The sequence below is a fragment of the Phormidesmis priestleyi ULC007 genome (assembly GCF_003003695.1).
Classification (GTDB): Bacteria; Cyanobacteriota; Cyanobacteriia; order Leptolyngbyales; family Leptolyngbyaceae; genus Phormidesmis_A; species Phormidesmis_A priestleyi_A.
On the sequence record NZ_PVWG01000010.1, the window covers coordinates 1 to 114,425 of the forward strand.

Here is a 114,425-nt window from a genome sequence, read left to right on the forward strand (position 1 = left end):
AACGAAGGCATCCGCGCTTGGATGGCTTCTCAAGACCAGCCTCACGAAAAATTTGTATTCCCTGAAGAGGTTCTGCCTCGCGGTAACGCTCTCTAAGATTCAGATTGCACATTTTCCATCGCTCCCACTATCAAGGTGGGAGCTTTTTTGTGAGATTGCAACACGCTCGAAAAAGTCTGTGTTATCTTGATTAAAGCAGTGAAAATTATCTGCTTTTAACGCTGTAAACCTTTGATAATAAAGCCGTTTAGGCAATAGGAGGTGATGCCCATGCAAGATAGTAGTATACGCCTGGGTCGTCAGATTGTGTTGAACTGGCTGCGCGCCGGGGCTGTTCTCTAGAGTTAGATCTTCCGCACAGGTAGAGATGGCTCATCCATAACGGCTGACTAGCTTGGAGTCCCTTCCGGCAGTCTAGTTTCAATCTGAAGATCCGCTACACCGCTCCTGCCCCTTAGAGTTTTGGTTTTACCAAGATTCTTTTGGCAGGAGCGGATAGTTTTTTAAAGGGACGATCTTGGCAGCCGTGAGTCTAGGCAAAGCTCAGTTTATGTTTCTTGAAGCTTCCGTGAATCAGTAGTTTCATAGAAGCATGTATTCCTTTCGGTAGAGGCGATCGAAGGTCAACCTTTAGAGAATGCTAGGGGCAGACTGCAAAAGAAAGCGTTTTGCGATCGATGTTTGATCAAAATACTGAGTACTCTCTCGACAAACATCTGCTATTATTTTCAAAGTCGCTTTCTAATTGTAATTTGGCGTAATTCAACTGCTTAGGTGATAGCCTCATGTGGGTTTTGTGATTTTGCAGCAGTTTACAAATCTGGATTGGACAGGTAGAAGGCTCAAACAGTCGCTCTATAAACAGGTGTGAGGAGAATATTCATGTTTAAATTTCTGTTGAATTCGTTAGTGGTCAGCCCGGCAGTTTTAGGGGCAGCTCTAGCGCTTTCTTCTGGGGCGATCGCCGCAGAAAAGTCAGTAGTCGTTTCGTCATCTCCGGTGACAACGATTGCAGCAAAAACTCAAGAAATTGAGGCGCTTGTCGCACCGTCTGTTGAAGTCAAAACTACTCAAGCTGCTGAAGTTGTCGCTCCTGAAGCAATTCAAGCTAAAGCGGTTTCTGAAACAACCGCAGAGCTAAAGCTTTCTAAAGTCGCTCCGATTCAAATTGCTCAGGTTTCTGCTCCAGAAGCGCAGCCTTCAGCACCGAGTTCTGATCTCAACTCGATCGACCAAATCAATCGTTACAGCCGTGAAGGAAAGTCTGGCGCATCGGTTGGACAGGTCACCTCTGTTTCTCAATTGTCTGACGTTCGACCAACTGACTGGGCATTTCAAGCATTGCAGTCTTTAGTCGAGCGCTACGGTTGCATTGTGGGCTATCCCGACAAGACCTTCCGAGGAAATCGCGCTCTCACCCGCTTTGAGTTTGCGGCTGGTTTGAATGCCTGTCTCGATCGGGTCAACGAGCTAATCGCGGCTGCTACGGCTGACTTGGTGAAGAAGGAAGACCTGGCAACCCTGCAAAGGCTTCAAGAAGAGTTTGCGGCTGAACTAGCAACCTTGCGTGGTCGGGTTGACGCTCTAGAAGCTCGGACTTCAACGCTTGAGAAGCAGCAATTTTCTACGACTACCAAACTGGCGGGCGAAGCTATTTTCGCAATCACCGATGAGTTTGGCGTTAGGAACAGCGGTGGCAACAACACGGTTTTTCAAGACAGAGTTCGTCTGGCTTTGAACACCAGCTTTACAGGTAGTGACCTGTTAGTTACTCGTCTTGCAGCAGGTAATGCAGGAACATTCAACCTACAGAATCCGAATCGGCTAGGGCTGGGGCAAGTAAGTGGGACGAATGCTGAAGGGCTTCAAACTTTCAACTTTGGCAACACGGGTGGTAACCAAATCTTTGCTGACTGGGTTGCCTACTTCTTCAACCTTGGCGAAAAGGTTAGAGTTTACGTCCCCGCTGTGGGAGGTCTTCACTATGACTATGCACCCACGGTCAGCCCTGCTCTGGACGCGTTTGATGGTGGCACAGGTCCTCTTTCGGTCTTTGCTCAACGGAACCCCATCTATTTGATTGGTGGTGGTGCTGGCGCGGGCATCAACTTTGAACTGACCCCAGCATTTACCATCAGCGCTGGCTATTTGGCGGATAATTCAAATGGTCGTGATGCCCTCGGTAATGCTGTTCCCTCGACGGTTGCTAGTGCAAACAACCCTTCTAATGGGAATGGTTTGTTCAACGGCAGTTACTCTGCACTAGCTCAGATCACCTTCAAGCCTAGTCAAGCCCTGAGCTTAGGTTTAACCTACGTCAACGCTTACAGACGATCAGCGATCTTTGACACAGGTAATGGTGGCACTGGCGGTTCTGGCACTTTGTTTGCTAACCAAGGAAGGAACGTACTTGGCGCAGTTACCCCGTCTGAGATCAACGCTTACGGTGCCGAGGTTGCTTTTAGACTTAGCCCTCAAATTGTGTTGAATGCCTTTGGCTCTTACATCAACGCTGATTTTGTGGGTGACAACGCTGGTTCTCGTACCATTTGGACTTATGGTGCGGGTGTTGCCTTCCCTGACTTTGGTAAGAAGGGTAATCTTTTGGGATTCATGGCAGGGGCAGAGCCTTACTTGGGGAACCCGACCGCGGTTCAAAGAGCGCAGGGCGTGAGCAACAGCATTCCTCTTCACATTGAAGGGTTCTATAAGTATCAACTGAATGACAACATCTCGATTACGCCTGGTGTGATTTGGGTGATTAATCCTGGTCAGAATGACAACAACGACGACGTTGTGATTGGCACGGTGAGAACAACCTTCACCTTCTAATCGCGAGTTCTTCTGAATAGATTTTAAAGAGCCCTGCGATCGCAGGGCTTTTTTATTGCAAATCAGCGATCGTTCTGGGAACAATGCCCTATCTAATTCTTCTAAACTCTTGATGCAAAGCAACCCTAGGAACCCTCCTGAAAACCTGCTTTGATTTGGTAAGCCTTTTAACCCTGTCGTTTGGCAGGGTTTTTGTTTAATTTGAGTTGATTATCTTGACATTGACAAACTTACTACCGTTTGACTAATTCTTTTAGCGTGTCTTCGATCGATCGTGGGTTCCATCCTAGTTCTCGTCTCGCTTTTGTGGCATCGACTCGGACACAGCGATCGTAAAGATAATGAACTCGTTCTCGGTCGATCGGAGGTTGCCACGAGAAGATACGACCGATTACATCCAAGATATTACCAACGACGCGAACCACTGGCTCAGGCGCATCAGCCGGGACAGAGATTCCCGTTTCCTGACTAAAAATCTCAAACATTTCACGAGTCGATAAATCTCCAGACGAGAGGATGTAGTATCCACCGAGTTGACCTCGATCGGCAGCGAGCATCATCGCTTCTGCTAAATCGTCCACATGAACAATTCCTGTGATTCTTTGTCCGCCTGCCCAAACTTTTAACCGTCCTTTGAGAAAGGTATTGAGGACGGGCATAAAGTGCGGATCGTCTACGCCAAAGATCCCAGAAGGCATCACACTTACAACTGGAAATCCTTTAGCGGAGGCTTGATCGACAAGTTGTTGAGCGTTATATTTTGTGCGATCGTAAGCAGAAGAAAAGTCTTTTTGAGTCCGCTCGAAGGTTTCGCCAATGACTTTTCCTCTCGTGTCGCCAAAAATACCGATCGTGCTGCAATACACCATTTTAGAAACGCCGATCGATTGGGCCACTTCTAAAACTGCACGAGTTCCTTCGACGTTGACTCGCTCCATCTCGATCGCGTTGACGAGTCCGAGTTCGACATAGGCTGCGGTGTGAAAAACGGTATCAACTCCTTGCATTGCTTGTGCGAGAGCGGCTCGATCGGTGATGTCACCATAGGCGAGATCGATCTGACAATCCGCTAATCGATCCAAGTTACTGGACTTTCGCACCAGACCCACCACGGAATCGCCTCGTTTTTGTAATGCTTTGACTAAGTGGGAACCAGTAAAGCCATTTGCCCCGGTGACGAGTACCTTCATAATTCACCTTCTAAACCAGCGTCTTTTCATACATTCGATAAGTTTTATAGACTTTGCCTCCAGAGGCTTCGATCAATTTACGTGAAGCAAAGTTATCTTCATAAACCCAAGACAATTCTGCTCTTTTATAGGGTTTGCCCTTTTGAATTCCTCCACTCATGCCCAAGTAAATTAGTGCCAGAGGAACCATTTTGCGGCGAAACTCTGGAAGCGAACAGATTGCAATCACCCGCCCTTGATCAATTTGACGACGATGCCAAAGAAACTTGAGAACTCCAAGCCAGTTAAGTTTACCGTTAACGTGCTTGAGTGGAATGTTGTAATCCGGCAAGCCCATCCAGAAGCCGATCATTTCACCGTTATATTCGGCGATCGGAAACACATCGGGATCGACTAGACTTTGCAGCGATTTCGCCTCTTCTAAAAACTCTTCTTGAGTGCGAGGGGTAGAACTCCAGTTGTCAGAAAAGGCTTTCGTAAATAAATTATAGAGACTGATCGCATCTTGCTCAAATCCTTCGCCTTTAGTTTGCAGGGGGCGAAAGTTAACCCCAGATTTACAGGCAATTTTGTAGCCCTTCTCAAATTCTGGAGAGAGCGGTTTATCGAGCGGAAAGTCATAAGCATAGGCATCTTTGGCTTTGTGCCAGCCGTCTTGCTCTAAAAACTTAGGATAGTACGAAGGATTGTAGGGCATCATCACCATTGGCGGTGAGTCAAAGCCGTCTACTAAAAACAGGCAATTATTGTGAGTTGAGAGATCGATCGGACCTCTGACTTCGGTCATTTCTTGCTCTCTTAACCATTGAGATGCTGCGTTTAAAAGAGCTTGAGCAACCTCAAAGTTTTCAATGCACTCAAAAAATCCAAAAATGCCAATCTTTTTGCCTTCGCGATCGACGAGACGATCGTTGACTGCTGCCACAATTCGACCGACGGGTTTTGCGTCTCGAATGGCAACAAACTGCTGAAGTCTGCCATATTGAAAAAAGGGATTGCTGGGATCGAACTTTTTAGCAATGTCACTGCGAAGCGGAGACACCCAGTTACGATCGTGGGCATACACCGTAGTCGGAACATCCAAAAACATCTTCTGTTCTGCTGAGTTTGTGACAGCAATCACCTGAAAGTTTAGGTGTCTTGGTTGAGAAGGAGTCGAGTTTGTGCCAATAGGAGAATTCATCATTAGATAGCCTCTTTTAGGCTGCCGCCAATCACTAATAACTGTTATGGAAAATATACCAGTTCCAACTCCAATAGTGGGTGCATAAAAAAGCGTGAATTCGATGAAGCTTTTCGCTGCGGTTGCAAATCCGGGCTGCCCCCTAAATCCCCCAAAATTGGGGGACTTTGAACCTAGATTCTGGGCTTGAAGTCCCCCAGAACTGGGGGATTTAGGGGGCTGAAGAACGCAGCGAAAGAACTCATCGAACTGACGTTAAAAAAGCGATCGTTCCCTAAAAAGAATGATCGCTCTCAACTCTTTAAAGTCACTAAAATCAGGCACTAATCGTGGGTTTATAAACCAAATCGCGCATCTTCACCATGCTTGTTACCAAGCGATCCATCTCTTCTTTGGTGTGCAGAGCGTTGACTGTGATGCGAATTCTCGGTTTAGCGATAAACCAAATTGGAGATACCCAAATTCCGCAATCCAGCAATTCTCTCGCATAGACTTTGGGGTTGAGTTCTGGAGGCAGCAAAACTGGCACGACATTTGTTTCTCCAAGCGCTGCAAAATCATGGGCCTCAAGACACGATCGTAAATATCGCGTGTTTTCTTGAAGAGCCTTGACTCGATCGGGTTCTTTGCTGACGATGCGGATGCTCTCCAGCGCGGCGGCTGTGGTAGGAGGCGGTAACGAAATTGTTCCGATCGAGGTCGGTGACACGTCTAATAATGGCTTGAGTTCGGGCACATGGGTGCTGATTGCTGCGCCTGCTGATGCCGCAAACTTAGAAAATGTTGTCATGATCAGAGGCGTAATTCCTCGATCGATCGCGTCTTGCGGCATGAGTCCAAAATGTTCATAAATGCCGCGACCTGTTGCCCCGATCGCGCCACTGGCGTGCGCCTCATCCATCACCAAAACTGAATCAGGATAGTTAGCAAGCACATCGATCATCTCCGGCAAGGGAGCGATGTCGCCATCCATTGAGAACACTGCATCAGAAATGACGAGGATACGATCGGTGGGTTGAGCATAGCGCTTCAGCTTTCGCGCCAAATCTTCAACGTCACAATGGCGATAGGCCCGCACCCGCACTCTAGGACTGTGCCCAAACATTTTGCCAGAGCGAGTTCCTGCATTTGCGACAGCGGTGACGATGCAGCCATGATTCAAAACATCCGTCAAAATCAGCGTCTCACGGTTATTTTGAAACCCCGAAATGGGAATCGCCAAATGGCAAAACGCATCCATCAACGCTTGCACCGCCATCCACGCATTGAGAAAAAGCTGAGTGTGAGGCAGGTGCTTGAACGCTGAAATCTCATTTTCTAGCTGACGATGCAAATCAATGCGACCACTGAGCACCGAGGTAGAACTGTTCGACGTTCCATATTGCCAGATGGCATCAACGGCAGCTTGCTTGACCGATTCTTCTTGGGTCAGCCCCAAAACATCGTTGGTGCAAAAGGTGAGAACGGTGCGTCGTCTCCCCGTTTCAGCCTCCTCGATCTCGACAAAATTTCCCTGGCGTTTGTGGCAAATGTACTCATCGGGATCTAAGCCGCTTTCGTACCAGCGCCGCACGTACTCCTTGACAACTTGCACAGTAAACTCCTCTCACCTTTTTTTAGACAGCGATTCTATAAAGCTGCGCCAAGCGCGTCGCAACTAATCCAACCCTATATCTGGCTTGCGAAGGACTCCGCTAACTCATCGATACGAAGCTGAAGTATAGGAACATGCGTCAATTAGTCAATTGTCTGAATCCAGCTTATCAGTAAGCACTCTAACTAAGTGAGTTCAAAGTCACTGATTGCAGAAAAAGACAGTCCGTGAGCCAGCACTCAGTGATGCACTACTCATAACGGACGGTCTTTTGGTCAATTTGGTTGCACGCTGGGATCAAATTTCTGCCACTGCCCGCTCGACTAAACGACGAGCCAGCGTTTGCGTTCCGGTGTGGGTGTAGTATTTGACGGCTACGTCGAGAAATGCGCCCACATAATCGAGTTTGTCAGCAGAAATATCGACATATTGTTTGACGTGGCTCAATAGACTTTCTTGAGTCAAGTTCCGAGAACTCACAAAATCGCCCATCCAGCCTTTGACCGAATCGAAACTTTGGGTGATAAAACCAAGCTGACCAGCAGGGTTGCCACCTGGAATCAAGCTGCTAACGCTCTTAAAGCTTGGGTTGTGTTGAAGCTCATCGGGGGTTGTCTGCTGAATCGTAGATAGCCCCATATTGATAAAGTCGGCCCCTAGCGGAATGATGCCATCAAAACAGACCAGTGCCGCCATCCGCATCAGAGATTCGCCGCTATAGTCGCCCAACGCACCCAAGAAGTCGCCGATGCTATCTCCCGGAATGCCGTTAATTTGGCAAAATGCGACCAGTTCGACTACGAGCTTGATGCACAGGTCGAGACTTTGCACTTTTTCAGGTTTGGGGGTGAGATTGCCCAAAAATCCTAAAAACGAAATGTCTTGACCAATTTTGTTTGCCATCGCGGCGGCACCTAAAGCGCCAGCAGCATTATCGACGGTTTGATAGAGCCACATTGCGCGCTGATAGCCTTGAGACTCATCGTTATAAAGATAGACGGCTCGCTCTCCGATCGCTTGAATCATTGCTTCATCGGTTTCGCCTGTGACTGCCTGAATCGTGTTGGTGAAGCCCGTCAAGTTTTGCCATTGCCCTGGAATCACAAAATCTAAGGCATTGAGCGCAGTCACCGTTGTGCCTCCGGTAGGAAGCGCATCGACGAGTTCAAAAATGGATTTGCTCATGAAAAATTCCTGATGAGTAATGTGGGTTCGTCTGTGACTATTGAAGTTTTTCTAGCCCTTTAAGATCAAATTTTTGCAGCCAAGCTTGGCGATCGGTCTTATCAAATAACGGATCGCGAGATTGGACTTTGACTTGATATTTGCCCACTAGTACAGCCGTTTGATTGCCGAGATTGGTGGCAGGATACCCCGCAATTTTTTCGGTTGCTGCGGCATATTTTTGGGCAGATCCGGGAATGCCCGTCGTGTCATTAATCGACAGCATCGCGACGTTTTTGCCATCTTTGTTGAGTTTCGCTTCAGCAAATCCTTTCTTTTCTTGGCTAAACGTGCGGGCATAGCCATTAGCAGCGCGCGGGAAAAATTTATTAAACTCGCTGCCTTGCGTCGCATCTTTGGCAACGGCGGTTACTCCTTTTTTGCTGCTGTCTTGCTGTGCCTGAGAAAATTGGGAGGGAGCTTTGGGCTGACAGCCTGTGAGCAGCAAAGCGACAGACAGCATTAAGGCAAAGATGCTTCCACGCCAGTTTGAAAACAACATAGGTTTGATTCTCATAAGGTGGATGAGAGAGAAAATCGGGGCATGGAATTTATTGCTTGATGAAGCTTTAGACCTATTCCCGATGACTACTTCTGTAATGTAATGCGATCGTGCATCAAGCGCATGATCGTAAAGACTACATTCTGCAACAATTAGAGGGAATCAGATTTTTTTAATGCTGTCATCAAGCCGATGCCTCTTGCGAAACCGATGATTCTAAGGGGTTTTCAAGTGGGTGCGGACGTGTAAACTGCTCATATTGCTGCACCATAAGGCGCTGTGCGGCGACGATCGCGGGGTTAACCTCTACATAGCGACGCTGAGGATTTTTCAAATAATTCTCCTGTTCGCTCTCGATCATTTCAATGTCTTGTCTCAGAAAGCGTAAAAACAGCAGATTAATAATCAGAAGCTGCAAGATCGGACGCAGAATAGTTAGCAACCACTGAGGCAATCCTAATTTGAGAAACAAGAGTGAGAAAGAGCGACTTTCTTGGGGCGCGATGGGCAACCGCATTAGATAGAGCGATGAAATGCCCGGAAGATGGTTGATGTAATGGGGATAGCGATAATCGACAGAGATAACTTTTGTAGTGACTCGATCGGCTGATTGACTTAGCCCTAATAGTTGGCTCACAATGCCTGTGTAGGAGAGTTGATATTCGGCGTTGACTGAGTTTTCGGTTTCTCGAAGCTTTAGCAGCACCGGATCAAACCAGCCTTGCAGGTTTTTGTGGAGATGACCGTGAAACACATCCATCGTGTTTTCATTGCAGATCGAGAAGTGCGCCTTAAAGGTTGCACCGACGGGGAGCAGTAGCCAGTTAGGGTCGTTATATTCTGGAATTTCGATCAAAGGTTGCGCTTCTGCCAACGTCTGATCGCCGGGAAAGACCCAAATCAAGCCGTACTTTTCTTGCACGGGAAAGCTTCGTATCTGCACACAAGGAAGCTTTTGATCGGGCGGAAAGTAGGGAATATTCAGACATTCACCCTGCCCGTTAAATTCCCAGCCGTGATAGGGGCACGAAATTGCATCTCCTTCGACCTTGCCTTTATCGAGCGAAACGCCTTTATGTGGGCAAACATTTTCGACGGCTTGGATTTGGTTTTGGCGATCGCGATAGAGGGCGATTGATTGCTGCCAGACCGTTGCAGTTAGAATTTTTGTGGGCTTGAGATCGGTTGCCCACGCGATCGCATACCAATAGTTGCCGTTGATGCCGACTTCTCGCACCTGACTGCGAGGGGTTTGACTTTTTAAGGTGGTCGCTAGTTCCACAAGCACACTCCTTTCCATGAGGTCATGAATATCATCACCAGGAATTTTCTATCCTGACATCTCTTCCTCGGCGATTCCGTTTATCTCAAGACAGTATTAAGACTTGCGTAGTTTGCAGGAATGAAACTTACAGTTCTTTTTGCTCTCGCAGATGGGCTAACTCTGCTCGAATCGCGGCAAGTTGGGCAGTCAGTTCTTGCAGTTCGAGCACCTCTGTTGAAGGCGGCACAACCGGAGTCGCGATCGTCGTTACGGTCGTCTCAGAAGCAGCCCGATCGCTTACATTGCGACGTTGATCAAGGAAGATCTCTACAAAACTGCGGGCTTCTTGCTCAGTGATTTCCCCTTTCTCAGCCCATTCTTGCGCCAACTGATCTAGCTCTAGCTTTAATTTTGATAGATTTTGCTCACGTCTTTGTGGGTCTTGCAACACTTCGATCAGCATTGCCGTTGCGCCGATCGTGACGTGGAATCCTTTCTGAAATAGCCGAAGGACGGTATCAGAGTTCATGGTTTAAAGAGATCAATAGAAGAGTGATTGCCTTGATTTTACTCCACGTTTCTCAGCTAACTTGCTCTAGATAATGACTGATATCGTCATTGACTCGGCTGAGTTCGGCTTCGGTGGTGATGCGAATGCGATCGTCTCTCAGGGTGATTAGCACTTTGGCGGCAAAGGGCGTTGCCCAAATGTTGGGATTGCAAAAGATTTCTAAAAAAACATCGCCTGTGTAGCGATATTCCACTGGCTTCTGAGGCGTAACTTTACCGCCAGGAATCGGTTTGTTGGCAGTGATTTTTAGCCGCTCCATTAGTTCTGCAAGGGTCACTTTCAATTCTTTAGCAGCCTCTGGGCTAAAGCTAAAAGAGATAGAACCTTCAATTAGATTAAGAGTCAGTTGAGAAGACATAGAACTTATTTGAACGGGGCTGATATCTCATCCTACCTGGAGAGTGGAGGCGGGAATTAGGAATTAGGCAGAAAAGTTAACTGACGATCGTGGATCTTCGTCGTGGTTCTTAAATTTCTAAATGACAAAAATCCACAAAAAGAATCTCTCAAATATGTCGCCAGAAAGTGAATGTTATCGGTTTATCTAAGCTGCTAGTTGAGAGTATCATCAACAGCTTAAGCGAGTTGTAGAAATCCCAAAGCTTTAACGTACAAGACTTTAGGGTATTTTCAATCTGCGAGATCTACACTGAATGACAGAGCAGCTCAATAGCAAGGTGGGTAGTTGTGATAGTAGATAATCGACCAACGGTTCGTAGAGTGTTAATCATTACCCTGTTGCTGAATCTGTTTGTTTTAGGACTCAAGGCGTTTGTCGGAGTGGCCACGGGTTCGCTGAGTCTATTAGCCGATGCCTTGCACAGTTTAACCGACAGTGCAAATAACATTTTGGGACTCATTGCCAGTCGGTTTTCGTCACCGATGCCCGATCGCGATCATCCTTACGGGCACCAAAAATTTGAAGCTGTGGGCGCTTTAGGAATCGCCGCATTTTTGGGAATCGCCTGTTTCGAGATTTTGCAAGGGGTGATCGAGCGATTGATGGGCACGGGTAAACCCATTCGCATCTCAGCCGGAGAGTTGTGGCTGCTGCTGCTTGTGTTGGGCGTTAATATCTTTGTCACCTATTACGAACGCCATGAAGGGCAGCGAGTGGGCAGTCCGATTTTGATTGCAGATGCCCAGCACACCATGAGCGATGTTTGGGTGACAATCAGCGTTCTCGCAGGTTTAATCAGCGTTTGGGCGTTTAACTGGCAGTGGATGGATGTGGCACTGTCTTTTCCGGTAGCGCTGCTAGTGTTTTCGAGTGGTTGGTCAGTGCTCAAGCAAAACCTGCCCTCGCTTGTCGATGAGATGGCGATCGCGCCAGAAGCGATTTATGAAGTCGCGATGCAGGTGCCCGGCGTGTTGAACTGTCACGATATTGCATCGCGGGGTGTGGTGGGTCGGCAGGCTTTTATCGAGATGCATTTGATTGTCGAAGCGCGTGATGTTTTGACTGCCCACGAGATCACTGAGGAAGTAGAAGCTCGATTAGCCGAGAAATATAGCCCTGTGAGAGTGATGATTCACGTAGAGCCACCCACTTATAAATCTGACCAGATTAGCTACGGTTCACAGGTAGAAAATTGAGTTTTCCACAAGTCGTCAGAGTTTTCCACAGAGTTTAGACCGTTTTCCACAAATAACCCTAGGGGCATGGCATGCCGTGCCCTCTCGCAACCGATCGAATGATCGCAATTATTTTTGAAATGGGTATGACAGAGCATTTGACCCCAAACATTCGTCCTCCATGTTTGCGATCAAATACTCATCGTTCAAGTTATTCCCATTCGATCGTGCCAGGTGGTTTGGATGTAATGTCATAAACGACACGATTGACCCCACGCACTTCATTGACGATGCGGTTAGAAATCGTTTCTAACAAATCATAGGGAACTCTTGCCCAATCAGCAGTCATGCCATCTTCACTGGCGACAAAGCGCAGCACGATCGGATAGGCATAAGTGCGTTGATCGCCCATTACCCCGACGCTGCGAATCGGCAACAACACCGCAAACGCTTGCCAAAGATCATGGTATAGTCCCGCTCGATTAATTTCTTGACGAACGATTAAGTCGGCATCGCGGAGAATGTTGAGCCGTTCGCTCGTGACTTCGCCCAAAATGCGGATCGCCAAACCCGGCCCTGGAAACGGTTGACGATTGACAATTTCTTCGGGGAGACCGATCGAGCGTCCCACTTTCCGCACTTCGTCTTTAAACAGTTTGCGGAGTGGCTCGACTAGTTTAAAGCGTAGATCTTTGGGCAACCCTCCCACGTTGTGGTGACTTTTGATTTTGACCGCGACTCGTTCACCCGTTTGGGGATCAACATTGGTGTCGGCAGACTCGATCACATCGGGATAGAGAGTCCCCTGGGCGAGATAGTCAAACGGGCCAAGCCGCTTCGATTCGGACTCAAACACGCTGATAAACTCGTGCCCAATCCGCTTGCGTTTCTCTTCGGGATCGGTGATGCCTTTGACTGAGTTGATAAAGCGATCGCGGGCGTTTACATATTCAACTGAGATATGAAACTGCTCGGCAAAGAGTTTCACTAACCGCTCTGGTTCGAGCTTTCGCATAAAACCCTGATCGATAAACATGCAGGTTAGCTGATCTCCGATCGCGCGATGCAGCAAAAACGCCAGCGTTGAGGAATCGACTCCACCTGACAACGCCAGCAAAACGCGCTTATCGCCGACCCTTGCCCGAATTTCTCGAATCGCTTCTTCGACAAATGCCGCCGTTGTCCAAGTGGGTTCGCAGTTGCAGATGTGATAGACAAAGTTGCGAATCAGCGCCTGTCCACCCTGTGAATGCACTACTTCGGGGTGAAACTGAACCCCGTAAAGTTTGCGATCGTGATCAGCGATCGCCGCACAGGGCGTATTTGCTGTATGTGCCAGTAGCTCAAAGCCAGGCGGGAGGTCAGTCACCGAATCACCGTGACTCATCCACATCGTGGTGTGGTCTTCGACATTGGTCAGCAGATCGGTGGGGTCGTCGATTTCTAAACTTGCTTTGCCATATTCGCCCCGATCGGACTTTTCGACCCCGCCGCCGAGTTGCTGCACCATCAACTGCATTCCATAGCAAACCCCCAAAACTGGGATGCCCAAATTCCAAATCTCAGGATCGCTATGAGGAGCGCCCTGATCATAGACAGAACTCGGCCCCCCGGAAAAAATGATGCCTTTGGGATTGAGTTGTTTAAGATGTTCAGCCGAGGTGCGATAGGAGAGCACCTCTGAATAAACTTGAGTTTCGCGGATGCGCCGGGCAATCAACTCAGAATATTGGGAGCCAAAGTCCAGAATCACAATCATCTGTCGATTGACCACATCCAAACCGGTGTCTGAGGTAGATGCAGAGGGCGATGTGAGAACAGCCTGTTCAGTCTGAGGAGTCACGGAGATAACCTGATGGAATCCTAAAAGTGGACAGATAAACGTCTGAAAAAAATAGTTTGCAAGGGAGTCAATAAATTTGGACTTTTGGGTATTCTGGCTATTTTAATCACATTAACAAACTTGACTCAAGTAATGCGATGACAATTTTGCTCTTTATAAATATTTGTGATACTCTGACAACCTTTATGGGCACTCATTCCATATCGACCAGAAATAAAGGCTCGTGGGCTGCAACAAATGCCCTGGCTATATTGTCAAAGGTAACTTATGGAAATTTCTGCTAACATCGACAGAATTTTGACCCTTCAGGGTGGCAGACCTCTTAGTGAGATGCCTCCCAAAACGGTAGTTTTGCAGCCTCGTGGAGCGCTGTTGGGCGAGGTTAAAACCGCTTTTGAGATCAGCTTAGAGCAAGCGATCGTCGAAGCTGAGGCAGTCATTGTTGATTTGCTGTGGGTCACCCGCATAGATGCTGAAGGAATTTCTGTCTTGCTGGCAGGCATGAAGCAAGCCCAAGCCATTGGCAAGTGCCTTTCTTTTTTGGCGATGGATGCGACGACTCGCACAGCTTTAGATGCAGTCTGGGCGCAGCAGCGAGAAACCGAAGCATCTCCACAAGCTGATTTATTTACGCCTAACTTTGAGCAGTTTCTAGACAACCACAAAAATACACAAGTTTCGCCTTGAGCGATCTATTTTTTGAGCGCTAACGTTAATCCATCGGCGATCGGCAGCAAACTCAAAATGATGCGATCGTCATTCGCTAGTTTCTGATTAAAGGCTCGAATCGTTTGGGTAATTTTGTCGTGATCGTTAGGATCAGCAACTCGCCCCAACCAGAGTACGTTGTCGATCGCGATCAATCCACCGGGACGAATCAGTTGAAAGGCACGATCGTAATAATTCTCATAGTTACCTTTGTCGGCATCAATAAACGCAAAATCAAAGGTTTCAGCTTGGGTTTCGAGAAGGTGATCTAACGTCTCTATTGCGGGCGCGATGTGCAAATCGATTTTGTCAGTCACGCCAGCCGCTTGCCAATAGCGACGAGCGATCGCGGTATAGTCTTCACTGATATCACAGGCGACCAGCTTGCCGTTTGGGGGCAGTGCTAACGCGATCGCGAGAGAACTGTATCCCGTAAACACGCCCACTTCAAGAGTTTTTTTGGCTCCCATTAGGCGAACGAGCAACCCCATAAACTGCCCTTGCTCAGGCGAAATTTGCATTCTGGCTTGAGGATGATTGGCAGTTTCTTGGCGCAGTGTGGCGAGAATCTCAGGTTCGTTTGGCGAGTTTGCCGCAATATAGCGGTAGAGGTCATCACTGACTCCAAAAGATTTTTTGTCCATCCTGTCTCCCTAAGTCGCTTTCAGGCTCATCCTATCCTGTTACTCTAAAAGTGGCGTTTGAGGAAAATAAAGTGCGGCGATCGATTCAAATCATTTTGGCTGTGATCTTAGTGAGTCTGATAACAGCCTGTAGCGCGAATAATCTGACTCCTAGCAATCAAATTGTGCGACGAGCGATCGCGCTGCAAGCCACTCAAACCCAGCAAGAACTCAGCCAGCAGTTGCGGCTAAAATCACCCGATCTGAAGGTCGATCGAGTCAAGGTTACGAGTCAAGAACCTCTGGCGATCCAAAATTTGTCGGCTTATCGAGTGCAGGGCAACTATGATTACACGCTCAAGCTTTCTCAGCGATCGGTGACTCAAAAAGACAATCCATTTGAGGTTTATTTGCAGCGGCAAAGTGAAGGAAAAACTTGGCGACTTGCCCAAAAACAGCGCGAGGAGAATGGCTCAAGTTGGGTGACGCAGTTAGTAGAGTAACGGAAATTTTGAGTGACGAGTTTTGAAACCTGGCTTCAAAACTCATCGCCTGTTTTTAGACTTTTGTGCGATCGGTCAAAATCTCATAGCCATCTTCAGTGACGAGAACGGTGTGTTCAAACTGGGCAGAGAGGGAGTTGTCTAAAGTGACTGCCGTCCAACGATCGGGAAGAATGCGCGTGTTTTTGGTGCCTACGTTGATGATCGGCTCGATCGCCAGTGTCATGCCAGCCCGAAGTTTAACGTTTGGCATAGCGTGGGTGCGAAAGTTGAAGACGGAAGGTTCTTCGTGTAGATTGCGACCGACCCCATGCCCTGTGAAGTCTTCTACGACTTTAAAGCCGTTTGTCTCAACATAATCTTGAATCGCTCCAGCAAGATCGAGCAAAAATGCTCCAGCGCGAACTTGCTCAATGCCCTTGTAAAGTGCCTGTTCTGCAACGTGAATCAGTTTAGCCGCGTCGGGTGTGACTTGACCGACGGCGATCGTAATACACGAATCGCCATGAAAGCCTTCAAAAAATGCGCCCGTATCAACTTTCAGCACATCGCCCGTCCTAATCACTTTTTTGCGGCTCGGAATCCCGTGAACAACTTCCTGATTGATGCTGGAGCAAATCGAGGCGGGAAAGCCGTGATAGCCCTTAAAGCTGGGTGTAGCTCCCATTTCTCGAATGCGTTTTTCAGCATGGGCATCGAGGTCAGCCGTCGTCATTCCTGGCTCGACCATTTCTGAGATTTCTTTGAGCACGATCGCTACAATTTTTGCCGCCTGCCTCATGATCTCGATTTCGCGCTGAGACTTAATTTCAATGCCTCGACGCTTTTTGGGAGAAGACTGGGGAAGCAGATTACTGAGAATATTCATAGAGATCGGCGGTAGTTCAGCAGTGGAGTTAGCGATCGCGCAACACACGCCCTCGCCATTTTCTAAGGTAGCTTAATTCTCGTACAAACGAGTCTTATCCAATTTGATTAACGCGATAGATCCGCATGGGAACACGGGTAGGGGCACGACATGTCGTGCCCTCTCGCGATCGATTTCTCAACGAGCCGTTGCAGGCCCCGCAGTCACGACCACCAGACGATCGGGGTGCAGTAAATCTTGAGTCGCCTCATTGACTTGAGCCTGAGTCACCGCGTCAATCTGTTTAGGAAACTGACGAATCTCGGCGGGATTTAACCCATAGACTTCGTTCATCAGAATGATCTCTGCCAGGTCATCGGGGTTTGCCAAATCAACCGGATAGCTGCTGGTCAGTGATCGCTGCGCCGTCAACACTTCATTGGTGCTTACGCCTTGGGTGCGAAATTGCTCCAATAGTTTGAGGGTGCTGGAGATCGCTTTAGGCGCATCTTCGGGGGCAGTTTGCATCGAGATCAAAAACGGCCCTTGATGAATGCCTGCCTGGAAGCCGCTGTAGATGCCGTAGGTGAGTCCTTGACGATCGCGGATCTCAGTTCCTAAACGACTCGATAGCGTATCACCGCCCAAAATCTGGTTCATCACCGTCGCGGGATAATAGCGGGGATCGGTGCGGTTAATCCCCGCGTAGCCAATGTAGGTAATCGATTGAGTTTTGCCGGGGATGCCATCATAGAGACGCACCACATTTGTAGGCGGCGACACGGGAGGAAACGTTAGAGCGGGTGCTTTTCCGGTTGCCTTCCAGGTGCCCAATTCTTTCTCTAATAGACTCTTCACCTGAGCCGGGTCAAAGTCACCAACTAGCGCCAACGTGGTTTTATCGGGGCGATAGTGGTTTTTGTAGAAGTTCAGTAAATCTTGCTGTTGAATGCCCTTTAAGCTGGCCTCAGTCGGGAAGTTATAAAAGGGGTGATTTGATGGATAGATCGCTTGCTGGAAGGTGCGTCTGCCTTTCGATGCGGGGTTATCTAACTGAACTTTGAGAGCGATCAGCGATCGTTGACGGCTCAGTTCTAACTCTTTATCAGGAAAGACCGCGTTTTGCATCACGTCTGCTACGGTTTGCACCAGCGTTGGCAGATTTTCGACGAGCGTGTTAGCTCTGATTGCTACGCCTTCCCGATTGGCATCAAATCCTAGATTAATGCCCCGATCGTCAAGTGTTGTCGCCAGGGTTAACGCATCTTTGGTTTTGGTGCCATTCATTAAGTTGTCAGCCGTCAGTTTAGCAAGCCCTGCTTTTTGACTCGTATCAAAGGCAGTCCCGGCATCTAAATGACCACTGAGCGAAACCGTCGGCGTGCTGGAATCGCGCAGCAGCAAAACTCGCAGCCCGTTTGAGAGAACGATTTTTTCGGGCAGTGCTTGAGCCGGGCGATCACTCTGCGTCACGGGCGGCAGATATTTTGCCACCTCAGCCGGATCGACGGGTGGGCCTAAATTAAATTGCTCTGCGGTTTGACCTGCATTCACCGATCCGCCCGCTTTGGCATCTAGCTGAGTCGGCTCAAAGAATCCCAATGTTTGCTGATTGGGATCAAAATAGGTTTTTGCGACTCGTTGAATATCTGCCGCAGTGACTTGCTCGATCGCTGCCAAATAGCGATCGGTAAACTGATAATCTCCAGCCGTGGTTTGATCGTCGCCAAGCTGCATTGCCTGACTGGTAACGTCACGGTTTCGCAGCAGCACTGAGGATTTGAGTTGAGTTTTTGCTCGCTTCAGTTCGTCAGCCGTCACAGGTTGGGTACGAAGATCGGCCAAACTCGTCTGGATGGTTTGGTTAATTTTTGACAATTCCTGACCGGGTGCAGCCGTTGCACTTAATCCATACCATCCGCCAGAAATCATGTTTGCCGGATAGCCGCTATAGTCGCTGGCTAAACCCGATTCGATCAGTGACTGATAGAGCCGAGAACTGCGCCCTTGAGTCAGCACTAAATCAAACAGATGCAGGGCTGGTACATCGGGATGCGTGACGTTAGGGAGCGGATAGACTGCTTGCAAGAGAGACGCGCTTCCGGGCTGTTTGAGTACGATCGCAGCCTTCGCCGGACTTCCCTTCATCACGAGAGGGGCAGGAGGTTGGGCTGAAGCTTTTGGTTTTTCAGATCTCGGAACTTTGCCAAACGATTCTTGAACGGCTTTCAACGCCGAATCGGTTTGAAAGTCTCCCACAATTACTACGGTCGCATTGTCAGGGCTGTAGTAATTGCGATAGTAATCGCGCACCTGCTCGACAGTAAACTTCTGGACATCGGCTTTGGTGCCACCTACGGGCAACCCATAAGGAGAATCGGGGAACGCCGCCTGCATCACCGCCCGATCGAGCCGATAACTCGGACTATTCTCATAGCCTTGCAGTTCTGAAATAACGACACGCTTTTCGCTCGTCAGTTGAGAGGCACCGATTACAGCACTCTGCATCCGATCGGCTTCGAGGGCGAGGAGCGATCGCAGTTTATCGCGTTCAACAGTACCAAAATAAGCGGTCTGATCGTAGCTCGTAAAGGCGTTAGATTGGCTGCCCAAAGCACTAAACAATCGACCAAATTGAATCGGACGATCGCTCGTGCCTTTAAACATCAAGTGTTCGAGTTGGTGAGCAATGCCGTTTACACCCGGTGCCTCGTCGCGTGACCCAATGCGATACCAGACTTGCACAGTGACCACAGGCGCAGTCGGCACTTCTTTGGTTAGCACCGTCAAACCATTCTCTAAAACGGTTTTTCTGACCTGTTGAGTCGTAGAGGCAGGAGCAGATGGCACGCTCTGCGTGAGAGTTGGTTTTTTAGAAGGCGCTTGTTCAGCACTGGCTGACGGCAAAAGCGCAATTTCTCCTGATAAGAGAATGGTTGCTAAACAGAGAGCAAACAAAAAACTAGGAAGGCGATATCGTCGCAGAAAAGATAAAAATGACATGCTCAAAACCCTATGAAGTCGATAGTCAGGTGAATGAAATGGACTATAGACATTTATTTCGATCGACACTGAGCAAATAAAGTTTCAGCATTTGTGCGAATAGGACGATCCCTAGTCTAGCTTTCTTCATTTTCAAGTTTCGGGTTCTCATCTGAAACCTGCTCAATGCGAGTGCAAAAGGGCACTGAGAGGCGCATCTTCAACATGGCAATAGGGGCGGCTATAGCAGAGAGGCGACTCAAGGGCGTGTTTAGCCAAAAGTTCGGGGTCGCTCAAAACGCGCTCAGTTTCGCCATCATAGACAATCTGACCTTGACTTAACACGATCGTGCGATCGCACAGTTCCAGCGCTAAATCTAAATCGTGAGTTGCAATTAACTGAGTCAACGGCAACGAATCTAATAATTCGATGAGCTGTCGGCGCGATCGCGGATCTAACTGCGCCGATGGCTCGTCCAACACCAACACTTGAGGCTGCATGGCGAGAACCCCCGCGATCGCAACTCGTTTCTTCTCTCCGCCTGATAACCCATTGGCGCTACGAGAAGTATACAAGCTTGGATCAAGCCCAACCGCTTGCAATGCATGAATGACGCGATGGTTGAGCGCTTCTCCTTTCACACCTTGATTGAGCGGGCCAAAGGTGACATCTTCCCAAACAGTTGGCATAAATAGCTGATCGTCTGGGTTTTGAAACACCAACCCTACAAAATTGCGGATTTGCTTGAGGTTTTGTGGCTCGATCGCTAACTCTCCAACCACGACTTCGCCCGTTTGCGGCGTTAATAACCCGTTGAAATGCAAGAGTAATGTAGATTTTCCTGAACCGTTGGCTCCGACTAATGCAACTCGCTCACTTGCTCGAATCGACAAGCTAATTTCTTTAAGGGCTTGTGTTCCGTCTGAGTAGACATAGCTGAGACTCTGAATAGAGATCGGATTGTGGTGCATCGATCAAAACGAATTAGGGAACGAGCCAATAAAATAATTAAAAAAGTAGGTAAATTGCTTGACCCGACAGCGCCAAAATTGCCGTTAGGGTAATGGCTACAATATCGCGTTGTTTTGTTTGAGGCACGTCTGCCATCGGGGGGAACCCTTCATAGCCTCGCGCCAGCATTGCTTGATGAACTCGCTCTCCTCGCTCATAGGTACGAATAAATAACGAACCAAACATATTACCAATCACCGTGCGCTGACGCTCTCCATTGCCTAACAAGTTGCGCGATCGCGCCGCTCGCTGCATCGAGTTAAACTCTTCAGCCAATACTGCAATGTAGCGATACATCGAAGCCAAAATTGCGACTAGCAGCGGCGGAACTCGCAGGGCAGCCAAGGCGTGAAGCAAGGCTGGCACAGAGGTTGTGAGAATTAAAACATTCATGACTAACAGCGAGAGCAATGCTTTGATTGACACGCTTCCTAAAATGGTTAGACCTTCAGTGGTGACTCTCAACCAACCCCACTGCCACAGCACCTGACCCCCATCGCGAAACAGCGTTCCGAGAATGACCACACCCATAAAGACAAACTCAACGGCAACTCGCTTTAACAACACCTGCAATGAGACGCGACTCGCAAGAATGATTGCAGTCACAGTCGTGCCATAAATCGCCCACGTCCACCAGCGCCCATTGGGAGTGAGCGCGATCGCAAACACAAACAGCACCGCGCATAAAACTCGCGTTTGAGGAATGAGATGATGCCAAATCGTTTCTCCCTGGCTGTCTATGTCTAATCGAAAGCCTCCAATATGTAACAGCATTCAGTGACCAAAAAATAGAACTCAGTGTAAACAAACAAAAGATTTGGTTAGCGATCGTCTCGAATCTGATCCTCTGGTCGAGAATTGCGGACAGCCAGCTTACCGACTCCCCAGGCTAAACCAAAAACTACCAGGGTTCCAACTAGCCCTGCGATCGGGGTTGCAATCTGTTCAGGAACGCCTCGCAGCGCATACTGATCAAACACCTGATAAAACGGCAGCTTGTGGGCGACGGGTTCTTCAACCGCTTTTTTATCAAAGCCATGGTCTTGTGAGGCTCGATCAAGTCCATCAGGACTTTGACTGGCAAAAGGAGACAGAAAAACGGCAATCAGGAGCGCAATTCCCAATCCAGAAATAACAAACGCGCGATTTCGTTGATTCATAATTTTGCAATCCTGATTAGCGAGGCGAGAGGGGACGAGACGCATTGATGGGTGCAGTGCGAGGTGCTTTATAAAGTAGGTCGGGTCGAGTTCGCCAGATATAGCTAACTGCAATCACGGTGATAATAGCTTCTCCGATGCCAATCATGACGTGCCAGAATACCATCGCAGATAGAGCAACCATGAGGGGCACTGTTCCTGAGATCGCTAATTGAAACGCGCAAACGATGGACGCAACTACTACACTTGTCCAGGCGGCGATCGCGGTTCCAACGATGATGCCTCGAAAGCTATCTCGACCCAAGGCGTAGCGAATGGTGCGATAGAGATAATAGCCGCCAAAGGTGCCAATCAGCCCCATGTTAACGATATTAGCTCCCAGCACGGTTAGCCCCCCATCCTGAAATAGGGTTGCCTGAACGATAAACACCACTGCCATCACCAGCGATCCTGCCCAAGGGCCGAGCAAGACTCCGGCGAAGGTTCCACCGAGTAAGTGCCCCGATGTCCCGCCTGGGATGGGGAAGTTAATCATCTGAGCGGCAAAAATAAACGCGGCACACACGCCCATCAAAGGCACCGTACGCTCTTGATATTCTTCTTGAACTCGATTGAGCGAAACTGCAATCAGTGCGATCGCCAGCACCCAGGTCAACAAAATCACCGGAAAACTCAAAAAGCCATCTGGAATGTGCATGGCTAACTGAGGCATCAGCCAGTGAAGCGGAAAAAACGACGAAATTGACAATAAAGCTGTATCCATTGGCCAGAAATATAAAGGGGGCTAGGCGGATTCCTAAAAACTCAGTAAACTTCCCTCCGCTAAAGAATTCAATCCCGTGGGGGGGGATGAAAGAATAAACTTAAGCAGGACTTAAGTATTGTTACAAAGTAAAAACAATCGATTTTGTAGGCGCGATCGTCTTGCTCTAAGATTCCTGCACAGATATGCAGTCCGTCAGTTACTATAATGTTTGGGCTAGACTCTAGACGAGAAGCGAAACCCTAAGCTACGATAAGCAATTGTGAGTTTTTTGAAGCCCTATGAAAGCGCAGGAACTGATCCGCTCGATTGAAGCGGAACAAATGAAATCAGACCTTCCCATTCTCCATGTGGGCGATACGGTTCGCGTGGGTGTCAAAATTAGAGAGGGCGACAAAGAGCGAACTCAGCCCTATGAAGGGGTGATCATCGCCAAAGGCAGCGCGGGAATTACTCAAAACATTACCGTCCGTCGGGTTTTTCAAAACGTAGGCGTAGAGCGTGTTTTTCTGATCCACTCTCCTCGCATTGAGAGCATTAAGGTGCTGCGTCGGGGTCGAGTTCGTCGGGCGAAACTTTACTACCTGCGCGATCGCGTCGGCAAGGCAACCCGTTTGAAGCAACGTTTCGATCGTCCGCTTTAAGAGATCAGCTTCTAGCGATTGGTCTTTCACAATCACTGATCGCTAAAAGCTAAACCGCCAATAGCTGCTAGACTGGATAAGTGGCAATCAGATCAGTTCGGCTTGTGCGCTCTTAGTTCAGTTGGTAGAACGCAGGTCTCCAAAACCTGATGTCGGGGGTTCAAGTCCTCCAGGGCGCGCTGGACTATTCTGGTTTAGTCCAAGTAAATTCATGGTTTCTTCCAGATTCAGATCATCAAACCTGTAGGGTTGTAAACCACTCATCCATTAACCTGACGGGAGCGCTTAGGAACTGTGGTAAAAAAAGACGAAGCAACCATTCCAGAGCAAAAAGCAAGTTTCAACCCCAGCACGTTTATTCAGGAAGCGCGAGAAGAACTGGACAAAGTGGTGTGGCCTAGCCGACAGCAACTCATTAGCGAGTCGATCGCGGTGATTTTGATGGTGACGCTCTCTGCAACCTTAATCTACCTGGTAGACCAACTCTTTCAATGGGCGCAGCTGAAGGTGTTTGGATGACTTTTACATCAGACGAGTCGAGAGACTTAAATCAGCCCTATAGTGCGACAGGCGAAAATCCAGAGGAAAACGTCCAGCTAGAAAAAGCTCGCTGGTACGCAGTGCAGGTTGCTTCTGGATGCGAGAAGCGCGTCAAAGCTAACTTGGAGCAGCGCATCCAAACCTTGGATGTCGCAAACAGAATTTTGGATGTTCAGATCCCTGAAACGCCTATCTTGAGACCTCAAAAAGACGGTAAGCCTAAGGAAGGCGCTGAAAAAGTTTTCCCTGGCTATGTCTTAGTGAGAATGTTGATGGATGACGACACGTGGCAGGTGATCAAAAACACGCCAAACGTGATCAACTTTGTGGGAGCAGAGCAGAAGCGCCGCTATGGTCGTGGGCGGGGTCACGTCAAACCAATGCCCTTGGGTCATTCAGAAGTTGAGCGCATCTTCAAACAGACCCAAGAGCAGGAGCCAGTCAGAAAGATTGACATGGCAGCAGGCGATAAGATCGTCGTGCTTTCAGGCCCGTTTAAGGACTTTGAAGGCGAAGTGATCGAGGTGAGCGGTGAGCGTAACAAACTCAAAGCTCTGCTTTCAATCTTCGGGCGGGACACCCCTGTAGAACTGGAAGTCAATCAAGTTCAGAAAGTTTAATTTGGATTCTCAAAGAGATCACGATCGATGGCAAAAAAAATCGCGGCGGTTATTAAGTTAGCCATTAATGCCGGAAAAGCAAATCCAGCACCTCCGATCGGCCCTGCTCTTGGTCAGCACGGGGTCAATATCATGATGTTCTGCAAGGAATATAACGCCAGAACTGCTGATCAGGCAGGCATGGTGGTTCCGGTAGAAATCTCAGTCTATGAAGACCGCAGTTTCACATTCATTCTCAAAACGCCTCCTGCGTCTAAGCTAATTGCAAAAGCTGCGGGAATTGAGACTGGCTCAGGTGAACCCAACCGTAAGAAAGTTGGGTCGATTACCCGCGCCCAGTTAGAAGACATTGCCAAGACCAAAATGCCTGATCTCAATGCCAATGATATTGAAGCAGCGATGAAAATCATCGAAGGCACTGCCAAAAATATGGGCGTTACGGTTAGCGCTTAAGACATCGACCACCCTTATCGGGGGAGAGGAAACTCCTCGTTAGCGACCCCAAAGAAGAGCCATGAAAAAAGTATCTCGAAGACTCAAAGAATTGCAGGCAAAGGTTGAAGAACGTGCTTATGAACCAGTAGAAGCGCTCAACCTTTTAAAGGAAACCGCGACAGCGAAGTTCGCAGAGTCGGCTGAGGCGCATGTGCGTCTAGGCATTGACCCAAAGTATGCCGACCAACAGTTGAGAACGACCGTATCGCTCCCCAAAGGGACGGGTCAGACGATTCGCGTTGCTGTGATCGCACGAGGTGAGAAGGTCAACGAAGCAACTGTTGCAGGCGCAGATATCGCCGGGTCTGAAGAACTGATTGACGAAATCCAAAAGGGAATGATGGATTTTGACCTGCTGATCGCGACTCCTGACATGATGCCCCAAGTGGCAAAGTTAGGTCGGGTCTTAGGCCCTCGTGGTCTGATGCCTTCTCCTAAAGGCGGCACCGTGACTTACGACTTGGGCCCGGCGATCGCTGAGTTTAAAGCTGGGAAACTAGAGTTTCGGGCAGATAAAACGGGCATCGTTCACGTCTTGTTTGGCAAATCTGCTTTCCCGGTTGACGATTTGTTAGAGAACCTGAAAGCGCTGCAAGAAACAATCGATCGCAACCGTCCGGCGGGCGCAAAAGGTCGTTATTGGCGGAGCGTTTATGTTTCTTCTACGATGGGGCCGTCGATCGAGGTTGACATTAATGCCCTACGTGACTTTAAATTAGGAGACGCTGCATAAGTCAGATCTTCAATTAGGAGAAAGGCGCAAGAAAAATTTGCTCAAACTGAATAACCAAGCCGGAGACAGCAGGTGCGTTAAGCATAAAATTCCTGCCGAGGTTTGTTTTCTAACATTCTAGATGCACAAGGTTTGCACTGGGATTAGAACACATTTCACCCCGGCATATCACAGTCGGGGTTTGTTTTTGGCTTGGCAGTGAGAGCGAATCTAGTGAGTGATTACAACCCAGCATAAGGAGGTGATTTCGAGTGGGTAGAACGCCAGAAAACAAAAGGCAAATCGTTGCTGAACTCAAGCAATCGCTGAGTGAATCTCAGTTGATGTTTATCGTTAACTACCGAGGCTTAAGCGTAGGCGAGATTGGCGATTTGCGAAATCGTCTTGGTTCTAAAGGCGGAAGCTGCAAGGTAACGAAAAACACGTTCATGGGCATCGCAGTCCAAGATGACGAACGTTGGCAAGCCGTGAGTGAAATTCTCAAGGGCGACTCTGCGTTTGTGATGGTCAAAGATGACCTGGGCGGCGCGATCAAGGCGTATCAAGAGTTCCAAAAAGCTAGCAAAAAAACCGAAATTCGCGGCGGCGTGATGGACGGTAAATTGCTGACTGAGGCAGACTTAAAAGCGATCGCAGATCTGCCTTCTAAAGAGCAGCTTCTGGCGCAAATTGCTGGCGCAATCAACGGCGTGGCAACCAAGCTGGCAGTGGGTATCAACGAAGTGCCCTCTGGTTTAGCACGCGCGATCAAGCAAATTTCCGAGAAGGAATCTGCTTAAAACAACGAATTTTGAGTTGCGAATTCTGCACCGAAAACTCGACTCAAAGTCCAAAGTTCAAAATCTAGAATCTTAGGAGTTAATCTAATGGCTGCTGTTGACGAAATTATTGACAAGTTAAAAGGCTTGACCTTGCTGGAAGCGGCTGATCTGGTCAAGCAAATCGAAGAAACATTTGGCGTGAGCGCTGCGGCTCCAGTCGGTGGCATGATGATGGCTCCGGGGCCTGCGGCCCCCGCTGAAGAAGTCGAAGAGCAGACCGAGTTTAGCGCTGTCTTAGACGATGTGCCTGCTGATAAGAAGATTGCGATTCTGAAGGTCGTTCGGACGATCACTGGGTTGGGTCTGAAGGAAGCGAAAGATCTCGTGGAAGCTGCACCGAAAGCGCTGAAAGAAGGCGTTGCCAAAGCTGAAGCTGAAGATATCAAGAAGCAAATCGAGGAAGTTGGCGGTAAGGTTTCGGTTAAATAATCGATTTTGCCTAAATAACTTTTCTGATGATGGGGGAGTCTCTTTGAGGCTCCTTTTTTTTGGGGCGATGATAAACTATTTCAAATCTAATAATCCTTCTTCTTTTAACTTTGGGTTAAAGCGAATTTCTTCTTGGATTCCTCGCGCTTTTAGCTGAGTTAAAATTTCTGCCTCAACTCGTCGTGCTACATTTTTAAGAATTTTGATTTGGGTGATCTCTTCGATCGTCGTCTTCGTGTAATTTGCCTCTTCTTCAGGAGTCATCATTCCTTTGACTTGAATGGGCTGATTCCATTTAGCTTCGTCGATGCCGTTGCCTGATGGAGTCGAGCCATTTTCAGCGATCCAAGCGTCACGAATGTTTTCGAGCAGAGTGCGACTGGGACGATCGACAGGACTAAACTTCACCCAATAACATCCTTCAGGTTGACGAACTAAATGTTGCTTTAAGCCTAAGAAAATATCGCGAGAAAATCCAACAAACTGTAGGATTTTACTTTGATCAAAAACGGCATATGCCCCAACTTTTCCGCGAAGTTCTTCGGGCAATTGACCGCGATCGTTGATATAGGAAATATAGTCTAGACTCGCGAGAGTTGGAATGTTAATTTGAGAAGTCATTTTAGAACTGTAAGAAAAGTTGGATAGATTTAACTGGCTTTCCTGTAGATTGCACACAACCGACTGGGTTTAAATACTTTTGCTTTAAACATAAAGTTTGGAGGCACATTGACGATCGCATAATCCGCAGAGTTGTGAAACTTCTCAAACTCGGCAGGCATCCCTTTGGGGGTCGCGGTTGTGTAAGGAACGGGCTGAAACAGCAGTTCTGTGAATTCAACTTGATCGCACTTCAGGGCTTGAGCAACCTGCTGTAAAAACGCCTCACTTTTCAGCAACTCAAACAACGCAGTTTTGACTTCTGGATCGAGAGAAAAACTGCTGTCAAAGTTCTCAATGATTTTAATTCCCATTTTTTTCACCGTTGTGAACCTCGATCGTATACCGACTAGGGATGTTTTTCGTAAGGTGATGGTTGAAGTCCCCATTTCCCCTAAAATCGGGAGATGAAAAGACAGCAGCCGTCCGTTAACATTCCCGCATCTGCCTGGAGCCGTTCGATCGGTCGGGGTTGGGAAAAGCCTTACACCGTCCGCTATGCCAGCAATTTAGATGATGGCCCCTGGCACGGGATGCCGCTGGGCGGATTTGGGGCAGGGTGCATTGGGCGATCGTCGCGAGGCGATTTCAATCTCTGGCACATTGACGGCGGTGAACACGTTTTTCAGACGATTCCGGGGTGTCAGTTTAGCGTGTTTGAGCAGCTTGGCACTCAAACTCAGGCTTATGCATTGAGCACCGAAGCCGCGAACGGCAGCTTAAGCACTTGGAATTGGTATCCTGCGAGTCAAGAAGGACAGTCAACCGGAACGTATTCGGCGCTCTACCCTCGGAGCTGGTTTGTCTACGAAAATGTTTTAAAAGCCAATCTGACCTGTGAACAGTTTTCGCCGATCGTTGCAGACAATTATCAAGAGACGAGCTACCCGATCGCTATCTTTGAATGGACGGCACACAATCCGACTGATCAGCCAATTACTCTGAGTGTGATGCTGACTTGGGAGAATATGACGGGCTGGTTTACGAATTCGCTCAAGTCGCCCAATGTGCAGATGCGAGATGACGGCAGCTCATTTTATGACTATCAGCCTCGGATGGGAGAAAGCACGGGAAACTTCAATACTCTAACAGGAGACGAACAGAGAATTGGCGTAGTCATGGGAAGTGATGCAGAAGAGCCTTTAGAAGGAGAGGGACAGTGGGCGATCGCGACCCTTCTCAACTCTTATCTCTGGGAAGTTTTTTATGACACTCGCTGGAATCCGAGCGGCGATGGATCTGAGGTGTGGCGGTCCTTCGCAAAAGATGGCTCACTCTGCGATCGCGACGATGAAACCCCCGCGAAAGCCGGAGAGCAGATCGGCAGTGCGATCGCCGTTCGATTCACCCTCAAACCTGGACAAACCCTCAAAATTCCTTTCATCCTCAGTTGGGATTTTCCGGTCACAGAGTTTGCAGCCGGAGTCAACTATTTTCGGCGCTACACCGACTTTTTTGGGCGCACCGGACGCAATGCCTGGACGATCGCTCGCACGGCTTTGAAACATTACCGAACTTGGCATGAAAAAATTCTGACTTGGCAGCAGCCGATCGTCGATCGTGATGATTTGCCTGACTGGTTCAAAATGGCGTTGTTTAACGAGCTTTATATTCTCACCGACGGCGGATCGCTTTGGAGTGCAGCCGATGAGCGCGATCCGGTGGGTCAGTTTGCGGTGCTAGAGTGTCTCGATTATCGCTGGTATGAAAGTCTAGACGTGCGGCTCTATGGTTCTTTTGGATTGTTAATGCTCTGGTCTAAGTTAGAGAAATCGGTAATTCGGGCGTTTGCGCGATCGATTCCGACGAGCGATGAGAGAACGCGGGTGATTGGCTATTACTACACGCTTAGCGCAGAGCGCAACTGCGAAGCAACCGGGGCAGAGAGTCAGATGGCGATTCGCAAAGTCGCGGGTGCCACTCCTCACGATTTGGGCGCACCCAATGAGCATGTATGGGAAAAAACCAATTACACGAGTTATCAAGACTGTAATCTTTGGAAGGATTTAGGAGCAGATTTCGTATTGCAGGTTTATCGAGATTATGTGTTGACAGGTGCTAACGATATTGAGTTTTTAATCGAATGTTGGGATGCGATCGTGGAAACGCTCCATTATCTAAAAACGTTTGATTTGGATAATGATGGCATTCCTGAAAACTCTGGTGCGCCAGATCAAACGTTTGATGATTGGCGATTGCAGGGAGTGAGCGCCTACTGTGGAGGATTGTGGATTGCAGCATTAGAGGCAGCGATCGCGATCAGTCAGATTCTCATTACTAATCATGATTCCTCATCTATTCACGAATCGGTTGCAATGTTTCAAACTTGGCTTGATCAATCCCGTGCGATTTACCAAGAAACACTCTGGAATGGTCAATATTATCGTCTCGATAGTCAGAGCGGCTCTGATGTAGTGATGGTAGACCAACTTTGCGGACAGTTTTACGCCAGATTGCTAGGTCTGCCTGATGTGGTTCCTCAAGAATGCGCTGAGTCTGCGCTCAAAACGGTCTATGACGCTTGCTTTGTCAAATTCAATCAATTTGTTAGGAATCAGGGTTCTGAAATTCAAAATTGTTCGATCGGGGCTGCCAACGGCGTTCGCCCAGATGGATCTCCCGAAAACCCTAACGCAACTCACCCACTCGAAGTCTGGACAGGCATCAATTTTGGATTAGCAGCGTTCTTAGTGCAAATGGGAATGACTGCCGAAGCCATGACCTTGACAGAAGCGGTGGTTCGGCAAATCTATGACAATGGCTTGCAGTTTCGCACCCCCGAAGCGATTACTGCAACTGCGACTTTTCGCGCGAGTCACTATCTGAGAGCGATGGCAATTTGGGCAATTTATGGGACGTTGAGTGATCGTTGAAAGCGCGATCGAGACTGCTATTGGACATCGCCCATGGGCAGGGCTGATTAGTTGTCACCAGAGGAAAGCTGGAAGTACTGAGCTGCCGTTTTGCTTCTAGATTGAGCTTGACGAGCGAATCCGGGTTACAGCTTTTCTACGACGACCTTCAATTAACGTGAATTCGATGAAGCTTTTCGCTACGGTTGCCAATCCGGGCTGCCCCCTAAATCCCCCAAAATTGGGAGACTTCAAGCCAAGATTCCCGGTTTCAAAGTCCCCCAGAATGAGGATTTAGAGGGGGCACAAGCCGACTCAAACGGAGCAATTAGCAAACTGATATCCACTCTAGTTGAGTCCGAGCAGTGGCACTTTAATAAATCCACGTTCCCAAGGCCGCCGTCAATTGTTTCAGAACGCCTCCGGTTCCGACTAAATCTTCCGGGCTTTGATAGCCTTTGAGCAATTCATCGAGCAGTTCAGGTCAAAAGGTCATGATCGTTAGGTTGGGGGGTAGTGGTTCATTAGATCAAACTTTTGACCCTTTGACACAAACTACTTTAGAACTGCAATCGATCTTCGATCGTGACGTAGATCTGCTTGTCAAAGCCGCGATCGAACGCAGTCAAAACTGGCTGAGGCGTAAAAATATTTTAGAATCGGCACAAACCATTTATGCAACGCGATCGAGAATCTCTCATTGACATCGAAACTGCCATCAGGCGGCTTTGCGTTACACGAGTGGCATAAGCCAAACTAAACTAGATAACGTGATCCCCAAACATCTATCTGTTAAACGCTCCTACTTAGCCGTTGATAAACCGTTGCCAGTGCTGTTTCATCGCCCACATTGCCAGGAAACAGCACGACAGGCAGGTCAGGAAACTGAGGATGATCAGCAGGTGTTTTCACCATCGAAACGCCTGCTAACACTTGCCCTAAAAGGTTTGCAGTTCTCAAAGCTAGACCATCGCTCAGAGTGTCATTTGAGGTGATGCCGCCTTTGCTGATTAAAAAGCCAATATCAGCCGGGAGATGCCGCAACACCGCCATCAAAAGCGCAGACACCGCTTCACCAAACTCTAGCCGAGTCTGAACACTGTCAAACGTCAGTTCTTGCCGACTCGTAAAAATCACGGGCGTGTTGCCAGACTGATGAATCTCATCCACTTTACGTACAGTTTCGTTAAGCAGATCTGAACGATCGCCATTTTCGAGCAGTCGCGTCACGTCAATCTCAACGCCAACCGCCCCAGTTTGCTGTAACAGCGTTTGTAATTGTTCGGTCGTTTTTTTGACGTGAGAGCCAACGATTACCGCTCCTGGTTTGCCGCCTCGCACATATTGCGCCATTGCTTCAGGTGCGATCGGTTGAGGTGGCAAGTCTGCCAACGCGGTCAACAAACTGGCGGCACTGCGGAACAGAAATCGCTTACCCTGAGACGCAGCGGACAGCACATCAGTTGCAAATCGGTTTAAATCATCTTGAGTTTCAGCATCGACTACGCAACATTGATTGTGATTCAAACGTATCAGACGATCGTAAAGCAAACTGCTTTCACTGCCCGATCGCAATTCTGCTAATAAGAACCGTTCTACCTGAGAGGCTTGAATTCTGCCGTGGGTTTTTTCTTCAACATAATCGGGCAAATAGCTATGCCGATAGCCAAACACCGAGTCTCGCGCAAACTCGGTCTGATCAACGGGCGTATCCACTCCATTCACCTTGAGATAATGCACACTCTCGCGAGTGGTGCGTCCTCCTTCAAAAAAGGCAGGAACCAGGAAGTGAGCGTCAAACGAGCCAAGTTCTTCGGCGATCGCGTCCGTCTCGATCGGGTAGTGACCGCGAAGGGTAGAGTCCGATCGGCTGACAACTAAAAAATCTTGAATGTTTTCTAAAGCCAGTGCTTGCTTGAGGTTGTGGCACACTTCCCGCGTGATGGCAGCAGCTTTGTCAGGGGTAAGTGCCCGCGTATTAGTGAGAATAAAAAAGATTGGTGCCTCGTCCGCTAACCCCAAGCGGAGCGTTGCCACATCCCACTGCATCAACAGCAAACAACTGTGAACCGTCTGCGAACCTGTGGGATCGTCGTCAAGAACGATAATTTTAGGTCGAGTCTCCATCCATCACCTGGCAGTCTTTCATCGCTCAATTTACCAGGAAAGCGATCAACAGATTTGAGGTTTGCATGAGAGACACTCACTCAAACCTCAAATTTCAGACCTATTTGCGAATGTCTTTGGCCATGTTGCGGAACATATCCATGCTGGTGTCACTTTTGCGACGCTGTTGAGCTTCGTTGACTTGCGGTGCAGATTGTTGATTCGGTTGCGCCTCAGAACTAGGCGTGGAGCCATTAGACGACGTATTGCTCCCTGCCGAAATCTTGCCGTTCATCGCAGAGATTTCTTTAACTTGTTCCATGTGCTGGGGGCTGTCTACGGTTCTGGCGTAGGTGCGTTTTACCTTCTTAACCGTCCGCATATACTCTACGTCGCCCATGCCGCTAGCAGAATCGGTATCTAGAAAGAAGGCATCTTTCGCCGTTGGCGCTGCGGCAGGTTGCTCTTTTCTCGCAGGTGCGGGGGCTTCTGCTTTGGTCTCGTTTCTATCCGCTTTGTCTTTAGAACTAAACAATCTGCCAATAAATCCAGTCATTGTCGCTTCTAACTCAAATGGAATACATATGTTTATCTTATGTTAAGTTTTGTCAAAAAGCTAGATCGTCCACAGTTTCGTGATCTGGGACGATTTTTTGAAAAAAGATTGCACGATCGACCCTCCAATAAACCCATCCAAACGCAAAAAATCTACCTACTGGGTTAGGTAAACTCTTCTGCTGGCATCACGACTTCCTCACAGTTTTTCGGTTGAATAGATCTATATCCAACAATATTTATTTGATTCGTTCTATCAACACTCTATAAAAACTGTCCTGAGTCTTTCGGTTAATTTTTGAGGAGGAAGGTATGAAAAAGAGCATGATTGGTACGATCGGGCTTTTAGCAACGTTCTGTGTTGCTTTCCCAGCAAGCGCTGCAAACCCTGACCAGGTAAAACGACTTTTAGAAACAGGAGAATGTTCCGGCTGCGACTTGACCCAGGCGAACCTGAGCGGCACTCACCTACTAGGGGCAGATCTAAGAAGTGCCAACCTTGAAGGCGCAAATCTGACCAATGCAAACTTGGAGGGAGCCGATTTTACAGGCGCAAACCTTAGAGAAACAAATTTCACGGGTGCATTTATGACGAATGCAAGTCTCACGTTAGCCGACCTAAGTCAAGCAAATCTAGCAAGCGTAACGATGTACAACGCTGACACGGCTGGCGCAGTGCTAACGGGAATCAACACCCAAAACGCTCAAGTGTTTGGCAGTGGAATTAATGTCGGAGGCGATTGAGAAATGTCCTCTATCGGAATGATTTTGTAGAGGCAATCCCCCCGTGGTTGCCCTCCGTCAGGGGTAGGCACGGGGGCACTACCCCTACAGCTTGATAAACGCGCCGCCTTGTTGCACACCGGGTTGACTGCCGTAGCTGCTAAACGTGAACGATCGCAAATGATCGAAAAAGGGCTGACCCGCCAACTTCAGAACTTTTAGAATCGGGAATCGGCTCTCTAAAAGGGGTTGGGCAGATTTCCAGTCGAGATAGAGATAGCCATTGTTGGGGGTTGCGAGGGGCGCGATCGCTTGCTTAAAGGTCTTGCTCTTTAAGATCGGATTTTGGGTCGCCTTCAGCACTTCACTCATCGCTTCGACTGAAGTTGTGAAAATCTCATAGTTGCCCACAGACGTATGAACTCCAGCCACTTCGGCTTGCACATTCAGGACTTTTTGGTTGCGCTTTTTAACGTCATTAGTCGTTGACAGGCGAGTCCAGACGTTGACGGTCTGATCAGAGACTTGCAGAGATCCGACGCTGATCCCTTGTTCTTTAGCAAGTTCGTCGAGACGCTCGATCGCCTGCTGTGCTTCTTCAGCAGATTTGTCTGCCACAAAAACCCAGTCACCTAAACCTGGTAGGGCCGTTTCATTCTTTGCCAGATTTTCGTCTTGTTGCGGCACTAATCCCAGCGCATACTCTCCTTTGACCCAGCTAAAAATATCTTGCGGCAGATCTAACTTCCAGCGATCGTTGAGTGCGGTGATCGGTCGATTGATTAAATCGGCAACGTTGCGATATCCAGATACGCCTTGAGAAAGACTGCTCCAAAGTTGGTCGAGGTTGACTCCAGATGCCGAAATCGGACTGGTTGCCGGAATGTATTTCAATGCTTCAACGGGTTTAGAGGTTGACGGAGTTGAAGCGATTTCGCCTGTGGGTGTCAAGAGTGCTGTTTCTGCGGTCAAGCCTTGACGATCGAGTCCGAGCGCGATCGCTAAACTCTCATAGGTTGCTGAATTATCTTCAGGCTTGGTGGCAAGTTCAGCTAAAGCAGACTCTTTTCCAGTCAACGCGGCTAGCTGAGGAAAATTCACAAACACTAAGCCGATGCGCCCTTGATTGAGGTGGGCGATCGCCGTCTGATAAGTCTCCGAACTGGCTAATCCTAATTCTGTCGCCTGAACTGTGTTAATCGCATCTCGCAAAACTTTGGGACTATTGGCGAACAAGACAAACTGATTGCCGACCACTGCGCTGGCAAACGAGATCGGGCTGGCAGCGTTTTGCGTCGATTGGCTAGAAGATTTTGAACGATCTTGAGGATCTTTTAAGTCACTTCCGTAGATCAGCTTGGTGCCTTTGTAGGATTCAAATATCAGATCTGCCCCAGCGATCGCCCGTTTTTGCCAAAACACTTGCAGAAATTCTCGCGATCGCTGCGAGTTTTGGGTGCTCATTGCCATTAAATAACCGGGTTGTTGACCGTTTTCGAGGTCGCGGTCAATATCCAGGGTCGTCACCGCTACCGTAATTTCGTCACCCAGCCAGGGTTGCAAATCGTGACGATAATCAAACCCCAGCGCACCGACAATGCCTTGTTTGAACTGATCAAGCTCTGCCCGTGCCTGTCGGCGATCGCTAGGCTTGACGATAATTTGGCGTAAAGACGTTAACCGATCGGGGTTAACCATCAACGATGCCATTACAGGAGCCTGCTTAGAGACAAACATGGCTGCTGACGGTTGTTCTCGGCTGCCGTTAAACAACCCCAGTGGACTTTGAGCAAACAGCCAAAAAAACGCGATCGTGCCCGTTAACAAAAGTCCGGCGACGATGGTTGCCAAGAGATAGAAAAATGAGCGAAGCTTCATGGATCAGCCCAGACGAAGGATTGATAGCGACGGGTCTAACCCGATGCCTTGTGGTAATTAAGGATATCGACAAACCTGTCTTTACCCAAAATCATTATTTCAGCACAATGCCACTGCTAGCTATTAAGATGTCCGCAGGCAAAGACAAAATTAGAAAGAATAAAAATTCCTATGTCTGAGCCTAAACCATCTTCTGAATCTCCAGAGCAGAATTTAATCGAGTCTCTTCCTGCCATGACGCTTGAACAATGGCTCGAAAAACTTCGTCGCTCCGATCGCGCGTTTTACAACATCATGGCTATCGAAGTCTGGTCGATCGCCAAGACAATGGATGGCTTGATTCCGGGATTTTGGGGACGCTTTATGACCAATCGCCGCCTTGCGATGAAGCAGTTTGTCGAGCATCGGCGGTTAGAGCAGCCAACGTCTGAAACGCCTGCGCCTCCCTCCGAATCTTCACCCAACCCCTAAGTATTTAAAAAGAACGCAGGTGTAACTGAGACAGCTTGTAGTCAAGGTCTCGCTACAGTAGGATCGCTGGAGTGTTGGGAATCGCATCCACTCGCCGATCGCCTTCGGCTTAATTAACGTCAGTTCGATGAAGCTTTTCGCTTCATCGAACTGACGTTAATTAAGCCGACTTGCATCACTCTAGCCCTGACAGAGTAATAGTCTGCACTCACTTCTAGGTCAATCATGAAAGCTCCTAACTCCAGTCTCTCTGTTTGGCAACAATTAAAAAATCGTGAGCTGACGTGCGAACAAGCGCTTCACCTACTCGTCGATCTCGATGGCAACGTCACGTTGGAATTGCTCGATCGCGAAGTCAGCAACCGCTTTTTAAGAGAATTTCCCGATCGTAACTCGCTGCCGCCTCTGATTCCGCTGCTGCTGTGGCGAAACTGTTTTTATCTGGGTAGCCCCGTGGCGCTCTCGGAGGCGATGATTCAAAGCTTGAGCGATCGTACTTTCACCGATGTCAAAATCATTCCAGTTTCTGACAAAAGCTATCGTGCGTGGTATCACGTCTCAAATCTAGACCACACCCAAATCAGTGCCTCTCCACTGATCAATCCGCTCACAGGCGAACTAGAGCAAGAAAACATCGGGGAAGTCACCGAACTCTATCTGACAAAAGCCGCAGACCAGATTGGGCGCATTAGAACGATTATCTCTGGGGCGCTGCGAAACCGCGCCAGCGATATTCACTTAGAGCCAACTCCCGATGGGCTGCGAGTCCGCTATCGCATTGACGGCATTTTGCGAGATATTACCACTCTGCCGATCGAGATCAGTCGTCGTGCGATCGTCGCCCTTAAAGTCATGTCTAACATGGATATTGCTGAAAGTCGTCGCCCTCAAGATGCCCGCATTGGCGAGAGCTATGCCTCTGGTCAAGAAACCGATTTAGGATTGGATCTGCGCGTTAGCACCCTGCCTTGTGTCGGCGGTGAGAAAGCGGTGATTCGGCTTTTGCCGCGTCAAAACCCGTTTACTGATATGCACGAGCTAGGGTTTTCAGATGCCAGTCTGGAGATCTATCAAGGCTGGCTGGGTCAACCTCAAGGCATGGTCATTTTCACGGGTCCGACGGGTTCTGGCAAAACCAGCACGCTCTACACCAGTCTGCAAGCGATCGCCACCGAATATGTGAATGTGATCACCGTCGAAGATCCGGTTGAATATGTCTTGCCTCGCATCACCCAAACCCAGGTGCATGAAGCGGCGGGAATGACATTTGCGGCGGGATTACGGGCCATTTTGCGTCAAGATCCCGACATTATTATGCTCGGAGAAATCAGAGACAGCGAAACCGCAGAAACCGCAGTTCGTGCCGCGTTGACTGGGCACCTCGTGCTGACAACGCTACACACTAACGATGCGGTCAGCGCGATTCCTCGCCTCAAAGATATCGGGCCTGATCCGGGTTTAATCAGCGATGCGTTATTGGGAGTCGTCGCTCAACGACTAGTGAGAAGAAACTGTCCGCACTGTTCTGAGCCTTATCAACCGACTGACAAAGATCTCAAAGCTTTAGGCATCGATCGCGATCATGCCCACCTTGATCACTGGCGCAAAGGGAAAGGATGCAATCGCTGCTATGGCTCTGGCTATTTGGGGCGCGAAGCCATCATTGAGTTATTAAACGTCGACGATGCGGTGCGTCAAATCATTTATGAAGGCACGATGACGCAGCTCAACCGCTACTTGATGGACGGCAATTTTGAGTCGTTTCGATCGGCGGCGATCGCCAAAGTAACTCAAGGCATCACCACGATTCAAGAGATCTTGCGCGTTTTGCCTCACAGTGCGCTCTATCGACGAATGCCCGTCGGCGAAGTCAAACCCACTTATCCGATGAAGACTCTGATCAATACTACAGGCGGCTGATGCCAGTACAATGATTTCACTCAATCAGTCTTTAAGCAGCGACGATGACTTCAAATAGCGAACAATCTGATTTCCCCATTCAACGACAGTTAAGCCATCTGACTGATCAAATCGGTCGTCTTACCGAAGGCTTAACCGAACTCAGGTTTTTGATGCAGGAGCAAACAGAAAATGCTCGACAGCAAACCCAGTCAATTCGTGAAATTAACGAAGGATTTAAACAAAGCAGAGAAGAAATGAAAGAGGGATTTCGAGAAATGAGAGAAGAATTTAAAAATAGTAGAGAGGAGATGAGAGAAATTAGGGAGGAATTTCGAGACATCAAGGGGGAATTTCGGGAAATCAAAGAGACCACCAAGCAACAAGCAGCAGTCGCCCAGCAACAGGCAGAAAGCATTACTCAATTGATTGCGCTTTATGGGCAAAATCGTCAAGCCGCTCAGTGACTTGTAGATTGGGAGGAGGGATTGTAAATTCAGTCGTGCTTGTTGACCCGAAAGCCCACCCGGAAATTAATTTCTTGGCGGACTTGACCGCAGCGAGTCGCGACAACTGACACAGGATTTTGAACAGACTCCAGGAGGAATCGCTTAAGCTGTTCTCAATAAGCCGTACGATCGCCGCCCCATGACTGACTCATTTTCTCGCCAACCCTTGCCCGAAGTCACCGTTAGAGAACTTGCTCAGATGTTGACAGACGCTTCAAACACTCTGCAACTCATAGACGTGCGGGAATCGTGGGAGATCGAGACCGCTAGCTTATCCAATTTTGTGAATTTGCCGTTGAGCGAGTTTGCCCAGTGGTCTGAAGCGATCGAGACCCGGCTTGACCGTGATCAAGAAACGCTAGTCTTGTGTCATCACGGAGTGCGCTCTGCCCAGATGTGTCAGTGGTTGATCAATCAGGGCTTTACGCAAGTCAGAAATATTGCAGGCGGCATTGATGCTTACTCGATCGTCGTTGATTCCAGTGTTCCACGCTACTAGAGCAGCGATTTGAATCGTTGATTTTTGATGTGTGTGTTACGACAGTGATCCTAGATAAAAGACAAAATTAAGAATCTGCTATCTTGAATTCAATCCCAATGTGCATCTGTGTCTGAATCCTTTATTGTTCTTGAATTTTGAAAGACTGCGATCGTAATCTCGTTTAATAAAAATGTCCCTACCCATCAATCTCACAAACCGTCAGCAGCAGGTTCTTTGGGCAACGGTGCGCCACTATATCGCGACTGCTGAACCCGTTGGCTCAGAAGCGCTAGTTAAAGAATATAATCTTAGCGTCAGTTCTGCCACGATTCGCAATGCGATGGGGGTGTTAGAAAAATCAGGTCTGCTTTATCAGCCTCACATTTCAGCCGGGCGAGTTCCTTCTGATTCTGGCTATCGAATTTATGTAGACAAGCTGATCAAACCCTCGACTGAGGCGACCAGTCAAATTGAGCAACTGCTGGCAGGTCGCCTTAATTGGGATGAGTGGAGCTTTGAGGCGCTATTGAGAGGGGCAGCCCAGATTCTGGCGACTCTCAGCGGTTATATCACTTTGATCACCATGCCCCTGACGCGCACAACCGAGCTACGCCACTTGCAGCTTGTGCAGATCGACCCTGAGCGAATCATGCTGATTGTGGTTACAGACACCTATGAAACGCGATCGGTGCTGATGGAGTTGCCCAAGCTTGAAGACGATGCCGAAATTGATGCCGAAAAGGTCGATCGTGAACTCCAAATTCTCTCAAACTTTCTCAACGAGCAACTAAAAGGACGATCGCCCGCCGACATCGCTACCCTTGATTGGAGCGAGTTGGGACGCGAGTTTGAACGCTATAGTCATTCGCTCACGTCGCTGCTTGCCGATTTGACTCGTCGCTTTTCACAATCGTCTGCGGTGCCGACGCAAATTTTAATTAGCGGAGTCTCAGAAGTGTTGAGACAGCCCGAATTTTCGGAGCTGCATCACATCAAAACCATCATGCATCTACTCGAAGAAGAACAGCACCAGCTAATGCCGCTGATCTTTGACCAACCCGACTTAGATGGGTCGGGGCGACGAGTTACCGTTCGCATTGGCTCTGAGAATCCTTTAGAACCGATGCGAACCTGTACGCTGATTTCTTCAACCTATAATCGTGGGTCTGCGGCGGTGGGAAGTGTGGGCGTTTTGGGCCCGACGCGGATGGTTTATGAAGATACGATCGCGCTCGTTGAAGCCACAGCAGATTATCTATCAGATGCGCTGGGTTAGTTGATCGGCTTCAAGATTGCTTCTAGCAGCAGATCTGCCCCAAACCGAACGGGATCGGTGCAGGGAAGTCCGGTTTCTTGTTGGGCGTGGGCGATCGCATCTCTAGCGGCTTCATCATCTAAATGGGCGGTGTTGAGCGCAATGCCCACTACAGGGGCAGGTGCAAATGAGCCTCCAGCAGCGGCAACGGTTTCATAGACGTAAACCGCGTTTTGAAGTGACGGAATTGGCACATCGGGAAAGGTGCGAATGTGATTCTGTCCGGCTCGATGCACCAGAATCAAATGAGTGGGCTGACTGCCTCGAATTAATGGCAATGTCGCTGTAGAAGCAGGATTCATCAAAGAACCCTGTCCTTCAATCAACAACATCTCATAGTCATGTCCATAGCGCATGACGAGTTGCTCGACGGCACCTGCGGCAAAATCAACTCGAATTGCATCTAAAGGGATGCCATCACCCGCGATCATGATGCCTGCCTGACCCGTGCCGAGAAACTTCGAGTTTATGCCTCGTTTGTGAGCCGCTCGATCGAGTTCTAACGTCGTCGCCATTTTGCCCACGCCCATATCAGTGCCCACGGTTAAAACTCGCAAACAGGGCAACGATCGCGCTTCACCGCTCCCAACTTTTAACCCCAATGGCTCTTGCCGAATATCCCAAATCCACTGCCCTGCTTTGAGCAGATCTTTGAGTTCGGGAATCGCAGACATTTGCGTGTGCAGTCCATTCATGATCGACAGTCCTGCGGCGGCAGCTTGCTTGAGTTCGGTCAGCCAAGCCTCAGGTAAGGCTCCGCCAGAGGGAGCAATGCCGATCGCTAACACCGTTGGCTGATAGGCAAGTGCTTCGGAGACAGACGAGACGATCGGAGCGTGACAAGAAATTCCGGTGAGGGCGGTTAGGGATTCTCCGGCACATTGACGATCGATGACAGCGGCGATCGTGTCAGGTCGATAACGCAGCAGGGCGAGTCCGGTTTTGCCTTGTGTGCCGCGAATTCCTTCTTGAAGAAGAACAGCAATTCGAGAATTTGACGTGAGCATGGTTTAACTCTGATCGAGAAAGAACTTGAAGCGAGGAAAGCCTTCTATTGATTCGACTCTCCAACAAGTATTCAGACTCTTAACCCAAGCATGTCGTTTTTGACAAGACAATGCAACTGCATTACCATTAGAATAAAGTTTCATCAATGGGTTTTGAGATTGCTATGGACGTAACCCAAGCTCCATGTCCAGAATCTACTTTGACCGATCGTTATCAAACTACAGTCCCTGAACCCGTTCGCAGAGCGCTTGGCTTGAATAAGCGTGACAAAATTTGTTACACCATTCAAGCTAACGGTCAGGTAGTGATTTCTCGCGCTGATCAGACGGAGAGCGATCCCATACTTGGGCAGTTTCTAAATTTCCTTGGGCGAGATATCGAAAAGAATCCTCGGCACCTACAAGCGATTAGCTCTGATTTAATAAGTCGTGTTCAGTCACTGGTTGCTGAAGTTGATCTTGATCTTGATGCACCCCTCTCTGAAGAGGATGAATAAGTTTGTCTGTCAATCCGTCACTAGTGATTAATGGGTGGAACATATTTGCTCATTCTCTCTTCCTCAACCAGGTTGAAGAACTTTTGACGCAGGTTGAACAGTTGCGTCAGAAGCATCCTAAAGACTACAAGAAAAAGAACGCCACGAAGCGTTTGGCTGCTATGGCAAAGCTGGCATTTGATGTGATTCCTCAAGACCCAACCCGCAGCGATTATCGCCAAGGCACTACACTCGGCGATGAGTATAAGCATTGGTTTAGAGCTAAATTTTTTCAGCAATACCGACTGTTTTTTCGATGCCATCAACAGAGCAAAATTATTGTTTTCGTTTGGGTTAATGATGAAAACTCTAAACGAGCCTATAACAGTAACACGGACGCTTATCGAGTTTTCAGGAAAATGCTTGAAGGAGGTCACCCTCCAGACGATTGGAATGATTTACTCAAAGACGCGAAAGGTGAAACTAATCGTTTAGCGAAAGTGGTCAAAGTAGAAATTTAACTGACTCTGACGATGTGGAGAATTTAGCGTTGGCTTGTTAGCGTTGTAATAGAAGATCGCTACAACGATGACTACTTAAATGGAGTCTAGCAAGCTCACGCTCGATCGCTTCACGTCTACCGATCGATTAACTTTTGAAATGGAGCAGCAGACCAGCCCACGATCGCAGCAATCATCAACAATCCGCCGCTTAGACCTAATACTGTCTCGACGCTGCTGAGTTGGGTGACAGCGCCCGCCAACAACAAGCCGAGTGGGACTGCTGCAAAACTAATGGCGATGAGGGAGGTGAAAACTTGTCCCGCCAGCATTTGGGGTGTTTCTTCTTGCAGAATCGTTTGTTCCAAGGGGTTGCCTGCCCCCAACAATAAACCTGCGAATGCGGACAAAATAATGATGATGCTAGGTTGCGTTGTGAAGAACCCACAGAGCGCGATCGCGACTCCACTAACTAGCAGTCTGCCGTAAAAAATTAGAGAGCGAGAACAGAGACGACTCAGCCACGAAAACGACAGAGCGCCCAAGGTTGCGTTGATGCCAAAGGCTGACAGACAAGCGCCTAACAAGGTAGGGTTATTGAAGACTTGAGTGGTCAGCACAGGAAGCAGCAGCCCTAAAAAAGGCAGAATCACAAAGTTGGCAATCATGCCGATGAGTGCTAGCGATCGCAGTTGAGAATTACCAAAAATGAAGCGTATGCCCAGCAGAATATCGGTATGGAAACTTGCTGGTAATCGCTTCTGTGTCTTGGGAACTGCCAGGATGAAGATGATGGCGCAGAGCAAAAAACTGGCAGCATTGACGAAAAAGGCATTGATAGTTCCGACGGTTCCGATTAAACCAACCCCGACGATCTGGCCCACAAAATCAGCCCCATTCTCTAGTCCACCGCGCAGCGTATTCACTTTTTCTAACGGCTTTCTAGCAAACCTGGCAAGTCTGGGTACGAGTGTTTGTCGGGCAGCAATGCCGGATGGATCGAACAATGCGCCAACAAAGACTAGTAGAAAAACTAGGCTGGGTGAGACCTTGCCGAGGTAGATAAAAGCCAGTGGCAATGTTAATACAGAAATGCAGCTTAACAGATCAGCTATGATACTCACCGACCATGCACCCAATCGGTCGATCGCTCTACCGCCTACAAACGCAGCCATTAGGATGGGAATAATATTTGCTGCACTCGCAATGCCAGTCATCAGAGGCGACTGAGTTTGTTGCAATATTAGAATAGGAATGGCGATCGCCGCAATCTGATTGCCCAACAACGAGAGGAACTCAGCACTGATCAAGCCAAATAAGGGGATAGTTGATGTCCTGAGATTTATGAAATTGTTCATATAGCAATTCCTGGGTAGATAAAGTACATCTTGGCTTGTTAAACAAGAGACTTAAGCCCCTTGTTTGTATCTCACCGAATTGGGAAACGCTATAGAATATGAATCATTATGTTTAAAGTTATTTCTCCTGGTTTTTCACAAGAGTGCGATCGCTGGCTGGATGCGTTAACAACCGCTAAGTCGCTGATGCCCCAATGCAAGTGGATGCAGGATGTCCGCATTTTTGAAGACGGACATTTGGTGTGGATTTATAGTCGATCGCATAAGTATCCGCAATTTGTAGGAGCAGGGACTTACGATCGATTGGCAAAGCGATTTTTGTTAGAGACGATCGTAGACGAAAATGCGGTAGAAATTAGAAACGATGAGGAACTCTCTAACTAGGAAAAACAATGGCTGAACAAACAATAATGGGCGCGGTTCGCACAACTGTAAAACTAACCAATGCGGGTGACGAAAGTATGGTGAGCCGGGGAGTCCTTGCTCCTCGTCATCTCCGCGAATATGAGGGGCAGGCGCTTGTCGATACGGGCGCAGTTATGCTGGTGATTCCGCAAAGTGTGGCAGAGCAGCTTGGCTTGCGAATTCGAGGTCAGCAGGTGGCTAGATTTGCCAATGGTGCTGAAGAACTGGTAGGGATTACAGAACCGATCATCGTCGAGTGTGAAGGGCGGATCACGGCCGATGAAGCACTTGTTGTAGGGGATGAAATTCTGATTGGGCAGGTGATATTAGAAAAGTTGGATTTGCTGCCAGATTGCAAAAATCAGCGATTAATTCCTAATCCAGCTAATCCTGATTACCCGGTTGCGATGATTAAATAAAAAACGATCGCTCCTCTCAAAGAACGATCGTTACTCAACAAAACAATTCAACCGCTAGTTTCGTGAATTAGTCGGAGATTGATAATAAATCTTTGAGCCGTCATCTGAGACGAAGTGACACGCTAGATAAGAGCGGAAGAACCCCTTCCAGATTGGTTCGCTCGACTTGCGATAATAACCGCCCAAAACTGGCTTAATCGCTTCGGTCGCTGTCTTGAGATGATAGTGAGGCATATTTGAGAAAATGTGGTGCGCCACATGCGTGCCAATGTTGTGATGAATTGAATTGAACACGCCATAGTCACGATCGATCGTAGACAGTGCCCCTTTCAAAAAATACCAATCAGTGCCGCGATACCACGGAATATCGTCTTCGGTGTGGTGGAGAAACGTCACTAAATCTAGCCACACGACAAAGCCGATGTAGCCCATCAGATAATATTTCACCAAAAACAGCAGCCCGTGCTGATAAGTCAAAACGCCCAAGAACCCGACCATCAAGATTAAACAAACCGTGCTGGTGATCACGCCGTTTCGTTCGGAGGGCTTAAAGAGGGAACTGCTCGGCATAAAGTGAGAACCCTGCTTGCCCGGAGAGCGACGAAACAGATAGAGCGGATATGCCAACAAGGGCAGATAAAAGCGCATTAGCTTTTCTGCATGGCCCATCTGCTTGTATTGGGTCTCGGTGACTGGATACCAGCTTTCGTCAGTTTCAATGTTGCCCGTGTTGGCGTGGTGAGTGCGGTGGCTGATGCGCCAACCGTGATACGGCACCAAGATCGGGGTGTGAGATAAATGACCGACGAGATTATTCAGCCATTTGTGTTTTGAGAATGAGCCGTGTCCGCAGTCGTGCCCAACCACAAAAAGCGCCCAAAACATGGTGCCTTGAGCAAACCAGAAGATTGGGTAAAACCACCAGGAATCGAGATAAGCGGCTAGGGCATACAGCCCTGCCAAGATTCCTAAATCGAGAAAGAAGTAGGAGAGCGATCGCCCAGTAGATGGCTCAAAACAAGAATCTGGAATCGCCGATCGCACATCTTTGAGAGTAAAAGGAATCTCACCTGATTGTAGAGAAGGGTCTACTACAGCAGACGAATCGAATGAAACGGAATGAACTTGCACGTACTTTTGGGTCTGCCGAAAACTTAGTTAGCTCGGTCATTTTAACGTTTAGAGGTGTCTATTATCACAACTAGAGCTTAACTTTGTAAAGAATTTTCAAGCGTCTGCCTAATTTAGTAAGGATATGGTAGAAAAATTTGCATCTTAGAGTAATCCCCTGCCATTAACTTTGTTCAGCAAGATCCCCAGATTAAGGATCTAGGTGTTCTTTTGCTCTAGTTTGCGGCTTACTTGTGACATCGTGTAACAAAACATCCAGTAGATTAAACCAATAAACAAATAGACTTCTGCATAACGTCCTAAAAACTGAGGTTGCGCCAATATAGAACGGGTAATGCCCGTTAGTTCAACCAAGGCAAACAATGAGAGTAATGACGTATCTTTGAATAGCGAGATGAATTGACCGACAATTGCAGGAATCACAGTTCTTAACGCTTGCGGCAACACAATCAACAACAAAGATAAAGGCGTGTTTAATCCCAATGCTTTAGCGGCCTCGATCTGACCTCGTGGAATGGACTGCAATCCACCCCGCACATTTTCTGCAAGGTAGGCAGCGTTAAAGAGAACTAATCCAGCGATCGCTCTGACCAATCGATCGAGTTGCACCTGACCCGGCAGCACTAGAGGCAGCATCACCAGTGCCATAAACAAAATTCCGATCAGTGGCAACCCGCGAATTAGTTCAATATAAATCGTACAAAAACCTCGCAAAACCGGGAGAGCGCTCTGTCTTCCTAATGCTAATAAGATTCCTAGAGGAAACGCTAAAGCAATGCTAATGCTTGCCGCTAATAACGTGAGTAATAATCCATTCCATAAATTAGTTCCAACCGGAGTGAGAATAAATCCGCCTCCGATCAGCCATAAGATAATTAAAAAAGAAACGGGAATGATAATCGCTAAAAATCGTCTTTGTTTAGGGTTGAGAATTCCATTCGCGATCGTGCCTACAACGATCGCCAACGCCAGCCACAATCGCCAAATCTGATCGGTTGGATACCGTCCCACAAAAAACAACGGCAAATTGGATGTGACAACCTCCCATTGCGCTTTGTTGAATGCCCAGTTAATTACTCCATAGCCAACCCAGATCGAGAGAGCGAGACAGACGATCGACAGCAGACTGTTATACCAGGTGTTAAAAAGATTTTTGCGAAGCCAACCGATCGGGGAGTTTTGAGTTTTGGGTTTTGAGTTCATCAGCGTTCTATGATTTGGACTGAACGATTATAGAGATTCATTAGAGAAGAAATCACAAGGCTGATCGTGAGATAGGTTGCACAAATGAGAATCATGACTTCGACAGCCCGACCTGTTTGATTAAACGTTGTGGATGCGATCGCGTATAAGTCAGGATAACCAACGGCGATCGCTAAACTCGAATTTTTTGCCAAGTTCAAATACTGATTAGACAACGGCGGAATAATCGCTCGCAGCGCTTGCGGAAAAACCACCAATCGCATCAGCAATCCGGGTTTGAGTCCGAGCGATCGGGCCGCCTCCCACTGTCCTTTAGGCACCGATTGAATGCCCCCGCGCACAATCTCGGCAATAAACGTCCCGGTGTAAATGGTTAGCCCAGCCAGCAGTGCCGAAAATTCTGGTGAAAGCTGTAGCCCAAACAACCCCACTCCGCGATTACTAAAGTTAATGAATCCTAAAGAGATGGCATCTTCGGGTTTGGGCAAACTCAGAAATACTGCAAAATACCAGAAAAAAAGCTGCAAGAGTAAAGGCGTATTTCGTAGCCCTTCTACATAAATCGTCGCCAGCTTTTGCACAAGCCAGTTATCAGACAGACGGGCAATTCCAGCCGTGACCCCGATCGCCGTTGCGATGACAATTCCTGCAATAATCACCCGCAAAGAGTTGAGTAACCCAACTAACAAAGCCAGATTGTAGCTATCAGAGGGCTTGTAGGCGAAGGGAATATCTCCGATCGTAAACCCAGCTTGCGATCGCAAAAAATTAAACCCAAACTGAATGCCCAGTTGCCGCAGATTACGAGTGAGATTATTTCCTAAAAATGCGAGGGAGGACACGATCAAGACGACGGCGATCGCTTGTCCTGCAAACCGCCAAAATCGAATATTTCGCCAAAAAGGAGTCATTCTTTAGCGTCAAGAGAAGTGATCAACTCAGCTTAATGCTTTATAGGTGCGATGGCGCAAAGCACTAACAGATTTCTGCTATGACATTAGAGAAGTCAATCAACTAGCTGCTACTTTGATTAAAGCTAGAAAAATCTAATGCCTAAAAAAGCATCGACCCTTAATTTCAACCATTCCAACGATCGGTTCTAATTATGAATCTGAGTTTCTGCATCATTGTCAAAAATGAAGAGGCAGCGTTGCCCCAATGTCTCGCGAGTGTGCGTGATGTCGTTGACGAAATGGTTGTGTTAGACACTGGATCAACAGATAACACGATCGCGATCGCGCAATCTTTCAACGCTCACGTCTATTCTTTTGAATGGTGTAATGATTTCTCAGCCGCCCGCAACGAATCTCTTAAATATGTGCAGGGCGACTGGGTTTTAGTGTTAGATGCTGACGAAGTGTTAGTGCCAGAGATCATTCCTGAACTTCGGCAAGCCATTTGCAGTCCGCATCATCTTCTGGTTAATCTCGTCCGTCAAGAAGTTGGAGCCGCTCAGTCACCTTACTCGCTGGTGTCTCGGTTGTTTCGTCGCCATCGAGATATTCATTTCACTCGCCCCTATCACGCAATGGTAGACGACAGCGTTGAAGCGATCGTGCGCCACGAACCCGGCTGGCAAATCGGCTACTTACCCGATGTCGCAATTTTGCACTATGGCTATCAGGCAAGCGCGATCGCTGCCCGTGACAAATTTGCTAAAGCCCGCACCATCATGGAAGGCTTTCTGGCAAATCATCCCACCGATCCTTATGTGTGCAGCAAGTTAGGCGCACTGTATGTTGAAATGGGAGCGAAAACGCGAGGGTTACGATTATTAGAATGGGGACTGCAATCGATTCAAAATCAGTCTCAGATCGAGGCTCCGATTCTGTATGAATTGCATTATCATCTGGGTTGTGTTTATGGCGAACAAAATTCACTTCAAGCAGAGCAACACTATCAGTTAGCGGTTCAACAATCGATTTTGCCTAAACTAAAATTAGGTGCCATCAATAATTGGGGAAATTTGCTCAAAGAAAAAGGCGATTTAGTCGGTGCAAAAGCTTTATATGAGCAAGCGTTAGAAATCGATCCAGCGTTGGCGATCGCTCACAACAATCTCGGCATCACCTTAAAAGCTCTCGGACAGTTTGGAGACGCGATCGCTCATTACCAAACCGCGATCGACTTGCAGCCCAATTACGCCGAAGCCCATCAAAACCTCGGTGTGGTTTTCTTAAAAGTGGGTCGTGTTAGCGAAAGCTTGGCGGCCTTTGGACAAGCGATCGCGCTGCACGAACAAACGGGATCATCAGAAGGCGATCGACTCAGAAAAGGACTCCGAGAAATGGGATTTGAATTGTGATCAGAGATAAATTTGTAGTCTGCTTCTACCAAATCTTCGCCATTTGCAGAATAAATCCTGGTAATTCTGGATCACCACTCACCGATTCTGGATGCTGTAAAACTTTAGGCGATCGCAGGGGACGATAAAGATGAACGGTCTGATTTTTGCGATCGATTAAAAACCCCAGCATTGCCCCATTCTCAATATATTCCTGCATTTTGTTTTGCAAACTTTTTAGAGTGTCGCTAGACGATCGCAGTTCAATCACAAAATCAGGACAGATCGGCGCAAACGAGGCTTTTTGTTTGTCGGTGAGGGCATTCCAGCGATCGGACTTAATCCAGGAAGCATCGGGCGATCGAATGGCTCCGTTGGGTAGAGTGAAGCCTGCACTAGAGTCAAAGGCTTCTCCCGTGCCGTCTTGATCTGCCCAATTCGTCACTTGTTGGGTCAGCCTGGTATTACGATTGCCCGTATCTGAAAAGGCTGGCGGCATAATAATCACTTCCCCATTCACAGACAACTCAAGTCGCAGCTCAGAATTCAGTTGACACAATTCATAGAATTGCTCGTGAGTCGTTTTTCCCATAGAAGGGAGATGAACTGTCAGAGGAATGGATTCAGATTGAATGAGCAGCGTGGTCATTGTGCTCTTGGGTTGAGAAATTAGTAGCCTTAATTCTAGTATTACTTCAGTAAAACTGTGGAAAAGCTTGTTTTTTGGTATGACGGCCACCTGATCAGAGGGCAAAAGCTGGAACTGGCGATCGACGATCCCGCTTTAATTTATGGAGCCACCGTCTTTACGACTCTGCGTGTTTACCAATCGCTCGATCATCCGCTTACAAGTTGGACAGAACATCTCACTCGACTGCGATCGAGCTTAGAAGCCTTTCACTGGTCACAGCCCGACTGGGAGCGAACTCACCAAGGGGCAACATTGTTAGCCACCCAATTTCCAGTCCTCAAAATTGTGATTTTTCCTGATGGGCGCGAGTGGATTACGGGGCGATTTTTGCCGCAAGACTTAGCCCAACGACAGCAAAACGGAATTGTTGCGTGGGTCGCAGATTCTCACTTGCAGCGATCGCTCCCCAACCACAAAACCGGAAATTATCTCGCGCCTTGGCTGGCACTCCAACAAGCCCAGAGAGCAGGCGCACAAGAAGCTATTCTCACTGACGACACAGGCAACTGGCTCGAAACCAGCACTGGAAATTTGTGGGGTTGGCGAAACGGATCTTGGTGGACACCTCCCCTAAAGGCAGGAATTCTCCCCGGAATTTTGAGAAATCACCTCATCCACAAACTGAGATGGCAGAATGAAGAAGTAATTGAGAAATCCTGGAATGCTGAGTTGATCGAGACATTTGAGGCGATCGCTTACACCAATTGCGTGATGGAAGTGATTCCAATTCACACAATTCTGAGAGATGCTGACTCACTGCTCTATGACCCAGCCCACCTGAGTTTTCAGAGATTGCGAGGGCTTTTCTTCACCTCACCCCTCAGAAGATTCTCAGAGTGAGTTAATATTAATTAACATTAAAAAACTGAGAATATCATCCCTAACGCTAGGAGGACTATCACTGGTGAATAAACGCTGGAGAAACGCAGGACTGTACGCGCTCCTGGCAATTGTTGTCATTGCATTGGCAACCGCATTTTTTGACAAACAGCCTGCCCCAGGCACCACTTGGCGCTATAGCCAATTTGTCCAAGAAGTTCAAAGTAATAAAGTTGAGAAAGTCAGCATCAGTGCCGATCGCAGCATCGCACGGGCGCAGCTTCAAGATGGCACTTATGTTCGGGTCAATTTACCCAGCGACCCCGACCTAATCAATATCTTGATTAAGAATAATGTTGATATCTCAGTGCTGCCTCAACAAGATGAAAGCTTCTGGCTGAGAGCGTTGAGTAGTCTATTCTTTCCCGTTTTGCTGCTGGTGGGTCTATTCTTCCTACTGCGTCGTGCCCAAAACGGGCCGGGCAACCAGGCAATGAACTTTGGCAAATCAAAAGCCAGAGTGCAGATGGAGCCACAAACCCAAGTTACGTTTGGCGATGTCGCAGGCATTGACCAGGCAAAACTAGAACTCAATGAAGTTGTAGACTTCTTGAAAAACGCCGATCGCTTTACCGCAGTCGGTGCCAAGATTCCTAAAGGCGTTCTGCTCGTCGGGCCTCCTGGAACGGGTAAAACCCTTCTAGCAAGAGCCGTTGCGGGTGAAGCGGGCGTTCCCTTTTTCTCAATCTCTGGTTCTGAGTTTGTTGAAATGTTTGTCGGCGTGGGTGCGTCCCGCGTCCGTGACTTATTTGAGCAAGCCAAAACCAACGCGCCTTGCATCGTCTTCATTGATGAAATTGATGCCGTCGGTCGCCAACGGGGTGCTGGCTTAGGCGGCGGCAACGATGAGCGAGAGCAAACCCTCAACCAGTTGCTGACCGAGATGGATGGTTTCGAGGGCAACACCGGAATCATTATCATCGCAGCCACCAACCGTCCTGATGTCTTGGATGCGGCGCTCCTTCGTCCCGGTCGTTTTGACCGTCAAGTCGTCGTCGATCGCCCCGATTATGCAGGTCGCCTCGAAATTCTCAACGTTCACTCTCGCGGCAAAACGCTGTCAAAAGACGTTGACCTTGAGAAAATTGCGCGTCGAACTCCTGGCTTCACAGGTGCTGATCTCGCTAACCTGCTCAACGAAGCCGCAATTCTAGCCGCTCGTCGCAATCTGACCGAAATTTCGATGGATGAAGTTAACGATGCGATCGATCGCGTCTTGGCCGGCCCTGAGAAGAAAGATCGCGTCATGAGCGAAAAGCGCAAAGAGCTAGTCGCTTACCACGAAGCAGGTCACGCATTAGTCGGTGCTTTGATGCCCGATTACGATCCGGTGCAGAAAATCAGCATTATTCCTCGTGGTCGTGCGGGTGGTTTGACCTGGTTTACGCCTAGCGAAGACCGCATGGATTCTGGCTTATACTCCCGCTCTTATCTGCAAAACCAGATGGCAGTGGCTCTGGGCGGTCGGTTGGCCGAAGAACTCGTCTATGGCGAAGAAGAAGTGACGACTGGCGCTTCTAATGACCTTCAGCAAGTGGCACGAGTTGCTCGTCAGATGGTGACTCGCTTTGGGATGAGCGATCGCCTCGGCCCTGTCGCGTTGGGTCGTCAGCAAGGCAACATGTTTATGGGGCGCGATATCGCTGCTGAACGTGACTTTTCTGATGAAACGGCTGCCACGATCGATGACGAAGTGCGGAGCTTGGTCGAGCAAGCTTATCGTCGCTGTAAGCAAGTTTTAGTCGAAAACCGTCACATCTTAAATCAGCTAGCAGAACTGCTGGTTGAGAAAGAAACGGTAGACGCTGAAGAACTGCAAGAATTGTTGGCAAGCAACGATGTCAAGATGGCCTCGATCGCTTAACCGCATTCCTCTCTAATTATCGTGAAGGCAGTCCAGAACTTAATTCTGGGCTGCTTTTTTAATTCAGCCGATCGCATCTTTAAGGAAATTACCCAATAAACTGACTGACGAAATTAAGATAACCTTGCCGTCCGCCCTTTTGTGTCCAGAGTTTGATCGAAGATTGAATTCGTTTTAGGCAAGCCACGATCGTATCAACTTCGACCGTCGGAGGTGCTTTAGCAATGCCTTTAGGGTTAGCTATGGTTGCCCGACCTAAGCGCCATTCACACATCTGCTGTACCGACTCCATAACCTTTCTGCTAACGCCTCGAATAGGACGAGAACTAATCGATTTTCCTTGTGCTTCTGCACCATAAATTCGGACTAGGGCTTCGAGTGCGGTCGCAACTTCTGCATCAATCAGATCAGGGTTTTCTTTATAGATCTGGATGATGCCAGATTCGATGTTTTGTAGCACGTCTTCGTATTCTTCTTCGATCGCCATCAGATCTCCCTCCCAAATTGACTCTGCGAGAGTTTTGGCGTTGCTGAATGCAAACATGAATTGCCCCTCTAGCCCCCCAAGTTTGAGGGGAAGCAGAATTTTAAAGTCCCCCAAAATTGGGGAATTTAGGGGGCGAAAGGATTCAGCCTTGATAGACAGATTCATACTTGCATTCAGCAACGCCAGAATTTTTAACTAAGAAACTTGTTTAAGACTACCAAGTATTTTTTGATTTACTGCCGTAAGTTCCTTTGATCGCTTTTAGCAACTTTTTGATCGTCACATTGCCCAATTTTAATAACCGATACGGCGGTTCCAACTCCTTTGATCCAGAATCCTTATCTTCTGGGCTGCCTCTGACAGAGGAGATGTGTCAAAGTGGAAATATATAGAAATCGTAAAATATGGCGATCGTCGCTTCCCCTGCTGGAAGTCCTTATTCACAATACAAAAGAGTCAGGATTTTGTCAGCACGCTATTTGAGTTCTTTACTTCGTCTTTAGTTGCCTTATGAACAGTGCTTTTCTCACTCGTCTTCACAGCCCCGATCGTCCTGTGCTTGTTTTTGATGGCGCAATGGGCACCAATTTACAAGTGCAAGATCTCACCGCCGCCGACTTTGGCGGAGCCGACTATGAAGGCTGTAACGAATATCTGGTACACACCAAACCAGAGGCAGTTGAGAAAGTTCACCGAGATTTTCTGGCAGCCGGGGCGGATGTGATTGAGACCGATACTTTCGGCAGCAGTTCTTTTGTGTTGGCTGAATATGACTTGGCGGATCAAGCCTACTCTCTCAGCAAAACCGCCGCAGAATTAGCAAGACGAGTCGCCGATGAGTTTTCAACTCCAGAGAAACCTCGCTTTGTCGCTGGCTCGATCGGTCCTGGCACCAAACTTCCCACATTGGGCAACATCGACTATGACACGCTCAAAGCCGCCTTTGCAGAACAGGCAGAAGGCTTGTATGACGGGGGCGTAGACCTCTTTCTCGTCGAGACGTGTCAAGATGTGCTGCAAATCAAAGCGGCGTTAAACGGCATCGAACAAGTGTTTAAGAAAAAGGGCGATCGTCGTCCTTTAATGGTGTCGGTGACGATGGAAATTCAGGGCACGATGTTGGTGGGATCTGATATTAGTGCGGTGTTGTCTATTCTGGAGCCATATCCGATCGACATTCTCGGATTGAATTGTGCAACGGGGCCCGATCGCATGGCAGAACACATTAAATATCTGTCGGCTCATTCGCCATTCATCGTCTCTTGTATTCCCAATGCGGGGCTTCCTGAAAACGTCGGTGGACACGCTCACTATAAACTAACGCCAATGGAATTGAGAATGGCGCTAGGTCACTTTGTTGAAGATCTGGGAGTGCAAGTCATTGGAGGTTGCTGTGGCACTCGCCCCGATCATATTCAACAGTTGGCAGAGGTCGCGTTAACGCTGAAACCCAAAGAGCGCCAGGTTCGCAGCAATGGACAAGTGGCGGCGCGTCCGGTTCTACACTATGTGCCTTCGGCGGCTTCAATTTATAGCGCCCAGCCTTACGAGCAAGATAATTCGTTTTTGATTATTGGCGAACGGTTGAATGCTAGTGGCTCTAAAAAGTGTCGCGACTTACTGAATGCAGAAGATTGGGATGGCTTGGTAGCGTTGGCACGATCGCAGGTCAAAGAAGGAGCACACATCCTTGATGTCAACGTCGATTATGTCGGACGCGACGGCGTGAAAGATATGCACGAGTTGGTGTCTCGACTCGTGACGAACGTCAATCTCCCACTGATGCTCGACTCGACCGAATGGGAAAAAATGGAAGCCGGACTGAAAGTTGCCGGGGGCAAATGTCTGCTCAACTCCACCAACTATGAAGACGGAGAAGAACGCTTTCTGAAAGTGCTAGAACTCGCCAAAGAATATGGGGCGGGTGTGGTGATTGGCACGATCGACGAAGACGGCATGGCACGAACGGCTGAAAAGAAATTCGCGATCGCGCAACGTGCCTATCGTCAAGCCGTTGAGTTTGGCATTCCATCTTACGAGATTTTTTTTGATACGTTAGCGTTGCCGATTTCAACCGGGATTGAGGAAGATCGGGCGAATGGGAAGGCAACGATCGAGTCCATTCGGATGATTCGCGAACATCTGCCGGGATGTCACATTACCCTCGGCGTTTCTAACATCTCGTTTGGCTTAAATGCGGCGGCGCGACAGGTGTTGAACTCGACGTTTTTGCACGAAGCCACTCAGGTGGGAATGGATAGCGCGATTATCAGTGCTGCCAAGATTTTGCCGATGGCGAAGATTGCCCCAGAGCATCAAGAAATCTGTCGCAAACTGATTTACGATCAGCGGCAATTTGACGGTGATATTTGTGTCTACGATCCGCTTGGAGAATTGACGACGGTGTTTGAAGGCGCAACAACAAAGCGCGATCGTAGCGAAGATGCCAAACTTCCGATCGAAGAACGCCTCAAGCGCCACATCATTGATGGTGAGCGCATCGGACTCGAAGACGCGCTCAAAGTTGCGTTAGAAAAATATCCGCCTTTGGAGATTATCAACGTCTACTTGCTAGACGGGATGAAAACAGTCGGTGAATTATTCGGGTCGGGTCAGATGCAACTGCCGTTTGTGCTGCAATCTGCTGAGACGATGAAGTCTGCGGTCGCTTTCTTAGAGCCGCTGATGGAGAAAAAAGAAGCCGGACAGTCGAAAGGTGTAATGCTAATTGCTACTGTCAAAGGTGACGTTCACGACATCGGCAAAAATCTGGTAGACATCATTCTTACCAACAATGGCTATAAAGTGATCAACCTGGGAATTAAACAGTCCGTAGACAAGATTATTGATGCTTACATGGAACACAAAGCCGATTGCATTGCGATGAGCGGCTTACTCGTAAAGTCAACGGCTTTCATGAAAGATAACCTGGCAGTCTTCAACGAAAAAGGGATCACAGTTCCGGTGATTTTGGGAGGTGCAGCGCTAACGCCAAAATTTGTCTATGAGGATTGTCAAAAAACCTACAACGGTCGAGTGGTTTACGGTAAAGATGCCTTCTCTGATCTCCACTTCATGGATAAATTCATGCCCGCTAAGAACAACGGCGAGTGGAATGATCTAAAAGGTTTCTTAAATGAAGCATTAGCAGCCGATTTAACAGAAACTGTAACAGACGAGCAAACGGTAGATGTAACGGATGCCGAAACTGTTTCTGAAGTGTTGCCGGAAGATTTAACCCGATCGGAGTCGATCGATCCCAACATTCCCCGCCCCACACCTCCCTTTTGGGGCACCAAAATTCTGCAACCGTCTGACCTTCCCTGGCAAGAACTCTTCTGGCATCTAGACCTGCAGGCACTGATCGCCGGACAGTGGCAGTTCCGCAAACCACGAGAACAGACTCGCGAAGACTACGACCAATTTCTAGCAGAAAAAGTCTACCCGATTCTAGACATCTGGAAACACCGCATTGTTGAGGAAAACTTGCTGCATCCTCAAGCGATTTACGGCTACTTCCCCTGTCAGTCAGAAGGTAACTCGCTGCACCTCTATGACCCGAACACACTCGATATATCGGCTCCTGTTGCGACGTTTAACTTTCCTCGGCAGCGATCGCTGCGTCGCTATTGCATTTCCGACTTCTTCGCCTCTAAAGAGTCGGGGCAAATCGATGTCTTTCCCATGCAAGCGGTGACAATGGGTGAAGTCGCAACCCAATTCGCAAAGACGCTGTTTGAGGCGGATAACTACACCGATTATCTCTACTTCCACGGCATGGCGGTTTCGATGGCAGAAGCCCTTGCTGAATGGGTTCACGCTCAAATTCGCCGCGAGTTGGGCTTTGGCGACGCAGACTCCGACAACATCCGCGATATCTTGGCACAACGCTATCAGGGTTCTCGCTATAGTTTCGGCTATCCGGCGTGTCCCAACATTCACGACCAATATAAGCTGCTAGAACTGTTGGGCAGCGATCGCTTAAATCTGCACATGGATGAGAGTGAACAACTCTATCCAGAACAATCGACAACAGCGATCATCGCCTACCATCCTGCGGCGAAATACTTCAGCGCATAGGATTCAACTTATAAAACTGGTTAGGCGAGATGTGAGCAATTGCATCTCGCTTATTATTTAAGTAGTCGATCGTGAGTGATTGCCATGCAAGCCACAGAAGTCAAAAAACGCTACACCCCAGAAGAGTACCTTACTCTCGAAGAAAAAGCTGAATTCAAAAGTGAATACCACGATGGAGAAATTATCCCGATGACAGGCGGATCTTTGAATCACAACCGAATCATCTTGTCAGTTGCTGCATTCCTGAAATATGCTCTGCGGGGTAAAGGCTATGAGCCGTTTAGTAGCGATGTTCGTTTATGGATTCCTAAGCATCGCAGGTTCACGTATCCCGATGTGATGGTGATTCAGGGTGAGCCTGTGCTTTACGAAAATCGTACTGATACTGTTCTCAATCCTCGATCGATTGTCGAAGTATTATCTAAATCAACACAAGAGTATGATCAGAACGAGAAATTTAGGTACTATCGATCGATTCCTGAACTACAAGAATATGTATTAATCAATCAATACCAATTAGAGATTCAGCAATACACTAAAACAGAAGACAACCTCTGGATTTATCGCGTGTACGAATCGACGGAAGACATCGTAAAGTTTGCCTCAATTGATGTTGAAATGAACGTCGCTGAAATTTATGAGGGTGTGTCTTTTGAAGAAGTCATTGCATCAGAGTCGTAACGCTTTTTGGGCATAAATCTTTATGATTCCAGCAATTCTTAATCAGTCAGAGTTAAGTTTTGAAATGTTTGTTGATCGCTACCTAGAGAACGATCGCTATGAATTGATCGATGGAGAATTAATTGACTTGGAACCTACGGGACTTCATGAACAAGTAACAGGATTCGTGATCATGATTCATCAATTAGTAAATGGGGAATATTAGAGTCAGCAGTTTCGAGGGAGCGATCGATTAGTTTCTCCAACATTCTCAGAATTGCAAATAGCAGCAGCGCAAATTTTTGCGGCAGGAGATTTAGATTAGCTCAAGCGATTTGGTATACTGCCTCGCAAAGCTTTCTATAGCTGTAGCCACACAGCTTAGGACGCGGTTCAGCACCCTAAGTACCAAGAGATCTAAGCCCCTTAGTGATTTCTTGCCGCAGCATTTCTTCTAAATATCGACTAATTCTGCGGTGCCGATGAGTCGCTGGGGTCATTTGAATCAGTTCCCCATCGATAAACTCATATCGATAATTACTTCCGTCGTCATAAGTTAGATAGTCGCCAAAGCTCAGTTTGACAGAAGCCTGGGGCATGCTTATGGATCAGAGACGCGGGTGCTGCTCTTACATTAACGACTGTTGCTTTATTACCTTCGGGTCAAATTCAGTTTTTGCTTGATGATCAGCCAGAAGAACGGGAGATCGTCTATGAGATAGCGTTTCCAGAGGCGAGTAGGTTCACACCACAAGCAATAGAGCCACTCTAAGCACAAGTTGCTCATCCAGTCGGGCGATCGCGGCTTGTTTCCGGCTTCAAAGTCGATCGAGGCACCCACCGCCATAAAAATATCGATCTGGGGAAGCTGGTTTTTGTATTTAGAAATCCAGATCTCTTGTTTGGGTGCGCCGACCCCAATCACCAAAACAGTTGCGGGAGAATCGTTGATCATCCGCACGATCGCTTGACACTCGATCTCGTCTTTCTCAAACCCAAATGAGGGAGAATGCGCCTCGACGATAATTTCTCGGCCAGTTTTGCGGTTGATGCGTTCTTTTGCCCGATCGGCAATGCCCTCAGAGCCTCCTAGCAGAAAGATTTTGATTTTTTCGTTAGTTTTATGATGTTCACAAAAAATTGGGAAAAGTTCAGAGCCGGAGATTTTGGCTTGCAAAGGAGAGCCTAAAAACTTAGAGGCATAGAGAACAATTTGACTATCGCAAATCTTGTAATCGGCGACTTCATAAGCTTGTCGGAAGGTGGGATCATGTTGCAGCTTCATCAAATGATCGACGTTTGGTGTAAAGACAACCCCTTTTGTGAGTCGATCGAGCAGCTCCTTTCGCGACAAGTTGTCGATTTGAACGTTGAGAACTTCGACTTTCTCGCGAAGTGACGTGCGATTTTCACGGATGATTTCGTTGGCAGTCGAAGCGAGGACGGCTTTTCTAAAATCTCGATAAAGCCGTTGAACCTGTTCTTTCCTGACAACTCTTGGAGTTTCTCGAGCCATAGTGATCTACTCGCAAAGGATCGGATGCGACCTATCTCGACTGAAATAATCGCATCCCTACCACTAAAGGCGTGTCAGCGAATCATGTTCGCAGCATTTACCTCTAGCTATAGAGTGATTAATATGACTCAAATCGCAGTGTTTATATCGGCTCATCGAAAAGAATTCATCAAACCTAAATCACTATGAGGCGTTTGCTCACAAAACTTTTGCTCTCAGCCAGGCGATCGGCAACGCCACCATCTTTTTCGGCTTTGACACATAAGCCCGTTGGCGAAAATTATCGTAATCGTTGCGCTCAATCACATCCAAAATCTGGCTATAGAGCATCAAGGCCGACCAGACGGGCCATCGAGCATCCTCGCTCAGGGCACCGATTCCACTTTCTGCTAAGGCATAAAACTTGCGCGCCCGTTGAATTTGAAACGCCATCAATGCCCGCCACCGATCGTCAACGACCCCTTTAAGCAGATCGTCTTCGGTGTAATTAAAAAGTGCCAAATCTTCGAGAGGCAGGTAGATGCGACCGCGACTGGCATCTTCGCCGACATCGCGGAGAATGTTAGTGAGTTGATTGGCGATGCCGAGGGCGATCGCTTCGTCGATCGGATTATTGGTTTTGGGCTGATCCCACGGGGCGGTGGGCAGAGTCTCATCTCGACCCATCACCGTTGTAGACATCAACCCCACGGTTCCGGCGACGCGGTAGCAGTAAAGCTCTAGCTCATCAAAGGTCTGATAGCGACTGCGGTACAGATCCATCCGCTGCCCGGCAATCATGTCTCGGAATGGCTCGATATCGAGCGGAAACTGCTCTAGCGTATCGACGAGGGCAACATCATAGTGATCATGAGGGTAACCGACAAAAATCGCTTCGAGTCGTCGTTCCCACTGATCTAACGTCTCGTTGGTCGTTAAGCTGGCGTTAGGCCCATCGACAAGTTCATCGGTGCGACGGCACCAGACATAAATTGCCCAGATTGCTCGACGTTTCTCCGCCGACATCAGGAGCGTTCCTAGATAGAACGTTTTGGAATACTTTGCCGTGATTTTGCGGCAAAGCTCGTAGGCTTCTTCTACAGAAGCCAGGGTTCTTATGCAGGAGGTAGTTGGTTCGGGCAATTGCAGCATTCTGTTGCAGTCTGGAGGGTTGACAAAGCGCTACTTGCTATGGGGTCGAGACTAGGCTGCGCTGCTCTCCGGGAGAGACAGCAAGCGATGGATAGTTTTCGATCGCTTGCGCTGTCAGCTTACCAGAAAGTACGGCACCTTCCATACTGCCAAGATATCGCTGCATTGTATAGCTACCCGAAAGGAAGAAGTTTTTCACGGGTGTGGTCTGGTCAGGACGAAATGCCTGTCGCCCTGGAGACGCGGTGTAGACCGATCGAGGGGTCTTCACTACCTTATATTTCCGCAGTGTGACTGGGCTGTCGGTTTTGAAGTGCTGAGGGAAAAGTTTTTCAATCTCGATCAGGGTTGCTGCAATGATTTCTTTATCGGATTTATCGATCCAGTCTTTGGCGGGGGCAAGCACGAGTTCTAGCATTGAGCGATCGGGGTCTTCATAGCCTTTGCAAGTTACGCTCATGTCTGCGTAGACGCTCAGGAGATTCGAGCGTGAGAATAATAATTGGTCAATGTCGGTGAGCTTACGATCGAACCACAAGTGCAAGTTGATCACGGGCACCCCTTCTAGACCGTCTAGCTTTTTAAAGAAATCCATCGATTTCCAGGCATCGGGTCTAAGGACTTTCATCACATCGACCGACATGGCTGAAACGTAAGCATCGGCGGTGACCACTTCATCAGGTGCGCCATCAATGCCCCGAATTGCAAATCCACGAACCGTATTATCTGCGTTTAGAAGAATTTCTTTGAGCGGTTTTTTGAGATGAACTTCTCCGCCGTGATCGGTGATGTAGTCAACGATCGGTTGACACAAACGCTCAGTTGGTGAGCCATCTAAAAAGGCAATTTTAGAGCCGTAACGCTCTTGCAAAAAGCGATTGAGCGCCGTCAGAAGAATTGTAGAAGACACCTCATCGGGATTGATGAACGTCAACGCTTTTGTCGCTGCAATAAAAATATCGCTGTTGACCTTCTCATCAATGCCCTGCCGCTCCAGCCATTCTAGAAAGCTATATTTGTCCATCTCTTCGACATATTTTTGACCGCGAATGATGGCGGGAAGCAGCCCCCACGCAAACCGAATCTTCTGCTCCCAGGTCAGCATATCGTTGTTGCGGAGAATCGATGCAATCACGTTGAAGGGCGCAGGAATGTCAGGCACATCGAAGCGAGACAAAACTCCTGGCTTTTCGGGCTGATTAAAGATCAGAGTGTGCTGTTTCCACTGAAGTCGATCGGAGATGCCCAGCTCTGCCATCAGTTGCAGCATGTTTGGATAAGCCCCAAAAAAGGCGTGTAGCCCTGTTTCATACCAGTCTCCGTCTTCATCCTTCCAGGCAGCCACTAAGCCACCTAAAACGTCCCGACTTTCTAGCACGATTGGGGTATGCCCTGCATCGACTAAATATTTGGCGCAGGATAGCCCTGCTAGTCCGCCTCCGGCGATCGCAACTCGCATGTCTTCTCTTAAAGAATGATTGAACGTTAATTCGTTCTGATTATACGTTGCAAACCGTTACATTTTCAGCCTGCTGAAGAGAATTGTTGTTTCAGACAAAAAATATGCAGGAAGTAATGAGGATATATCCAAAGCTTTACAATTCTTTACATCATCTGAAATAGGCGAGGTCGTCGTGCATCTTCTCGATTGATCAAAATGAAAAATCTTCGCGAATCTATCTGTGTGTATAGAGGTCTAAGTTTCAGTTGCCAAATATTCTTGAATAACTTCTGCGGAGAGCATTTTGACTTGTGTCCAAGTAGAGGCGATCGTGACTCAGTGATCTCAAGTTTAGTGTTGTCAATAGTGCTGCAACCGGATAATATTTATCCCAATCTCAATGTTCTAGTCTCATTTGGGTTTTGTGTTCCTGCCTTCACCCTTTGCAAAAGCGCTACTCTTTCCCAGATCTCGACTGTCCAGATAGCAGAATTTCATCTGTCAGCCAAACTTTAGTAGCTTTTTGCAAAATCCCTGTGGTCATCAATTCTGAGAGCTTGCCCACCCAAAGACTCGGCTAAGGGCAGTTTTCAATTCTCAGAGGAAAAATCATTGTGCTAGATTCCAATCTCGCCACCCAATCTTCTGCTGTGGGTGTAAGTTCTGATGCGCTTGCTCCGCAGACTTCTTCCGGGATCACTAGTTCTAGCAGTACCAGTTCAACCTTTCCAGAACTCACTTCAACATCGGCAGCAACTTTGATCCCCGTGGGGACGACAGGATTATCTGCTCAATATTTCAACAATCAAGACTTTACAACTCCCGTTTTGACTCGCACAGATGCCACAGTAGACTTTGACTGGGGGCAGGATTCACCCGATGCGACGATCGCCGCCGACCATTTCTCAGGGCGCTGGATTGGGCAAATCTTGCCGACTCAATCAGAAGCCTACACGTTCTATACTCACTCAGATGATGGGGTGAGGCTGTGGGTGAACGGACAACTTTTGATCGATCACTGGACTCCTCACGCGCTGGCCGAAGACAGTAGTGTAATCAATCTCATCGCCGGACAGAAGGTTGATATTCAGCTTGACTATTATGAGCAAGGCGGCGATGCCGTGTCTAAGCTGCTGTGGTCTAGCCTCAGTCAAGTTAAAGAAGTGGTTCCTCAAAGTCAGCTTTCTACGGGCGATCGTGTTGCCCGCAGTCAATCGGCTGATTTCACCAGCGCTCTAGACTGGGGTCCACTGGCAACCAATGAGGTTAGAGATAGCGTTAGTTCAACTAATCTCAGTGATTATTATCGCTTTAGTGTAGACACACCCAGTCACTTAAACTTGAATTTAAGTGAGCTAACTGCCAACGCTAATCTGAATATATTAGATAGCCAGGGCAACGTGCTCAACTCTTCAGCAAATGATGGAACAATGTTAGAGACGATCGACGCACTGCTCAACGCTGGCACCTATTATCTTCAGGTATATACGAGTGGAGATGTGCAGACTAACTATCTACTATCGGCGATCGGGCGATCGTTAACTGAGCAAGCCCAGAGCGCTGACTCATTTGTAGACTCGATGGGAGTCGCGACGCACCTGCGCTATACCGATACGAGCTATGGGCGCTACAGCGATGTCGTAGAACCCAGACTGCGAGAGTTAGGCATTCGCCATATTCGAGATGGGGGTAACAATGCTGGTATGTTTGAGAAGCTCAATCGGCTGGCAACTTTTGGGATTCGATCAACCCTTGTAATGGATCCCCGCGATGGCATTACTCCTGACAATGCGGTTGACTTACTCAAAAAAGTGTTGCCATCAGTGACCGCGATCGAAGGTCCGAATGAGTGGGATGTCAATTCGACGCTGACTTACAAAGGCAAGTCTTTTCCAGAAGGGGTGGCTGACTATCAGACAGACTTATACAATGCGGTGAAGGGCGATCCGGCTACGTCATTTGTGTCGGTCTTAGCTCCTTCGCTGGCGTTTTCTGAAAACGGCTCTCGCATGGCTTCTCTGGAATCGGTGGTCGATCATGGCAATATGCACAGCTATGCCGGGGGCAACCAACCCGATCAGGATTTAGATACTAAGTGGATTCCTAACACGAAGAAAGTTTCGGGAACTCGCGCGATCGTGGCAACTGAAACAGGCTGGCACAATGCTGTCAATGATCCAAATCCTAGTCAAAAAGCAGTCTCAGAGGGTGTTTCTGCGAAGTATCTTCCTCGAATGTTTTTAGAATATTTCAACCGAGGAGTGAAGCGCACCTTCTCGTATGAATTTATGGATGAGCGAGCAAAGTCCGACATGGAGAACAACTTTGGGCTAATTAGAGCCGATGGCACTCCTAAGCCCGCGTTTTACTCAATCAAGAATTTAATTAGTTTGCTGCAAGATTCTCAAGGCGCGGCGGTTTCGGGTTCTCTAAGTTATTACCTGACTGGCAACACCAAAGACCTGCGGCATACGCTGCTGCAAAAGAGCAATGGCGATCGCTACCTAGTGATGTGGTTAGATGTAACTAGTACAGATGCGCCCGTCAGCCAGAAAGTTACCTTAAATCTGATCACTCCGACTCAACAAGCGACGACTTATTTAACAAATAGCTCGATCGATCCGGTGAGTCAATATACCTCTCCAACCCAAATCGTGTTGGATGTTCCCGATTCGCCATTAGTGGTGAAGTTGACCCCACAAGCGACGGGTTAAGAAGAAACGCTAAAGTTTTTGTATTGAATCGGAGTCATAATCGGTGATTCTAGAAGTTGCGGTCTTAGATGTTAAACCCGGTCTAGCTCCTGAATTTGAGACTACTTTCAAAGCAGCTTCAGCGATCGTTGCTAGTATGCCGGGTTACATTTCTCATCAACTCCAACGTTGTATAAAAACGGCAAATCGCTACATTCTGCTGGTGTACTGGAACACTTTGGATGACTACATTGTTGGATTTCGGTCATCAGCCCAGACGGAAAGCACATTATCACAGCTTCAGCAGATAAAACGGCTCGTGTGTGGGATTTACCGGGCACGCAAATTATCCAGATCAATGGGCATCAGGGAAATGTATTGAGCGCTCAGTTTAGCGCGGATAGTCGTTTTTGAAGACAGGAAAAGTTCAGGCTTGGAACTCTGCTCCCCTGAGTCAACTAATTACACAGGGATGTAGTTGGCTGTCTGACTCCCTGAAGAATGCGCCCGATTTATTAGAGAGCGATCGTCACCTCTGCGACAACGAATCGGCAACCGCACAGAAACCGAAATAAACTAACGTCAGTTCGACAGAAGTGGTTCGCTCCGGTTGTGAATTCGGGAAGCCCCCTAAATCCCCCACAAGTGAGGGACTTTGAAACCGAAAGTATTGACTCAAAGTCCCCCAGAATGGGGGATTTAGGGGGCAGAAGCTGCTGAGAACGAAGCGAAAAAACTCGTCGAACTGACGTTAAACTAGCGTTCTGAAAGCTTGAATTTTCTGCTTGCATCTATGCCACGAGAATACATGCAGTCAAGGCAAAGCTTTTGTGGCAACGTTCACCCAGGATAAAGCAAAGGTGACACTGCTGGACACCAGACAAGTTTTAAGGATGCGTCAGGTTCGATCAGGCTCTGGTATCCAGTATGTCAATGCTGGTTATCACTTGTTCAGTAAGGGAAAGGAAGCCAGAATCGAGATCAACAACAAACCTGCTTATGAAAATTGTGTCACCCCATAGCCTGAATCCCTGGCCTGAGAAATGCAACAGGGCGATCGCTGTATCAACCTCTTCTCGACACACAGGTGAAACTGACTACTCACCTCCCTAATCAAGAGCCGATGCGAAGGAGCATTGTAGAACCCGTTGTAACCGGGAGCATCTCACCTTTGTGATGAGTATTCATCCTCAGTGTCAATCTTGCTGAAGTCCAGCGACGGTTTCTAGTTGGTCGATGAGTTGGCGGAGTTTAGCCGGGTCAATGGAATTGCTATCTAGGAAGGTGACGAGAACTTGAACACGATCGCCCGCATTTTGGGGTTGTTCGGCAAGTTCAACCTTGCCATCTTGGTAAATTCCTTCAATAGCTCTAAGCACAGGGTGTTGAGTAGAGACTCTTTGATAATAAGAGAAATCCGCGAAATAAAAGCCGATTGTCAATTGACTCTTTCACCATCAGAAGAGCGACTTTGCTCGACTTGCCGAATCTCTCGTTCGAGAAAATAGTTGAGTAGCGTTCTGAGCAACACGATCGCGCCTAAGTTAAGAATGTCTTGACGGTTTGGAGCGACAGCAGTTCGCAAGATATCACTGGCCACACTAAATTCTAGCCCCAACGCCAAAGCTCGCCCTAACTGGAGGCGAATCAATTCTGTTGAATCAAAATGAACGCGCGATCGAGACAGCACTTGTTTCAAGTAAGTCAAAAATCCTTGAATGACCGCTAACCCGATGACAATTGCTGCCGAGATCTCTGCCACCGCTGCTAAATATCCGATCGTGACCTTTAACCATGACTCTAAAAGATCGTTAGAAGTGACGACTCGATCGGCTTGCTCAACATTAAGACTGAGAAGCAGCACTAATCCTAAAATCAGCGCAAAGGGCAATAAAAGCGTGACCAGCGAATCGCGATTCTGTTTCATTGAATAAATCTCTGTGTTGCTCTACACATTCAAATAGTTTGGTAGGTGCGTTATTAAATTAACGATCGTCACTATTAAAGACCCTATGCCTGTTAGAGTCGCAGATTGAGACTCATCGTAAATAATTAATAGCGCTCCACAGTAAATTAATTAGCCCGATCTAAGCTCTGCCTTCAGATAGACAAATAATCTAAATAACACCCTTTAGGATTGAACTTAAGAGGTAGTATTGATTTTACTGGGATAGCCTTTGAGTTTGAACAAACTCCAGCAACCTTGAACTGATGCTTCGCTGTATAATTGCAAGACTAATGGAGAGTGAGCGATGAACGCGATTCGTGTAGCTTTAATTGAAGACCACGATCTGACACGATTTGGCATTCGTGCGATTTTGCAGCAGCAACCAGAGATTGAAATTGTGGGTGAAGCAAGAGATGCAAAGTCAGGGCTAAAGCTGCTAGAAACCACCCGACCTGACGTGGCGATCGTCGATGTAGGCTTGCCCGATATGACCGGAATTGAGCTAACCCAGCGCTTTAAAAAGTCTCAGGAAGCTGGAGAGTCTGCATCTAAAACTGGCGTGTTGATCATGACGATGCAAGATGACGAAGCTGTGGTGCTGGCTGCATTTGCGGCTGGGGCAGATTCTTATTGCATGAAAGACACGAGCTTTAATCGGTTATCTGAAGCCGTCAAAACCACCGCAGAAGGCAACGCTTGGATCGATCCGGCGATCGCACGCATTGTGCTTCATCAGGTGCAAACGTCTCCCGATCAAGCGGCTGCATCTCCGGCTTCTAGCACGATCAACATCAATCGGCTATCTGACGAAGATAACGAAATGATGCTGACTTACCCGTTAACTGAACGTGAGCTAGAGGTGTTGAGGCTAATCGTCGATGGATGCAGCAATGCCCAAATCGCCGAGAAGCTTTACATCACGGTGGGAACAGTCAAAACCCACGTTCGGAACATTCTCAACAAGCTGTGTGCGGACGATCGAACTCAAGTGGCCGTGCGCGCCCTCAGAGCCGGGCTGGTTCAGTAGCAGGTTTCAAGCTTTTTGATCGAGACGAATTGCCTGTTCTAAGGCTGCTTTTTCTCTGGCTCGATCAACGTAAGGTTGGAGTTTTTCGGCGCTCCAACCCGTCAAAATCTTCAAGTCGTCTACCCTAATTCCTCTCATCAGCATGTCGATGCACCAGGTTTGTTGAGGCTGCTCGATCGTCGGAGGCCGCCCGTCTGGCGTGAGAAACTCTTGCGTTAATTCTCGCCATTGCTGCCGCAGTTCGCTTTCAGAGAGGGAGCTTCCGACCTCATTGATGAATAAGGCTGGCTGGGGGTCTTTGCGACTTTTGAGCCACTGAGTTAACGGATTTTTTGTGTAAGAGCCATAGCGTTTGCCCAGAATCCACTGATTGATCGGCACTTGGCGCACCGTTCCTTGGCTAACTTGCACAAGCTGCTGGTGAGCGTCATGAATATAGTGCGATCGCTCTAATCTCACGACCTCTGTAGGACTCAGCCCTGCCCCAAACAGCACATAAACCCAGGCGTAGGATTGTAATCCCTGCTGTTTGGCCCGCTGCAAAATTGAGTGAACCACTTGAGTCGGGAGATCCGCGATTCGCTCGATCGCCGTGTTCTCGACTCGCACTAAACTGCTGGAATCTAGCGAAGATAGCTCTGCTGGTGAGACTGCGCCATGTAGAAACAGCGTCACCAAGTTTTCTAAAAAATCCTGTCGGTCTTGCCAGAGGTTATGAAATTCGCTCGTAAACTCAATCACGGCGTAGCCTAAAAGCATTCCATTCAGCAAGCTGGCGAGTCGCTCGGCTGACAAATAGCTGTGTAACTGTCCACGATCGATAACGGTCTGAAAATATTCAGCCACATAGCGATTCGCTTGCGTAAAGCCTTGCCCTAACGCCTGTCGGTTTTCAGAAGGATATTGCCCCGCTTCGCCGACGACCGATCGCACGACTTCGGGCACTCGCTCCAAAGCTTGCAGACAGGCGATCGCATATTCGTTAAGCGCTTGATGCAGACTGCTGGTCTGATTGGCTTGCTCAACGAGCGCTTGACCCAAAGTGGTAAAAACGGCTGCCTCTTCGATCACAGCTAACAGCAGCCCGTGTTTATTGCCAAACTGACGAAAGAGCGTCACTTCGTTGACATCGGCTCGTTCTGAGATTTGCCGGGTGGTCGTTTCGGTGACTCCCTGTGAGGCAAATAGCTCTAGTGCAGCCGTGATTAACCGTTGCCGGGTGGGGTTTCGCTGAGACGACATAGGCAAAATGCAAGTAACACTTGCAGAAATAACGAACACTTGTTAAGCTGATCAATGTAAGTAGCACTTGCATTTATTCCTCTACTGTAACGGTCTTCTAGCGGAAGCGTGGATGTTTACTCGTGCGTCGAGGAAGTTTGTTGATCGGGCAACCCGATCGAGCACAGATTGATCTCGTCATCTAAACAAAGGATTTTTATGACCTCTACTTCGATTAAACCTAAAGCTGCGAGTGAACCGCCATCGCTGCAAGAAGAACCCAAACTAGATTGGGTGACTGTAGGATTTTTTGGAGCGTTTCACGCGATCGCGCTGTCGGCTCCCTGGTTTTTTTCGTGGTCAGCGCTAGGAGTGGCGGTGGTGCTGCACTGGCTGTTTGGCAGCATTGGCATCTGTTTGGGATATCACCGTTTGCTGACGCACCGCAGCTTTCAGGTGCCCAAGCCGTTAGAACGATTGATCACGCTGATTGGTGCTTTGGCGTTGCAGGGTGGGCCGATTTTTTGGGTAGCAGGGCACCGTCAGCACCATTTGCACACTGAAGATGTGGATCTTGATCCCTATTCGGCAAAGCGCGGGTTTTGGTGGAGCCATATGCTTTGGTTGTTCTATCCGCACCGTCAATTTTTTGACTATGACTCCTGTAAGAAGTTTGCACCTGACCTCGATCGTGACCCGTTCTATCGCTGGTTGAATAAGAACTTTTTGATGCTTCAGATCCCAGTTGGGGTAGCGCTCTATTTAGCGGGTGGTTGGTCGTTTGTGATTTATGGGGTGTTTGTGAGAGCCGTTTTGCTATGGCACAGCACTTGGTTGATTAACTCGGCAAGTCACATCACAGGCTACCGCACGTTTGAGATAGACGACAATTCACGAAACCTATGGTGGGCAGCGATTCTTACTTATGGCGAAGGCTGGCACAATAACCACCACGCTTACCCTAACGTGGCAAAAGCGGGCTGGAAATGGTGGGAAATTGATATGACGTGGTGGGCGATTCAAGGTCTAAATCGGTTGGGTTTGGTGAAGAAACTTGTTCTGCCGCCAAACGACTGATAAACGACACAAAATTTGAAAAGGTCAGGGCAAACGAGGTTTGTTCTGACCTTTTTAGCTTTAAAGATTACGTCAGTTCGACGAGTTTGTCCGCTCCGATTGTGAATTCGGGAAGCCCCCTAAATCCCCCAATTTGGGGGACTTCAAGCCAGAATTTCGGTTCAAAGTCCCCCAGAATGGGGGATTTAGGGGGCAGAAACCGCTGACAATGAAGTGAACAAACCCGTCGCACTAACGTTAAAGATCAAAGAACTGAACAACAGCTAATCCATAAAATAGAGATAGTTCCGTAACAGCTTCATCAACGTTGTAGCTAAGTTTGCTGAACTGACTGAGTATTGTTAAACTTAATTCGTCTCGTGAGAGGTTAAGCATATGTCAAATCCTGGATGGTCTGCTCCGACTCGTCGCCCTCTGCCGATCGTTCTGGTGCGAGGGTTTGGGGGCACCGATACCGCCGATGAACGCAAGATGACCTATCAAGGATTCAACGATGGCAGTGTCTACCCACAAAAGCGGGGCGAAAATTATATCTATGAAGGGCTGATTCTGCGGTTCATGAAATCGCACTGGAGATATCAAGACACCACCAATGTGATTGGCTACTATGCCCATAATCTGTCTGCTCTTCCCTTGATTCCGGCAGAGCTTGAGGCGTTTGATCCGAGTTTCTTTCAAGGAAAAATCATTATCGATCCAGCAATGGCACTGCGATTATTGCAATCGGACGATGACCCGTGTCATAGCTTGTGGGTGTTTCGCTATTATGATTTGTGCGATCGAGAGTTCTCAAAATATGGCGAAGCGTTGGTGCGGCTGATCGATTTCATTCGGGCTTTGGCTGAAGTCAAACACGGCATTAAACCCAAGGTAAACATCATTGCTCACTCAATGGGTGGGCTGGTGGTTAGAGAAGCGATTCAGCGCGCTTACCCAAAACGAAGCGTCACGGCTGCCGATGAAGCCATCAACAAAGTCGTCACGTTAGGAACGCCGCACAAGGGCATCGCGTTTCAGGTGCTTCGCGATCTACACTGGTTGGGCATCGAGTCTGCCGACGAGTTTGAACACTTCAATCCTGACAATCAGGGCCCTGCTAACAGTGCAGGCTATCAGAATTTTGCTCAGTGCTTTCCGCTCGATCGCTTGCTTACCGTCGTGGGCACCAACTATAAGGCTTATAACAATCTTGCTGCGTCTGCCCTGAATCGGGTGTTTTCAGTTGCAGGAGAATTTGGCATGAACTACAACCGCAGCGATGGTCTAGTCAAGCAAGATTTTGCTCAAATTCCAGGGGCACCTCGGACGTTTGTGCACAAGCCTCATGGCGGGTTTGATTCGTTAATTAGCGCTCGTGAGTCGTTTGAAGTGGCAACCCGATTCTTTTTTGGCGATGTGCGGGTGCGGCTGCGTCAAGTTCGGGCACGAGTTAAGCGCGGCTTTGACTTATTTGGCAAAAGCGAGTTTTTCTTTGGCGTATCGATTAAACCGCGTGGCGTAGATTTTGAGTTGTTCCACCAAAGCAAAGAAGCCGAAAATTGTTACGGGCCGTTTCGCACCGGGGACTTTAGCGATAGTCAGCTTTCTTTTGGGTGGGCAGACGATCGCAAGCTGATTTGGGAAGGGTTTCTCAACAGTGCTGCCAGTTTGACCCAAACCGATCTCGTAATGCGAATGGAGTTTTATGTCGGTGAACGTGATTTGTTTGGCGTGGGCTTCTCCGATAACATTGTGTTTGCCAAGCAATATTATGTGCGGGCGATTTTGAAGCCAACCCTTCAGCTTTATCTGTATACGGGTGAAGAGTTTGCTGATGGGGATGACTCGCTAAAAAGTGCAACTCCGATGCGAAGAGTCAGCGATGGCTGGGAATTTGATATCGTTGGAACTGGCTTTGTCGGAACGTATCACATTGAACTCGATCGGATGCCCGAAGAAGGAGCCGCGATCGGATTCTGAAGGCAAAGACCTCTAACTTTTTGAAAAAGTCGGAGGTCTTATGGTGTCTAGCTACTCAACCGAACGAATTAACCCGTCGAGAAAACAAATCGACCTGTTGAGAGAGCGCATTAATCGGTTGAGAGAAGGCATCAACCTGTCGAAAAAACGTATTGACTCGTCAAGCGAATGTATTGACCCGTCGAGAGAACGAATTGACCTATCAAGATAAAGAAATGGTAAACCTTGCGTCTCTACGTTCCCCTATTTTCCGTTCCTTTTTGAAGAGTCTTTAAAGACGATCGTTGGTTTGTTCTGGCTTGGCTGCGATCGGGCACCTTCGCATTACCAAGATCAATTCTCAGGGAACGCATGATGACGACTCAAAACACGAACAACCGCTTAACTCCCAGCATTTTGGGTGCAGACGAAGAGGTGTTCCAAGGATTGCAAACCATTGCTGAATACGCGCCCCAACGCCAAGAAGCTTCAGTCTCCAGGCTCGAAGCGACTCAGGCTGAGATGGTGAGATTGCAAAAGCTCGAAGTTCAGCTTAAAGCCCAATATCGCGCTGCTTTGGATGCCGCCCGTTTAGCTGAATGGAATTTTCACAATGGCATTCTTGAAGCCAAGACTGCTGTAATTGCTCAATTTGGGTCTGACAGCAGCCAAGCTCAAACGATCGGACGTAAGAAAAAGTCGGCTTATAAGCGCCCTGCGCGGAGGCAGAAAGTTGCTGTGGCATAACCGTGCGGTTCTGTCGGAGACTTGCGTGAATGGGAGTTTGACGAGTTTTGTCGCTGCGATTGCGTCCCGCCCGTGAATAAATTCCGGGCTAACGGTGCGAAGTCCGTTGAAATGGACTGAAGACCTCCAGATTCGGTTCGGAGTCCCCTTTAGTGGACTTTCCTCGGTTAGCCTGGATTTCAATCACGGGTGGAGCAACATCGAAGTGAAATAGACCTCAAAGACTCTCAGACATTCTCTTAGACTGAGAACAAAGCGGGGAGCGATCGCATTAAAAACGATCGCTCCTCGCTTTGCTTTTTCATCAAGCCCGATCGTCGTTTCGCATTGGGTGCGTGAAACTCTCAATTGAGTTGAAAGGTTTTAAACTAGACTAAATGGCAACAACGATGGAGAAAGATCACATGGGAACCATTTCAATCCTTTTGGAAAGGGAGATAAACGGTTTTCGCGCTAGTGTTTTGGGGTTGCCTGACTGTCAGGCTCAGGGTGTCACTCGTGAAGATGCCTTGTCAAATGTGCAAAAAGCATTGAGCAAACGTCTAGAGTCTGCGGAAGTGGTCACGATTCCCCTGGATTCATTCTCTCTCCCTAAGCTAGCTGGACTTTTTAAAGATGATCCGCAGTGGAATGAATTTCAAGCAGCAATGGCTTCTTATCGACAAGAGGTAGATGCTGAACTGGAAGCTGAGTATCTTCAGTCAGATCAGCCAAGTTCAGTCGCATGACATTGTGGATATTGGATACAGATCATGTGTCGCTGTGGCAGCAAGGGCATTCACAGGTGAGTCAGCAGATTGCCGAAAGAGGAATGGGGTCGATCGCGATGACGGTGATTACGGCTGAGGAACAATTGCGAGGACGATTAGACGTAATCCGACGGGCAGAGTCGGGAACGATGCGGGTGTTGGCTTACGCTCGCTTTCGTGAAACGTTGATTTTTCTGGGGCAGAGTCTGCGGTTGTTAGAGTTTAGTGCGGAGGCTGATATTGGCTTTGCTAAGTTGAAGCAGCAAAGAATCCGCATCGGTGCCCAAGATTTGCGGATTGCTGCAATTGCACTTGCAATAAACGGGACTGTAGTTACTCGAAATCGGCGCGACTTTGAGAAGGTGCCGAGTCTAACGATTGAAGATTGGACGATCGAAAGAAATAGCTAAATTGGCATTGCTGAATAGAAATGATTGGTAGGGGCAATCCCCCCGTGGTTGCCCTCCGTCAGGGTAGGCACGGGGGCACTACCCCTACAGGCTATTTAATCTGATTCTGCAACGCCGCTAATTACGATCGCTGGTTTAGTTTGGAGTTCGCTGAAGTTCGATCGGAGTTTTACATTCGGCGGTGTGTCTCATTAGATTGCCCAATCTTCGAGACACAAACCTTCTACTAGAGAGAAGTCGCGCTGATTTCGAGTAGCTACTATTGCTCCAGTTGACAGTGCGATCGCAGCAATCTTTAGATCTTCTTGAAGTCGCTTTTTTCTCAGCGATCGGTCGAGTTGAAGAAGCTGCGTGTATTGAGTATTTGCAGAGTCATCAAAGTTCAGAATTTGAACTTTTTTCAAGAAATCTAACGTCAGCGAGAATCGCGTATACAACGAGACAAGCTCACCTGCTAATCGTGGATCATTAATGCGAGTTACCCAACCATTGAAGAGTTCCTGGGCTGTGATCACTGTTATTGCCACTTCCGAATCTCGTTGCTTGATTCGATCTGTGACTAGCGGATGTCCTTGCAAAGCGAGTGAAACATGATCAGTGTCTAAAATCCAGAGGCTCATGCGTTCGGTTCAATCCACTCGATCGAGATCTCTTCGTTATCTTCGACCTGCCGCTTTGCCCAAAGCTCGTCTGCTAATTCTGCAAAATAGCGATCGTCTTTAAACAGTCCTAAGAAGGGCGGCCAAGACTGCTCTTTGGAAGAGGCTGAGTCAGCAGTGGGTGAAATGTGGACGGGTAGCACTTCGACGGAGGCTAATCGGTCTGATAAAAGTTGCCGAATTGCCGCTAACGCTTCCTCTCTGCTTGAGCGTTCTAGTGTGCAGTTTGGCAAAGCTGGAACGGTTGCCAACACACAACCATTTGCCTGTTGCTCTAACAAAATGTGCCACGTAATATCTGTCGAGGATTGGGAAGCGGCATGAAGGTTCATTGAGCTAGACTCCTTTACAGCGTCCTCATTTTAACGTGCGAAGTGGCTAGAGTGCGATCGCTGCTTGCAGAGACTCATGCTCGTGATTTTTCATTCCGAGGTGAGCATTGCAAGTGCGATCGCATTCCATCAAGCCCGATCGAGGCTTTGCACTCGACATAGCCCAGCTTTTAACTTGAAAGCCGATCGAGACTCTGCTGGGCGATCGCTGCACGATATTCATCGCCAAACTCAACAAAGATCTCTAGTGCTTGCTGTAGACAAGTTTTTGCTTCTGCTTGGTTTCCCTCTGCCTCTGCGAGAAATCCTAGCTGACCATAAGTGCTGGCTTGCGAGTAGCGATCGTTGAACTCGATGAAGATTTGCAGGGCTTGTTGGTAGTCGGTTCGTGCCTGCTCAAACTCGCGCAACTCCTGCGCCACAATGCCTAAGTTGTGGTAGGTGCTGGCTTGCGAGTAGCGATCGTCGAACTCAATGTAGATTTGCAATGCCTGTTGGTAGTTTTGTCGTGCCTCCTCAAGCTCGCGCAACTCCTGCGCCACAACACCTAATTGGTGACACGTACGGGCTTGAGCGTAGCGATCATTGAATTCGATGTTGATTTGCAGGGCTTGTTGGTAGTTTTTTCGCGCCTCCTCAAACTCGCGCAACTGCCGCGCCACTGTGCCTAATTGGTGGTACGTGACCGCTTGAGCGTAGCGATCGTTGAACTCGATTTTGATTTGCAAGGACTGTTGGTAGTGGGTTCGCGCTTGCTCAAACTCGCGCAACTCCTCCGCCACAACGCCTAAGTTGTGGTACGTGCTGGCTTGATTGTAGCGATCATTGAACTCGATTTTGATTTGCAGGGCTTGTTGGTAGTTGTGTCGTGCCTCCTCAAACTCGCGCAACTCCAGCGCCACCACGCCTAATTGTTGGTAGGTACTGGCTTGATTGTAGCGATCATTGAACTCGATTTTGATTTGCAGGGCTTGTTGGTAGTTGTGTCGTGCCTCCTCAAACTCGCGCAACTCCAGCGCCACCACGCCTAATTGTTGGTAGGTACTGGCTTGATTGTAGCGATCATTGAACTCGATTTTGATTTGCAGGGCTTGTTGGTAGTTGTGTCGTGCCTCCTCAAACTCGCGCAACTCCAGCGCCACCACGCCTAATTGTTGGTAGGTGCTGGCTTGATTGTAGCGATCATTGAACTCGATTTTGATTTGCAGGGCTTGTTGGTAGTTGTGTCGTGCCTCCTCAAACTCGCGCAACTCCAGCGCCACCACGCCTAATTGTTGGTAGGTACTGGCTTGATTGTAGCGATCATTGAACTCGATTTTGATTTGCAGGGCTTGTTGGTAGTTGTGTCGTGCCTCCTCAAACTCGCGCAACTCCAGCGCCACACTGCCTAACTGGTGGTAGGTGCTGGCTTGATTGTAGCGATCATTAAACTCGATGTTAATTTGCAGGGCTTGTTGGTAGTTGTGTCGTGCCTCCTCAAACTCGCGCAACTCCTCCGCCACCATGCCTAACTGGTGGTAGGTGCTGGCTTGATTGTAGCGATCATTAAACTCGATGTTAATTTGCAGGGCTTGTTGGTAGTTGTGTCGTGCCTCCTCAAACTCGCGCAACTCCTCCGCCACCATGCCTAACTGGTGGTAGGTGCTGGCTTGATTGTAGCGATCATTAAACTCGATGTTAATTTGCAGGGCTTGTTGGTAGTTGTGTCGTGCCTCCTCAAACTCGCGCAACTCCTCCGCCACCATGCCTAACTGGTGGTAGGTGCTGGCTTGATTGTAGCGATCATTAAACTCGATGTTAATTTGCAGGGCTTGTTGGTAGTTGTGTCGTGCCTCCTCAAACTCGCGCAACTCCTCCGCCACCCTGCCTAATTGGTGGTACGTATTGGCAAGAACCTTTCCTTTAACTTCTTTTGGTATTAGTTCTTCACGTTTTTGAATAAGGTCTAAAGTTATTTTGTAATACTCTCGTGACTTCTCATAGTCTTTTGCTTCTAAGTATTCACGAGCCAAACAATCAAGAAGCCCCAAGATAATTAGTTCGATTTCAAAACTATGCTCTTCGATAGGATAAGCAGCAAGTTTGTCATAAACTGACTGTGCCAACGCAAACTTCCCTTTTTTATCCTTAACTAAACCTAAGTATTGATTGAGACAAGCATAAATTTGAATAGTTAATTTGTCTTTTGCATTCAAGGAAATCTGCAAGGCATTGTAGAGATTCTCATACTCTAACTGGCAGAAGTCAATTCCCGTTTGTCGCTCTTGCGGCTCTTTCGAGTCCATTAATCGATTGTAATGCCTTGCTCCCCCTAGATAGTGGTTCTTAAAACCCTCAGATAGCGCCTTACGAGTTGCCACATCCAGTTGATTTAGCTTCGTTTTCAAGAAATAAGGAAACACAGGTTGGATCGTGAGCAAGTGCGGGTTATCTACATTGATTGGCGACAGCAAGCCCCAATCGATCGCTTCCTCTATTGCTCCATCAAACTGCTCAAACGGATACCTCTCAAACGGCGCTAACTGCCGCAACTGTTCTGCATATTGTGGCAACGCTGAGTGAAAAAGAAACCCGCTAAAGGTCGCTAAACACACCAGCAGCTTTTGAGCATCGGATGACAAATTGCTGTGCGAATACTCCACACATTTCAAAATACTCGCCGTCTTATCCGCGCTCCCCGAATCCAACGTCACATCCCCCGAATCCAACCCCGCCAAAACCTCCGCCGCCGACCGGCACCGCAGGTTTTCCAACACCCCCTCCATCGCCAACGGATGTCCCGCCAGCAGCTTCATCAGCTTCTTAAAGTCGTCACTTTTCCGCAGCCGCTCAATCTTGCCCTCGTTTTGCACCTGTCGCGCCAAAATCTTCTCAGCCAGTGCCGTGCGCGACTCCTGATCTAACCCCCGCAACTCATAGACCGCTCCCTTTAGCACTCCATCTAGCCACGCCTCCCGACTGCGAGAACCCAACACCACCTTTGTTTTGCCCCCCACCAATCGTCGCAAAAAGTCCCGCAGCTTCTCCTGCTCCTGCAAGTCCAGCGTGTTTTGAATCGCCAACGCCTGCCCCGTCACCGACTCCAAATTATCCAACATCAGCCCAAACGGCTGCGAGTTGAGCGTCGCTGCCAGCTTTTGCACCTGCGCCCCCACCGACATCACCTGAAACTGCGCCGCCTCATATTTGTCATAAACCCGCTGACCGATCGCAAACAAAATCTGCTCCAGCGTGTGCGCCTTTTGGTCATAGCCAAAATAAAACACCTCTTTGACAAACTGCGTCGTCTGCCACCACTCGCGCAAATAGTTGAGCAGCGTCGTCTTGCCCGTGCCCCCCATGCCCTGCACCAGCAAAACATTTTGCCGCAGCAGCGATCGCTCAATCTTCAAAATCTCCAAATCGCGACCCACAAACCCATAGGGCGGCGCTTCAAACCGATAGGCAAGCTCCTGCTGCTGCCAATACGCCTCCTCTTCTTGCGGCGTAAAGCTCCGCAGCCCAAAATCGACCTGACCGCGCCGATAGACTACAGGCAACAGCCAATCCTCTAAGCTAATCGTCTGATTAAAATATGCCTTGCGCTCCTGACGATCGCACAACGCTTTTCGCCCTAGCCTAATCGCCTCATCCAGCGACTTTTGGGCAAACAACTGCTGATAGAGCGTCGTCATCAAAATCTTCGCCGCCGTCACCGTGACGCTATAGCCCATCGCCAACACCGTCTGCATCCCCGCTGCCATCAACGCCGCGCCTAGACTCGTCTCCCGCTCATCGCCTCTGACTTGCTTCGCCGACTGACACGCATTCAAAATGCACACCGGGACATTCTTGCCAGTCAGCAAATCTGCCAACTCTGCCGCAACTCGCAGATCCGATTTCCCTGGAATGCCGCTCTCAAACGACAGAAACCCTTTCACGCCCTCAAACGACTCAACCTGCTCCCCAAAAGCTCTAAACGTAAAGCGATCGCGCGGCATCGACTTCAATTGCTCATAGCTCATCACCGCCCCGTGCATATCTAAATGAACGATGTGATAGAATCCCGCGCCCTTCTCCTCCAAATGATTTGATAACGCCTCAAACGTCGCAGGACGAAGCAGATCAACATTCACCCGCAGATTGCTTTGTTGAATCAACTCAATCAACGGACGCGAAATGGTGCGATGGTTGACATCGTTTTCTTCTCCCGGTCGCGCCGTCACCACCAGCAAATTAATCACCGCAGAAGGAGCCACGATCGCCTGTTCCGCTCTAGCCTCCACCAGCTTTCGCACCATCACCCGATCGACCGCCAACGGTCTGGGCATCTGAGGATCATGCAACGCCTCCCAATGCAGCGCCTGAAACTCTGGACTGTTGCCTATAATCTCAATCTGCCTAATCGAACTCCGAATTCCCTTGTACTCACTGTAAGCATCGACATCCCGCTTAAACACTTGCTCAAACAGCGATTCGCCATACGATCGCACACTCACTTTTGCCGCCTCTGCCTTCACCGTATCCAAACCGGGAAACACTAACCACCGCTCAAAATACCATTCCAGCCGCTCTTCATCTAAAGGCGTAAACGGGTCGCAAACCTCGATCTGATACTCATTATCACCGTCAAACTTTAAGACCGCTTTGAACCCAGTTTCCGTCTTTTGCTGCTCTCGAATGGTAATGATAGACATGGGCGATAATTTCCTGTCTAGAAGCGTGCATTAAAGACTACATTCTTCTAACACAAGCTCCCAGAAAAATCCGCAACAAACCAAACGTTGGAAGAAAACTCTATGCAGCTTAGTGAAGCCGAACTCTTGCAAGTGCAGCAAACCCTGCATGACTATGAGCCGTCGCAGAGCGCGATCGCAACTCTCATCGACCACGAAGGCGATTTAGATGCCAGCTTAGAAGCGATGCTGCGATCGGAAATGGGCCAAGCGGCATTTGGAGAGAAGCCGCTCAAACAAGTCGTGTTAGACGTGTTGCGAGAGCAGATTTGTGGCGATGACGGCTTTCGGCAAAGGTTGACAGAATACACCAAAAAAACAGAAAGTACGCCCCTATTGACCGGGCTGATTGTGTATCTAACCAGTCAAATTGTGTTGCCATTCCCCATCAATCCAGGATTAGCAACGTTAATCGTTTTGTATATCGCTAAGTTTGGCTTTGATGTTTATTGTCGCTACACCGAGCCAGCTAAATAACCTACGTTTACCGTTCCTTCGTGCGGATGTGTCGCATAAATCAACGTGAGTTCGACAAACGTGGTTCGCTCCGATTATGAATTCGGGAGAGCTACCTAAATCCCCCAAAATTGGGGGACTTTGAACCGAAAATTTTGGCTTGAAGTCCCCCAATTTGGGGGACTTAGGGGGCAGAAGCCGTTGAGAACGAAGCGAAAAACTCGTCGAACTCAGGTTAAATCAACGCGATCGCAGCGTCCCAATTTGCGTCAACAATCCCTGTTGCTCTTGCGTGTCGTTAATCCCTTGAGCCACAGCAAACGCTTGTTGATAATAGCTGTCTGCGGCAGTCAAATCGCCCTTTGCTTGATAGAATTGCGCCAACCCCTTTAGCGATGCAATCACCTGTCTAGAATCGTTTTGCTCTAGTGCCAGTGCCAATCGTCGATCGAGCATTTCTGAAGCGTTGGAGTTTTGCCCTAATCCATAAAACGCACGAGTCAGCCCTTCTAAGGCGCGAAATTGACTAGGACGATCGAGGCTATTTTCTGAGATAAACAACGCTTGTCGATAGCTAACCATTGCCGTCCGATAATCGCGAATCGCTCGATAGGCATCGCCCAAATTATTTAGCGTATTTGCTGCACCCGGATCGCTGGCTTGTTCGCGCAATGGCTTTGCTTGCTCGTAGTAGCGAATCGCATCCTGATATCTGCCTTGTGAATAGGCAACGAGTCCCAGGTTGCTCAAAGACAAACCTCGCCCAGCAGGATAGTTAATGTCTTGGGCGATTTTTAAGCCCTCTGCAAACGTTTTTTGCGCCTCCGAAGCGCTGCTACGCTGCATTAGCAAAGTTCCTAAATTGTTAGCCGCATAGATTTGATTTTGGAAATTTTTAGTGTCACGAGCGATCGCCAAGCTGCGCCGCACCGCATCTTCTGCTTCAACAAAACGCCCCAGTTGCGAATAGGCTTTACCCAGCGCTTCATAGGTAGTGCCTTGCGCCTCAACTTCTTTGATGTCGTGATAGATTTCTAGCGCTTGCAGCCAAGACCCGATCGCTTTGTCAACAAATCCAGCTCGCTGTTGTTGGTTGCCTAAGCGTATGAGGCGATCGGCTTCTGTTCGAGCAGTTCCACGAGTGCCGTTGTTGAGGTTGATGGTCAGTTGATCACTTAGTTCTGATGCGATCGCAACCGGAGTCAGCGCAATTCCACCTGCCAGAAGTTGAGCAACTCCTAACCCAACTGCAAAAGGTGCTACCATCCAACGCATTTCAGAACCTCCACCCAGAATCATTGAGCCAAAGAGACGTGACTAATCCAGACTAGCCTCTAAAGGCGCTGAATCCAATCCGTATCCTTGAACACTATTCCCATCGAGATAGATGGCTCTAATATCTTCTGGCAAAGTTGTTTCTAAAAGCTGATAGCCTTCTCGTAGTCGCGCTTTGACCTCAGCCGGAGGAATCTGTTCGCCTTCAGCTTGCAGGTAGGCAGAAATTCGCGTGTCGCTCCAGTGAAAGGTTTGCGCCAACGTCACCATCAGCCGCAGCGTAGGCGGAAGCTGGTCTAATGCCCGATCGATATAGCACCAAAATGGCGGCGACATTGCCCGGAGGTTGTAGTGAATCTCCTCAACGGGCGGCAGTTCTGCCTGATTGATGCAGAGTGCTGTGACATTAATCAGCCAACTCTGAAACGTGATTTCTTCTGACCCAAAAGCCCGCAGGTCTAGCCCGTCCATTTCATAAAAAATGTGTCGCCACAGCCGCGCAAACAGATAATCGGCTTGAACAGGCGATCGCGCTCGGTGCTGAATCAACGTATAAACCATCGGGCTATAACGGCAAAAAATCGCCGTAAAGTATTGCCCAGCCTCAGAATATCGTTGAAATAGCACCAATAATTCTTGATCACTGTAGTGAGACAGCGATTTGACGATCGGGTGATTGGCTTCAGGAAAAGTTGGGATAGCCACAGCTTGGGTTCAAACTATAGGACATGCACTGTAACTATATACAGCGTCTTTCTCGATCTGGAGATCTTTTTTTTCAAAATCTAGCGCTTTAGAGCATCAGTTGCTCAAATTTCTAAATTTTTACTAAGTTCGTTACGGATTTGCTCAAACTGAGCTTGATAGAATGAATAGAGTCAGGGATACTAACCAATAGGTTTGTCAACTTGCTACGATCGTCCACCCTTTTTGGTCTTCTATGGGATTAGATAGCTTATTCTCCACCCAGGGAATCATGGTCATGCTGCTGGGTGCCTATGCGGTTGCCATGTGGATGTTTTTGACCAGTGCGCCCAAGGTGCATACGGTGATGGTGTCAGATGTGGAGTTGGCACGAGATTTTTATGAAGGAATGCTAAATCTGCCAGTGGCGGATGTGCCCTTGCACTATTACTACAACTACGAGCAGTCACTCGGCACCGCAGGCATCAGCCCCATGTATCTGTCGGGCAATATGGGCAGCACGACAGCACGAGGCAACGGCAACGACGGGTTGTGGTATCAGCTTAAAAAGAACACGCAGCTTCACGTCATTTCGGGCGCGAGTTTGGGCGAGAAGGAGCGTCAGCGTCATGTTTGCTTCGATCGTGACTGTCTAGACCAAATTCTGTTACGCGTTCAGGCATCCAGTCTGAAGCATAAGATTCGACGTGAGAAACCGCTTAACTTTTTAGTTAAAGATTTCTCTGGTCACGTCGTCGAGCTTGCAGAAGTCTCTAACTAAAACTCTCTGTACGCCCCATGTGACTAAGAACCCTCACCCCAACCCCTCTCCCGCAGGAGAGGGGCTTTCAAGCGATCTCTAGTTCCCTCTCCTTGGGGAGAGGGCTAGGGTGAGGGCTGTATTTTCAAACATTTTAGAAAAGTCACACATCACGTATCTGTAGGCATTCAAGAGAGCGGATACTCTGTTCGCTCTTTTTGCATTTTGAGGATTTTATTCAAAAAAATAGCCCCCTCACGGAAGCTATGTTTATGGTGATTTGACTCTAGGACACAGACTATATTTACCGATACAAAAGGTAAAAACTGTATAGAGCATTGCTGAAGGCGGAGTCTAACTTAAAGAGTGGGTGAAAAATTCAGTGTTTTGACCAGAAACGCCCACTTATCGACAATCTCCTCAATCACTTTGGCAGTCGGTTTGCCAGCACCATGTCCTGCTTTCGTCTCAATCCGAATTAGAACCGGATAAGCGCCTGAATGAGCCACTTGCAACGCTGCCGCAAACTTAAAACTGTGAGCAGGCACCACGCGATCGTCGTGGTCTGCCGTCGTGATTAATGTTGCCGGATAAGCCGTTTCTGATTTGAGTTGGTGCAGAGGTGAATAGGCATAGATCGCTTTAAATTCTTCTGGGTCTTCAGGAGAGCCATATTCCGCTGTCCATGCCCACCCGATCGTAAATTTGTGAAACCGCAGCATATCCAACACGCCAACAGCAGGTAAGGCTGCCCCAAACAAATCGGGGCGCTGAGTCATACACGCACCAACGAGCAGACCGCCATTGCTGCCCCCAGCGATCGCGAGTTTCTCTGATGATGTATATCCATTTGCAATCAGCCATTCTCCAGCCGCAATAAAGTCATCAAAGACATTTTGTTTCTTCAGCTTCGTCCCGGCTTGGTGCCAGTCTTCGCCATATTCACCGCCGCCGCGCAGATTAGGCAAGGCAAACACACCGCCAAGCTCCATCCAAACGAGATTGCCGACTGAAAAGCTAGGCGTGATCGAAATGCCAAATCCACCGTAAGCATACAGATAAGTCGGATTGCTGCCGTCGAGTTTTAAGCCCTTTTTGTGGGTAATAAACATCGGCACTTGCGTCCCGTCTTTGCTGCTGTAGAAGACTTGGCGAGTCTCATAATCATCCGGGTTAAAGTCTACTTGCGGCTGACGAAACAAAGTGCTTTCATCCATTAACAAGTTATATCGGTAGATTGTGGGCGGAGTGGTAAAGCTAGTAAAGCTGTAGAACGTTTCGGTGTCTTCTCGCTTTCCACCAAATCCTCCCGCCGAGCCGATTCCAGGCAGGGCAACTTCTCGAACAAAGTCACCCCTCAAGCCGAAAATTTTGACTTGGCTACGAGCATCTTTGAGATATGAGGCGACGAATTGCTGATTGAGTAAACCAACGCCTTCGAGGGTTTCTGCCGATTGAGGAATAACTTCTTGCCAATGTTGACGATCGGGCTGTGTCACGTCGATCGCGATCACTCGTCCGCGTGGCGCATCCAAATCAGTCTGGAACCAGAACAGATTCTTCTCGCTGTCGATAAAGCTAAAGCTTGCCTCAAAGTCGCTGATTAGCTCGACCACAGGCGCATCAGGGTTTGATAAGTCTTTGTAGAAAACGAGATTACGCGGATCGGTGCCAAGCCAAACCGAGACAATGAGATACTGTCCGTCTTCGCTCACGCCGCCTTGAAAGCCCCATTCTTTGTGATCGGGGCGATCGTAGATCAAGCTATCTTCAGCCTGATCAGTTCCGAGCCGATGATAGTAAAGTTTTTGAAAATAATTCGCGTCTTCTAGCTTGGTTTTTTCGTTCGGTTCGTCATAGCGAGAGTAGAAAAAACCTTTGTGATCATGCGTCCAGGATGCGCCAGAGAATTTAATCCACTGCAAGCGATCGTTCGTGTCTTCCCCCGTTTCAATCGATCGCACTCGCCACTCTTGCCAATCTGACCCAGACGTAGACAATCCATACGCCATCCATGCTCCGTCTTCGCTGATCGATAGCCCAGAAAGCGCCACCGTGCCATCTTCTGAGAGCTTGTTGGGGTCGAGCAAAACTCTCGGTTCGTCTTCTAAAGCATTGAGCGTGTAGAGAACGCTTTGATTTTGCAATCCATCATTTTTGAAATAGAAATAGCGATTTCCTTCCTTAAACGGAACGCTGTATTTTTCGTAATCCCAAAGTTGCGTCAGGCGCTTCTGAATCGCTTCTCGCACTGGAATTTGTTGCAAATATCCGAACGTGATTTGATTTTGCGCCTCAACCCAGGCTTTCGTCTCATCAGAATCAGGATCTTCTAGCCATCGATAGGGGTCAGAAACCGAAACGCCATGATAATCGTCAGTCTGCTCGATTTTGTGAGTGTCGGGGTAACGCAAAGCTTGATCAGAATGGGACATAATGCAGAATCCTAGAATGTGAATCACCTTCTAGTGTGCGATCTTTGGCTTAAAAATTCTATTGGGGAGCGATCGAGAATCCATTTTTCAGCCTCAAATTCTTTCTTTAGAAACTTTGTGATGTGAATTCAGCGATCGGTGAGAGATTACCTTGAGAACTTTTCTGAGATGCGATCGGATAGATAACGGTTGTATAGCGCGATTCCGTGGTGGAGGCGCAACCACAAACTAGTCTATTGACATTCAAGGTCAAGTTAGCGAAAAATTGATAGTAAGACCAGCGTTAAAGTTCATCGGTTGAAAGTATATGGGTAGGTGGCTTGGAAACGTTATTTATATCGATAGAAACCCGAACAATCCAGACGAAGGGTGGGGATGGGTGGAAGTTACAACGGAGGACATGAAACGTTTTGGTATTTCCAACAAACATCCCTTACCAAGAAGCGTGACGAAGACACAAGAAATCACGACTACACGATACGAAGATTCAATCCCATATACAGAAACTTACACCAACACCTATGAAGATTCTGTTCGTCCTCCGTCTAGAGGGAAAGCTGGTGCAAAGAAGTTCACGCTAAATATTGATGGAGAACTTGTGACGATCAGAGCACAAAAGTCTCTAACTATCCAAGCAATCTGTGCATGGCTCAAAACTTGGGCAAGCCCAACTGCGAAGATTGTTACTCCGGGCAATAGGACACATTCTCTAGATGGTGAAAAGTTAGCCCATCAAGCTCATTTCGTTTACTTTATTCTCAACCAAGACAGCAATGCCATCAAAATAGGTCGAGCAAGAGACTTGGCAAAGAGAATGAATGCACTTCAAACGTCTAGCCCAGCTAAGTTAAAGCTAGTCAAATCAGTACAAGTTGAAGGCATTAAAGAAGCTCAAGATTTAGAGCAATCACTACACAGACAATTCAGTGAAATTAGGCTGGCTGGAGAGTGGTTTAAAGCTGAAGCAAATCTTCTGGAGTATATCAGTCAGTTGTGACAGTAGCGACGGCATAACAATCCGGCTGGCTACGAGAGCGATCGTAAGCTTATTCGATGATTGCAAACAAGTTGAATCGAGAGGTTCCACGACGCTTCTCAAACCGTTGCTTGCCGTCGCCACCACGATCGCACCAGGCGAATTTCGTCGTAGCCATAAACGTCGCCCAGGTAATCGCGAATTTGGGTCAGTGAGTCATCGCCTACGGCAGCGATCGCCGCCAAAATTTTGTCTCTGCGATCGCTGACCACCAACTGATCGATCTCCACGGCATAGCCCATCTCTAGCAACTCAGCCAGATGACCCGTCACAGTGTTGAGACGAACATTTCGCTGTTCGGCAATCTCAGCAGGTTTTAAACCCTGGTTAAATAGCTCCAGCGTGTGAAGCTGCGTGTAGGTTGCCTCACTCAATTCGGGCTTAGGTGGGGGAGAAACCGGAGCGCTAGGCGTGGCAAATCGATCGGTTTCAACGGGCAGTCCTTTTTCTGCTCGAAAGTCGCGAATCTCATCCAAAAATGCGTCGCCATATTGGGAAAGCTTACGATCGCCCACACCCGAAATTTCTCGAAACTGAGCGCGGGTTTGGGGCTGCTGTTGCGCCATTAATCGCAAACTCGAATTCGAGAAAATCACGTAAGGCGGCACCGCTTGTTTGTCTGCCAACTGTTTGCGGAGTTTTTGCAGAATCTCGTAAAGTTCTTCAGTCTCTGGTGTGTTGAGATCAGGTGCTTTGGTGACACTAAGTTTCTGCTTGAGTTGAACCACGGCGATATTGACGGTTCGCTGTTTGCGTAACACTTCCCAACTGAGATCATTGAGTTTTAGAACAGAATAACCATCCGTTGCTTCTTCGACTAATCGTTGATGAAGTAGCGATCGTCCCAGCATTCGCCATTCTTCGATGCTGCGATCTCTGCCGATGCCATAGGTTGAGAGTTTGTCGTGTCCGTTTTTAACGATGCGCTCGGCTTTTGAGCCACGCAGCACATCGATCGTGTGCCCCATGCCAAAACTTTGCCCCCGTTGGGAAAAGCGGGCAATGCACGAGAGAAATTTTTGAGCGTCGATCGTCCAGTCTTCGATCGGTTTGGGATAGCGACAGTTGTCACAGTTGCCGCAGTTACCCGGAAAGTCTTCGCCAAAGTAGGCAAGTTGAATGGTTCGACGGCATTCTGTGGCTTCTGCGTAGTTAATGACTCGGCGTAACTGCTGCGTTGCAATTCGCTGTTCGTCTTCTAATGGTTCGCCCGATATCGGATCGACTTTTTGACCGATCAGAAACTCGATCGTCTTAATGTCACCCACGCCAAAATAAAGCGTACAGTGCGACGGTTCACTATCGCGTCCGGCTCGACCTGATTCTTGATAATAGCCTTCGATGTTGCGAGGCAAATCATAGTGAACCACAAACCGGACATCGGGTTTGTTAATTCCCATTCCAAAAGCGACAGTTGCCACCATCACGCGCACATCATCTCGAATGAAGCGAGTTTGATTTTCGCTGCGGGTTTTATTATCTAACCCTGCGTGATAGGGAAGGGCAGCGATGCCGTCGAGCTTAAGTTTTCCCGCAATTTCTTCGACTCGCTTGCGGCTGAGACAATAGACAATGCCTGATCCTTGACTCTGCCGAATTTGCTGCACTAATTCTCGATAAGAATTACTCGTTTTTTGACGAACTTCGTAATACAAGTTGGGACGATTAAAACTCGCAACGTGAACGCTAGGAGCACGCAACTGTAACTGCTGAATGATATCGTGACGGACCCGCTCAGTCGCAGTTGCCGTCAACGCAATTACAGGCACCTCTGGATAGTGTTCACGTAAATAATTTAACTGCCGATATTCAGGACGAAAATCATGTCCCCACTCAGAAACACAATGCGCTTCGTCGATCGCAAATGCCGAAATGCCGACGCGATCGCGAATATGCGGCAACACCGAATTTAGATAATCTTCACTCAACAGCCGTTCAGGAGCGACATATAGCAGCTTGATTCGACCTTCCATCACAGCTCTGCCGCGCGATCGTAGCTCATCTACATTTAAGCTACTGTTCATAAACGTTGCCGAGATGCCATTGTCTTGCAGCAACGTCACCTGATCTTGCATCAGCGCGATTAGCGGCGACACCACGATCATCAATCCCGGTTTCAGCAGTGCCGGAAGCTGAAAGCACAGCGATTTACCGCCCCCGGTCGGCATCACCACAAGCTGATCGCGATTCTCGATCGTTTGCTCAATAATCTGACGCTGACCAGGACGAAAGCTGTCATAGCCAAAGTAGTGTTTGAGCGCCTGCTCTAACGAAATAAAGTCGGTGGTGGCGATTGGAAGGCTGGCTGACATTAAACTCACTCGTGATGCGCTACTGTCATGGTTCCCGTTAAGATTATCTTATTCTCTCAAAGGGAGTAGAGGCAGAAATTGAAGCAACTCGCATCGTATCAGTTTCTACTAAAAATCGTAATACTTCTGATCTAGTTGATGGGAATTTTTGAGCCGCGATCGTCCCTTAAAAAAGCGATCGCTCCCTTTCAAGAACGATCGCCCCTCTAATTTGATTTGTAGGGACATTACAAGTAGTGCCCCTAATGGCGATTAGTAGTCGAAGTCGCCGCCGCCACCCATGCCGCCGCCACCCGCAGGAGCGCCACCATCTTTCTCAGGCTTGTCAACGACAATGCACTCAGTGGTCAGCACCATGCCCGCGATCGAGGCTGCATTTTGCAACGCCGATCGAGTCACTTTTGCAGGGTCAACAATGCCCGCCTCGAACATGTCTACATATTCGTTGGTGGCTGCGTTGAAGCCGACGTTAAACTCTTTCTCGCGCACTTTCTCAGCAATCACTGCGCCGTTTTGACCCGCGTTTTCAGCAATCCGCTTTAGAGGAGCCGCTAACGCCCGTCCGACAATTAACGCACCTGTGAGTTCTTCACCTTTCAGGTTAGCGTTTGCCCAAGTCTCTAACTCAGGAGACAAATGCGCCAAGGTGGTGCCACCGCCGGGAACGATGCCTTCTTCAACAGCCGCTTTGGTAGCGTTGATGGCATCTTCTAACCGCAGTTTGCGATCCTTCATTTCGGTTTCGGTTGCTGCGCCAACTTTGACGACTGCAACGCCACCCGCGAGTTTCGCGAGACGCTCTTGCAGCTTCTCTTTGTCGTAAGAAGATTCGGTTTCATCCATCTGACGACGAATCTGCTCGACGCGAGACTTGACTTGAGATTCGTTGCCTTCAGCCACGATCGTAGTGTTGTCTTTGGTGATCGTGACGCGACGCGCTTGACCCAGCATCTCAAGCTTGACCGCATCGAGCTTCAGACCTGCATCTTCAGTGATCAGTTGTCCACCTGTCAGCACAGCGATATCTTCGAGCATTGCTTTACGACGATCGCCAAAGCCAGGAGCTTTCACCGCTGCCACATTTAACACGCCGCGCAGACGGTTGACTACGAGGGTTGCGAGAGCTTCTTTCTCAATGTCTTCGGCAATGATCACCAGCGGACGACCTGCACGAGCGACTTGCTCTAGCACGGGTACGAGGTCTTGCACCAGGTTGATTTTTTTGTCGGTGATCAGAATGAATGGCGTTTCAAACACCGCTTCCATCCGCTCCATGTCGGTGGCGAAGTAGGGAGAGACATAGCCTTTGTCAAAGCGCATCCCTTCGGTGACTTCGAGTTCGGTGGTCATCGACTTGCCTTCTTCAAGGGAGATTACGCCCTCTTTGCCGACTTTATCCATTGCGCTGGCGATCATTTGACCGACTTCATCGTCGTTGCCTGCCGAGATCGAAGCGACTTGAGCGATCGCTTTAGAGTCTTCAACCGGACGAGCGTGCGCCGCAATTTTTTCGACTAGAAAGACGATGCCTTTGTCCATGCCGCGCTTGAGGGCGATCGCGTTAGCACCTGCGGCGACGTTTCTCAGACCTTCTTTGACCATCGCATGAGCCAAAACGGTGGCGGTGGTAGTGCCGTCTCCAGCCGCGTCGTTAGTTCTGGATGCAGCTTGACGAATCAAGGCAACACCTGTGTTTTCAACGTGGTCTTCGAGTTCGATTTCTTTGGCGATCGTTACGCCATCATTGACGATTTGAGGTGCGCCAAACTTCTTCTCTAGCACAACGTTGCGACCTTTAGGCCCAAGGGTGACTGCCACCGCTTCGGCTAAAATGTCCATCCCGCGCTCTAGGGCACGACGGGCGTTTTCGTTGTAAATAATGCGCTTTGCCATGATGATAATCTGAGGTGTGGGGACAAAATGAGAGGGTTGAATTCAGACAGGATTACTGAACGATCGCTAAAATATCTTTTTCGGACAACAAAACATACTCTTCGCTGCCGAGTTTGATATCGGTGCCAGCATATTTTGAGTAGAGAACTTTGTCGCCAATTTTGACTTCTGGATCTTGACGAGAACCATCGTCGTTGCGCTTGCCCGGCCCGATCGCTGCGATTTCGCCGACCTGGGGCTTTTCTTTAGCGTTGTCAGGCAGGAAGATGCCACCTGCGGTTTTTTCTTCAGCGGCACTGACTTTGACGAAGACGCGATCGCCCAAGGGTTGAACAGTGGACACGCTTAGAGATACGGCTGCCATAGAAATTCTCCAAACTATCTAGATAAGGGATAACAATCGAAATGTCTTGGTGGCTGGAAAGGCAAATCTGAACCGTTGCCTTTTGACCAGCAGCAGCCCAGTCCAGAAGAGTGTGGACACTTAACTGGTTGCTTACGTTTACCATTCTACAGGACTTTGAGCATTGAGTTAGCACTCTCGGCTCCTGAGTGCTAATTTAGCGGAGGTTCACCCCAGATGCAACTTTCTTTTGGGTACGGGTTTCCGAACTGGTGCCAAGCAAAACCCCGTAGAGGCACGACATGTCGTACTCCCACAGCGATCGTCCGATACGATCGCAATTGTTTTTGAAATGGTTATCTGAAGTCTGCGGCGGCTTTCGCGATCGCGCCCAACGGCAACCCTGGCGGGTAAATTCCTTCGTCTTTGATTTGTTTAATCGCTGTATCTGAGATCGGCAAATTCATTTTTTTAGAGAGCGATCGCACCACATCTCCGCGATCGATCACGCCCGAAATTGCCCCAGCAGGAGACAGCACCGTCACACGAGGCAGATTTTGGGTTTCCATCAGGCGAATCACATCAACCAAAGCGGTAGACTCTTGCACCGACGGAATCTCAGACAAGGGTTGCACAATGCTAAACACCGTTTTCACCTCCCACTGACTGCGCTCAATGGCTTGCAGGGAATCAGCATCAACTCTGCCGCGATAACGACCGTCCGATGCCGCAAAATAAACCGGAGCACGAGTCGCACTCAGCAAATAATCATCGGCGAACTGGCGCAGCGTCAGATTAGCATCGACGACCCGAAACTCGCGAGTCATCGCAGCTTCAGCGTTGAGTTTGAGCAGAGCTTCTTGAAGGGCTGTTTGCTGATCGTAAGCTGTGGCATTTTGCACCACAAACCAACCAATCAGCGCCATATAAAACCCTGTAAAGGCTGGAATCGCTCGTCCAAAAACGCCTAGAATTGCTAAGGCGATCGCCAAACTACCCAAAGTTTTGCCCACTCTAGCCGCCCAGTGAACGCCTTGAAAGTGACTTCCAGTGATCTTCCAGACGATCGCTTTAAGCACTAGCCCACCGTCAAGCGGCAACCCCGGAATCAAATTAAACAGTGTCAAGACTAAGTTGATGGCTGCTAACCGCTGAGTCAACACTGCAACCGGAGTGCTATCTCCAGGAAACACTACGGTCAATAGGCTGAGTAGAATAAACAGGCTAAAACTGACGATCGGGCCCGCGATCGCGACTTGAAAGGCTTTACCCGGGGTTTTGGGTTCTTGCTCGATCGCAGCAATACCACCAAAAAAGAACAGGGTAATCGACTTGACCGGAATGCCTTGTGTCTTTGCAATAAAACTGTGACCTAACTCATGCAGCAGCACTGAGGCAAATAAGAGCAGTGCCATGAGTAGCCCAGTGCCCCAAGCGATTGTCGCTCCCCATTCGGGGTGAACTTTTTGGAACACTGAACCATCCGATAAGGTGATCAACGCCAGCACCAAAAACCACGATGGATCGATTAGCAGGGGAATGCCAAATAAAGAGCCTGCACGCCAGCTTGACTGCATGAACGGTTTCCTAACTCAGCTAGACCCAACATTTATTAGAAATGTCAGATTCTCCCTTCAGCATAGATGATCTCAATGTTAGAAAAACGAGATGAACAGTCAGGGCACTGCACTGTTATGCCCTGACGAGGCTCTGTCGTATCGGTTCTTAGAGAACGCCTGCGTTGCTCAATCCCAAAATCACGCCTGCTCCTAAGACGTGTCCAAAACTCATGGTGGCTAAAAGCTCAGGAATGCCAAAGCCTTCAAATAGAGCAGGGTTGTTAACAGGCAATTTAGGCCCGGTGCCGCGATTTTTGATAGCGGTTCGCCCGATCGCCACTGCAAACAAACAGCAAAGGGTCATTGTTAAGCCAACAAGCGGCGACCATTCAACCGTTCGGGACGTTACCCCTAGTAAAGTAGAGTAAATCAAGAATTTTGCTCCTGGTTCTAACTGGACAAGTATAAATACTCAGTGATTATAGAATTTTGAGTTTCCAGTGTCGAGATTTGAGCGAATTCTGATTTAAAACTTAAACTTGCAAAAATCCGACAGATGAGTCTACGAGTCAAAATTTGCGGCATCACTCAAGCAGATCAGGGACGTGCGATCGTTCACTTAGGGGCAACAGCTTTAGGATTTATCTGCGTCGCTGACACTCCTCGCTATGTTTCGCCTCAGCAGATTCGAGCCATTGTGGATCGGTTACCCAAAGATTTGACGACTGGGCAGTCGATCGATCGAGTCGGGGTGTTTCTCGACGCATCACTGCCAGAAATTTGTCAAACAGTGGCGATCGCAGGACTAAATAGCGTCCAGCTTCACGGCAGCGAGTCGCCAGAGTTTTGTCACAAACTGCGATTCGCGTTGCCTGACGTTGAAATTATCAAAGCTTTGCGGATCAGGGTTCCTGAAGCATTGAGTCAGGCAGATTTCTATCAGGGTTGGGTCGATGCCTTGCTGCTAGATGCCTATCACCCTACGCTCTCAGGTGGCACGGGTGAAACGCTGGATTGGTCAACGCTGCGATCGTTTCGTCCCCGATGTTCCTGGCTTTTAGCAGGTGGACTCAATTCTGAGAACGTCTTAGATGCATTGTCAGCCGTGACTCCAGACGGAATTGACTTGTCTAGCGGCGTTGAAAATGCCCCAGGTGACAAGAACCTGGAGCAAGTTGCAAAATTATTTGAGCAGTTGAGACAGATTTACCAGAAAGAAGGCTGATGACGAATCAGATTGAGGAACTCTTCACGCGTTTTTTGATCTTCTTGAAAAACGCCGACCATCGCACTAGTGACCGTCCAAGAACCGGGCTTTTGCACCCCACGCATTACCATGCACATGTGACTTGCCTCCATCACGACGGCAACCCCTCTCGGCTCCAAAATTTCTTTAACCGCCTCAGCAATTTGTCGGGTCAGCCGCTCTTGCACCTGCAAACGACGCGAATACATCTCGACGATTCTCGCCAGTTTGCTCAACCCAACCACCTTTTGGTTTGGGATATAAGCCACATGCACTCGACCCATAAAGGGCAACATGTGATGCTCACACAAACTGAACGCATTGATATCGCGAACCAGCACCATTTCATTATGACCTTCGTCAAAGATGGCACCATTCACTAACTCTTCTAACGAGGTGTCATAACCACTTGTCAAGAACCGCATCGCCTCAGCGACTCGCTTTGGTGTCTTTAACAACCCTTCTCGATCGGGGTCTTCACCCACGCCCAACAGCATCGTTCTCACGGCAGCCATCATCTCTTCTTGACTAATCTCAGATGGAGAGTGCAGTTTGGCTTCTTGACCATTGAGAGTGTTGCGATCGGGTCTCGGTTCTATGTTGGCAACCTTAGCAGGAGACAAATCAGAGGTGTTTAAACCGTTCGGGGAAGCAGTAGTCATGATAAATCCAGTTAAAGTTTGTGAAGTAAAGAACGAACAACGCCCAAAATCGACGCGCAGCTTAAAAAGTGCCAGCGTTGGGCATCAAAATTAACTCCTCAACCACAGCTTGATGAGGCACAAGCGTTGCGTAGAGAATGGATTGGGCGACAACTTCTGGGGTCAACATCATCGAGCGATCGAAGTCAGCGTTAACGGTGTCGGTGTCCCAAAGGGAGGTGTTGACCGAGCCAGGAGACACGGTGATCACCCGAATGCCGTTGGCACGCTCTTCTGCCGCCAGAGTTTTTGACAACGCCAGTAGACCAGATTTGCTGACGCAATAAGCGCCCCAGCCGGGAAACGTCTGATGCGCGGCGATCGAGGCCACGTTAATAATCGTTCCCTGCTTGCGCTCACGCATTCTTGGCAACACTCCCTGAATGCACTGCAAAACGCTGGTCACGTTGAGATCGATGACTCGCTGCCAGTCGGTGAGTGACATCTCCATCAGAGAGCCTGTGTAGCCCATGCCAGCGTTATTGACGAGAATATCAAGCGGGCTAAACTCAGCCGCGATCGTCTCAATCTGCGATCGCACTTGAGCGACTGCTGACAGGTCGATCGGATAAATTTGCACCTTGACACCAAATTGACGGGCGATTTCTGCCACTGCTTCTAACTGAGGTTGAGAGCGGCTCACCAATGCCAGGTGAATTCCAGCTTCAGCAAACGCGAGGGCAGTTGCTTTGCCAATTCCGCTACTCGCGCCAGTAATCAGGGCGCGTCGTTCTGAGTTGAGGGTCATGCAATACTCGTGTTAACTCAAATGTGAGCAGGCGTTCTGAACGTTAGCTACTAACTTTAGGCAACTCGCTTATAAAGAAGATAGAAACGAGGATACAAGCCGGGACATTAGCGCACCAAAAACAACAGAACACCGATAAAAACGAAGAACTCTCTAAGCGTGGTTAAACCTTTATTAGAGCCGTTTGAAGAACTCGGTCGCCACCTTCGATCATAGTCCTCACTAGAGCTAAAGCATCAGTTCTAGCGAAGACCCACAAATTGAAGAATTGTAAACAATTGTTACATTTAATTATGTTAACGCAAAAAGGAGAGTTTTCTCTCAGCAGCTCATTCTCTTCTGGTCACGCCGTCACTTCTGCAAACACGCCAATGCTCCGGAACTTTTGATAGCGAAGTTCGCGGCGCTGTTGTCCACTCATCTGATCTAATTCGCTGAGATTTCTGAGAATGGCTTCTTTGAGAATCTCAGCCGCCTTTAATGGATCGGAATGGGCACCCCCGATCGGTTCTGTTAACAATTCGTCTAAGATGCCTAAACCCATCAGATCGGCTGCCGTAATTTTTAACGCTTCGGCTGCCTGATGCGCTTTTGCCGCATCGCGCCAGAGAATTGCAGCACAGGCTTCTGGCGTGGCAACCGTGTAGACAGAATGCTCAAACATCATCAAGCGATCGCCCACCCCGATGCCCAGCGCACCGCCTGAGCCGCCTTCGCCAATCACAGTGCAGATAATCGGCACGTCTAGCCGAAACATTTCTCTGAGGTTATAGGCGATCGCTTCGCCTTGCCCTAGTTCCTCGGCACTCAAGCCTGCATAGGCTCCGGGAGTGTCAATAAACGTCAGAATCGGCATCGAAAACCGATTGGCATGTTCCATGAGTCGCATGGCTTTGCGATAGCCTCCAGGCGATGCCATGCCAAAGTTGCGCGTAATGTTGTCTTTAGTGTCGCGCCCCTTTTGCTGACCCAACATCATCACGGGTCGCCCATCTAGACGCGCTACGCCGCCCACGACTGCCGGATCGTCATAGCCGCCGCGATCGCCGTGTAGCTCCATCCACTCGTCGCTGATCGCCTGAATATAGTCAAAGGTGCTGGGTCGTCGCGGGTGTCGGGCAACTTGCAGACGCTGGGCCGCCGATAAGCTGCTAAAAATTTCTTGACGAAGCTGCACTGCTTTTGCGTCAAGGTGACGAATCTGTTCGGTCACATCGACATCATTTTCTTCCGCAAGCTCACGAATTTGAGCGATGCGGGATTCTAGCTCTGCGAGGGGCTTCTCAAAATCGAGGAGAATCGGTTTGCGATCGGGGGTAGACATAGCTCAGGGGCGCTTCGCGTTTAGTAAAAGTTCAAGCTGATTAAGGAGTCGAGCTTTCTAGTATCGCACTCAGCATGGGTTGTCCAAGGTGTGAAGACTAAGCTCTAGCCTACCGACAACCCACAGAGATCACAACTCCTAATGCCCATTCATCGTAATCTTTTCTTTATTGGCCTGATAGTTTTCAGCAATTCGTCGTTCGGGGTCAACGCCGCTAAAAGTAGGGGGCAGCCAAACCCGCACAATTAACAGCAGCGCCATTACCATCAAAAACGCACAGGTTGCTAATACTTGAGTCCATTCCACTTCTAAGACTCCACGCACGATTACTTCTCGCAAAACTGACACGATCGCCACTTCAACCGCTACGCCGATCGACACTCGTTGTTCTTGTAAATAAATAATCAGCAGTCGAAATAGCTCAACCAAAATCAGCGAAAACAAAATGTCTGCGGTGACTTCTCGAAAATTTAGGGGAGGCAGCAGAGAAATAAACAAATCTCTAAGCTGAACTACCATGACGCAAAACAAACCAAGGCACAAAGAGACAACAATTCCATCTTGAACCGTCTCTAAAGTCCGAACTAGATGACTCCGGTTCAGCGTCTTAATCCAGGAAGTTGAGGAGGATTCTGTAGTCTGCATAAAGGATAAGTCTCGATCGCTGGGCAGTTCTATTTAACAATGAGCCAAACTTATTACACAAGTCTTTAACTATCAGTTTATTCAATGATTCTCATTGTTAGACCACTTGGGTCGCTCAAATACAAAACCGGGGTGAACTCTCTGATCCACCCCACACAAACCCTTCTGGACGTTGCTGAATCACAGTATAGACCCCTGAATTTACCCTCACCCTAGCCCTCTCCCAAAAGGACAGGGGACAAGAGTTCTATCTCTCTCCCAGGGGAAGGGTTAGCGAGAACTTCGCCCCACTGCGTGAGGAGGGCAATTCATCTCTGTATTCAGCAACGCCCAATTCTATTTAAAACTTCTAAATCATTTCAGAAGGTTACATCGACATCATTTTCTTCGGCAAGCTCACGAATTTGAGTGATGCGGGATTCTAGCTCTGCGAGGGGCTTCTCAAAATCGAGGAGAATCGGTTTGCGATCGGGGGTGGACATGGCTCAGAGTCGCTTTGCGTTTGGTAAAAAATTCGGGCTGATCAACGAAGACTTGAGTTCTCTAGTATCGCACTCAGTGAAGGGTGTTTTGGGTGTGAAGACTGAATTACGCTTTTAGGATCGTGGATTAAATAATATCGGTTACTTGCAGCGTCAACGTGCATGGCAATGCTGTGCCCTTACAAAAATTCCGGCTTTACACAGCTATGTGAAAGATCCTGATAGTACGTGGCTGGAGCTAGTGGAGTATCGCGAAGCTTACGCATTTTGGTAGGTGAACGAGGCTGCTGAGAAGTTTTTAACGTGCTAGATTAATTGCGTGAAGATCGAAGGATATTGGGTCAGGCTATGAGCTTTAACGATGTAGTAGAAGCAATTAGAAGCCTCTCACTTGAGGAAAAGCAAGACATACAAAATCTCATGACTCAATACCTAAGAGAGGAGCGACGAGATGAGCTATACCAAAGCTACCAGAAGAGCCTCCTCGAAGAGCAGAATGGTGAATTGAAGTTTTCCTCAAATATTAATGAATTAAAGCAACTGATCGAAGAGTGAAGATGGAATGTACTGGACTTTATTCAGGGAGACGAACCTGCGTTTTGCGTTGAGTAATGCAGGTTGCCTTCAGAAGAGTTAGACTCTGACTCTCGAAGGCTACACACTCGTTTACTCGGCTTGACAAGGCTGAGATTTTTCCTTGCTGCAAACGAGTTGAAGCTTCGTTAAACGCTGGCTGAAAGCTTTGAAGCCAACTTTTGTTGAGCAGATATTCAGGGGTGAAGGCGGTGCGATCGAGCAACCAAAAATCAATCCCATATTTCTCGATCAGTTGCTGAACAAGTGCCAAGTCTGGACTGTATTGAGCCTGAATCAACTCGATACTTCGCTGACGAATCTGGCGATAGTAACCTAGATGAAAAGGGAGGGCATATTCTTTGCCGATTAAGACCGATCGTCGCGCAAATGTCGGAATACTATTTGCCTCATCTGAGAGGGTTGCAACCAAGCTATCTTGAGGCTGCTTGTGTAGGAATTGATAGAGCGCTCCTTCTCCAGAGATTCGATAGTTTGTGGCGGGGAAACTGGGCGAAAAGCTTGGAAATAGAATCAGTAACGCCCCGATTAATCCGGTTAATGTCAGTCTCCAAAACAAGGGTTTCCAACGGTCAGCCCTCGCGAGTTCTTCGCACTTGAGAAGCACAGCGTCTAGCAGGACGGTCAGCACAATGGCAGCGGCGATCGCCAAAACAATTCGCCAGGTGTGGGTGGTGTATCGAGTCGGAAAAAACAGCTTGAGCAGCAGCGCGTGAGCCGCAAGAAACAGTCCCAGAGACGCTAGTGCCGTTTGAGCTAAGACTACGACTTCACGGTTAAGCCGTTTGATTAATGGGAATCGAGACAGATTTTGAGCCACGATCGGCAACCCTAACCCTACCCAAATCAAAGGTGGTAACAACGGAGGCAGAATGCCGCTATGCTGTCCGGTCAGCCAAAACCGCCAGAGATTGGGATCAAAATAAGGATGCCGTCCACCAGGATACAGTTCTGGCATAGTCAGTGCTTCAGCTTTGGTGACGATCGGGTTAAACTCCGCCGACAAAAAAGCATAGGGTAACAGTGCCAAAAATCCTAATCCTGCTGCGAAGACAAAATCGGGAATGCGTTCTCGATGAAGATGCCAGTGATCCCAGTTCCACAACCGTAGAAATAGGACTGCGATCGTAATCAAAACTAAGGGTGGATAAATTAAGGCTTGCAGGACGATCGTGATCATCACACCGAGCCGAATATGATGCAGCAAATAATATAAAAACGCTAAAAATAACGGATATACAAACGCTCTAGGAGTCGCAGAACTTAAGTCATCTCTAAACCATAGGCTTTGATTGAGCAACAGCATCGCGATAAAACCAGTCATCGGAATTGGGAACAGTTTTAAACAAACTCTAAACCCGTAAAGAGTCGTCACAACACCAATCACAATCGGCAAAATTTTACTCAGCAAGAGTGGCTGAATACCGAGGTTTGCCATCAGGTGATAAATCGCGGCATATCCAGGCGGCGTAATCGATTTGAAGTAGTCTGCAATCAAATCGTGAGGGAACAATGTTGGATCGACAAATTGCTGCATCCAAAACACATACTCTCGCGCATCGTCTTGAACAACGTATTCGGCTCTAAAGGCTTTTTGCAGCCCTAAACTGCCGTAATAGAGTGCGAATCCTAGACTTAGACTTAGCCAAAGTAAGATCGATGTAGACCGTTTGGAGCGATCGCCAACCTCATCGATCGGAGTGGTCAAAAGCTGGCGCAAGCGAGAGATTATCATTGCGAGTTTATCCTGTCAAAACTTGCTCATAACATTGTCCGGCACTCTCCCAGGTATAGTCGGTTTCTACGAGGGCGCGTGCCTCACGAGAAAGGCTTTCTCGCAGCGAAGCATCTTCAAAGAGCCGAGCGATCGCGCCTACATATTCTTCGACCCGATTTGCCCGCAGTGCTCGTAATGGAGTATCAACCCCATCGACGGCTAACCCTTCTAAGCCGCGATCGCTGGACACGATCGGGGTTCCGGCTGCCATTGCTTCTAGTGTTTTATTTTTGATTCCAAACCCAGTTCGCATCGGAATCACGCAGACGGTTGCTTGATGTAAATAATCTGCCATTGCAGGAACGCGACCTGTGATGGTAATGCCGGGACGATCGCCCAGTTGCAAAACCTCTGAAGGCGGACGTGCGCCCACTAATGCCAGCGTTGTGTCAGGATATTTTTTCTGCAAAATCGGTAAAATTTCTAAACTTAAGAATTGCACAGCATCAATGTTTGCCAGGTTATCCATTGCGCCAATAAAGATTAGTTTATGTCCTTCTGGCTCTTTAGTGCGATAAGGAAACTCAGTGAAGTCTACACCATTAGAAATGACTTGAAACTGAGCGTTTGGATTGAATGCGTGTAATTGTGCTCGATCGTCCTCCGTAGTGACTACGATATTCGAGAATTTATTGCAGTAGCGTTGCTCATAGCGTTTTAGAAGCGGCAAATTTAAGCGATCGCGCCATTGATTTTCTGATGTTTGGGTCTGTAATTGATTTTTACAAGTCCCATACACTGAGCTATGTACGTTCACGACAGTACGGAGTTGTTTTTGAAACTCAGGACGCACGTAGATTTCATTGACGCTGTGTTCGCAAGTGATCACCTGATAGTGATTAGATTGAATTGCTCGATCGACCCAATCCTGCATTTCTGACGAGTAGGAAGACAAGACGCTAGGCGGAATTCCCTGCTGCAAAAATTGGCTAAAGCGCTGAATTTTTGAGAAAATGTCCGACTGAGAAGAAGGATTAAGACGATCGAACACGACCAACTCGGCAACCCATTCTCGTAACGCTTTGATTTCAGCGTCAGTCACCTCTGGCGATTTCAGCGTTGCCACCGTGACTTGATGATCACGACTCAAATATTTCAGCAAATTGAATGTCCGCACCTGAGTGCCTCCCTGAGTGGGCGGGTAGGGAAAGGTGGCTGAAAGCATCAAAATGTTCATCACGGCGGCTAAGAGGACTGAGTTAATGTACCCGGTTTAGAGGTTTCAGTGATTGTCTGTGCAAATCTCGCCTCCTTGGTCAATATTAGAGGCAGTTGAGTGAGTTGGTTTTTTATGTCGATCGTCAGCGTTTGCATTCCGACCTTTAATCGCAAAGAATTATTGGCGATCGCCATTGACAGCGTTCTCCAACAGACTCATCAAGACTTTGAACTGATTATCTGTGACGACGGTTCGATCGATGGCACATCCGACATGATGGCTCGGTTACACGATCGTCGGATTCACTACATCCGACATCCTCAAAATATTGGCAAAAGTAATAATATGATTTCTGGCTTTAAAGCCGCAACTGGAAAGTATTTTATTAAATTTGACGACGACGATCGCTTAACTCCCAGCTTTTTAGAAAAGACAAGTCAACTATTAGATAAAAATCCTCAAATTGATTTTGTCGGCACCGATCATTGGGTCATCGATTCAAACAATGTCCGTAATGAGAGTTTGACTCAGTTAAATTCTCAAAAATGGGGAAGATCAGATCTGCTTCAAGGAATGGTTGAAAACTTGATAGAAGTGACATTTGTTAAACAAAGTTTTCAGATCGGGGCAACTCTCTTCCGGCGAAAGGTTCTAGATGAAGTTGGATATATGCGATCGAACATCCAAAACTGCGAAGATAACGATCTTCTCGTCCGACTTGCATTGGCAGGAAAACAAGCTTATTATCTGCCCGAAAGACTAATGGAATATCGAGTTCATGCAGAACAACAAGGACTCGATCGCGCCATTCCCTACTTAAAAGATAAATTGAACTATCTAGAAAGCTTTCACTTTGAGTCGGAGAAAATAGAGAAAGTGAGGCGAGATCGTCTCTTAGAAACTAAGCTTCTGCTCGGACTTCGGCTCATTCAAATTGGAGACACTCAAGCAGGTCGAAATCTAATTAATCAAGGAAAACTAGCTTCACCTAACAAGGCACGAGTCGGACTTGCATTGTCTCGACTGCCGATGAGTTTAAGACAAAAGGCGTTTACGCTTTTAAAGCAGATTAAAGCCTCTTAAAGTAATACATCACTCTTTGGCTAATCGGCTTACTAGGGACAGTCCCAATTGTATAGAACGTTTGAAAAGTCAAGCTGACTCAGCGCCGACGCTTTGATGAAGAAGTTGCAAATACCAATATCGCCCCATTGAATCTCAATTTTCTCCCTTGCACTGTCGTCAGAATTAATTTGTAATAGTAGAATCCATTGTTCCTTATTGTCATTGAAGTGAGGTCGAGGATCTTCTTGAGTGAAATGTGGATATCCTCCTAACTTGTGTGCCTGTATATCTGATATCTGCCCATACTCATCCAGAAGCAAACAATCATCTTCATCGCTATTGATCAGATTGTAAAACTCACTGCCAAGCAACTCTTTGCACTGGTAATCATATAGAGTAATCGGTGCAGATTTCGATTGGAACGTTAACGCAAAACACTCATCTCGCTGCGGAGAATATCTGGGATGAACCGAAAAAGGAGTATTGTAAAAGTCTCTATCCCACAACGTGGGTAGAAAATCAAAGTTTGTAACTAGGTTTTCTTCATTAGGATCAGGATCAGGAAAATAGAGAACGCGAAAATAAGCCTGACAAGTCGGTTGCTCAAAAATTAATCCATAGAAGCTCTCGTTCCAACCGTTTGTAACATCAACATCTGAAATATAAAACTGAAGAATGCCTTTCTCAGGGTAGTTCTCAAGTCTAGGTATCTCCACAAAATTAATTTGAGCAAGCAAGTACAGGTATTCTCCTTGTAGAGTTTTAGGATAATCATAATTCTTAGGCATATAGGGAAAGCCCGCAAATTTACTTTGCCACAAGGTTGTTTCGCTTGTTAACTGAGTTTGAATTGCAATGTATGGTTTGACTGTTGCTTCGAGCTTACTTCTAAACTTCTCTAAACCAACTGGGAGATCAAGACTAACCATATTTTTCAATGCTCACAGGGTGTTTTTGCACGTAAGTTTAGCTTGGCGAAGACTGATCCATTTGCTGTCGAAGTTGCTGCACTTCCTCGATCGATAAACCCGTTCCATGAGCAACTGCTTCTACTGGAAAGCCATCTCTCAGAAAGTTAATGGCGATCTCCCGTTGTTTTCTTGCTTCTCCTTCTGCCAGGATAGAACGATAGACGGTGGATTCCTGCATAATGTCTCTCCGCAGTAAACGATAAATAACCTCATCTTCCAATTTTATCCCAGCTAGAATCGCTGAGGCTGCGATCAAATTGGCTTGCATTGTTGGGTCTGAAATTTGGTTCACCATTTGGGCAACCTGACGCAACATTGCTTCTGAATCATCGGTTTGACCGAGGGCAGCAAAGGGAAGCAGTCCGGGATATTGGAGGAAGAATGCTGCGGGTTGCTCCCACAGACAAACCACATCGAATTCGTGACGAGTGCGCTCCATCGAAAAGCTCGTTTGCCGAACAAGATCAGATCCAGTCGGCTGAAGGTAGACTACGACCTGTCGCATCATTTTGTCGGGATATCGCCTGTACACTCGCACGCGGTAATCCAACATGCGGAACGGAATATCCCGTTTGGGACGGGTTTGAAACTCTAGGTGCAAAACAGACTCATCCGACTCCAGCAAAATCAGGGCATCGGCTCGAATCGGTTCGAGGGAAAGTTCGGAAGGTTTTAGCTCCGTCAGGGTAATAGACTCTCCTAGCAGCCAACTGGCAAAGTCGGCGGAGAAGTTTTCGGCAAGAAATCGGCAGGTATCGTCATACATGGAGAGATTGTATGGCGTATCACACCGATTTGATTTCGGTTAAACCCAAAACTTATGAACTCCAAGATTGTTAAAGATGAGGTTGTTGCTGCAATTTTTGCCAGTCTTTGGTTAAAGCTTGACCCCATTTTGCCGCTAGATCTATCTGAGTAAATGGGATTTGTAGGGATGGTGGCTGATTGAACACAAACTCAAGCCCGATCGCTTTACCCCGACTCGGAGGCAACTGCAAATCCACCACTTGCCCATCGACTAACAGATGAATCTCTCGCACATCTTGCAGCGAAAACGTTTGCAAATTCACAGGTGCTTTGCGGGTTGGTTTGCCCCAAGTGAGCGTGTCGCCCGTTTGACCCAACACTGCATACACGTCATATTTGGCACGATCGAACGGTTCTGCCCAAACGCGATAGGCTTCTATTTTTTGAAATTCGTTGCGACCCGCCCACGCTAGACCGATAAACGCCGCCAATAAAGGTAGCCAGAGAAGTCCGTGAATCATAAGAATTTTGAGTTGAATAACCTGCCTCTATCCTATCGAGGTCTTTCACGCAAAACTTAAAACTCAAACCCCAAAACTCACCGAACTCTGAGCTATGTTGGTAAACAAGCAAGACCTTGAATAGAGATTTTATGAGAAAGCTAGTGCTGGCGGGCTTATTTGTGGTTGGGCTGGTTTGGGCGATCGCCAATTTTTCGGGCTTGGCAGCGCACGGCACCTATGACAGCATCGTCTTAGACTTTAAAGAAGACGTAGATTCTGCCCAGATTGAGCAACAGGTGCAGACGATCGCGCAAAAATATAACGTTCGTCCTCGTCTAAACAGCGAATTCTCACAAGCCGATCACCTTTACACGGTCAAAGGCGACAAAAATCTCTTAAACGCCCTCAAACGATCTGACCTCAAGCAATACACCGAATATATCGAGCCAGACTATATCTATAGCATTCCAGAATCTCAGGATTTTAAGGTGATTGTCCCAGTTAGCAAAGAGGCGCAGCCGATTCAAGCGACGGGTCAAGCACCCAACGATCCGCTTTATAGTCAGCAGTGGAATCTGCACAGCATTAACGTCGAATCGAGTTGGCAAGACACGAAAGGAAAGGGTGTAACCGTTGCGGTGATTGACACCGGAATTGCGGAAGTCCCTGACTTGAAGGAAACGAAATTTGCCAAAGGATACGATTTTGTCAACGATCGCGATGATGCCAGAGACGATAACGGTCACGGCACTCACGTCGCAGGCACGATCGCCGAATCGACCAACAACGGTTTTGGGGTTGCCGGAATTGCTTACGAAGCAACGCTCATGCCGTTAAAAGTTCTCAGTGCTAGCGGTGGCGGCACGGTCGCCGATATTGCAGAATCGATTCGATTTGCGGCAGATCACAATGCAGATGTAATCAACATGAGCTTCGGCGGCGGGGGCGAAAGCTCGGCAGTGTCAGAAGCGATCGACTATGCTCACAAAAAAGGTGTTCTGATTGTCGCCGCCGCCGGAAACTCTGGTCAAAACTCGGCATCCTATCCGGCTCGTTATCCTCATGTCTTGGGAGTCGCTGCGCTCGATTCTTCAGGTCAGAAAGCTCCTTACTCTAACTTTGGGGCAGGCGTTGATATCTCGGCTCCAGGCGGCTCTATATCAGGAGACAACCCTGCTGGCGGAATTTTGCAAAACACGATCGACCCCTCGACCGGAGAATCGACGTTTGCCGCGTTTCAAGGCACCAGCATGGCGGCTCCTCATGTGGCGGGGGTTGCGGCTCTCGTCAAAGCATCGGGTGTAAAAGACCCTGACGAAGTTGCGGCGGCGTTAACGCAGTCTGCTCGAAAGGTGCAAGACGACGGACTTAACCACTATGGCGCAGGCAAACTCGATGCTGCTGCTGCCGTAACCTTAGCACTCAAAGGCAAAATCACCTTCAACGATTTCTTCCGGTGGTTGCGCGATCGTGGCTATCTCAATCCGCTTTTTTGGATTGATGGCGGTGTGATTGGGCTGGCTCCTAAACTGGCGATGGTAGTCGGTTCCTACTTACTGGCGTTCTTCTTACGCAACTACTTTCCCTTTGCCTGGGGTTGGTCAATGGCATCGGGTTTGGTTGCTGGAAGTTCGGGTTTGTTCTTTCTCAAGGGCGTTTATATCTTTGACTTGCCGCAGTTTCCGTTTCGGGTGATGGGTAGCTCGATTCCTGAGCTGGGTAGCTCGATTCAAGGAAGTAGCGCCCTCAACCCATTTTTTGCAAGTGTGCTGATTCCCACGGCGCTGATCGTGCTGCTGTTGGGTCATGCTCAGGGGAAATGGTTTGCGATCGGGTCTACGATCGGAGTGACTGCCTGTCTCGCGGTGAGTGCGGCGATCGATCCGCAACTCATGTGGTTGGGCGATGGTTTACTCGCTCGTGGATTTCTGATTGTGAATGCGCTTTTATGCTACGGCTTAGTTCGGCTTGCTATTAAACCAGGAGATGAACTTACATGAGCATTACGGTGAAAGGGGTGATCGATCGCAAAGGCTTCGGCGCTGGAACTTGGGCGATCGACTCCGAACAGGGCGAAACCTACGAGATTCACAACCCACCCAGTGAGCTACAAAAAAAAGGTCTGAAGGTCAAGATCGAAGGCAAGATTCGAGATGACATCATGACTCTAGCGATGATCGGCCCTGTGTTAGAGGTCAAGAAATTCGAGATCGCGAAATAGATGAACGTTCGTTATCGAGAATTTCTGATTCGTGATTGGGAAGACCGCGATCGCGATTCGGCTGCTCAGATTATTGGCTCAGTGCTGGCAGACTATGGGCTGAGTTGGGAGCCTCTGGGAGCCGATCGCGATGTCTTAGAAATTGAACAGTTTTATCAAGCAACAGGCGGTGAGTTTTGGGTGATTGAGCGCTCAGGTCAGCTAGTCGGCACGGGCGCTTACTATCCGGTGTCACGAGGCGAAAACGCGGTCGAGATCCGCAAAATGTATTTTGTGCCAGAGGTGAGAGGGCAGGGTTTAGGGCGATTCTTGCTGAAGGAATTGGAGAGGGCGATCGCCGATCGTGGATTCGATCAAATTTGGATCGAAACTGCCAGCGTTCTCAAAGAAGCCGTCAAACTTTACGAAACTAGCGGCTATCGATCGGCAACGGGTGTTGAGACAGAACGGTGCGATCGAGTTTACGTTAAACATTTGTCGCAAACAGAATGATTGTTTTTCCCTTGCAAGGAATGTCGTCCAAAAGTTTGTTATCTGGATTAATTACCAAGATTAGAATCTATTACTGTCGTTTGACGATAGTAACGCTGTGCAGTAGTATAGTATTGTGATCGTAAATTTCAAGTCTGACGAGACAAAGCTGGTCTTTGACGGCTTTATATCTCGCTATTACCCAACTGACATCCAAAAGATTGCTCTACGTAAGCTTCTCCTGCTCAACGCTGTGACATCAGTTAATGACTTGCGTCCACCTGGAAATCGATTAGAGAAATTAGTGGGCGATCACAGGGGGCAGTATAGTATCCGTATCAATAGTCAGTGGCGAATTTGCTTTGTCTGGACAGAAGAAAACAATGCGGCTCAAGTTGAAATTGTAGATTATCACTAAGAAAAAATTGTTATGGACAACGATCGTCTGCCAAACATCCATCCTGGTGAAATTCTGCGACTAGAATTTCTGGAACCAATGGATATCACTCCCTATCGGTTAAGCAAGGATATCGGGGTATCTCAGACACGAATTAGCGAAATTTTATCTGAAAAGCGTAGTGTTACAGCAGACACAGCTTTGCGTCTGTCACGCTATTTTGGTAATAGTGCTCAGTTCTGGCTGAACTTGCAGACACAGTACGCCTTACGTCAAGCTGAGAAAGAAAACAGTTCAATTGGCAGCGTCGGGGCTTCATGCAGTTTGAATGGGACGAAGCGAAAAATCTAGAAAACATTCGTAAGCACGAAATTGATTTCGCGGATGTTCCCGAAATGTTTGAGGGTTCAATGCTGATTGAGCCGGATGAACGTTTTGACTATGATGAAGATCGCTGGATCGGAATCGGCTTTTTAGGCAACGGTATCGCGATCGTAGTTTGGACAGAACGACAAGGTGACACAATTCGAGTAATTTCAGCACGACGGGCAAATCGACATGAACGAAAACGATTTGAGCAGTACCTCTCGTACTAATTGGGCAGCACTAGAAGCCATGTCAGACGAAGACATTGATTATTCTGATATTCCACCCTTAACGGATGAGTTTTTTGAGAAGGCAGTGCTAAGAGTTCCAGCGACGCAAGCCAAAAATTTAGTCCAACTTGACCCCGACGTGATGGCATGGTTTCAATCGCAAGATGAAGAATACAGGATGCTGATCAATTCGGTGTTACGCCATCATATTGAGCAGGATAGCAATCAGAAAACTGCATAAACGCCTTGGAGCGATCGCAATTAAAGTCTTTTCACTTCGATATCTTTGCCCTTGATCGCGATAAACTTCACGGCTGCTGATCTTCCGGAGGAACACCATCCTCCTGCGTCGGCGGGGTAGGCGTTGTTTGCTGGCTGGGCGTAGTATTGCGAGAAGGTTGAACCTGCGTTGGAGCAACGGGAGCCACAGCGGGGGTGGGGGGAGCAGTTACCGTCACAGGAACCGGGGACAGTTGCTCAAACCCCAACAGCGCCGCCGACGTTTTGTAATAAGTTGCCCAACGTCTCGTATCTGGGCGGCTGCTCCACTGCACTCGACTGACATCCAGGGTCAAAATGGGGGTTTCTGCACCTTGATTGCGCCCGATCACGATCACCGAAACCTGGCTCGTGAGAATATCTCGATCGAAGCTGCGTTGAGCCGCCGCCCTCGCGACAATCTCGGATCTGCGAATCAAAGCGTCATAGCTTTCGTTGGGCAAACGATCGAGTGCCACATCGACTCTAGTCGTGTAAGCTTGAACGACTTGCGGCGCGATCGTTCCTTCGACTAGGCAAATCCCTCCAGCCGTGCCCAGCCAAGCCGCTAATCCGATCGCGGTGAATCTGGGTCTAGCAAATCGATGGGGCAGTTGGCAAGGGCGATCGGCAGACATTTTTGACTCCTGGGTGATATGAGGTGGTTCTCAATGAGAGTTTCTACTCTAGAATCGACAATCTGGTCTTTAATATTTCCAGTGAATCTGTTTTTTTCTATCATGTCAGCAGTTACGCAGTTCGGATCACTCTTTATACAGAGACAAGCAAAACTGTCTGACGTTAAAAAATTCGATTCACCACCCGTTACCTATACTTTCTCACTTATTTGAGGTGTCTGAAATGGCTAACCATTGGGCGATCGCCGTTGGAATCAATCACTATCAATTTCTTCAGCCCTTAAAGTTTGCACAACAAGATGCACAGGCGCTGTGTGAATGTTTGGTCAGTGAGGCAGGGTTCTTGCCCAATCGCTGCATTCTCTTTACAGACACCTCCCCTTCAGTGACCGGGCGATCGACCTACCCCAGTCGCGGCAATCTTCAGGGCTGGCTCGACTATTTTGGCCGAGAATTAATTCAGCCGGGAGACTTAGTTTGGGTATTTTTTAGCGGCTATGGGGTCTGCTGGAAAGGACAGGATTATTTGCTGCCGATCGAAGCCGACCCAGTAGACACTGCCAATATGGGCGTTCCGGTTCGAGCGTTGTTTGACAGCCTCAAAGCGTTACCGACCGAAGATATTGTGGTGCTGATGGATATTAACCACAGCCAAGCCGCTTTTTCGGGTGAGAAGGTGGGACTTCAGATCGCAGAGCTTGCCCGTGAAACTCGCATCTCAACCATTTTGGCAAGCAAGCCTGAACAGTTTTCCCATGAGGCGTTAGCGCTAGGTCACGGCTTGTTTACGGCGACCCTGCTCGAAGGGTTGCGCGCACATGAATGTTCAACTCTGGCGAATTTGGAAGAGTTTCTCAAAAGTCGTTTGCCAGAAATATGTGAGCATCACGATCGCCCTATTCAAGACCCTGTAATCGTTCTCGCGTCTCTAGATCAACTCAATCTCGTGATCACTCCGGTTAATTGGACTGAGGCAGAATCGGAGACAATTCCTAGTGAGTCAAATCCGTTTGCGCTGGAGGGCGACTTATTTGACGTGTCGGATCACGATGCTGTCCCATTAAACTCGCAGCCCAACCCTTATGAGTTGCCTGCTGATTATTCTCAAGCTTTCCCCATTCAAACAGAGCTTGAGCAACCGATATCCCCTGAGTCGGATCAAGAAGACTTAGGCGATCGGGCTGATCAAATTAGCCCTGCGCCAGTCCCCCAAGTTCCAAAACCTGTCACACCCCCGGTTGTTCGTCCTGAGATCGAAAATACACAGGAACAGGATCAGATGTTTTGGGAGCGACTGCTGTTTGGCGGCAGCGCCATTCTGCTGCTGCTGTTAGTAGGGGTGTTTGTTCGCAATTGGTCAACGTTTTGGGGTCAGAAATCGGCAACTAATTCACAGCCGATCGTCACTTCGCCTTCTGCCAAGGTCACTACAACCCCGTCCCCGTCCAAACAGGCGATCGTGCCCAACTCAACCAAGCCATCCACTGCGAAGCCGACTCCCATCGCTTCAGCAAGTCCGTCTCCGGCAAAAGACAGTCAGACCATTCTTAACGAAGCGAGAGGATTGATTAAGCCGATTTCAGCCTCTGATGCAAATAAAGCGATCGAGCGGGCTAGTCAAGTTCCTGCTAATGATCCGCTCTATGCTCAAGCTCAGGTGGATATCGATCGCTGGAGTCGCGACATTTTAGATATCGCCAAAAAACGGGCGGCTGATAAATCTTATAAGCAAGCGATCGCGGCGGCTCAACTGGTTCCTAAAGAGCGTCCCAAAGTCTATGCCGAGGCGCAAAAGGCGATCGCTGACTGGCAAAAACGCCTCCGTTAATCAGGACATAATGTGAAAATTTCACGTTCACGAGGGTGGCGATCGCTGTGGAATATTGGGAAATTTTTGGCGATCGCTTATCTGACGATTTGCCTCGTCCTATTTTTCGCCCAAAGTCATCTAATGTTTGTGCCCGATGCCCACCATTACAAAGATCTGGACGCGCTCAATCTGCCTCACCAAGAAGTTTGGTTACCTGTCTCAACTAAAACAGGCAAGATTGAACGCATTCATGGCTGGTGGATTCCGCACGATCACCCGATCTCAACGATGCTCTATCTGCACGGCAACGGCGGAAATATTAGTGTCGAAGTCAAAGCTCGTCGCTTTCGGGAGTTAGGTTTCTCAGTCTTGCTGATTGACTATCGGGGCTATGGCCGCAGTGAGGGCAATTTTCCGTCTGAGGCGACGGTCTATCAAGATGCTCAAACCGCGTTGGATTATCTCGTTAAAGAACGGCGGATCTCTCTCAAAAAAATTGTGGTTTATGGACATTCGCTCGGAGGCGCGATCGCCATCAATCTCGCCAACCAAAACCCAAAAGTCGCGGGGCTGATTGTGTCGAGTTCTTTCACCTCCATGTACCAGATGGCAGCGCGAGATTGGAAGTTTCGACTGTTTCCGATCGAGTTAATCCTCACCCAAAAGTTTGACTCAGTTGGGAAAGTCCGATCGCTAAAAATGCCTTCTCTCTTTATTCATGGAATGGATGATACATTGATTCCTGTCTCGATCGGCAAAGCACTTTACGAAGCTGCACCCCAACCCAAACAACTCCTGCTGATTCCCAACGCAGGGCACAATCACAGAGAAGCCGAGTTTGACAAACCAGAAAATTTGAAGATAGTTCAAGACTTTGCTAGACGAGCGGTGAAGGCTTCACTATCGAGCAACTAGCACTTCTTTAACTAAAGGATGGGCAGTCAACGGTTAGACTAAAGGAAAGAGTTTGCAAAATCAACAGGAGAATGGATGATTAGCCCGGATCAGGTTGAAGGATTGATCAAGGCTGGATTGCCTGATGCCCAGGTGCAGGTTCAAGACCTTACTGGGGGTGGAGATCACTATCAGGTAACGGTCGTCTCGTCTTTGTTTGAAGGAAAGCGGCGGGTGCAACAGCACCAACTCGTCTATGGTGCCGTGCAGCAAGCGATGGCATCGGAAGCCATTCATGCTCTAGCGCTCAATACTTATACGCCCGAAGAATGGGTAGTAGCCGCCAAATAACTCAGTTGTTCACAATCGGAGAGCGAATTATGACAGAAGCAGCACACGATCGCATCGACAATCTTGTCAAACAAAACAAGATCATGGTCTTCATGAAGGGCACCAAACTGATGCCCCAGTGCGGATTCTCAAACAACGTGGTGCAGATTCTGAACACGTTGGGCGTTCCTTATGAAACGATCGACGTTTTGGCAGATCCCGAAATTCGTCAAGGCATCAAAGAATATTCAAGCTGGCCCACCATTCCTCAGGTTTATATCAACGGTGAATTTTTGGGCGGCTCTGATATCTTGATCGAGCTATATCAAAAAGGCGAACTTCAACAAATGGTGGAAGTGGCAATGGCTTCCTAAATTTAGCCGCAGCTTTATGATCTGGGGTGACAGGAGAAATCTGCTGCCCCTTTTTAATATCCTCTAAATGCAAGAAGGGCACGTCATCGACGCACCCTTTCTGGCAATTTAGCGATAATCTCGTTCAGGCTCTACTGGGCTTTCAAAATTGGAAGAATCGTAGAGGAAGCGAGTCATTTCTTCTTCAAGACGATTGATCTGATAAGGCTCTAAGGAGTTGGTGTGTCTCAAAGCGGCGAGATAGCCGTCGAGATAGAGGCGTAGGTCATCGAAGCGGTATCCCCGGTTCCACAACCCCACCAAGCCATCAGTCAGTCTTTGGTAGTAGCGAATGGTTAGCGTATCTTGCAGCATAGTGTGTCGCTAAATTGTGAACAGCCTTTTAATGGAAACGTTACAAGGTGAATAGGTTGATACACAGGCGGGCCTTAACTACACGTAACTATGCATTGATCTTAACATTAACCTTTTGCATTCCTCCCTATCTTTGTGTTGATGTCTCTGAGCATTCGTTGGGCATCGGTGCCTAAGTCTCTAAGTTATTGGTGATTAGAGAAAACTAGGGTAGCAGCCGTTACAAATCCATCACAATTGCTTTGATACTCTTAAGGTCAAGCCGTCTCAGGAAAGCCAGCCCTCGTGGGAGCCGTAAACGTTCAGATTATTGAAGGAAATCCGCACCTGCGATCGCTACTTGGGTGGCACTTACAGCAGGCAGGACATCACGTGCATCAGTCGGCAGACCTGCATCAAGCGAGAGAGGTCTTCTTAGTCCGACAGCCCAACTTGGTGATCCTCGATTCAGAATTGCCCAATGGAGACGGAGTTGAGTTTTGTCGCTGGCTGCGTCAACAGCAGCAGGCGATGATTCTCATGCTTTCTGCCCGCACAACTGAATCTGATATCGTCGAGGGTTTGCGGGCTGGTGCAGATGACTATTTGACTAAACCCTTTGGGATGCAGGAGTTTTTAGCCAGAGTCGAGGCGCTGACGCGGCGAACTCGTTTATCGGCTCCTCCGGCTCATCTTGACTATGGTGATCTCAAAATCGACCTGGTGCATCGTCGAGTCCGGTTTAAGGGTCAGTTGATCGAATTGACTCCTCAAGAATTTAGCTTGCTCTATGTGTTGGCACAGGCAAGCGGCGCACCTTTGAGCCGTCAAGACCTTTTGCAACGGGCCTGGCCGGATGCGATCGATAACCCCCGCACGGTCGATACTCATGTCCTTTCGCTTCGCAAAAAAGTAGAGTTAGACCCCCGACAGCCCAATCTGATTCAAACAGTTCGGAATGTCGGCTATCGACTCAATTTAGAAATTCTCAATGCTTCTCTGCCTCCCCAGACTGAATCCACTAATGGCAATCATCGCGCGGCGAGCCGTCGGGGAGAAAGGATGGTGGTGAGCGATCGTCGGATTTGACTCACTCCCACTCGGCGGATTCTTTAGCTTCTGACTGCACGATCGCGGCTCTTAATGTTTGCCAGTCTACGCGATCGCTCAACTCATCTTTCACCAGTTCGCCGCGATGCAAATGCAGGACGCGATCGCTGAATGATTGTGCGAGTTCTAACTGGTGATTTGCCATCAAAATCGTGATCCCCGACAGATCTTTTAGAGTGTTGAGAACGTGATCACTGCGTCCTGAATCTAGGGCTGACGTGGGTTCGTCTAAAAGCAGAACTTTAGGCTGAATGACTAGGGCACGAGCGATCGCCACGAGTTGCCGTTGCCCAACCGATAATTGGAGTTCGTTGCGATCGAGCCAATCACCCGGAAGATGCAGCCGATCAACCCACTCGCTAATTTGCTGCTCGGCTGTTTTGATCTCAACCCCTCTCAGCTTGAGCGGATAAAGCAGCGCTTCCCGCACGGTCATTCCCAGCAGTTTTGATTCTTGCTGCACTAAAGTGATTTGCTGACGCAGTTGCAGCACCGGAATTTGCCGAAAATCTTGTCCTTCTAAATAGAGTGATCCTTGAATCGGTTCATTTAATCGATTCAGCAACCGCAGTAGCGTCGTTTTGCCCGACCCTGATGCGCCGACGATCGCGATCCGATCGCCCCGAAACACGTCAAATGAGAGATCTCGCAGCAAATAGTGTGCTCCGATCGCCGATCGTTGTCCTGGCTTCTTGCCAGAAGCAACCCCTTTAGAGGCAAAACTGACCTGTTCTAGTCGAATTTGAGACGGTTTTGATGGATTCAAGTCAGTATTCCTGCTGTGCAAATCGGCGACATTCGCCATGAAAGCCCATGCACTAGCTTACTTTGCTGCGTCAAACTTTGCAGCCTAAGCCGCCCTATCAACCGCCAAAAAAAGCCCCTGGAGAAAGCTGAATGCCCCCATTCAACGCTCTCCAAGGAGTCTGTGCTCTATTCGTTTCCTAGAATACGCGAGAGAAGCTCTGTAAGCCTTCTCCAGTCGGATATATCCTATCTCCTCCGATCGGGTGAGTTTAGGATTGGGCAACTCTGTGGTCAGTGCCTAAAAGCTCGGCGATCGCTTGATGCTCGGCAGGCATCTGAGTCGGAAGCTCTTGACGAGTGTCTGTGATCAGCCAAT

The 114,425-nt window shown here is 48.4% G+C and carries 117 protein-coding genes, 1 tRNA gene, 1 pseudogene and 1 other annotated feature (1 of these 120 running past the window's edge); of the genes and pseudogenes, 58 read left to right on the forward strand and 61 right to left on the reverse strand.

The annotated features are described in order from the left end of the window. The first annotated feature begins 882 nt into the window (after positions 1-882). Positions 883-2,832, forward strand: a complete 1,950-nt coding sequence (locus C7B65_RS10825; protein ID WP_073071819.1) for an iron uptake porin — start codon at positions 883-885, stop codon at positions 2,830-2,832. 233 nt (positions 2,833-3,065) lie between these two features. On the opposite strand, the gene C7B65_RS10830 is transcribed toward C7B65_RS10825, so the two are convergent. The 8 genes from C7B65_RS10830 to C7B65_RS10865 all read right to left on the reverse strand — a co-directional run bounded on the left by C7B65_RS10830 (position 3,066) and on the right by C7B65_RS10865 (position 10,718). After that, entirely contained in the window at positions 3,066-4,022 is a 957-nt protein-coding gene (locus C7B65_RS10830; protein ID WP_073071821.1) for an NAD-dependent epimerase/dehydratase family protein, read from the reverse strand. Between the two features lie 10 nt (positions 4,023-4,032). Further along, positions 4,033-5,208, reverse strand: coding sequence for a hypothetical protein (locus tag C7B65_RS10835; RefSeq protein WP_223257375.1), 1,176 nt, complete (start codon positions 5,206-5,208; stop codon positions 4,033-4,035). Positions 5,209-5,521: 313 nt separating this feature from the next. After that, on the reverse strand, positions 5,522-6,799 hold the full coding sequence (locus tag C7B65_RS10840; RefSeq protein ID WP_073071824.1) for an aminotransferase class I/II-fold pyridoxal phosphate-dependent enzyme: 1,278 nt from the start codon (positions 6,797-6,799) through the stop codon (positions 5,522-5,524). Positions 6,800-7,096: 297 nt separating this feature from the next. Then, positions 7,097-7,984 (reverse strand): hypothetical protein, encoded by an 888-nt coding sequence (locus C7B65_RS10845; RefSeq protein WP_106253990.1) that lies wholly within the window; start codon positions 7,982-7,984, stop codon positions 7,097-7,099. Between the two features lie 37 nt (positions 7,985-8,021). Continuing rightward, positions 8,022-8,525 carry a hypothetical protein gene (locus C7B65_RS10850; RefSeq protein WP_106253991.1) on the reverse strand — a complete coding sequence of 168 codons (504 nt, stop codon included), beginning with the start codon at positions 8,523-8,525 and terminating at the stop codon, positions 8,022-8,024. A 184-nt stretch (positions 8,526-8,709) separates the two neighbouring features. Then, on the reverse strand, positions 8,710-9,807 hold the full coding sequence (locus tag C7B65_RS10855) for an aromatic ring-hydroxylating dioxygenase subunit alpha (protein ID WP_073072079.1): 1,098 nt from the start codon (positions 9,805-9,807) through the stop codon (positions 8,710-8,712). A 127-nt stretch (positions 9,808-9,934) separates the two neighbouring features. Continuing rightward, complete coding sequence (locus C7B65_RS10860) at positions 9,935-10,318, reverse strand: hypothetical protein (RefSeq protein WP_073071828.1); 384 nt, start codon at positions 10,316-10,318, stop codon at positions 9,935-9,937. Between the two features lie 52 nt (positions 10,319-10,370). After that, positions 10,371-10,718: a hypothetical protein gene (locus tag C7B65_RS10865; protein ID WP_073071829.1), complete on the reverse strand. Its 348-nt coding sequence runs from the start codon at positions 10,716-10,718 to the stop codon at positions 10,371-10,373. A 329-nt stretch (positions 10,719-11,047) separates the two neighbouring features. On the opposite strand from C7B65_RS10865, the gene cdf31 reads away from it, so the two are divergent. After that, positions 11,048-11,956: a CDF family zinc efflux transporter Cdf31 gene (gene cdf31, locus C7B65_RS10870; protein WP_073071831.1), complete on the forward strand. Its 909-nt coding sequence runs from the start codon at positions 11,048-11,050 to the stop codon at positions 11,954-11,956. Between the two features lie 190 nt (positions 11,957-12,146). Here cdf31 and guaA read toward each other — a convergent pair whose 3' ends face one another. Further along, on the reverse strand, positions 12,147-13,778 hold the full coding sequence (guaA, locus tag C7B65_RS10875) for a glutamine-hydrolyzing GMP synthase (RefSeq protein ID WP_073071833.1): 1,632 nt from the start codon (positions 13,776-13,778) through the stop codon (positions 12,147-12,149). Positions 13,779-14,045: 267 nt separating this feature from the next. On the opposite strand from guaA, the gene C7B65_RS10880 reads away from it, so the two are divergent. Continuing rightward, positions 14,046-14,465, forward strand: coding sequence for an STAS domain-containing protein (locus tag C7B65_RS10880; protein ID WP_073071835.1), 420 nt, complete (start codon positions 14,046-14,048; stop codon positions 14,463-14,465). A gap of 5 nt (positions 14,466-14,470) precedes the next feature. Here C7B65_RS10880 and C7B65_RS10885 read toward each other — a convergent pair whose 3' ends face one another. After that, a complete protein-coding gene (locus C7B65_RS10885) occupies positions 14,471-15,130 on the reverse strand; it encodes a class I SAM-dependent methyltransferase (protein ID WP_073071837.1) in 660 nt (219 codons plus the stop codon). 50 nt (positions 15,131-15,180) lie between these two features. On the opposite strand from C7B65_RS10885, the gene C7B65_RS10890 reads away from it, so the two are divergent. After that, positions 15,181-15,612 (forward strand): hypothetical protein, encoded by a 432-nt coding sequence (locus C7B65_RS10890; protein ID WP_223257376.1) that lies wholly within the window; start codon positions 15,181-15,183, stop codon positions 15,610-15,612. A gap of 55 nt (positions 15,613-15,667) precedes the next feature. Here C7B65_RS10890 and map read toward each other — a convergent pair whose 3' ends face one another. The 6 genes from map to C7B65_RS10920 all read right to left on the reverse strand — a co-directional run bounded on the left by map (position 15,668) and on the right by C7B65_RS10920 (position 22,376). Further along, positions 15,668-16,480, reverse strand: coding sequence for a type I methionyl aminopeptidase (map, locus tag C7B65_RS10895; protein WP_073071839.1), 813 nt, complete (start codon positions 16,478-16,480; stop codon positions 15,668-15,670). A 177-nt stretch (positions 16,481-16,657) separates the two neighbouring features. Beyond that, positions 16,658-19,462: a M16 family metallopeptidase gene (locus C7B65_RS10900; protein WP_073071840.1), complete on the reverse strand. Its 2,805-nt coding sequence runs from the start codon at positions 19,460-19,462 to the stop codon at positions 16,658-16,660. A 162-nt stretch (positions 19,463-19,624) separates the two neighbouring features. Continuing rightward, the gene (locus C7B65_RS10905) at positions 19,625-20,413 is read right to left on the reverse strand and encodes an energy-coupling factor ABC transporter ATP-binding protein (protein ID WP_073071842.1); all 789 of its coding nucleotides are present in this window, start codon (positions 20,411-20,413) and stop codon (positions 19,625-19,627) included. A 37-nt stretch (positions 20,414-20,450) separates the two neighbouring features. Beyond that, complete coding sequence (gene cbiQ / locus C7B65_RS10910; RefSeq protein ID WP_073071844.1) at positions 20,451-21,227, reverse strand: cobalt ECF transporter T component CbiQ; 777 nt, start codon at positions 21,225-21,227, stop codon at positions 20,451-20,453. Positions 21,228-21,274: 47 nt separating this feature from the next. After that, the gene (locus C7B65_RS10915; protein WP_073071845.1) at positions 21,275-21,613 is read right to left on the reverse strand and encodes a PDGLE domain-containing protein; all 339 of its coding nucleotides are present in this window, start codon (positions 21,611-21,613) and stop codon (positions 21,275-21,277) included. 16 nt (positions 21,614-21,629) lie between these two features. Then, positions 21,630-22,376 carry an energy-coupling factor ABC transporter permease gene (locus tag C7B65_RS10920; protein WP_073071847.1) on the reverse strand — a complete coding sequence of 249 codons (747 nt, stop codon included), beginning with the start codon at positions 22,374-22,376 and terminating at the stop codon, positions 21,630-21,632. Between the two features lie 323 nt (positions 22,377-22,699). On the opposite strand from C7B65_RS10920, the gene rplS reads away from it, so the two are divergent. The 8 genes from rplS (at position 22,700) to rplL (ending at position 26,658) form a co-directional block, all read left to right on the forward strand. Further along, the gene (rplS, locus tag C7B65_RS10925; RefSeq protein ID WP_425320464.1) at positions 22,700-23,020 is read left to right on the forward strand and encodes a 50S ribosomal protein L19; all 321 of its coding nucleotides are present in this window, start codon (positions 22,700-22,702) and stop codon (positions 23,018-23,020) included. A 106-nt stretch (positions 23,021-23,126) separates the two neighbouring features. Then, a tRNA-Trp gene (locus C7B65_RS10930) sits at positions 23,127-23,199 on the forward strand. Positions 23,200-23,314: 115 nt separating this feature from the next. Next, complete coding sequence (secE, locus tag C7B65_RS10935; RefSeq protein ID WP_073071851.1) at positions 23,315-23,539, forward strand: preprotein translocase subunit SecE; 225 nt, start codon at positions 23,315-23,317, stop codon at positions 23,537-23,539. Next, a complete protein-coding gene (gene nusG / locus C7B65_RS10940) occupies positions 23,536-24,180 on the forward strand; it encodes a transcription termination/antitermination protein NusG (protein ID WP_073071853.1) in 645 nt (214 codons plus the stop codon). The genes secE and nusG overlap by 4 nt, the downstream gene beginning before the upstream one ends. A 27-nt stretch (positions 24,181-24,207) precedes the next feature. After that, positions 24,208-24,633: a 50S ribosomal protein L11 gene (gene rplK / locus C7B65_RS10945; RefSeq protein WP_073071855.1), complete on the forward strand. Its 426-nt coding sequence runs from the start codon at positions 24,208-24,210 to the stop codon at positions 24,631-24,633. A 61-nt stretch (positions 24,634-24,694) separates the two neighbouring features. After that, positions 24,695-25,408, forward strand: a complete 714-nt coding sequence (gene rplA, locus C7B65_RS10950; protein ID WP_073071857.1) for a 50S ribosomal protein L1 — start codon at positions 24,695-24,697, stop codon at positions 25,406-25,408. A gap of 41 nt (positions 25,409-25,449) precedes the next feature. Then, positions 25,450-25,603, forward strand: a sequence feature (ribosomal protein L10 leader region). 56 nt (positions 25,604-25,659) lie between these two features. Next, on the forward strand, positions 25,660-26,187 hold the full coding sequence (gene rplJ, locus C7B65_RS10955; protein WP_073071859.1) for a 50S ribosomal protein L10: 528 nt from the start codon (positions 25,660-25,662) through the stop codon (positions 26,185-26,187). A gap of 87 nt (positions 26,188-26,274) precedes the next feature. Continuing rightward, a complete protein-coding gene (rplL, locus tag C7B65_RS10960) occupies positions 26,275-26,658 on the forward strand; it encodes a 50S ribosomal protein L7/L12 (protein WP_073071861.1) in 384 nt (127 codons plus the stop codon). Between the two features lie 75 nt (positions 26,659-26,733). Here rplL and C7B65_RS10965 read toward each other — a convergent pair whose 3' ends face one another. Both C7B65_RS10965 and C7B65_RS10970 read right to left on the reverse strand, forming a co-directional pair. After that, positions 26,734-27,279: a GIY-YIG nuclease family protein gene (locus C7B65_RS10965; RefSeq protein WP_073071862.1), complete on the reverse strand. Its 546-nt coding sequence runs from the start codon at positions 27,277-27,279 to the stop codon at positions 26,734-26,736. A 29-nt stretch (positions 27,280-27,308) separates the two neighbouring features. After that, positions 27,309-27,632, reverse strand: coding sequence for a hypothetical protein (locus C7B65_RS10970; protein WP_073071864.1), 324 nt, complete (start codon positions 27,630-27,632; stop codon positions 27,309-27,311). A 93-nt stretch (positions 27,633-27,725) separates the two neighbouring features. On the opposite strand from C7B65_RS10970, the gene C7B65_RS10975 reads away from it, so the two are divergent. Next, positions 27,726-30,191: a GH116 family glycosyl hydrolase gene (locus C7B65_RS10975; protein WP_073071866.1), complete on the forward strand. Its 2,466-nt coding sequence runs from the start codon at positions 27,726-27,728 to the stop codon at positions 30,189-30,191. Between the two features lie 524 nt (positions 30,192-30,715). Continuing rightward, a complete protein-coding gene (locus C7B65_RS10980; protein ID WP_223257377.1) occupies positions 30,716-30,874 on the forward strand; it encodes a hypothetical protein in 159 nt (52 codons plus the stop codon). An 88-nt stretch (positions 30,875-30,962) separates the two neighbouring features. Here the strand turns inward: C7B65_RS10980 and C7B65_RS10985 are convergent, their stop codons facing one another. Then, a complete protein-coding gene (locus tag C7B65_RS10985) occupies positions 30,963-32,297 on the reverse strand; it encodes a four-carbon acid sugar kinase family protein (protein ID WP_073071870.1) in 1,335 nt (444 codons plus the stop codon). A 100-nt stretch (positions 32,298-32,397) separates the two neighbouring features. After that, a complete protein-coding gene (locus C7B65_RS10990) occupies positions 32,398-32,832 on the reverse strand; it encodes a hypothetical protein (RefSeq protein ID WP_073071873.1) in 435 nt (144 codons plus the stop codon). Positions 32,833-33,143: 311 nt separating this feature from the next. Between C7B65_RS10990 and C7B65_RS10995 the strand changes: the two genes are divergently transcribed. Further along, entirely contained in the window at positions 33,144-33,575 is a 432-nt protein-coding gene (locus C7B65_RS10995; protein ID WP_073071875.1) for a pentapeptide repeat-containing protein, read from the forward strand. An 84-nt stretch (positions 33,576-33,659) separates the two neighbouring features. Here the strand turns inward: C7B65_RS10995 and C7B65_RS11000 are convergent, their stop codons facing one another. Next, entirely contained in the window at positions 33,660-35,405 is a 1,746-nt protein-coding gene (locus C7B65_RS11000; RefSeq protein ID WP_244913194.1) for a DUF3352 domain-containing protein, read from the reverse strand. Positions 35,406-35,603: 198 nt separating this feature from the next. On the opposite strand from C7B65_RS11000, the gene C7B65_RS11010 reads away from it, so the two are divergent. The 5 genes from C7B65_RS11010 (at position 35,604) to hrcA (ending at position 40,068) form a co-directional block, all read left to right on the forward strand. Then, positions 35,604-35,903 (forward strand): hypothetical protein, encoded by a 300-nt coding sequence (locus tag C7B65_RS11010; protein ID WP_083582915.1) that lies wholly within the window; start codon positions 35,604-35,606, stop codon positions 35,901-35,903. 225 nt (positions 35,904-36,128) lie between these two features. After that, positions 36,129-37,823, forward strand: a complete 1,695-nt coding sequence (locus tag C7B65_RS11015; RefSeq protein ID WP_073071881.1) for a GspE/PulE family protein — start codon at positions 36,129-36,131, stop codon at positions 37,821-37,823. A 44-nt stretch (positions 37,824-37,867) separates the two neighbouring features. Beyond that, positions 37,868-38,269, forward strand: coding sequence for a hypothetical protein (locus C7B65_RS11020; protein ID WP_073071883.1), 402 nt, complete (start codon positions 37,868-37,870; stop codon positions 38,267-38,269). Positions 38,270-38,450: 181 nt separating this feature from the next. Next, positions 38,451-38,810, forward strand: coding sequence for a rhodanese-like domain-containing protein (locus C7B65_RS11025; RefSeq protein ID WP_073071885.1), 360 nt, complete (start codon positions 38,451-38,453; stop codon positions 38,808-38,810). A 172-nt stretch (positions 38,811-38,982) separates the two neighbouring features. After that, positions 38,983-40,068: a heat-inducible transcriptional repressor HrcA gene (gene hrcA, locus C7B65_RS11030; RefSeq protein ID WP_073071887.1), complete on the forward strand. Its 1,086-nt coding sequence runs from the start codon at positions 38,983-38,985 to the stop codon at positions 40,066-40,068. On the opposite strand, the gene C7B65_RS11035 is transcribed toward hrcA, so the two are convergent. Then, the gene (locus C7B65_RS11035; protein WP_073071889.1) at positions 40,065-41,114 is read right to left on the reverse strand and encodes an N-acetyltransferase DgcN family protein; all 1,050 of its coding nucleotides are present in this window, start codon (positions 41,112-41,114) and stop codon (positions 40,065-40,067) included. The two genes, hrcA and C7B65_RS11035, sit on opposite strands and share 4 nt — an antisense overlap. A gap of 164 nt (positions 41,115-41,278) precedes the next feature. On the opposite strand from C7B65_RS11035, the gene C7B65_RS11040 reads away from it, so the two are divergent. Next, positions 41,279-41,611, forward strand: a complete 333-nt coding sequence (locus C7B65_RS11040; RefSeq protein ID WP_073072084.1) for a type II toxin-antitoxin system PrlF family antitoxin — start codon at positions 41,279-41,281, stop codon at positions 41,609-41,611. 2 nt (positions 41,612-41,613) lie between these two features. Continuing rightward, positions 41,614-42,111 (forward strand): type II toxin-antitoxin system YhaV family toxin, encoded by a 498-nt coding sequence (locus tag C7B65_RS11045; RefSeq protein WP_073071891.1) that lies wholly within the window; start codon positions 41,614-41,616, stop codon positions 42,109-42,111. A gap of 116 nt (positions 42,112-42,227) precedes the next feature. Here C7B65_RS11045 and C7B65_RS11050 read toward each other — a convergent pair whose 3' ends face one another. Continuing rightward, a complete protein-coding gene (locus C7B65_RS11050; RefSeq protein ID WP_083582917.1) occupies positions 42,228-43,448 on the reverse strand; it encodes an MFS transporter in 1,221 nt (406 codons plus the stop codon). A gap of 108 nt (positions 43,449-43,556) precedes the next feature. Between C7B65_RS11050 and C7B65_RS11055 the strand changes: the two genes are divergently transcribed. Further along, positions 43,557-43,832 (forward strand): hypothetical protein, encoded by a 276-nt coding sequence (locus C7B65_RS11055; RefSeq protein WP_073071895.1) that lies wholly within the window; start codon positions 43,557-43,559, stop codon positions 43,830-43,832. A gap of 8 nt (positions 43,833-43,840) precedes the next feature. After that, positions 43,841-44,272 carry a retroviral-like aspartic protease family protein gene (locus C7B65_RS11060; RefSeq protein ID WP_073071897.1) on the forward strand — a complete coding sequence of 144 codons (432 nt, stop codon included), beginning with the start codon at positions 43,841-43,843 and terminating at the stop codon, positions 44,270-44,272. A gap of 54 nt (positions 44,273-44,326) precedes the next feature. On the opposite strand, the gene C7B65_RS11065 is transcribed toward C7B65_RS11060, so the two are convergent. The 3 genes from C7B65_RS11065 to C7B65_RS11075 form a co-directional block, all read right to left on the reverse strand. Beyond that, on the reverse strand, positions 44,327-45,403 hold the full coding sequence (locus tag C7B65_RS11065; RefSeq protein WP_073071899.1) for a fatty acid desaturase: 1,077 nt from the start codon (positions 45,401-45,403) through the stop codon (positions 44,327-44,329). A 198-nt stretch (positions 45,404-45,601) separates the two neighbouring features. Beyond that, positions 45,602-46,606 (reverse strand): amino acid ABC transporter permease, encoded by a 1,005-nt coding sequence (locus C7B65_RS11070; RefSeq protein ID WP_073071908.1) that lies wholly within the window; start codon positions 46,604-46,606, stop codon positions 45,602-45,604. Next, on the reverse strand, positions 46,606-47,517 hold the full coding sequence (locus C7B65_RS11075; RefSeq protein ID WP_073071910.1) for an amino acid ABC transporter permease: 912 nt from the start codon (positions 47,515-47,517) through the stop codon (positions 46,606-46,608). The genes C7B65_RS11070 and C7B65_RS11075 overlap by 1 nt, the downstream gene beginning before the upstream one ends. 194 nt (positions 47,518-47,711) lie before the next feature. Here C7B65_RS11075 and C7B65_RS11080 point away from each other — a divergent pair, with 194 nt between their 5' ends. Beyond that, positions 47,712-48,911 (forward strand): glycosyltransferase, encoded by a 1,200-nt coding sequence (locus C7B65_RS11080; protein ID WP_073071912.1) that lies wholly within the window; start codon positions 47,712-47,714, stop codon positions 48,909-48,911. A gap of 25 nt (positions 48,912-48,936) precedes the next feature. Here the strand turns inward: C7B65_RS11080 and C7B65_RS11085 are convergent, their stop codons facing one another. Continuing rightward, the gene (locus tag C7B65_RS11085; RefSeq protein WP_073071914.1) at positions 48,937-49,539 is read right to left on the reverse strand and encodes a Uma2 family endonuclease; all 603 of its coding nucleotides are present in this window, start codon (positions 49,537-49,539) and stop codon (positions 48,937-48,939) included. A gap of 57 nt (positions 49,540-49,596) precedes the next feature. On the opposite strand from C7B65_RS11085, the gene C7B65_RS11090 reads away from it, so the two are divergent. Continuing rightward, complete coding sequence (locus C7B65_RS11090; protein ID WP_073071916.1) at positions 49,597-50,421, forward strand: aminotransferase class IV; 825 nt, start codon at positions 49,597-49,599, stop codon at positions 50,419-50,421. A gap of 64 nt (positions 50,422-50,485) precedes the next feature. Beyond that, entirely contained in the window at positions 50,486-52,324 is a 1,839-nt protein-coding gene (gene ftsH3 / locus C7B65_RS11095) for an ATP-dependent zinc metalloprotease FtsH3 (RefSeq protein ID WP_073071918.1), read from the forward strand. 88 nt (positions 52,325-52,412) lie between these two features. On the opposite strand, the gene C7B65_RS11100 is transcribed toward ftsH3, so the two are convergent. Further along, the gene (locus C7B65_RS11100) at positions 52,413-52,868 is read right to left on the reverse strand and encodes a hypothetical protein (protein WP_219898488.1); all 456 of its coding nucleotides are present in this window, start codon (positions 52,866-52,868) and stop codon (positions 52,413-52,415) included. A gap of 453 nt (positions 52,869-53,321) precedes the next feature. On the opposite strand from C7B65_RS11100, the gene metH reads away from it, so the two are divergent. The 3 genes from metH (at position 53,322) to C7B65_RS28770 (ending at position 57,777) form a co-directional block, all read left to right on the forward strand. Beyond that, complete coding sequence (metH, locus tag C7B65_RS11105; RefSeq protein ID WP_073071920.1) at positions 53,322-56,891, forward strand: methionine synthase; 3,570 nt, start codon at positions 53,322-53,324, stop codon at positions 56,889-56,891. A gap of 84 nt (positions 56,892-56,975) precedes the next feature. After that, a complete protein-coding gene (locus C7B65_RS11110) occupies positions 56,976-57,572 on the forward strand; it encodes a Uma2 family endonuclease (RefSeq protein ID WP_073071922.1) in 597 nt (198 codons plus the stop codon). A 22-nt stretch (positions 57,573-57,594) separates the two neighbouring features. Beyond that, positions 57,595-57,777 (forward strand): hypothetical protein, encoded by a 183-nt coding sequence (locus C7B65_RS28770; protein WP_073071924.1) that lies wholly within the window; start codon positions 57,595-57,597, stop codon positions 57,775-57,777. 175 nt (positions 57,778-57,952) lie between these two features. Here the strand turns inward: C7B65_RS28770 and C7B65_RS11120 are convergent, their stop codons facing one another. The 4 genes from C7B65_RS11120 to pds form a co-directional block, all read right to left on the reverse strand. Beyond that, on the reverse strand, positions 57,953-58,150 hold the full coding sequence (locus C7B65_RS11120; protein ID WP_073071926.1) for a Uma2 family endonuclease: 198 nt from the start codon (positions 58,148-58,150) through the stop codon (positions 57,953-57,955). A gap of 53 nt (positions 58,151-58,203) precedes the next feature. Continuing rightward, positions 58,204-59,067: a WecB/TagA/CpsF family glycosyltransferase gene (locus C7B65_RS11125; protein WP_083582919.1), complete on the reverse strand. Its 864-nt coding sequence runs from the start codon at positions 59,065-59,067 to the stop codon at positions 58,204-58,206. 198 nt (positions 59,068-59,265) lie between these two features. Next, positions 59,266-60,198, reverse strand: coding sequence for a 15-cis-phytoene synthase CrtB (gene crtB, locus C7B65_RS11130; RefSeq protein ID WP_073071928.1), 933 nt, complete (start codon positions 60,196-60,198; stop codon positions 59,266-59,268). Between the two features lie 37 nt (positions 60,199-60,235). Next, entirely contained in the window at positions 60,236-61,657 is a 1,422-nt protein-coding gene (gene pds, locus C7B65_RS11135; RefSeq protein ID WP_073071930.1) for a 15-cis-phytoene desaturase, read from the reverse strand. Between the two features lie 596 nt (positions 61,658-62,253). Between pds and C7B65_RS11140 the strand changes: the two genes are divergently transcribed. The 4 genes and pseudogenes from C7B65_RS11140 (at position 62,254) to C7B65_RS29610 (ending at position 65,354) form a co-directional block, all read left to right on the forward strand. Beyond that, positions 62,254-64,353, forward strand: coding sequence for a PA14 domain-containing protein (locus C7B65_RS11140; protein WP_073071932.1), 2,100 nt, complete (start codon positions 62,254-62,256; stop codon positions 64,351-64,353). A 43-nt stretch (positions 64,354-64,396) separates the two neighbouring features. After that, positions 64,397-64,588, forward strand: a pseudogene (locus C7B65_RS29600) (antibiotic biosynthesis monooxygenase family protein); the annotation flags it as partial. An 11-nt stretch (positions 64,589-64,599) separates the two neighbouring features. After that, the gene (locus tag C7B65_RS29605; RefSeq protein ID WP_397428392.1) at positions 64,600-64,746 is read left to right on the forward strand and encodes a WD40 repeat domain-containing protein; all 147 of its coding nucleotides are present in this window, start codon (positions 64,600-64,602) and stop codon (positions 64,744-64,746) included. Positions 64,747-65,117: 371 nt separating this feature from the next. Then, positions 65,118-65,354, forward strand: a complete 237-nt coding sequence (locus C7B65_RS29610) for an MliC family protein (RefSeq protein WP_073071933.1) — start codon at positions 65,118-65,120, stop codon at positions 65,352-65,354. 174 nt (positions 65,355-65,528) lie between these two features. Here the strand turns inward: C7B65_RS29610 and C7B65_RS11155 are convergent, their stop codons facing one another. Both C7B65_RS11155 and C7B65_RS11160 read right to left on the reverse strand, forming a co-directional pair. Next, a complete protein-coding gene (locus C7B65_RS11155; protein ID WP_143162051.1) occupies positions 65,529-65,711 on the reverse strand; it encodes a hypothetical protein in 183 nt (60 codons plus the stop codon). A 59-nt stretch (positions 65,712-65,770) separates the two neighbouring features. Next, entirely contained in the window at positions 65,771-66,259 is a 489-nt protein-coding gene (locus C7B65_RS11160) for a DUF1622 domain-containing protein (protein WP_073071937.1), read from the reverse strand. Between the two features lie 325 nt (positions 66,260-66,584). Here C7B65_RS11160 and C7B65_RS11165 point away from each other — a divergent pair, with 325 nt between their 5' ends. Next, on the forward strand, positions 66,585-67,307 hold the full coding sequence (locus C7B65_RS11165) for a response regulator (protein WP_073071938.1): 723 nt from the start codon (positions 66,585-66,587) through the stop codon (positions 67,305-67,307). 6 nt (positions 67,308-67,313) lie between these two features. Here the strand turns inward: C7B65_RS11165 and C7B65_RS11170 are convergent, their stop codons facing one another. Continuing rightward, positions 67,314-68,549 carry a TetR/AcrR family transcriptional regulator gene (locus C7B65_RS11170; RefSeq protein WP_073071940.1) on the reverse strand — a complete coding sequence of 412 codons (1,236 nt, stop codon included), beginning with the start codon at positions 68,547-68,549 and terminating at the stop codon, positions 67,314-67,316. A gap of 198 nt (positions 68,550-68,747) precedes the next feature. On the opposite strand from C7B65_RS11170, the gene C7B65_RS11175 reads away from it, so the two are divergent. From C7B65_RS11175 to C7B65_RS11185, 3 genes are all read left to right on the forward strand, one after another. Then, a complete protein-coding gene (locus tag C7B65_RS11175) occupies positions 68,748-69,605 on the forward strand; it encodes an acyl-CoA desaturase (RefSeq protein WP_073071942.1) in 858 nt (285 codons plus the stop codon). A 375-nt stretch (positions 69,606-69,980) separates the two neighbouring features. After that, positions 69,981-71,564, forward strand: a complete 1,584-nt coding sequence (locus C7B65_RS11180) for an alpha/beta hydrolase (protein WP_073071944.1) — start codon at positions 69,981-69,983, stop codon at positions 71,562-71,564. Between the two features lie 351 nt (positions 71,565-71,915). Continuing rightward, the gene (locus C7B65_RS11185) at positions 71,916-72,290 is read left to right on the forward strand and encodes a hypothetical protein (RefSeq protein ID WP_219898490.1); all 375 of its coding nucleotides are present in this window, start codon (positions 71,916-71,918) and stop codon (positions 72,288-72,290) included. Between the two features lie 183 nt (positions 72,291-72,473). On the opposite strand, the gene C7B65_RS27785 is transcribed toward C7B65_RS11185, so the two are convergent. Further along, positions 72,474-72,638 carry a hypothetical protein gene (locus C7B65_RS27785; protein ID WP_181314381.1) on the reverse strand — a complete coding sequence of 55 codons (165 nt, stop codon included), beginning with the start codon at positions 72,636-72,638 and terminating at the stop codon, positions 72,474-72,476. A 56-nt stretch (positions 72,639-72,694) separates the two neighbouring features. On the opposite strand from C7B65_RS27785, the gene C7B65_RS11190 reads away from it, so the two are divergent. Beyond that, a complete protein-coding gene (locus C7B65_RS11190) occupies positions 72,695-73,018 on the forward strand; it encodes a type II toxin-antitoxin system HicB family antitoxin (RefSeq protein ID WP_181314382.1) in 324 nt (107 codons plus the stop codon). Continuing rightward, positions 73,015-73,449, forward strand: coding sequence for a type II toxin-antitoxin system VapC family toxin (locus C7B65_RS11195; RefSeq protein WP_073071950.1), 435 nt, complete (start codon positions 73,015-73,017; stop codon positions 73,447-73,449). The genes C7B65_RS11190 and C7B65_RS11195 overlap by 4 nt, the downstream gene beginning before the upstream one ends. Positions 73,450-73,640: 191 nt before the next feature. Here C7B65_RS11195 and C7B65_RS11200 read toward each other — a convergent pair whose 3' ends face one another. The 3 genes from C7B65_RS11200 to C7B65_RS11210 form a co-directional block, all read right to left on the reverse strand. Continuing rightward, positions 73,641-74,069: a type II toxin-antitoxin system VapC family toxin gene (locus C7B65_RS11200; RefSeq protein WP_073071951.1), complete on the reverse strand. Its 429-nt coding sequence runs from the start codon at positions 74,067-74,069 to the stop codon at positions 73,641-73,643. Next, positions 74,066-74,440: a type II toxin-antitoxin system HicB family antitoxin gene (locus C7B65_RS11205; protein WP_073071953.1), complete on the reverse strand. Its 375-nt coding sequence runs from the start codon at positions 74,438-74,440 to the stop codon at positions 74,066-74,068. The genes C7B65_RS11200 and C7B65_RS11205 overlap by 4 nt, the downstream gene beginning before the upstream one ends. A gap of 170 nt (positions 74,441-74,610) precedes the next feature. Beyond that, complete coding sequence (locus C7B65_RS11210; protein WP_106253992.1) at positions 74,611-79,116, reverse strand: tetratricopeptide repeat protein; 4,506 nt, start codon at positions 79,114-79,116, stop codon at positions 74,611-74,613. A 102-nt stretch (positions 79,117-79,218) separates the two neighbouring features. Between C7B65_RS11210 and C7B65_RS11215 the strand changes: the two genes are divergently transcribed. Beyond that, the gene (locus C7B65_RS11215) at positions 79,219-79,632 is read left to right on the forward strand and encodes a hypothetical protein (RefSeq protein ID WP_073071957.1); all 414 of its coding nucleotides are present in this window, start codon (positions 79,219-79,221) and stop codon (positions 79,630-79,632) included. Between the two features lie 219 nt (positions 79,633-79,851). On the opposite strand, the gene C7B65_RS11220 is transcribed toward C7B65_RS11215, so the two are convergent. Both C7B65_RS11220 and C7B65_RS11225 read right to left on the reverse strand, forming a co-directional pair. Further along, positions 79,852-80,877: a tetratricopeptide repeat protein gene (locus C7B65_RS11220; protein ID WP_181314383.1), complete on the reverse strand. Its 1,026-nt coding sequence runs from the start codon at positions 80,875-80,877 to the stop codon at positions 79,852-79,854. Positions 80,878-80,928: 51 nt separating this feature from the next. Then, positions 80,929-81,591: an RNA polymerase sigma factor gene (locus C7B65_RS11225; protein WP_073071959.1), complete on the reverse strand. Its 663-nt coding sequence runs from the start codon at positions 81,589-81,591 to the stop codon at positions 80,929-80,931. A 235-nt stretch (positions 81,592-81,826) separates the two neighbouring features. Here C7B65_RS11225 and C7B65_RS11230 point away from each other — a divergent pair, with 235 nt between their 5' ends. Continuing rightward, complete coding sequence (locus C7B65_RS11230; RefSeq protein ID WP_106253993.1) at positions 81,827-82,351, forward strand: glyoxalase-like domain protein; 525 nt, start codon at positions 81,827-81,829, stop codon at positions 82,349-82,351. 338 nt (positions 82,352-82,689) lie between these two features. On the opposite strand, the gene C7B65_RS11235 is transcribed toward C7B65_RS11230, so the two are convergent. Further along, positions 82,690-84,765, reverse strand: coding sequence for a prolyl oligopeptidase family serine peptidase (locus tag C7B65_RS11235; protein WP_073071963.1), 2,076 nt, complete (start codon positions 84,763-84,765; stop codon positions 82,690-82,692). A gap of 307 nt (positions 84,766-85,072) precedes the next feature. On the opposite strand from C7B65_RS11235, the gene C7B65_RS11240 reads away from it, so the two are divergent. Continuing rightward, positions 85,073-85,762 carry a GIY-YIG nuclease family protein gene (locus C7B65_RS11240; protein WP_073071965.1) on the forward strand — a complete coding sequence of 230 codons (690 nt, stop codon included), beginning with the start codon at positions 85,073-85,075 and terminating at the stop codon, positions 85,760-85,762. A gap of 98 nt (positions 85,763-85,860) precedes the next feature. Here the strand turns inward: C7B65_RS11240 and recQ are convergent, their stop codons facing one another. The 5 genes from recQ to psaK all read right to left on the reverse strand — a co-directional run bounded on the left by recQ (position 85,861) and on the right by psaK (position 92,341). Beyond that, on the reverse strand, positions 85,861-88,113 hold the full coding sequence (recQ, locus tag C7B65_RS11245) for a DNA helicase RecQ (protein WP_073071967.1): 2,253 nt from the start codon (positions 88,111-88,113) through the stop codon (positions 85,861-85,863). A gap of 252 nt (positions 88,114-88,365) precedes the next feature. Next, positions 88,366-90,006 carry a chaperonin GroEL gene (groL, locus tag C7B65_RS11250; protein WP_073071968.1) on the reverse strand — a complete coding sequence of 547 codons (1,641 nt, stop codon included), beginning with the start codon at positions 90,004-90,006 and terminating at the stop codon, positions 88,366-88,368. Positions 90,007-90,058: 52 nt separating this feature from the next. Continuing rightward, positions 90,059-90,370, reverse strand: coding sequence for a co-chaperone GroES (gene groES, locus C7B65_RS11255; RefSeq protein ID WP_068816558.1), 312 nt, complete (start codon positions 90,368-90,370; stop codon positions 90,059-90,061). A 335-nt stretch (positions 90,371-90,705) separates the two neighbouring features. Then, positions 90,706-91,926 (reverse strand): site-2 protease family protein, encoded by a 1,221-nt coding sequence (locus C7B65_RS11260; protein ID WP_073071970.1) that lies wholly within the window; start codon positions 91,924-91,926, stop codon positions 90,706-90,708. A 148-nt stretch (positions 91,927-92,074) separates the two neighbouring features. After that, the gene (psaK, locus tag C7B65_RS11265) at positions 92,075-92,341 is read right to left on the reverse strand and encodes a photosystem I reaction center subunit PsaK (RefSeq protein ID WP_073071972.1); all 267 of its coding nucleotides are present in this window, start codon (positions 92,339-92,341) and stop codon (positions 92,075-92,077) included. Between the two features lie 123 nt (positions 92,342-92,464). Between psaK and C7B65_RS11270 the strand changes: the two genes are divergently transcribed. Further along, positions 92,465-93,133 carry a phosphoribosylanthranilate isomerase gene (locus tag C7B65_RS11270; protein ID WP_073071973.1) on the forward strand — a complete coding sequence of 223 codons (669 nt, stop codon included), beginning with the start codon at positions 92,465-92,467 and terminating at the stop codon, positions 93,131-93,133. Here C7B65_RS11270 and folE read toward each other — a convergent pair. From folE to C7B65_RS11295, 5 genes are all read right to left on the reverse strand, one after another. Next, positions 93,115-93,816, reverse strand: a complete 702-nt coding sequence (gene folE, locus C7B65_RS11275) for a GTP cyclohydrolase I FolE (protein ID WP_073071975.1) — start codon at positions 93,814-93,816, stop codon at positions 93,115-93,117. The genes C7B65_RS11270 and folE overlap by 19 nt on opposite strands. A gap of 61 nt (positions 93,817-93,877) precedes the next feature. Continuing rightward, the gene (locus tag C7B65_RS11280) at positions 93,878-94,603 is read right to left on the reverse strand and encodes an SDR family oxidoreductase (RefSeq protein ID WP_073071977.1); all 726 of its coding nucleotides are present in this window, start codon (positions 94,601-94,603) and stop codon (positions 93,878-93,880) included. A 343-nt stretch (positions 94,604-94,946) separates the two neighbouring features. Continuing rightward, positions 94,947-95,927 carry an acetyl-CoA carboxylase carboxyltransferase subunit alpha gene (locus tag C7B65_RS11285; RefSeq protein WP_073071979.1) on the reverse strand — a complete coding sequence of 327 codons (981 nt, stop codon included), beginning with the start codon at positions 95,925-95,927 and terminating at the stop codon, positions 94,947-94,949. Between the two features lie 138 nt (positions 95,928-96,065). Continuing rightward, on the reverse strand, positions 96,066-96,572 hold the full coding sequence (locus C7B65_RS11290) for a phosphate-starvation-inducible PsiE family protein (RefSeq protein ID WP_073071981.1): 507 nt from the start codon (positions 96,570-96,572) through the stop codon (positions 96,066-96,068). A 359-nt stretch (positions 96,573-96,931) separates the two neighbouring features. Beyond that, entirely contained in the window at positions 96,932-97,054 is a 123-nt protein-coding gene (locus C7B65_RS11295) for a hypothetical protein (RefSeq protein ID WP_317615817.1), read from the reverse strand. 348 nt (positions 97,055-97,402) lie between these two features. Between C7B65_RS11295 and C7B65_RS11300 the strand changes: the two genes are divergently transcribed. Continuing rightward, positions 97,403-97,609 (forward strand): hypothetical protein, encoded by a 207-nt coding sequence (locus C7B65_RS11300; protein WP_073071983.1) that lies wholly within the window; start codon positions 97,403-97,405, stop codon positions 97,607-97,609. A 19-nt stretch (positions 97,610-97,628) separates the two neighbouring features. Here C7B65_RS11300 and C7B65_RS11305 read toward each other — a convergent pair whose 3' ends face one another. Continuing rightward, entirely contained in the window at positions 97,629-99,383 is a 1,755-nt protein-coding gene (locus tag C7B65_RS11305) for a hypothetical protein (protein ID WP_073071985.1), read from the reverse strand. Positions 99,384-99,390: 7 nt separating this feature from the next. Next, positions 99,391-100,602 carry a glycosyltransferase family 4 protein gene (locus C7B65_RS11310; RefSeq protein WP_073071987.1) on the reverse strand — a complete coding sequence of 404 codons (1,212 nt, stop codon included), beginning with the start codon at positions 100,600-100,602 and terminating at the stop codon, positions 99,391-99,393. Between the two features lie 99 nt (positions 100,603-100,701). Between C7B65_RS11310 and C7B65_RS11315 the strand changes: the two genes are divergently transcribed. Continuing rightward, on the forward strand, positions 100,702-101,667 hold the full coding sequence (locus C7B65_RS11315; RefSeq protein WP_223257378.1) for a glycosyltransferase family 2 protein: 966 nt from the start codon (positions 100,702-100,704) through the stop codon (positions 101,665-101,667). A gap of 32 nt (positions 101,668-101,699) precedes the next feature. Here the strand turns inward: C7B65_RS11315 and C7B65_RS11320 are convergent, their stop codons facing one another. The 3 genes from C7B65_RS11320 to C7B65_RS11330 form a co-directional block, all read right to left on the reverse strand. Next, a complete protein-coding gene (locus C7B65_RS11320; RefSeq protein ID WP_073071990.1) occupies positions 101,700-102,578 on the reverse strand; it encodes a YwqG family protein in 879 nt (292 codons plus the stop codon). A 37-nt stretch (positions 102,579-102,615) separates the two neighbouring features. Further along, the gene (locus tag C7B65_RS11325) at positions 102,616-103,386 is read right to left on the reverse strand and encodes an Rpn family recombination-promoting nuclease/putative transposase (RefSeq protein ID WP_073071992.1); all 771 of its coding nucleotides are present in this window, start codon (positions 103,384-103,386) and stop codon (positions 102,616-102,618) included. A gap of 70 nt (positions 103,387-103,456) precedes the next feature. After that, positions 103,457-103,888: a hypothetical protein gene (locus tag C7B65_RS11330; RefSeq protein ID WP_073071993.1), complete on the reverse strand. Its 432-nt coding sequence runs from the start codon at positions 103,886-103,888 to the stop codon at positions 103,457-103,459. Positions 103,889-104,019: 131 nt separating this feature from the next. Here C7B65_RS11330 and C7B65_RS11335 point away from each other — a divergent pair, with 131 nt between their 5' ends. From C7B65_RS11335 to C7B65_RS11365, 7 genes are all read left to right on the forward strand, one after another. After that, complete coding sequence (locus C7B65_RS11335) at positions 104,020-105,870, forward strand: DUF5942 domain-containing protein (protein WP_073071995.1); 1,851 nt, start codon at positions 104,020-104,022, stop codon at positions 105,868-105,870. Beyond that, positions 105,867-106,091, forward strand: a complete 225-nt coding sequence (locus C7B65_RS11340; RefSeq protein ID WP_073071997.1) for a hypothetical protein — start codon at positions 105,867-105,869, stop codon at positions 106,089-106,091. Before C7B65_RS11335 ends, C7B65_RS11340 begins: the two co-directional genes overlap by 4 nt. Next, a complete protein-coding gene (locus C7B65_RS11345) occupies positions 106,092-106,583 on the forward strand; it encodes a GNAT family N-acetyltransferase (protein ID WP_073071999.1) in 492 nt (163 codons plus the stop codon). 115 nt (positions 106,584-106,698) lie between these two features. After that, a complete protein-coding gene (locus tag C7B65_RS11350) occupies positions 106,699-106,980 on the forward strand; it encodes a type II toxin-antitoxin system RelE/ParE family toxin (RefSeq protein ID WP_073072001.1) in 282 nt (93 codons plus the stop codon). Between the two features lie 12 nt (positions 106,981-106,992). Further along, positions 106,993-107,310, forward strand: coding sequence for a HigA family addiction module antitoxin (locus tag C7B65_RS11355; protein ID WP_073072003.1), 318 nt, complete (start codon positions 106,993-106,995; stop codon positions 107,308-107,310). Continuing rightward, entirely contained in the window at positions 107,277-107,555 is a 279-nt protein-coding gene (locus C7B65_RS11360; protein ID WP_073072005.1) for a BrnT family toxin, read from the forward strand. The genes C7B65_RS11355 and C7B65_RS11360 overlap by 34 nt, the downstream gene beginning before the upstream one ends. Then, positions 107,518-107,796, forward strand: coding sequence for a BrnA antitoxin family protein (locus C7B65_RS11365; RefSeq protein WP_073072007.1), 279 nt, complete (start codon positions 107,518-107,520; stop codon positions 107,794-107,796). Before C7B65_RS11360 ends, C7B65_RS11365 begins: the two co-directional genes overlap by 38 nt. Positions 107,797-107,863: 67 nt before the next feature. Here the strand turns inward: C7B65_RS11365 and C7B65_RS11370 are convergent, their stop codons facing one another. Further along, entirely contained in the window at positions 107,864-108,451 is a 588-nt protein-coding gene (locus C7B65_RS11370) for a hypothetical protein (protein WP_073072009.1), read from the reverse strand. A 223-nt stretch (positions 108,452-108,674) separates the two neighbouring features. Between C7B65_RS11370 and C7B65_RS11375 the strand changes: the two genes are divergently transcribed. The 4 genes from C7B65_RS11375 (at position 108,675) to grxD (ending at position 111,859) form a co-directional block, all read left to right on the forward strand. Continuing rightward, positions 108,675-110,279 (forward strand): caspase family protein, encoded by a 1,605-nt coding sequence (locus C7B65_RS11375; protein WP_073072011.1) that lies wholly within the window; start codon positions 108,675-108,677, stop codon positions 110,277-110,279. Positions 110,280-110,291: 12 nt separating this feature from the next. Then, the gene (locus tag C7B65_RS11380; protein ID WP_223257380.1) at positions 110,292-111,176 is read left to right on the forward strand and encodes an alpha/beta hydrolase; all 885 of its coding nucleotides are present in this window, start codon (positions 110,292-110,294) and stop codon (positions 111,174-111,176) included. 75 nt (positions 111,177-111,251) lie between these two features. Beyond that, entirely contained in the window at positions 111,252-111,506 is a 255-nt protein-coding gene (locus tag C7B65_RS11385) for a BolA family protein (RefSeq protein WP_073072013.1), read from the forward strand. Between the two features lie 29 nt (positions 111,507-111,535). Next, on the forward strand, positions 111,536-111,859 hold the full coding sequence (gene grxD, locus C7B65_RS11390) for a Grx4 family monothiol glutaredoxin (protein WP_073072015.1): 324 nt from the start codon (positions 111,536-111,538) through the stop codon (positions 111,857-111,859). A gap of 108 nt (positions 111,860-111,967) precedes the next feature. Here grxD and C7B65_RS11395 read toward each other — a convergent pair whose 3' ends face one another. Next, positions 111,968-112,213, reverse strand: a complete 246-nt coding sequence (locus C7B65_RS11395) for a DUF6761 family protein (RefSeq protein ID WP_073072016.1) — start codon at positions 112,211-112,213, stop codon at positions 111,968-111,970. A gap of 285 nt (positions 112,214-112,498) precedes the next feature. On the opposite strand from C7B65_RS11395, the gene C7B65_RS11400 reads away from it, so the two are divergent. Beyond that, entirely contained in the window at positions 112,499-113,281 is a 783-nt protein-coding gene (locus C7B65_RS11400; protein WP_073072017.1) for a response regulator transcription factor, read from the forward strand. 1 nt (position 113,282) lies between these two features. On the opposite strand, the gene C7B65_RS11405 is transcribed toward C7B65_RS11400, so the two are convergent. Beyond that, a complete protein-coding gene (locus C7B65_RS11405) occupies positions 113,283-114,068 on the reverse strand; it encodes an ABC transporter ATP-binding protein (protein ID WP_223257381.1) in 786 nt (261 codons plus the stop codon). A 250-nt stretch (positions 114,069-114,318) separates the two neighbouring features. Beyond that, positions 114,319-114,425, reverse strand: the final stretch of a protein-coding gene (locus C7B65_RS11410; protein WP_073072019.1) for a nucleotidyltransferase family protein. 1,072 nt of this gene lie beyond the right edge of the window; only the last 107 of its 1,179 coding nucleotides appear in the window; its start codon lies off the right edge, out of view; its stop codon occupies positions 114,319-114,321.

Bases quoted from the DNA above. Each gene is read 5' to 3' on its own strand.
- C7B65_RS10825 (WP_073071819.1), top strand. From the start codon at position 883: ATGTTTAAATTTCTGTTGAATTCGTTAGTGGTCAGCCCGGCAGTTTTA.
- C7B65_RS10830 (WP_073071821.1), bottom strand. From the start codon at position 4,022: ATGAAGGTACTCGTCACCGGGGCAAATGGCTTTACTGGTTCCCACTTA.
- C7B65_RS10835 (WP_223257375.1), bottom strand. From the start codon at position 5,208: ATGATGAATTCTCCTATTGGCACAAACTCGACTCCTTCTCAACCAAGA.
- C7B65_RS10845 (WP_106253990.1), bottom strand. From the start codon at position 7,984: ATGAGCAAATCCATTTTTGAACTCGTCGATGCGCTTCCTACCGGAGGC.
- C7B65_RS10850 (WP_106253991.1), bottom strand. From the start codon at position 8,525: ATGTTGTTTTCAAACTGGCGTGGAAGCATCTTTGCCTTAATGCTGTCT.
- C7B65_RS10860 (WP_073071828.1), bottom strand. From the start codon at position 10,318: ATGAACTCTGATACCGTCCTTCGGCTATTTCAGAAAGGATTCCACGTC.
- C7B65_RS10865 (WP_073071829.1), bottom strand. From the start codon at position 10,718: ATGTCTTCTCAACTGACTCTTAATCTAATTGAAGGTTCTATCTCTTTT.
- C7B65_RS10880 (WP_073071835.1), top strand. From the start codon at position 14,046: ATGGAAATTTCTGCTAACATCGACAGAATTTTGACCCTTCAGGGTGGC.
- C7B65_RS10885 (WP_073071837.1), bottom strand. From the start codon at position 15,130: ATGGACAAAAAATCTTTTGGAGTCAGTGATGACCTCTACCGCTATATT.
- map (WP_073071839.1), bottom strand. From the start codon at position 16,480: ATGAATATTCTCAGTAATCTGCTTCCCCAGTCTTCTCCCAAAAAGCGT.
- C7B65_RS10900 (WP_073071840.1), bottom strand. From the start codon at position 19,462: ATGTCATTTTTATCTTTTCTGCGACGATATCGCCTTCCTAGTTTTTTG.
- C7B65_RS10905 (WP_073071842.1), bottom strand. From the start codon at position 20,413: ATGCACCACAATCCGATCTCTATTCAGAGTCTCAGCTATGTCTACTCA.
- cbiQ (WP_073071844.1), bottom strand. From the start codon at position 21,227: ATGCTGTTACATATTGGAGGCTTTCGATTAGACATAGACAGCCAGGGA.
- C7B65_RS10915 (WP_073071845.1), bottom strand. From the start codon at position 21,613: ATGAATCAACGAAATCGCGCGTTTGTTATTTCTGGATTGGGAATTGCG.
- C7B65_RS10920 (WP_073071847.1), bottom strand. From the start codon at position 22,376: ATGGATACAGCTTTATTGTCAATTTCGTCGTTTTTTCCGCTTCACTGG.
- rplS (WP_425320464.1), top strand. From the start codon at position 22,700: ATGAAATCAGACCTTCCCATTCTCCATGTGGGCGATACGGTTCGCGTG.
- nusG (WP_073071853.1), top strand. From the start codon at position 23,536: ATGACTTTTACATCAGACGAGTCGAGAGACTTAAATCAGCCCTATAGT.
- rplK (WP_073071855.1), top strand. From the start codon at position 24,208: ATGGCAAAAAAAATCGCGGCGGTTATTAAGTTAGCCATTAATGCCGGA.
- rplA (WP_073071857.1), top strand. From the start codon at position 24,695: ATGAAAAAAGTATCTCGAAGACTCAAAGAATTGCAGGCAAAGGTTGAA.
- rplL (WP_073071861.1), top strand. From the start codon at position 26,275: ATGGCTGCTGTTGACGAAATTATTGACAAGTTAAAAGGCTTGACCTTG.
- C7B65_RS10965 (WP_073071862.1), bottom strand. From the start codon at position 27,279: ATGACTTCTCAAATTAACATTCCAACTCTCGCGAGTCTAGACTATATT.
- C7B65_RS10970 (WP_073071864.1), bottom strand. From the start codon at position 27,632: ATGGGAATTAAAATCATTGAGAACTTTGACAGCAGTTTTTCTCTCGAT.
- C7B65_RS10975 (WP_073071866.1), top strand. From the start codon at position 27,726: ATGAAAAGACAGCAGCCGTCCGTTAACATTCCCGCATCTGCCTGGAGC.
- C7B65_RS10985 (WP_073071870.1), bottom strand. From the start codon at position 32,297: ATGGAGACTCGACCTAAAATTATCGTTCTTGACGACGATCCCACAGGT.
- C7B65_RS10990 (WP_073071873.1), bottom strand. From the start codon at position 32,832: ATGACTGGATTTATTGGCAGATTGTTTAGTTCTAAAGACAAAGCGGAT.
- C7B65_RS10995 (WP_073071875.1), top strand. From the start codon at position 33,144: ATGAAAAAGAGCATGATTGGTACGATCGGGCTTTTAGCAACGTTCTGT.
- C7B65_RS11010 (WP_083582915.1), top strand. From the start codon at position 35,604: ATGTCTGAGCCTAAACCATCTTCTGAATCTCCAGAGCAGAATTTAATC.
- C7B65_RS11015 (WP_073071881.1), top strand. From the start codon at position 36,129: ATGAAAGCTCCTAACTCCAGTCTCTCTGTTTGGCAACAATTAAAAAAT.
- C7B65_RS11020 (WP_073071883.1), top strand. From the start codon at position 37,868: ATGACTTCAAATAGCGAACAATCTGATTTCCCCATTCAACGACAGTTA.
- C7B65_RS11025 (WP_073071885.1), top strand. From the start codon at position 38,451: ATGACTGACTCATTTTCTCGCCAACCCTTGCCCGAAGTCACCGTTAGA.
- hrcA (WP_073071887.1), top strand. From the start codon at position 38,983: ATGTCCCTACCCATCAATCTCACAAACCGTCAGCAGCAGGTTCTTTGG.
- C7B65_RS11035 (WP_073071889.1), bottom strand. From the start codon at position 41,114: ATGCTCACGTCAAATTCTCGAATTGCTGTTCTTCTTCAAGAAGGAATT.
- C7B65_RS11040 (WP_073072084.1), top strand. From the start codon at position 41,279: ATGGACGTAACCCAAGCTCCATGTCCAGAATCTACTTTGACCGATCGT.
- C7B65_RS11050 (WP_083582917.1), bottom strand. From the start codon at position 43,448: ATGAACAATTTCATAAATCTCAGGACATCAACTATCCCCTTATTTGGC.
- C7B65_RS11055 (WP_073071895.1), top strand. From the start codon at position 43,557: ATGTTTAAAGTTATTTCTCCTGGTTTTTCACAAGAGTGCGATCGCTGG.
- C7B65_RS11060 (WP_073071897.1), top strand. From the start codon at position 43,841: ATGGCTGAACAAACAATAATGGGCGCGGTTCGCACAACTGTAAAACTA.
- C7B65_RS11070 (WP_073071908.1), bottom strand. From the start codon at position 46,606: ATGAACTCAAAACCCAAAACTCAAAACTCCCCGATCGGTTGGCTTCGC.
- C7B65_RS11075 (WP_073071910.1), bottom strand. From the start codon at position 47,517: ATGACTCCTTTTTGGCGAAATATTCGATTTTGGCGGTTTGCAGGACAA.
- C7B65_RS11080 (WP_073071912.1), top strand. From the start codon at position 47,712: ATGAATCTGAGTTTCTGCATCATTGTCAAAAATGAAGAGGCAGCGTTG.
- C7B65_RS11085 (WP_073071914.1), bottom strand. From the start codon at position 49,539: ATGACCACGCTGCTCATTCAATCTGAATCCATTCCTCTGACAGTTCAT.
- C7B65_RS11100 (WP_219898488.1), bottom strand. From the start codon at position 52,868: ATGTTTGCATTCAGCAACGCCAAAACTCTCGCAGAGTCAATTTGGGAG.
- metH (WP_073071920.1), top strand. From the start codon at position 53,322: ATGAACAGTGCTTTTCTCACTCGTCTTCACAGCCCCGATCGTCCTGTG.
- C7B65_RS11110 (WP_073071922.1), top strand. From the start codon at position 56,976: ATGCAAGCCACAGAAGTCAAAAAACGCTACACCCCAGAAGAGTACCTT.
- C7B65_RS28770 (WP_073071924.1), top strand. From the start codon at position 57,595: ATGATTCCAGCAATTCTTAATCAGTCAGAGTTAAGTTTTGAAATGTTT.
- C7B65_RS11120 (WP_073071926.1), bottom strand. From the start codon at position 58,150: ATGCCCCAGGCTTCTGTCAAACTGAGCTTTGGCGACTATCTAACTTAT.
- C7B65_RS11125 (WP_083582919.1), bottom strand. From the start codon at position 59,067: ATGGCTCGAGAAACTCCAAGAGTTGTCAGGAAAGAACAGGTTCAACGG.
- crtB (WP_073071928.1), bottom strand. From the start codon at position 60,198: ATGCTGCAATTGCCCGAACCAACTACCTCCTGCATAAGAACCCTGGCT.
- pds (WP_073071930.1), bottom strand. From the start codon at position 61,657: ATGCGAGTTGCGATCGCCGGAGGCGGACTAGCAGGGCTATCCTGCGCC.
- C7B65_RS11160 (WP_073071937.1), bottom strand. From the start codon at position 66,259: ATGAAACAGAATCGCGATTCGCTGGTCACGCTTTTATTGCCCTTTGCG.
- C7B65_RS11165 (WP_073071938.1), top strand. From the start codon at position 66,585: ATGAACGCGATTCGTGTAGCTTTAATTGAAGACCACGATCTGACACGA.
- C7B65_RS11170 (WP_073071940.1), bottom strand. From the start codon at position 68,549: ATGTCGTCTCAGCGAAACCCCACCCGGCAACGGTTAATCACGGCTGCA.
- C7B65_RS11175 (WP_073071942.1), top strand. From the start codon at position 68,748: ATGACCTCTACTTCGATTAAACCTAAAGCTGCGAGTGAACCGCCATCG.
- C7B65_RS11180 (WP_073071944.1), top strand. From the start codon at position 69,981: ATGTCAAATCCTGGATGGTCTGCTCCGACTCGTCGCCCTCTGCCGATC.
- C7B65_RS11185 (WP_219898490.1), top strand. From the start codon at position 71,916: ATGATGACGACTCAAAACACGAACAACCGCTTAACTCCCAGCATTTTG.
- C7B65_RS11190 (WP_181314382.1), top strand. From the start codon at position 72,695: ATGGGAACCATTTCAATCCTTTTGGAAAGGGAGATAAACGGTTTTCGC.
- C7B65_RS11195 (WP_073071950.1), top strand. From the start codon at position 73,015: ATGACATTGTGGATATTGGATACAGATCATGTGTCGCTGTGGCAGCAA.
- C7B65_RS11200 (WP_073071951.1), bottom strand. From the start codon at position 74,069: ATGAGCCTCTGGATTTTAGACACTGATCATGTTTCACTCGCTTTGCAA.
- C7B65_RS11205 (WP_073071953.1), bottom strand. From the start codon at position 74,440: ATGAACCTTCATGCCGCTTCCCAATCCTCGACAGATATTACGTGGCAC.
- C7B65_RS11210 (WP_106253992.1), bottom strand. From the start codon at position 79,116: ATGTCTATCATTACCATTCGAGAGCAGCAAAAGACGGAAACTGGGTTC.
- C7B65_RS11215 (WP_073071957.1), top strand. From the start codon at position 79,219: ATGCAGCTTAGTGAAGCCGAACTCTTGCAAGTGCAGCAAACCCTGCAT.
- C7B65_RS11220 (WP_181314383.1), bottom strand. From the start codon at position 80,877: ATGGTAGCACCTTTTGCAGTTGGGTTAGGAGTTGCTCAACTTCTGGCA.
- C7B65_RS11230 (WP_106253993.1), top strand. From the start codon at position 81,827: ATGGGATTAGATAGCTTATTCTCCACCCAGGGAATCATGGTCATGCTG.
- C7B65_RS11235 (WP_073071963.1), bottom strand. From the start codon at position 84,765: ATGTCCCATTCTGATCAAGCTTTGCGTTACCCCGACACTCACAAAATC.
- C7B65_RS11240 (WP_073071965.1), top strand. From the start codon at position 85,073: ATGGGTAGGTGGCTTGGAAACGTTATTTATATCGATAGAAACCCGAAC.
- recQ (WP_073071967.1), bottom strand. From the start codon at position 88,113: ATGTCAGCCAGCCTTCCAATCGCCACCACCGACTTTATTTCGTTAGAG.
- groL (WP_073071968.1), bottom strand. From the start codon at position 90,006: ATGGCAAAGCGCATTATTTACAACGAAAACGCCCGTCGTGCCCTAGAG.
- groES (WP_068816558.1), bottom strand. From the start codon at position 90,370: ATGGCAGCCGTATCTCTAAGCGTGTCCACTGTTCAACCCTTGGGCGAT.
- C7B65_RS11260 (WP_073071970.1), bottom strand. From the start codon at position 91,926: ATGCAGTCAAGCTGGCGTGCAGGCTCTTTATTTGGCATTCCCCTGCTA.
- C7B65_RS11270 (WP_073071973.1), top strand. From the start codon at position 92,465: ATGAGTCTACGAGTCAAAATTTGCGGCATCACTCAAGCAGATCAGGGA.
- folE (WP_073071975.1), bottom strand. From the start codon at position 93,816: ATGACTACTGCTTCCCCGAACGGTTTAAACACCTCTGATTTGTCTCCT.
- C7B65_RS11280 (WP_073071977.1), bottom strand. From the start codon at position 94,603: ATGACCCTCAACTCAGAACGACGCGCCCTGATTACTGGCGCGAGTAGC.
- C7B65_RS11285 (WP_073071979.1), bottom strand. From the start codon at position 95,927: ATGTCTACCCCCGATCGCAAACCGATTCTCCTCGATTTTGAGAAGCCC.
- C7B65_RS11290 (WP_073071981.1), bottom strand. From the start codon at position 96,572: ATGCAGACTACAGAATCCTCCTCAACTTCCTGGATTAAGACGCTGAAC.
- C7B65_RS11295 (WP_317615817.1), bottom strand. From the start codon at position 97,054: ATGTCCACCCCCGATCGCAAACCGATTCTCCTCGATTTTGAGAAGCCC.
- C7B65_RS11300 (WP_073071983.1), top strand. From the start codon at position 97,403: ATGAGCTTTAACGATGTAGTAGAAGCAATTAGAAGCCTCTCACTTGAG.
- C7B65_RS11305 (WP_073071985.1), bottom strand. From the start codon at position 99,383: ATGATAATCTCTCGCTTGCGCCAGCTTTTGACCACTCCGATCGATGAG.
- C7B65_RS11310 (WP_073071987.1), bottom strand. From the start codon at position 100,602: ATGAACATTTTGATGCTTTCAGCCACCTTTCCCTACCCGCCCACTCAG.
- C7B65_RS11320 (WP_073071990.1), bottom strand. From the start codon at position 102,578: ATGGTTAGTCTTGATCTCCCAGTTGGTTTAGAGAAGTTTAGAAGTAAG.
- C7B65_RS11325 (WP_073071992.1), bottom strand. From the start codon at position 103,386: ATGTATGACGATACCTGCCGATTTCTTGCCGAAAACTTCTCCGCCGAC.
- C7B65_RS11330 (WP_073071993.1), bottom strand. From the start codon at position 103,888: ATGATTCACGGACTTCTCTGGCTACCTTTATTGGCGGCGTTTATCGGT.
- C7B65_RS11335 (WP_073071995.1), top strand. From the start codon at position 104,020: ATGAGAAAGCTAGTGCTGGCGGGCTTATTTGTGGTTGGGCTGGTTTGG.
- C7B65_RS11340 (WP_073071997.1), top strand. From the start codon at position 105,867: ATGAGCATTACGGTGAAAGGGGTGATCGATCGCAAAGGCTTCGGCGCT.
- C7B65_RS11345 (WP_073071999.1), top strand. From the start codon at position 106,092: ATGAACGTTCGTTATCGAGAATTTCTGATTCGTGATTGGGAAGACCGC.
- C7B65_RS11355 (WP_073072003.1), top strand. From the start codon at position 106,993: ATGGACAACGATCGTCTGCCAAACATCCATCCTGGTGAAATTCTGCGA.
- C7B65_RS11360 (WP_073072005.1), top strand. From the start codon at position 107,277: ATGCAGTTTGAATGGGACGAAGCGAAAAATCTAGAAAACATTCGTAAG.
- C7B65_RS11365 (WP_073072007.1), top strand. From the start codon at position 107,518: ATGAACGAAAACGATTTGAGCAGTACCTCTCGTACTAATTGGGCAGCA.
- C7B65_RS11370 (WP_073072009.1), bottom strand. From the start codon at position 108,451: ATGTCTGCCGATCGCCCTTGCCAACTGCCCCATCGATTTGCTAGACCC.
- C7B65_RS11375 (WP_073072011.1), top strand. From the start codon at position 108,675: ATGGCTAACCATTGGGCGATCGCCGTTGGAATCAATCACTATCAATTT.
- C7B65_RS11385 (WP_073072013.1), top strand. From the start codon at position 111,252: ATGATTAGCCCGGATCAGGTTGAAGGATTGATCAAGGCTGGATTGCCT.
- grxD (WP_073072015.1), top strand. From the start codon at position 111,536: ATGACAGAAGCAGCACACGATCGCATCGACAATCTTGTCAAACAAAAC.
- C7B65_RS11395 (WP_073072016.1), bottom strand. From the start codon at position 112,213: ATGCTGCAAGATACGCTAACCATTCGCTACTACCAAAGACTGACTGAT.